General features: G+C 66.7%; 105 protein-coding genes, 1 pseudogene and 1 riboswitch (2 of these 107 cut by a window edge). Of the genes and pseudogenes, 72 read left to right on the plus strand and 34 right to left on the minus strand.

Annotated elements, in window-relative coordinates; translation table 11 throughout:
- The 4 genes in view from ACFRJ8_RS08680 to ACFRJ8_RS08695 are tightly spaced (at most 5 nt apart) and all read right to left on the minus strand, a layout consistent with a single transcriptional unit that may run on beyond the window.
- On the minus strand, positions 1–348 hold the start of the coding sequence (locus ACFRJ8_RS08680; RefSeq protein WP_377985706.1) for a flavocytochrome c. 1,239 nt of this gene lie to the left of the window's left edge; the window shows 348 of its 1,587 coding nt (coding positions 1–348); its start codon is at positions 346–348; its stop codon lies off the left edge, out of view.
- On the minus strand, positions 239–1,072 hold the full coding sequence (locus ACFRJ8_RS08685; RefSeq protein WP_377985707.1) for an SDR family NAD(P)-dependent oxidoreductase: 834 nt from the start codon (positions 1,070–1,072) through the stop codon (positions 239–241). The genes ACFRJ8_RS08680 and ACFRJ8_RS08685 overlap by 110 nt, the downstream gene beginning before the upstream one ends.
- Positions 1,062–1,448 (minus strand): NIPSNAP family protein, encoded by a 387-nt coding sequence (locus tag ACFRJ8_RS08690; protein WP_377985708.1) that lies wholly within the window; start codon positions 1,446–1,448, stop codon positions 1,062–1,064. The genes ACFRJ8_RS08685 and ACFRJ8_RS08690 overlap by 11 nt, the downstream gene beginning before the upstream one ends.
- Positions 1,449–1,453: 5 nt before the next feature.
- On the minus strand, positions 1,454–2,875 hold the full coding sequence (locus ACFRJ8_RS08695) for an MFS transporter (protein WP_377985709.1): 1,422 nt from the start codon (positions 2,873–2,875) through the stop codon (positions 1,454–1,456).
- Positions 2,876–3,063: 188 nt separating this feature from the next.
- On the opposite strand from ACFRJ8_RS08695, the gene ACFRJ8_RS08700 reads away from it, so the two are divergent.
- Positions 3,064–3,840, plus strand: a complete 777-nt coding sequence (locus ACFRJ8_RS08700; protein ID WP_377985710.1) for an IclR family transcriptional regulator — start codon at positions 3,064–3,066, stop codon at positions 3,838–3,840.
- A gap of 219 nt (positions 3,841–4,059) precedes the next feature.
- On the opposite strand, the gene ACFRJ8_RS08705 is transcribed toward ACFRJ8_RS08700, so the two are convergent.
- The gene (locus tag ACFRJ8_RS08705) at positions 4,060–4,839 is read right to left on the minus strand and encodes an SDR family NAD(P)-dependent oxidoreductase (protein WP_377985929.1); all 780 of its coding nucleotides are present in this window, start codon (positions 4,837–4,839) and stop codon (positions 4,060–4,062) included.
- Positions 4,840–4,922: 83 nt separating this feature from the next.
- Between ACFRJ8_RS08705 and ACFRJ8_RS08710 the strand changes: the two genes are divergently transcribed.
- From ACFRJ8_RS08710 to ACFRJ8_RS08730, 5 genes and pseudogenes are all read left to right on the plus strand, one after another.
- Positions 4,923–5,528 (plus strand): TetR family transcriptional regulator, encoded by a 606-nt coding sequence (locus ACFRJ8_RS08710; RefSeq protein ID WP_377985711.1) that lies wholly within the window; start codon positions 4,923–4,925, stop codon positions 5,526–5,528.
- Positions 5,529–5,892: 364 nt separating this feature from the next.
- Positions 5,893–7,677 carry an SIR2 family protein gene (locus tag ACFRJ8_RS08715; protein WP_377985712.1) on the plus strand — a complete coding sequence of 595 codons (1,785 nt, stop codon included), beginning with the start codon at positions 5,893–5,895 and terminating at the stop codon, positions 7,675–7,677.
- A 52-nt stretch (positions 7,678–7,729) separates the two neighbouring features.
- Positions 7,730–8,213, plus strand: a pseudogene (locus ACFRJ8_RS08720) (recombinase family protein); the annotation flags it as partial.
- A 119-nt stretch (positions 8,214–8,332) separates the two neighbouring features.
- The gene (locus tag ACFRJ8_RS08725) at positions 8,333–8,659 is read left to right on the plus strand and encodes a hypothetical protein (RefSeq protein WP_377985713.1); all 327 of its coding nucleotides are present in this window, start codon (positions 8,333–8,335) and stop codon (positions 8,657–8,659) included.
- Positions 8,660–9,654: 995 nt separating this feature from the next.
- Positions 9,655–10,647 carry a DUF3644 domain-containing protein gene (locus ACFRJ8_RS08730; protein WP_377985930.1) on the plus strand — a complete coding sequence of 331 codons (993 nt, stop codon included), beginning with the start codon at positions 9,655–9,657 and terminating at the stop codon, positions 10,645–10,647.
- On the opposite strand, the gene ACFRJ8_RS08735 is transcribed toward ACFRJ8_RS08730, so the two are convergent.
- The 4 genes from ACFRJ8_RS08735 to ACFRJ8_RS08750 all read right to left on the minus strand — a co-directional run bounded on the left by ACFRJ8_RS08735 (position 10,568) and on the right by ACFRJ8_RS08750 (position 16,443).
- Positions 10,568–10,957: a hypothetical protein gene (locus ACFRJ8_RS08735; RefSeq protein ID WP_377985714.1), complete on the minus strand. Its 390-nt coding sequence runs from the start codon at positions 10,955–10,957 to the stop codon at positions 10,568–10,570. The genes ACFRJ8_RS08730 and ACFRJ8_RS08735 overlap by 80 nt on opposite strands.
- 99 nt (positions 10,958–11,056) lie before the next feature.
- Positions 11,057–12,157, minus strand: a complete 1,101-nt coding sequence (locus tag ACFRJ8_RS08740) for a TIR domain-containing protein (RefSeq protein WP_377985715.1) — start codon at positions 12,155–12,157, stop codon at positions 11,057–11,059.
- 528 nt (positions 12,158–12,685) lie between these two features.
- A complete protein-coding gene (locus ACFRJ8_RS08745; protein ID WP_377985716.1) occupies positions 12,686–14,707 on the minus strand; it encodes an ABC transporter ATP-binding protein in 2,022 nt (673 codons plus the stop codon).
- Positions 14,704–16,443, minus strand: a complete 1,740-nt coding sequence (locus ACFRJ8_RS08750; protein WP_377985717.1) for an ABC transporter ATP-binding protein — start codon at positions 16,441–16,443, stop codon at positions 14,704–14,706. Before ACFRJ8_RS08750 ends, ACFRJ8_RS08745 begins: the two co-directional genes overlap by 4 nt.
- A gap of 416 nt (positions 16,444–16,859) precedes the next feature.
- Between ACFRJ8_RS08750 and ACFRJ8_RS08755 the strand changes: the two genes are divergently transcribed.
- Positions 16,860–17,276, plus strand: coding sequence for a hypothetical protein (locus ACFRJ8_RS08755; protein ID WP_377985718.1), 417 nt, complete (start codon positions 16,860–16,862; stop codon positions 17,274–17,276).
- Between the two features lie 189 nt (positions 17,277–17,465).
- Complete coding sequence (locus ACFRJ8_RS08760; protein WP_377985719.1) at positions 17,466–17,846, plus strand: VOC family protein; 381 nt, start codon at positions 17,466–17,468, stop codon at positions 17,844–17,846.
- A 68-nt stretch (positions 17,847–17,914) separates the two neighbouring features.
- Here ACFRJ8_RS08760 and ACFRJ8_RS08765 read toward each other — a convergent pair whose 3' ends face one another.
- Complete coding sequence (locus ACFRJ8_RS08765) at positions 17,915–18,835, minus strand: 2-hydroxyacid dehydrogenase (protein WP_377985720.1); 921 nt, start codon at positions 18,833–18,835, stop codon at positions 17,915–17,917.
- A 134-nt stretch (positions 18,836–18,969) separates the two neighbouring features.
- Between ACFRJ8_RS08765 and ACFRJ8_RS08770 the strand changes: the two genes are divergently transcribed.
- The 20 genes from ACFRJ8_RS08770 (at position 18,970) to nboR (ending at position 43,391) form a co-directional block, all read left to right on the plus strand.
- Entirely contained in the window at positions 18,970–19,890 is a 921-nt protein-coding gene (locus ACFRJ8_RS08770) for a serine hydrolase (RefSeq protein ID WP_377985721.1), read from the plus strand.
- 485 nt (positions 19,891–20,375) lie between these two features.
- Positions 20,376–21,041 carry a response regulator transcription factor gene (locus ACFRJ8_RS08775; RefSeq protein WP_377985722.1) on the plus strand — a complete coding sequence of 222 codons (666 nt, stop codon included), beginning with the start codon at positions 20,376–20,378 and terminating at the stop codon, positions 21,039–21,041.
- A gap of 46 nt (positions 21,042–21,087) precedes the next feature.
- Positions 21,088–22,629, plus strand: coding sequence for an ATP-binding protein (locus ACFRJ8_RS08780; RefSeq protein WP_377985723.1), 1,542 nt, complete (start codon positions 21,088–21,090; stop codon positions 22,627–22,629).
- 302 nt (positions 22,630–22,931) lie between these two features.
- Entirely contained in the window at positions 22,932–24,242 is a 1,311-nt protein-coding gene (locus ACFRJ8_RS08785) for a glycosyltransferase family protein (RefSeq protein WP_377985931.1), read from the plus strand.
- A complete protein-coding gene (locus tag ACFRJ8_RS08790) occupies positions 24,229–25,449 on the plus strand; it encodes a glycosyltransferase (protein ID WP_377985724.1) in 1,221 nt (406 codons plus the stop codon). Before ACFRJ8_RS08785 ends, ACFRJ8_RS08790 begins: the two co-directional genes overlap by 14 nt.
- Positions 25,446–26,621, plus strand: a complete 1,176-nt coding sequence (locus ACFRJ8_RS08795; protein WP_377985725.1) for a glycosyltransferase family 4 protein — start codon at positions 25,446–25,448, stop codon at positions 26,619–26,621. The genes ACFRJ8_RS08790 and ACFRJ8_RS08795 overlap by 4 nt, the downstream gene beginning before the upstream one ends.
- Positions 26,618–28,504, plus strand: a complete 1,887-nt coding sequence (locus ACFRJ8_RS08800; protein WP_377985726.1) for an ABC transporter ATP-binding protein — start codon at positions 26,618–26,620, stop codon at positions 28,502–28,504. Before ACFRJ8_RS08795 ends, ACFRJ8_RS08800 begins: the two co-directional genes overlap by 4 nt.
- Before the next feature lie 85 nt (positions 28,505–28,589).
- The gene (locus ACFRJ8_RS08805) at positions 28,590–29,867 is read left to right on the plus strand and encodes a phosphotransferase family protein (RefSeq protein ID WP_377985727.1); all 1,278 of its coding nucleotides are present in this window, start codon (positions 28,590–28,592) and stop codon (positions 29,865–29,867) included.
- Positions 29,864–31,033: a phosphotransferase gene (locus tag ACFRJ8_RS08810; RefSeq protein WP_377985728.1), complete on the plus strand. Its 1,170-nt coding sequence runs from the start codon at positions 29,864–29,866 to the stop codon at positions 31,031–31,033. Before ACFRJ8_RS08805 ends, ACFRJ8_RS08810 begins: the two co-directional genes overlap by 4 nt.
- A gap of 1 nt (position 31,034) precedes the next feature.
- On the plus strand, positions 31,035–32,162 hold the full coding sequence (locus tag ACFRJ8_RS08815) for a phosphotransferase (protein ID WP_377985729.1): 1,128 nt from the start codon (positions 31,035–31,037) through the stop codon (positions 32,160–32,162).
- A 91-nt stretch (positions 32,163–32,253) separates the two neighbouring features.
- On the plus strand, positions 32,254–33,090 hold the full coding sequence (locus ACFRJ8_RS08820; RefSeq protein ID WP_377985730.1) for an alpha/beta fold hydrolase: 837 nt from the start codon (positions 32,254–32,256) through the stop codon (positions 33,088–33,090).
- A gap of 154 nt (positions 33,091–33,244) precedes the next feature.
- On the plus strand, positions 33,245–33,742 hold the full coding sequence (uraD, locus tag ACFRJ8_RS08825) for a 2-oxo-4-hydroxy-4-carboxy-5-ureidoimidazoline decarboxylase (RefSeq protein WP_377985731.1): 498 nt from the start codon (positions 33,245–33,247) through the stop codon (positions 33,740–33,742).
- Positions 33,739–34,092, plus strand: coding sequence for a hydroxyisourate hydrolase (gene uraH, locus ACFRJ8_RS08830; RefSeq protein WP_377985732.1), 354 nt, complete (start codon positions 33,739–33,741; stop codon positions 34,090–34,092). The genes uraD and uraH overlap by 4 nt, the downstream gene beginning before the upstream one ends.
- 506 nt (positions 34,093–34,598) lie before the next feature.
- Complete coding sequence (locus ACFRJ8_RS08835; RefSeq protein WP_377985733.1) at positions 34,599–35,969, plus strand: MFS transporter; 1,371 nt, start codon at positions 34,599–34,601, stop codon at positions 35,967–35,969.
- 63 nt (positions 35,970–36,032) lie between these two features.
- Positions 36,033–36,716 carry a GntR family transcriptional regulator gene (locus tag ACFRJ8_RS08840; protein WP_377985734.1) on the plus strand — a complete coding sequence of 228 codons (684 nt, stop codon included), beginning with the start codon at positions 36,033–36,035 and terminating at the stop codon, positions 36,714–36,716.
- Entirely contained in the window at positions 36,713–37,507 is a 795-nt protein-coding gene (locus ACFRJ8_RS08845) for an aspartate/glutamate racemase family protein (RefSeq protein ID WP_377985735.1), read from the plus strand. Before ACFRJ8_RS08840 ends, ACFRJ8_RS08845 begins: the two co-directional genes overlap by 4 nt.
- 24 nt (positions 37,508–37,531) lie before the next feature.
- A complete protein-coding gene (locus ACFRJ8_RS08850) occupies positions 37,532–38,971 on the plus strand; it encodes an amidohydrolase family protein (RefSeq protein WP_377985736.1) in 1,440 nt (479 codons plus the stop codon).
- An 8-nt stretch (positions 38,972–38,979) separates the two neighbouring features.
- Positions 38,980–39,711, plus strand: a complete 732-nt coding sequence (locus ACFRJ8_RS08855; RefSeq protein ID WP_377985737.1) for an aspartate/glutamate racemase family protein — start codon at positions 38,980–38,982, stop codon at positions 39,709–39,711.
- A 209-nt stretch (positions 39,712–39,920) separates the two neighbouring features.
- Positions 39,921–42,674, plus strand: coding sequence for a pyruvate dehydrogenase (acetyl-transferring), homodimeric type (gene aceE, locus ACFRJ8_RS08860; RefSeq protein ID WP_377985738.1), 2,754 nt, complete (start codon positions 39,921–39,923; stop codon positions 42,672–42,674).
- A gap of 81 nt (positions 42,675–42,755) precedes the next feature.
- Positions 42,756–43,391, plus strand: coding sequence for a nicotine blue oxidoreductase (nboR, locus tag ACFRJ8_RS08865; RefSeq protein WP_377985739.1), 636 nt, complete (start codon positions 42,756–42,758; stop codon positions 43,389–43,391).
- A 9-nt stretch (positions 43,392–43,400) separates the two neighbouring features.
- Here the strand turns inward: nboR and ACFRJ8_RS08870 are convergent, their stop codons facing one another.
- The 9 genes from ACFRJ8_RS08870 to ACFRJ8_RS08910 all read right to left on the minus strand — a co-directional run bounded on the left by ACFRJ8_RS08870 (position 43,401) and on the right by ACFRJ8_RS08910 (position 53,759).
- On the minus strand, positions 43,401–44,045 hold the full coding sequence (locus ACFRJ8_RS08870) for a uracil-DNA glycosylase (protein ID WP_377985740.1): 645 nt from the start codon (positions 44,043–44,045) through the stop codon (positions 43,401–43,403).
- 38 nt (positions 44,046–44,083) lie between these two features.
- Positions 44,084–45,067 carry an aldo/keto reductase gene (locus ACFRJ8_RS08875; protein WP_377985741.1) on the minus strand — a complete coding sequence of 328 codons (984 nt, stop codon included), beginning with the start codon at positions 45,065–45,067 and terminating at the stop codon, positions 44,084–44,086.
- 70 nt (positions 45,068–45,137) lie between these two features.
- Complete coding sequence (locus ACFRJ8_RS08880) at positions 45,138–45,881, minus strand: aspartate/glutamate racemase family protein (RefSeq protein ID WP_377985742.1); 744 nt, start codon at positions 45,879–45,881, stop codon at positions 45,138–45,140.
- 28 nt (positions 45,882–45,909) lie between these two features.
- Complete coding sequence (locus ACFRJ8_RS08885) at positions 45,910–47,478, minus strand: NCS1 family nucleobase:cation symporter-1 (protein ID WP_377985743.1); 1,569 nt, start codon at positions 47,476–47,478, stop codon at positions 45,910–45,912.
- Between the two features lie 221 nt (positions 47,479–47,699).
- Complete coding sequence (locus ACFRJ8_RS08890) at positions 47,700–50,537, minus strand: molybdopterin-dependent oxidoreductase (RefSeq protein WP_377985744.1); 2,838 nt, start codon at positions 50,535–50,537, stop codon at positions 47,700–47,702.
- 2 nt (positions 50,538–50,539) lie between these two features.
- The gene (locus tag ACFRJ8_RS08895) at positions 50,540–51,490 is read right to left on the minus strand and encodes an FAD binding domain-containing protein (protein WP_377985745.1); all 951 of its coding nucleotides are present in this window, start codon (positions 51,488–51,490) and stop codon (positions 50,540–50,542) included.
- Positions 51,481–52,764: an XdhC family protein gene (locus ACFRJ8_RS08900; RefSeq protein ID WP_377985746.1), complete on the minus strand. Its 1,284-nt coding sequence runs from the start codon at positions 52,762–52,764 to the stop codon at positions 51,481–51,483. The genes ACFRJ8_RS08895 and ACFRJ8_RS08900 overlap by 10 nt, the downstream gene beginning before the upstream one ends.
- Before the next feature lie 17 nt (positions 52,765–52,781).
- A complete protein-coding gene (locus tag ACFRJ8_RS08905) occupies positions 52,782–53,276 on the minus strand; it encodes a nucleoside deaminase (RefSeq protein ID WP_377985747.1) in 495 nt (164 codons plus the stop codon).
- Between the two features lie 315 nt (positions 53,277–53,591).
- The gene (locus ACFRJ8_RS08910; protein ID WP_377985748.1) at positions 53,592–53,759 is read right to left on the minus strand and encodes a hypothetical protein; all 168 of its coding nucleotides are present in this window, start codon (positions 53,757–53,759) and stop codon (positions 53,592–53,594) included.
- 427 nt (positions 53,760–54,186) lie between these two features.
- Here ACFRJ8_RS08910 and pucL point away from each other — a divergent pair, with 427 nt between their 5' ends.
- A complete protein-coding gene (gene pucL, locus ACFRJ8_RS08915) occupies positions 54,187–55,095 on the plus strand; it encodes a factor-independent urate hydroxylase (protein ID WP_377985749.1) in 909 nt (302 codons plus the stop codon).
- 107 nt (positions 55,096–55,202) lie between these two features.
- The gene (locus ACFRJ8_RS08920) at positions 55,203–56,711 is read left to right on the plus strand and encodes a nucleobase:cation symporter-2 family protein (protein WP_377985750.1); all 1,509 of its coding nucleotides are present in this window, start codon (positions 55,203–55,205) and stop codon (positions 56,709–56,711) included.
- A 96-nt stretch (positions 56,712–56,807) separates the two neighbouring features.
- Here ACFRJ8_RS08920 and ACFRJ8_RS08925 read toward each other — a convergent pair whose 3' ends face one another.
- Positions 56,808–57,563 (minus strand): IclR family transcriptional regulator, encoded by a 756-nt coding sequence (locus tag ACFRJ8_RS08925; protein ID WP_377985932.1) that lies wholly within the window; start codon positions 57,561–57,563, stop codon positions 56,808–56,810.
- 206 nt (positions 57,564–57,769) lie between these two features.
- Here ACFRJ8_RS08925 and ACFRJ8_RS08930 point away from each other — a divergent pair, with 206 nt between their 5' ends.
- From ACFRJ8_RS08930 to ACFRJ8_RS08985, 12 genes are all read left to right on the plus strand, one after another.
- Positions 57,770–59,182 carry an NAD-dependent malic enzyme gene (locus tag ACFRJ8_RS08930; protein ID WP_377985751.1) on the plus strand — a complete coding sequence of 471 codons (1,413 nt, stop codon included), beginning with the start codon at positions 57,770–57,772 and terminating at the stop codon, positions 59,180–59,182.
- A 35-nt stretch (positions 59,183–59,217) separates the two neighbouring features.
- Entirely contained in the window at positions 59,218–60,816 is a 1,599-nt protein-coding gene (aceB, locus tag ACFRJ8_RS08935) for a malate synthase A (protein WP_377985752.1), read from the plus strand.
- A gap of 3 nt (positions 60,817–60,819) precedes the next feature.
- On the plus strand, positions 60,820–62,130 hold the full coding sequence (locus tag ACFRJ8_RS08940; protein WP_377985753.1) for a DUF6986 family protein: 1,311 nt from the start codon (positions 60,820–60,822) through the stop codon (positions 62,128–62,130).
- 36 nt (positions 62,131–62,166) lie between these two features.
- A complete protein-coding gene (locus tag ACFRJ8_RS08945; RefSeq protein WP_377985754.1) occupies positions 62,167–62,982 on the plus strand; it encodes a bifunctional allantoicase/(S)-ureidoglycine aminohydrolase in 816 nt (271 codons plus the stop codon).
- 141 nt (positions 62,983–63,123) lie between these two features.
- The gene (locus ACFRJ8_RS08950) at positions 63,124–63,288 is read left to right on the plus strand and encodes a glycine zipper domain-containing protein (protein ID WP_377985755.1); all 165 of its coding nucleotides are present in this window, start codon (positions 63,124–63,126) and stop codon (positions 63,286–63,288) included.
- A gap of 312 nt (positions 63,289–63,600) precedes the next feature.
- The gene (locus ACFRJ8_RS08955; protein ID WP_377985756.1) at positions 63,601–64,401 is read left to right on the plus strand and encodes a hydroxypyruvate isomerase family protein; all 801 of its coding nucleotides are present in this window, start codon (positions 63,601–63,603) and stop codon (positions 64,399–64,401) included.
- A 130-nt stretch (positions 64,402–64,531) separates the two neighbouring features.
- Complete coding sequence (locus tag ACFRJ8_RS08960; protein ID WP_377985757.1) at positions 64,532–65,410, plus strand: 2-hydroxy-3-oxopropionate reductase; 879 nt, start codon at positions 64,532–64,534, stop codon at positions 65,408–65,410.
- Between the two features lie 127 nt (positions 65,411–65,537).
- Positions 65,538–67,328: a glyoxylate carboligase gene (gcl, locus tag ACFRJ8_RS08965; protein ID WP_377985758.1), complete on the plus strand. Its 1,791-nt coding sequence runs from the start codon at positions 65,538–65,540 to the stop codon at positions 67,326–67,328.
- Position 67,329: 1 nt separating this feature from the next.
- The gene (locus tag ACFRJ8_RS08970; protein ID WP_377985759.1) at positions 67,330–68,526 is read left to right on the plus strand and encodes a glycerate kinase; all 1,197 of its coding nucleotides are present in this window, start codon (positions 67,330–67,332) and stop codon (positions 68,524–68,526) included.
- Positions 68,519–69,862: an allantoinase AllB gene (allB, locus tag ACFRJ8_RS08975; RefSeq protein WP_377985760.1), complete on the plus strand. Its 1,344-nt coding sequence runs from the start codon at positions 68,519–68,521 to the stop codon at positions 69,860–69,862. Before ACFRJ8_RS08970 ends, allB begins: the two co-directional genes overlap by 8 nt.
- Complete coding sequence (locus tag ACFRJ8_RS08980; RefSeq protein ID WP_377985761.1) at positions 69,859–70,539, plus strand: winged helix-turn-helix domain-containing protein; 681 nt, start codon at positions 69,859–69,861, stop codon at positions 70,537–70,539. Before allB ends, ACFRJ8_RS08980 begins: the two co-directional genes overlap by 4 nt.
- Before the next feature lie 46 nt (positions 70,540–70,585).
- Positions 70,586–71,101, plus strand: a complete 516-nt coding sequence (locus ACFRJ8_RS08985) for a peroxiredoxin (protein ID WP_377985762.1) — start codon at positions 70,586–70,588, stop codon at positions 71,099–71,101.
- Between the two features lie 22 nt (positions 71,102–71,123).
- Here ACFRJ8_RS08985 and ACFRJ8_RS08990 read toward each other — a convergent pair whose 3' ends face one another.
- A complete protein-coding gene (locus ACFRJ8_RS08990; protein ID WP_377985763.1) occupies positions 71,124–72,014 on the minus strand; it encodes a serine hydrolase in 891 nt (296 codons plus the stop codon).
- A gap of 277 nt (positions 72,015–72,291) precedes the next feature.
- On the opposite strand from ACFRJ8_RS08990, the gene bcp reads away from it, so the two are divergent.
- The gene (bcp, locus tag ACFRJ8_RS08995; protein WP_377985764.1) at positions 72,292–72,771 is read left to right on the plus strand and encodes a thioredoxin-dependent thiol peroxidase; all 480 of its coding nucleotides are present in this window, start codon (positions 72,292–72,294) and stop codon (positions 72,769–72,771) included.
- Positions 72,772–72,877: 106 nt separating this feature from the next.
- Positions 72,878–73,312 carry a DUF6855 family protein gene (locus tag ACFRJ8_RS09000; RefSeq protein WP_377985765.1) on the plus strand — a complete coding sequence of 145 codons (435 nt, stop codon included), beginning with the start codon at positions 72,878–72,880 and terminating at the stop codon, positions 73,310–73,312.
- On the opposite strand, the gene ACFRJ8_RS09005 is transcribed toward ACFRJ8_RS09000, so the two are convergent.
- On the minus strand, positions 73,313–74,161 hold the full coding sequence (locus tag ACFRJ8_RS09005) for a class I SAM-dependent methyltransferase (protein ID WP_377985766.1): 849 nt from the start codon (positions 74,159–74,161) through the stop codon (positions 73,313–73,315). It abuts the gene before it with no gap.
- A gap of 89 nt (positions 74,162–74,250) precedes the next feature.
- Here ACFRJ8_RS09005 and ACFRJ8_RS09010 point away from each other — a divergent pair, with 89 nt between their 5' ends.
- The 3 genes from ACFRJ8_RS09010 to purM all read left to right on the plus strand — a co-directional run bounded on the left by ACFRJ8_RS09010 (position 74,251) and on the right by purM (position 77,554).
- Positions 74,251–74,628 carry a hypothetical protein gene (locus ACFRJ8_RS09010; RefSeq protein ID WP_377985767.1) on the plus strand — a complete coding sequence of 126 codons (378 nt, stop codon included), beginning with the start codon at positions 74,251–74,253 and terminating at the stop codon, positions 74,626–74,628.
- 89 nt (positions 74,629–74,717) lie between these two features.
- The gene (gene purF / locus ACFRJ8_RS09015) at positions 74,718–76,388 is read left to right on the plus strand and encodes an amidophosphoribosyltransferase (protein ID WP_377985768.1); all 1,671 of its coding nucleotides are present in this window, start codon (positions 74,718–74,720) and stop codon (positions 76,386–76,388) included.
- Positions 76,385–77,554, plus strand: coding sequence for a phosphoribosylformylglycinamidine cyclo-ligase (purM, locus tag ACFRJ8_RS09020; RefSeq protein ID WP_377985769.1), 1,170 nt, complete (start codon positions 76,385–76,387; stop codon positions 77,552–77,554). Before purF ends, purM begins: the two co-directional genes overlap by 4 nt.
- A gap of 86 nt (positions 77,555–77,640) precedes the next feature.
- Here the strand turns inward: purM and ACFRJ8_RS09025 are convergent, their stop codons facing one another.
- Together ACFRJ8_RS09025 and ACFRJ8_RS09030 are read right to left on the minus strand one after the other, a co-directional pair.
- A complete protein-coding gene (locus ACFRJ8_RS09025; RefSeq protein WP_377985770.1) occupies positions 77,641–78,423 on the minus strand; it encodes a VOC family protein in 783 nt (260 codons plus the stop codon).
- A gap of 338 nt (positions 78,424–78,761) precedes the next feature.
- On the minus strand, positions 78,762–78,995 hold the full coding sequence (locus ACFRJ8_RS09030) for a DUF3073 domain-containing protein (protein WP_018774150.1): 234 nt from the start codon (positions 78,993–78,995) through the stop codon (positions 78,762–78,764).
- Positions 78,996–79,461: 466 nt separating this feature from the next.
- On the opposite strand from ACFRJ8_RS09030, the gene ACFRJ8_RS09035 reads away from it, so the two are divergent.
- Complete coding sequence (locus ACFRJ8_RS09035; RefSeq protein ID WP_377985771.1) at positions 79,462–80,064, plus strand: septum formation family protein; 603 nt, start codon at positions 79,462–79,464, stop codon at positions 80,062–80,064.
- Between the two features lie 143 nt (positions 80,065–80,207).
- Here the strand turns inward: ACFRJ8_RS09035 and clpB are convergent, their stop codons facing one another.
- Positions 80,208–82,865, minus strand: coding sequence for an ATP-dependent chaperone ClpB (gene clpB / locus ACFRJ8_RS09040; protein WP_377985772.1), 2,658 nt, complete (start codon positions 82,863–82,865; stop codon positions 80,208–80,210).
- A gap of 491 nt (positions 82,866–83,356) precedes the next feature.
- On the opposite strand from clpB, the gene ACFRJ8_RS09045 reads away from it, so the two are divergent.
- The 8 genes from ACFRJ8_RS09045 to ACFRJ8_RS09080 all read left to right on the plus strand — a co-directional run bounded on the left by ACFRJ8_RS09045 (position 83,357) and on the right by ACFRJ8_RS09080 (position 92,331).
- The gene (locus ACFRJ8_RS09045) at positions 83,357–84,415 is read left to right on the plus strand and encodes a LacI family DNA-binding transcriptional regulator (RefSeq protein ID WP_377985773.1); all 1,059 of its coding nucleotides are present in this window, start codon (positions 83,357–83,359) and stop codon (positions 84,413–84,415) included.
- Between the two features lie 162 nt (positions 84,416–84,577).
- Entirely contained in the window at positions 84,578–85,897 is a 1,320-nt protein-coding gene (locus ACFRJ8_RS09050) for an MFS transporter (protein WP_377985774.1), read from the plus strand.
- Between the two features lie 84 nt (positions 85,898–85,981).
- The gene (locus ACFRJ8_RS09055; protein ID WP_377985775.1) at positions 85,982–86,746 is read left to right on the plus strand and encodes an SDR family oxidoreductase; all 765 of its coding nucleotides are present in this window, start codon (positions 85,982–85,984) and stop codon (positions 86,744–86,746) included.
- 80 nt (positions 86,747–86,826) lie between these two features.
- Positions 86,827–87,759 carry a 3-keto-5-aminohexanoate cleavage protein gene (locus ACFRJ8_RS09060; RefSeq protein WP_377985776.1) on the plus strand — a complete coding sequence of 311 codons (933 nt, stop codon included), beginning with the start codon at positions 86,827–86,829 and terminating at the stop codon, positions 87,757–87,759.
- A 4-nt stretch (positions 87,760–87,763) separates the two neighbouring features.
- Positions 87,764–88,792, plus strand: a complete 1,029-nt coding sequence (locus ACFRJ8_RS09065; protein ID WP_377985777.1) for a glycerate kinase — start codon at positions 87,764–87,766, stop codon at positions 88,790–88,792.
- A 518-nt stretch (positions 88,793–89,310) separates the two neighbouring features.
- On the plus strand, positions 89,311–89,817 hold the full coding sequence (locus tag ACFRJ8_RS09070) for a carboxymuconolactone decarboxylase family protein (protein ID WP_377985778.1): 507 nt from the start codon (positions 89,311–89,313) through the stop codon (positions 89,815–89,817).
- Between the two features lie 174 nt (positions 89,818–89,991).
- Positions 89,992–91,329: an FAD-binding oxidoreductase gene (locus tag ACFRJ8_RS09075; RefSeq protein WP_377985779.1), complete on the plus strand. Its 1,338-nt coding sequence runs from the start codon at positions 89,992–89,994 to the stop codon at positions 91,327–91,329.
- A gap of 132 nt (positions 91,330–91,461) precedes the next feature.
- Positions 91,462–92,331, plus strand: a complete 870-nt coding sequence (locus ACFRJ8_RS09080; protein ID WP_377985780.1) for a DUF4031 domain-containing protein — start codon at positions 91,462–91,464, stop codon at positions 92,329–92,331.
- Between the two features lie 47 nt (positions 92,332–92,378).
- Here ACFRJ8_RS09080 and ACFRJ8_RS09085 read toward each other — a convergent pair whose 3' ends face one another.
- The 3 genes from ACFRJ8_RS09085 to ACFRJ8_RS09095 all read right to left on the minus strand — a co-directional run bounded on the left by ACFRJ8_RS09085 (position 92,379) and on the right by ACFRJ8_RS09095 (position 94,039).
- On the minus strand, positions 92,379–92,852 hold the full coding sequence (locus ACFRJ8_RS09085; RefSeq protein WP_377985781.1) for an SRPBCC domain-containing protein: 474 nt from the start codon (positions 92,850–92,852) through the stop codon (positions 92,379–92,381).
- A 68-nt stretch (positions 92,853–92,920) separates the two neighbouring features.
- Positions 92,921–93,334 carry a YccF domain-containing protein gene (locus tag ACFRJ8_RS09090; protein ID WP_377985782.1) on the minus strand — a complete coding sequence of 138 codons (414 nt, stop codon included), beginning with the start codon at positions 93,332–93,334 and terminating at the stop codon, positions 92,921–92,923.
- 153 nt (positions 93,335–93,487) lie between these two features.
- Complete coding sequence (locus tag ACFRJ8_RS09095) at positions 93,488–94,039, minus strand: YceI family protein (RefSeq protein ID WP_377985783.1); 552 nt, start codon at positions 94,037–94,039, stop codon at positions 93,488–93,490.
- A 383-nt stretch (positions 94,040–94,422) separates the two neighbouring features.
- On the opposite strand from ACFRJ8_RS09095, the gene ACFRJ8_RS09100 reads away from it, so the two are divergent.
- Complete coding sequence (locus tag ACFRJ8_RS09100) at positions 94,423–95,466, plus strand: metallophosphoesterase (RefSeq protein ID WP_377985784.1); 1,044 nt, start codon at positions 94,423–94,425, stop codon at positions 95,464–95,466.
- Positions 95,467–95,529: 63 nt separating this feature from the next.
- Here ACFRJ8_RS09100 and ACFRJ8_RS09105 read toward each other — a convergent pair whose 3' ends face one another.
- Complete coding sequence (locus tag ACFRJ8_RS09105) at positions 95,530–96,540, minus strand: glycoside hydrolase family 16 protein (RefSeq protein ID WP_377985785.1); 1,011 nt, start codon at positions 96,538–96,540, stop codon at positions 95,530–95,532.
- Between the two features lie 301 nt (positions 96,541–96,841).
- Here ACFRJ8_RS09105 and ACFRJ8_RS09110 point away from each other — a divergent pair, with 301 nt between their 5' ends.
- The 8 genes from ACFRJ8_RS09110 (at position 96,842) to ACFRJ8_RS09145 (ending at position 105,230) form a co-directional block, all read left to right on the plus strand.
- Positions 96,842–97,693, plus strand: coding sequence for a glycosyltransferase family 2 protein (locus ACFRJ8_RS09110; protein WP_377985786.1), 852 nt, complete (start codon positions 96,842–96,844; stop codon positions 97,691–97,693).
- A 1-nt stretch (position 97,694) separates the two neighbouring features.
- Positions 97,695–98,693, plus strand: coding sequence for a glycosyltransferase family 2 protein (locus tag ACFRJ8_RS09115; RefSeq protein WP_377985787.1), 999 nt, complete (start codon positions 97,695–97,697; stop codon positions 98,691–98,693).
- Between the two features lie 105 nt (positions 98,694–98,798).
- Positions 98,799–99,899 (plus strand): hypothetical protein, encoded by a 1,101-nt coding sequence (locus ACFRJ8_RS09120; protein ID WP_377985788.1) that lies wholly within the window; start codon positions 98,799–98,801, stop codon positions 99,897–99,899.
- A gap of 11 nt (positions 99,900–99,910) precedes the next feature.
- On the plus strand, positions 99,911–101,998 hold the full coding sequence (locus ACFRJ8_RS09125; RefSeq protein WP_377985789.1) for a glycosyltransferase: 2,088 nt from the start codon (positions 99,911–99,913) through the stop codon (positions 101,996–101,998).
- 12 nt (positions 101,999–102,010) lie between these two features.
- On the plus strand, positions 102,011–103,888 hold the full coding sequence (locus ACFRJ8_RS09130; RefSeq protein ID WP_377985790.1) for a hypothetical protein: 1,878 nt from the start codon (positions 102,011–102,013) through the stop codon (positions 103,886–103,888).
- Positions 103,878–104,255, plus strand: a complete 378-nt coding sequence (locus ACFRJ8_RS09135; RefSeq protein WP_377985791.1) for a hypothetical protein — start codon at positions 103,878–103,880, stop codon at positions 104,253–104,255. The genes ACFRJ8_RS09130 and ACFRJ8_RS09135 overlap by 11 nt, the downstream gene beginning before the upstream one ends.
- On the plus strand, positions 104,252–104,431 hold the full coding sequence (locus tag ACFRJ8_RS09140) for a hypothetical protein (protein WP_377985792.1): 180 nt from the start codon (positions 104,252–104,254) through the stop codon (positions 104,429–104,431). The genes ACFRJ8_RS09135 and ACFRJ8_RS09140 overlap by 4 nt, the downstream gene beginning before the upstream one ends.
- Positions 104,432–104,714: 283 nt before the next feature.
- Positions 104,715–105,230: a hypothetical protein gene (locus tag ACFRJ8_RS09145; RefSeq protein WP_377985793.1), complete on the plus strand. Its 516-nt coding sequence runs from the start codon at positions 104,715–104,717 to the stop codon at positions 105,228–105,230.
- Between the two features lie 31 nt (positions 105,231–105,261).
- Here ACFRJ8_RS09145 and ACFRJ8_RS09150 read toward each other — a convergent pair whose 3' ends face one another.
- On the minus strand, positions 105,262–105,864 hold the full coding sequence (locus ACFRJ8_RS09150) for a phosphoribosylanthranilate isomerase (protein WP_377985794.1): 603 nt from the start codon (positions 105,862–105,864) through the stop codon (positions 105,262–105,264).
- A 198-nt stretch (positions 105,865–106,062) separates the two neighbouring features.
- Here ACFRJ8_RS09150 and ACFRJ8_RS09155 point away from each other — a divergent pair, with 198 nt between their 5' ends.
- The gene (locus tag ACFRJ8_RS09155; RefSeq protein ID WP_377985795.1) at positions 106,063–106,740 is read left to right on the plus strand and encodes a HutD family protein; all 678 of its coding nucleotides are present in this window, start codon (positions 106,063–106,065) and stop codon (positions 106,738–106,740) included.
- Here ACFRJ8_RS09155 and ACFRJ8_RS09160 read toward each other — a convergent pair.
- From ACFRJ8_RS09160 to ACFRJ8_RS09175, 4 genes are all read right to left on the minus strand, one after another.
- Positions 106,737–107,564 (minus strand): ABC transporter permease, encoded by an 828-nt coding sequence (locus ACFRJ8_RS09160; protein WP_377985796.1) that lies wholly within the window; start codon positions 107,562–107,564, stop codon positions 106,737–106,739. The genes ACFRJ8_RS09155 and ACFRJ8_RS09160 overlap by 4 nt on opposite strands.
- Positions 107,565–107,577: 13 nt before the next feature.
- Entirely contained in the window at positions 107,578–108,507 is a 930-nt protein-coding gene (locus ACFRJ8_RS09165) for an ABC transporter permease (protein ID WP_377985797.1), read from the minus strand.
- A gap of 67 nt (positions 108,508–108,574) precedes the next feature.
- Positions 108,575–109,762, minus strand: coding sequence for an ABC transporter substrate-binding protein (locus ACFRJ8_RS09170; protein ID WP_377985798.1), 1,188 nt, complete (start codon positions 109,760–109,762; stop codon positions 108,575–108,577).
- 55 nt (positions 109,763–109,817) lie between these two features.
- A complete protein-coding gene (locus ACFRJ8_RS09175) occupies positions 109,818–110,891 on the minus strand; it encodes an ABC transporter ATP-binding protein (protein WP_377985799.1) in 1,074 nt (357 codons plus the stop codon).
- A 251-nt stretch (positions 110,892–111,142) separates the two neighbouring features.
- On the opposite strand from ACFRJ8_RS09175, the gene ACFRJ8_RS09180 reads away from it, so the two are divergent.
- The 6 genes from ACFRJ8_RS09180 to ACFRJ8_RS09205 form a co-directional block, all read left to right on the plus strand.
- On the plus strand, positions 111,143–111,883 hold the full coding sequence (locus tag ACFRJ8_RS09180) for a FadR/GntR family transcriptional regulator (RefSeq protein ID WP_377985800.1): 741 nt from the start codon (positions 111,143–111,145) through the stop codon (positions 111,881–111,883).
- A 98-nt stretch (positions 111,884–111,981) separates the two neighbouring features.
- A complete protein-coding gene (locus ACFRJ8_RS09185) occupies positions 111,982–112,767 on the plus strand; it encodes a cache domain-containing protein (protein ID WP_377985801.1) in 786 nt (261 codons plus the stop codon).
- Between the two features lie 43 nt (positions 112,768–112,810).
- Positions 112,811–112,878: riboswitch (guanidine-III (ykkC-III) riboswitch) on the plus strand.
- A 9-nt stretch (positions 112,879–112,887) separates the two neighbouring features.
- Entirely contained in the window at positions 112,888–113,211 is a 324-nt protein-coding gene (locus ACFRJ8_RS09190; protein WP_377985802.1) for a DMT family transporter, read from the plus strand.
- 2 nt (positions 113,212–113,213) lie between these two features.
- Positions 113,214–113,618 (plus strand): DMT family transporter, encoded by a 405-nt coding sequence (locus ACFRJ8_RS09195; RefSeq protein WP_377985803.1) that lies wholly within the window; start codon positions 113,214–113,216, stop codon positions 113,616–113,618.
- Between the two features lie 133 nt (positions 113,619–113,751).
- Entirely contained in the window at positions 113,752–114,774 is a 1,023-nt protein-coding gene (locus ACFRJ8_RS09200) for an aldo/keto reductase (RefSeq protein WP_377985804.1), read from the plus strand.
- A gap of 21 nt (positions 114,775–114,795) precedes the next feature.
- Positions 114,796–115,343, plus strand: partial view of an MBL fold metallo-hydrolase gene (locus ACFRJ8_RS09205; RefSeq protein WP_377985805.1) — the 5' portion only. The gene runs 103 nt beyond the window's last position; 548 of the gene's 651 nt are visible here — the first part of the coding sequence; its start codon is at positions 114,796–114,798; its stop codon lies off the right edge, out of view.

Below are 115,343 nucleotides of genomic sequence, written 5' to 3' on the forward strand. Positions count from 1 at the left end.
GAATCCGCCGCTCATGGCTGAGGAGCCGCCAAGCTTGGCGGTCTTTTCCAGGAGCGCCACCTTGAGGCCGGCTTGAGCCGCGCTGGTGGCTGCAGACTGGCCCGCGATGCCGGATCCGAGAACCACCACGTCGTAGTCGTATTGAGGCATGGTCATGGTGCTGTACCTTTCAGGGGTTTTGTCATTTGGTTCTGTCGCGTCGGTTCTGTCACGTCCCGTGGGCGCGCGGCCGGGCGTTTCAGCAGGTGAGGAAGCCGCCGTTGACGTCCAGGCTGATGCCGGTGATGTAGGTGGACTGATTACCGGTGAGGAAGGCCACCGCGTCGGCGATCTCCTCCGGCGTCGCAAAGCGCTTCATGGGGACCTGGCCGAGGAGTCTGGCGTCCTGGGGCACGTCGCCCATCATCGGTGTTTGGACGAATCCCGGTGCCACGCCGTTGACCCGGATCTTGAAGTCGGCCAGTTCGTGGGCAAGGCTGGCCGTCAGGTTCTGCAGCGCCGCCTTCGATGCCCCGTAGACCACGGAGCTGGGCAGGAACGGGCCGAAGTCCGCGTCCGGGCCTCCGCCGGTCCCGGTCTTGGCCGTGATGGAAAGCAGGTTCACGATGCTGGCGGAACCGTCCGTGGGCATGTGCCGGTAGACCTCGCGGACCAGGAAGAACGGCGCCGCGACGTTGACCGCCATTACGGTGTTCCACTCCTCGTCGCTGAGTTCAAAGAAGCGGATCTTGCCGCCGCTGCGCTTGGGTGAAATGCCGACCGCGTTGACCACCACCCCTACCGGGCCGGCCTCGGCCGCGAAGGCGGCCAGTTCCTTGTTGGTGTCTCCGTCGGCCAGGTTGCCGGCAAAGCCGCGGTGTTCGGCCCAGCCCACTTCAGGGAGCGCCGCGGCGGTCTGGTCCGCCGCGTCCTGGTCGAGGTCAGCGACGACGACGGCGTAGCCTTCCGCGGCGAGGCGGCGGCTGATCGCTTGGCCGATGCCGCCGGCGCCGCCGGTCACGATCGCCGTCTGCAGCAGTACGGGCTGCTTGAGCGTTTCCGCGTCGAATGTGGCAGTGGGGTTACTGGTCATGGCCGGGCTCCTGGTTCCGGCTGAAGGCCGTGTGTGGGTCGGTGACGGCTACGGGCAGAGTGCGGATCGGCGAGAAGGACGTGGGGTACATGATCCGGTTCTCCATCGTCATGATCATGGGCCGGATGATGGCCAGGCATTCCTGCCATTTCCCGCTCTTGGCGAGCTCGGCGCGGCGGGTCCGGCGGTCCTCCAGGTCCTCGTAGGCCCAGAAGTGGTTGAGCTCGTTCTGCCGGCCGAATTCGGTGACGAAGTAGCCCAGGAAGCCTCCCAGGATCGGTTTCTGCGCGGGCAGGCCGATGCTTTCGTAGGCTTCGAGGTACTCGTTGAGCCGTGCGCCGGTGTGCAAGACGTAGGTCCGCTGTTCAACAATCACGCCGATCACGGTGCCTCTCCGGCGGCGGAGCCGACCAGCCCGGTGGCGGCGGGCGCCGTCGTCGTCGCTTCCTCAGCGGGAACGTAGCGACCGAAGCGGTGCTGGCCACCCTCAAGGGTCTTCCCGTCGTTCATCAGCACCAGGTTGATCAGCGCGGCGACGATGATCACGATCCAGGCAACGGTGATGGAGACGGTGCTGCCGCCGCTGATGCTCATCAACCAGGAGGCCAGGAACGGTGCAGGAGCGGCGAAGATCAGGTTGGAACCGGTGAGCGCGAGCGCGGAGCCCGTGTACCGCATGTGGGTGGGGAAGGCCTCGGCGAAGAGCGCACCCTGGCCGGCGTTTCCGAACTGCGCGGTCACCAGGGAGAACGCCACCATGCCCAGCGTCAGCGGGAAGCTGCCCAGGTTCACCACCGGGAAGAACAGGACGGCGGCGAGCAGGGTGCCTGCCGATCCGATCGTCAGGATCCGACGGCGGCCGTAGACGTCCGCGAGCCGGCCACCCCACCAGATCGCGATCACGGAGAGGAAGTTGGAGATCATGATGATGGTGAACGTCTGGCTCTGCGAGAAGCCGTGGGTGGTGAGGTAGCTGATGCCGAACACGGAGACGATGTAGAAGGTCACGACGATCGGGGCGAAGGCCAGGATGAGCCGCAGGATGGTGACGCCGTGGGTCTTGATCACGGTGGCAGGGTTGGTGGGTTCCTGGGCGATCTCCTGCATGCCTTCCTTGAACACCGGCGTCTCTTCAACCTTGAGCCGGATGTAGATGCCCACGGCCACCAGCAGGATGCTCAGCAGGAACGGCACGCGCCAGCCCCAGGAGAGGAACGCTTCCGGGCTCAGCACACCGGAAAGGACGGCCAGCATCAGGTTGGCGGCCACCTGGCTGATGGGCGAACCCATTGCCATGAGCCCACCGTAGAAGGCGCGGCGGTCCGCGGGTGCGTGCTCCATGGTCATCAGCTGGGCTCCCGTGGCCTCGCCGCCGAGGGCGATGCCCTGGACGAAGCGCATGAGAACCAGCAGGGCCGGGGCGGCGATGCCGATCGCCGACTGCGGGGGAAGCAGTCCGATGACCATGGACGCGACGCCCATCGTGATGAAGGTAGTGAGCAGGATCTTGCGGCGTCCCAGGCGGTCTCCCAGATGGCCGAACACGATTCCGCCGAGCGGGCGGGCGATGAAACCGACGCCGAAGGTTGCGAAGGACGCAAGCAGCGCGATGGCGGGATTCATGTCGTTGAAGAACAGCTTGGGGAAGACAGTTGCGGCCATGGCGCCGTAGACGGCGAAGTCGAACCATTCGAGGGCGGACCCGAAGGTACCGCTGAGGACGGCACGCTTGGCCTGTCGGGAGGCGGGCATTGCGGGCTTGAGCGAGCGTTTTAGGGCTCGTGACGGCTGGGACAGACTCATCAAGACTCCTTCGTCGGGTGAGCAGTGCGGCGCCTGTGGCGCCTTTAGTGAGGGGGCATTCAGTTGGGGAGTTACAGCTGGGGTGCGAACGACGCGCGGCCCGGCTTTTGCGGGTTTCGCTGCGTAGGTTGTGATGTGAGGCTAGCCAGCTCTATGCGTCGGGCGCAATGGTTGCTATCGTAAATTGCGTGATACGCAAAGATGAAGGGCCGCGGGTTGAATCCGTCCACCGGGCACTGGTGCTGCTCAAGCACATGGCGGAGCAGGGTTCAATTAGCGTGACCGAGGCTTCCAGCATGCTTGAGGTCAATCCGTCGACGGCCCAGCGCCTGCTGATGACGCTGGTGGGAGACGGCTTTGCCGAGCAGGCCGCCCAGCGGCGGTATGTCCCGGGCCCCGAGTGTCGGCGGGCGGCCACTGGCAACGCCCCGCCGCCGCTGCGCGTGCACGTGCGCCCGTACCTGGAGCGGCTCTTCGCCCGGGTGGGCGAGACGAGCCACCTTGCAACGCTGATCGGCACGGACATCCACCACCTGGACGGCATCGAGGCAACCACCCACGCTCTGCGCTTTGGCCTCCGCACGGGCGTGGTTTTGCCAGCCCACGTGACCTCTGCAGGCAAGGCAATGCTGGCGGACCTGCCCCGGGAGGACATCGAAAGGCGCTACCGCGTCCTCGACGACTCGGCGGCTGCGGTCAACGCCGGCATCGATTTCCCCAAGCTGTACCGGGACGTGGACCAGACGCGCCGGCAGCAGATCGGGATGAACTTCGAAGAGAGCGAGGAGGGCGTGGCGGCCATGGCCGTATCCCTGGGCCTAGTAGATGGCCAACACGCGGCTTTGAGCATCGCCATGCCAATCGGCCGTTTCGCCCGCCAGGACGCCAAACGTCTGTCCGCCCAACTGCTGGAAACGGCCGCTGAATTCAAGAAGCAGGAGCTGGAGGGCGTGAGCCTGGGTTAGACGGGGCTTCTGGCCTGCATCCAGGGCATCCTGCACGTCAACGAAGTCCAGCATGCCTTCCGCCGTCCGGCCGAGACTGCCCGACTCCCCTGAACATGTCGATCGGCACATACCGGACGGCCAACGCCCGGATGCCGGACCATACCCGCAGAGTACGCAGAGCAAGCGGACGACGGCGGGACTTCCCGCCGTCGTCCGCTTGCGCTTAGTGCCGCTCCCCTACAGCGCCGACCAGCCGCCGTCGGAGGCGAGGATGGCGCCGTTGACGTTGGTGCCGTCGTCGCTGAGCAGGAAGGTGATGGAGGCGGCGAGCTGCGCGGCCGTAGCGGGCGTGGGGACGGTGGCCTGCATCAGCGGGCCGAGGCGTTCGGCCGCGAGCTGGGATCCCCAGGTGGCCACGATGTTGGTGATGGTGGGGCCGGGGGCCACGGCGTTGAAGCGCAGGCCCTTGGGCCCGTACATCACGGCCGAGTTCTTGGTCAGGCCGACGACGGCGTGCTTGGACGCGGTGTAGGCGGCGCCGGCGGCGGACCCGCGGAGGCCCGCCTCGGAGGCGACGTTGACCACGGAGCCGGTACCGGCGCCCAGCATCAGCGGCACCACGGCGCGGGTGAGGCGCATGAGGGCGGTGACGTTGATCCGGAAGACGCGGTCCCAGAGGTCATCGTCCACCTCGTGGATCGGGGCGAAGTTGTCCATGATGCCGGCGACGTTCGCCAGGGCGTCGATCCGTCCGCCGGCGGCGGCGACGACGGCGGCCACGGTTTCCTCGGTGGAGATGTCGCCGGCCACGGGGACCAGGTCCAGTCCGGCGTTCTCGGCCACCAGGTCGTCCAGGCGTTCCTTGCTGATGTCGGCGGCGATGACGCGGCCGCCTTCCCTGGCGATGCGCAAGGCGGTGGCCTGGCCGATGCCGGAGGCTGCGCCGGTGACGATGACGGTCTTGCCGGCGAATCGGCCGGTGGTGGCGGCTTCCTGCCATGTAGCTTCGTAGCCCATGATGTCCTTCCAGACGTTGCTGACGGTGATGCGGTCCACCTTATGACACTCTGTGTCATTATGGAAGGGTGAATACTGGTGGGATGCCTTCGGATGCTTTGAAGACCGCTGTTCCGCGCTCCACCGGGCGCCCGGCGACGATTGATCCCGACGCCGTGGCCGCCATCGCGCTGCGGCTGTTCGCCGAGCGCGGCTACGAGCAGACCTCCATGGAGGACATCGCACGCGCGGCCGGGATCGGGCGCAAGAGCCTGTACCGCTACTTCGCCAGCAAGGCCGAACTCGTCTGGGGCGGCATGGAGCCCGTGATCGAGGCCTCCGGCCGGGTACTGGAGTCAGCCCGCGCTGCCGGCGGTTCCGACGGCGATATCCTGGCGGGGCTGCGCGAGGCGGCCGTCGCCGGGGTTGCTGTCCTGCCGGACCTCGCGGTCACACGCGGCCGGCTGCGGCTCATTGCCGAATACCCCGAGCTGGCCAGCCGGAGCTACGCGGCGCTGGCGCCGCAGCGCGAGCGGGCCCGGGCGTACCTGGTCTGGGCTGGAGTCCGCGAGGACCTTGCAGGATATCTGTGTGCCGCGTTAATCGGCGCGACGTTCGAGGCCTGGATGCAGTGGGCCGCCGGGGCGGATCCGGATCCGGTGCCGTATTTGGTGGCAGCCGTTGGAGTGTTGCGGGTGCCGGAGGGTTAGAGACGGCGCGTGTGGCAACGCGTCGACAAGGGTAGGTATCCCTGACGTCCAGCAAGGGCCGATATCGGACGTTACGTCAAGTAGTACCCTGCATATCTCATCAGATGAATCAATCCTCCCCACTCCCCAGCAAGGACGCACCCCAAGGCTCCCGGCCCACAGGCAGCGTGCCCAAGCGATTCAATACCCAGCGGAACATGATGGTTGCTCCGCAGCCTGCGCCAGCATCTTGGTTGTCCACTCGACTCTAAAACGCCTCCAGGCAAGCCTGCGCGGCATCGGCATCTGATCACAGCCGTTACCTTCTACAAACAAGGCACTCGTCGGGGAAGTCTGCCCGGAAGCATTGACCTATTGTGGCGGTATGACTGCGCGCACTATCGATCCCCGAATTGGCCTTGCATTGTCCCTGCAAGCCCAGCCAGGCGTTTATGCCCTCCTTATCGGTTCTGGAACATCCACGGGTGCAGGAATCCCCACAGGCTGGGGCGTCATCAAGGATCTTGTGCGGCAGGCAGCAGCCGCCGCGGGAACTCCACTGAGCGCTGACGCCGGCGATGGGGAAATAGGTGAATGGTGGCTCAAGCATGGAGACGGGAATGAGCTCGGCTACTCGGGGCTCCTCGAATCGCTGGGGCGAACGCCAGCCGCACGCAGTGCGCTCCTGCACGGCTATTTTGAACCCACGGATGAAGACCGGGCTGACAATCGCAAGGTGCCAGGCCGGGCGCACCACGCAATCGCTGGCCTTGTCCGCCGAGGTGCCATCCGTGTCATCTTGACAACCAATTTCGATAGCCTCATTGAGCAGGCCCTCGATCAAGCATCTGTTCCTTACCAGGTGCTGTCCACCGAAAGCGCGATCAAGGCACGAAAACCGCTCCACCATGCCGATTGCACCGTTATTAAGCTCCACGGCGATTACAGGTCGCTCGACCAAAAGAACACGCTAGCCGAGCTAACCGATTACGGGCCCGCCACCCACGAAATCCTTCACGAGGTCATGGAGAACTTTGGTCTGATCATCAACGGATGGTCAGCCGACTGGGACAAAGCCCTGGTGGAAGCGCTACACGGCCGGCATAGCCGCCGCTACCCCCTGTACTGGTCCACCTTGTATGGACTGGGGCCTGCGGCCGGCGCCCTGATCGAGCAACATGCGGCCGCCGTGATCAGCAACGTCACGGCGGATGACTTCTTCCCAAACCTACAACAACGCCTCGACTCTTTGGACGCCCTCGCTGCGCCACAGCTGTCAGAAGACATGGCCATCGCCCGGCTAAAAAGACTCCTGCCCCATAAGGAGTCCTACATCGAAATCCGAGAGCTCCTCGCGGCCGAAATTAGCCCCGTTGCCACGTACATCCGGGAGCGCGGAGGTATGGCTCCTCCCGGGGACTTTGCAACCGTCTTCGACAATGAATGCCTAACTCTCCGTAGTAGCTCTCAGACGCTTGTGCGTCTCATTGCTACCGGCGTAGCGCTTGATCGGGAGCGCATCCATGCCGATCTTTGGGTGTGGGCAGTTCAACAGCTGTTGAAGGCGCGTGTGCCGGTTTCTTCGTATACAGATGCCTGGTACAACCTCGCGCACTACCCAGCGCTCCTTACCCTCCGGGCCATAGCCATGATTGCTGTCACCGAAGACAGGGAGGACGTGTTTATCCGCGCGGCAACTGAGCCGAAGTGGAAAGACGCGTACTCCCAGCGCGATCCCGAACCCGCCTTCATAGCACTGCAAGACGAGATCGTTGTTGACTACAGCCTCGCAAGAGCAGCACCACGTTGGAACGGAACTTCTTGGATTTACCCTCAAAGCGAGCTGATCTCGGACGACATGCAAGAGCTGATCGGCCACCTGATTGGATCTGGCGACGACTACAAGAAGGCCTTTGGCCAGGCCGAATACCGCATGGCCATGGCCCACGCGTTCCTTACAATCGAACGCAGTACCCCCTCAGCCGGCAAGTATCTCCGTGCAGCCCGTTCAAGAGTTTCAGGAGATAAGAACGTCTGGCAAAGAGACTTCGAGCTGCACGGTGATCACCAAGCGTGGGGCTGGTCTCCCTCCTCGGTCGGAGAATCAGATCCATTCGCCACGAAGTTAGATGAACTGGGCACGGTCTTGGCAAGGCTGGAGCGCTGGTAGGGCCGCTGACCCCCAACGTGACGGGTCGGGCCTGCATGTCTTGACTTTCTTCCGGGACGGGGCCCGGCCGCAACTGGCCGAACTGCTGCGGTTCGGCTGCGAGGGGGACACCGTGGTTGTGCACAGCATGGACCGTTTCGCCCGGAACCTCGATGACTTACGTGCACTGGTCCAGGGCCTGACCAGTAAAGGCGTGCGGGTGGAGTTCGTCAAAGAGAGCCTGGTCTTCACCGGGGAGGACTCCCCCGTGGCCAACTATATGCTTTCCGTCATGGGCCTTCGAAGAATTCGAACGCTCCCTCATCAGGGAACGCCGGCGGGAAGGCATTGCCCTGGCCCGGCAGCGCGGCGCCTATAAAGGGCGGAAAAAGACTCTCACACCTGAACGGGCGGCAGCGCTGGTTCAGCGCGCCGGCAACGGTGTCCCGAAAGCGGTTCTTGCCTGTTACTACGGGATCAGCCGCGAGACGGTGTACCAGTATCTGCGCCACGCCAAGCTGGGTGAAGTACGCCCCTGGCGACACCGGAAGAACTAGCTTGACGGAATCTGCACTATCGGCGTTCTACGACCAGTTAGTAGAAGCAGATGAGAGGACCCATTTTGTCGTGTTTCCGGCGTTTCCCACATGAGAGCAGCGCCCTGTAAGAATGAGGCATGGAAAAACCGCTCCTGATGCTCGACAGCAACGTGTGGCGATACATAGTCGACGCCGACGCGGTGGAAACCGTTCGTCGCGCTGCCAAGTCCAAAGTGCAGCTTGTTGCCTGCCCAGCAATCGTGTTTGAAGCTTTACGAATCGATAACACTGCACTTCGCCGCAAGCTGGCGAAAGCGATGACCGAGGGCGCTTGGAAAAGGCTTATGCCTGAGGCCTTTATGGAAACGGAAGAACTTCATCAGGCTATCGCTAAGCTCAGACCTGAATGGCTCCAGCCGCACCCAGACATGCGCTTATGGCGGTTGCTAAAATCAGATTGGTAACACAATTGGTGGCGGCGCGTCCGCCATGATCCGGCGGGAGAGGCGGCTCGAATCCACGCGCTTGAAGACGGTGATCTGCAGGCAGGTTTCGCTGAAGCGCAAGCTAGTCGGAAAGAGGCCATGAACAACCGGGAGACCTTCGACGGATTTGGCCTCGATTACCAGGTCACGCTCCCGAAGCCCGTCGTTGGGACGGTCGTCCCTTCGACATGTGGCGAGGGGACGGCATGCTCATTTGGCGGCAAGAACTACTTCTTACACGGCGTTCTTCCACAGCCTATTACGAGTGGATTGAATCAAGATTGAAATTGGATCTAATCGCTTCTCAACAAGCCGAGTGGGTTTCATTCTGGACGCGAGAGGTGGATGTAACCGATGTACCCCGGCAATGGATTCGTTGCACACTTAACTACGCGCAGCGAATGCGACGGACGACGCGCGGAACACCTGTCGACAACCAGATTGGCGCCTACTTGACTGACTGCGATGTCTTTGGGACATCAGACAAAGCACTCGTTGAGTGTATCGACAGGATCCGGGTTGCCTCGCCCGTCCGATTAGCCTCGGCGCAGCTCCTACCCGCTGGCCCGAAGGCAATCCCTGCCCTGCTCGAGGTTATCAACGACCGCGTCGCTGGCTAGGTGGTAGAAAAGCAAAATCAGCAGTTGCTCGCCTGTTTCGTCGTTAGAAGGGACATTCGACGTCCTCATTTCCAAGCCGCGAGAATCAAAAAATAGCTAAAGCGGAAGACCCCACGTGCACGACCTTTATGGAAACCCTTCGGACGAGCGCCTTCACGCGGCGATTCCTGTGTTATCGCCAACCAATATTAGGCACAGTTCCACGAACTGGTCTCCCGAAAAATTCGTCTCGGCCGGGATTTAGATGGATTTAGGCTATGATAAATATTTCCGTAACTTTTCAACGGCCAGCGCATAGGTGCTCGCCAATGCCGAGTAACTACAGGAGGATTCTTGGCTACGCCGTACGTATCAATGAGGCGTTTGGTCGATAACTCTCTATCGGCGATTCTGGCAGCAGTTGAGGTTTACAACAAGCCCCGGATGACATACAGAGATGAGGTCACGGTGATGCTTGTGGTGAATGCTTGGGAGCTTGCACTGAAAGCCACCTTGAGGCAGGGCGGTAAGGCGATCTTTTACCCCAAGAAGCGCGGCGAACCGTATAGGTCAATCACGCTCGACGACTGCCTAGGACGGGTATCCGGACAGAATCTTTGGCCCGCTGGTATCGACGGCCCAGCCGTGGTGGCGAACGTAAAAGCCCTGACCGAATATCGAGATCGGGCCATTCACCTCTACAACGCCCAAGGATTGGGTGCGGTTATTTACCCATTCCTCCAGCAAAACGTGCTCAACTATCGTGACTTCATGCTGGCAAGATTCAAGAAAGATCTTGCCGATTCCATGACGTGGCAGCTCCTTCCGCTGGGGGCCACAGCTCCGGCCGACGTGGTGCGGTTCATGCGCACGGACAAGAACGCAACGATGGTTAGCGAAGTGCAGAATTTTATAGATACGCTCCGCAGCTACATGGATCAGGCCGAGGAGGCGGGTAGCGATCTGGCACGGGTCGCCACGGTCTATGACATAAACATGCAATCGGTAAAGAAGATGACCAGCGCTGACCTCGTGGTCGCGATTTCCCCCACTGCAGACGGTCAGGTCGTGGTGAAAAAGACCGACCCCAATCAAACCCACCCGTACACCATGAAAGAGCTGCTTAAGAAGGTGAACAAACGCCGTCCAGGTCGCGATCTAACCAGCTACGACTACCAGGTGATCTGTTGGAAAGAAAACCTTAAAAACAATGCGCAGTACGCCTGGAAGCACAGCAACGTAACAAGCCACGTGTGGTCCGGTGACGCCGTAAGTTACCTCGCGTCGCTTACGGATGACCACTACGACCAGCTACGCGCCGAGTATCAGCGGCACTCAAAGAACAGGCAGTCTGCTGCAAATTATTGAGGAAGCTCCTAGATAGTGAATGGTTCCTCGCGTCAACGGCGATGGGAGGGGCGACGGGCTCGCAGAGCGCCCTGACCTTCTCCAGCGCCTCGTAGAGGTCCTCGCGTTCCTGCTTGATGCGGTCCTCGAGCAGGCCTTCGACGTCCTCCTTCGCATAGCCGTCGAGGGCTTCCGAGGTGTAGTCGGTGATGGCCTTGTCCAGCGACTTGAACAAGTCGCGGTAGTCGATGACATAGCCATCGGTCTTGTCGTCGCGCCCCCGCTGGAGAGTCCACCACATCGTCAGGTTGGCGTACACCCCAACGGGCACTGAAGGTTGGGTAATTACCAGTCGTTGGCACTACTCCGCCGACGAGTCCTCAGCGAGACCCTGGCCCGGACGAGCTAAGTGACGCAAACAGTGATGCACCTACTTCTTTAGTTCGAATCCCGCCGCGTTAAGTTCTCCCCGGAGTTCCTTGCGCCACGTGGTCGTGTCATAAGTGATGTAGTTGACGCCGTTGATGTCAGAAGGCAGTTCCACGCCGTGGTGGATGACGGCGACCTTCGTGCGGCCCAGTCTGGCGTAGAAGTAGCCCAGTTCCAGGATGACGTTTTGGCGAGCTCGCGCCTGGAGCTCAGCCGAACCATTGCATTTCGCCCGGCCCTCATCGTCCGGTGTAAGCACAACGATGGCGTAGTCGGACTCTGCAGCGCGCCTCTCAAATTTCTCGATAATCGTGTCACCGCGACCAGCACTATCAGCGAGGATTTCAGGCATGATCCCCGTCAGGTCATTCACTTCGATTCTTACGTCATTGACTGTGGACGTGTCATGCCCGTGAACAATGAAGATGGTTTTGGGAGAAGTCGAATTCGGCACAGTAATATTTTCTCCGATCGGTATCGTCTTTGGAGCTAAGCTCGGTCGCGCAGGCTGCGGAGTCGGATGGGACGGCCGAGGAGTCGGCGCGTCCGATGAGTTCGAACCGCTGGTCGTATCCAGAGCAGCCCGTTCTCTCATGGCGTTGACTGAACGCTTCTGAAGAAGCTTTTCCTGAGCGCTCTCAATTCGCTCCATGACAAAGTCGTTGGCCTCGCCATTGCTGGAGCTAAAAAAGGATGTGCTTGAGTTGTCGAGTGCCGACTCCAGGAGGTTGCCTATGCCGCGAGCGTCGGCCTCAATTTTATCCAGGTGTTCCAACGCCCTCAGGTTGTCTACCGACCGGGATACCAGCCTCTCAAGAGAAGCCAATATTGGAGTGCGCAGCCAGAAGTTCGAGGCCGCAGCTGCGGGAAGGGCAGCGGCATCGCGCATGTAGTCCTTCATCAAAGGGGCGGCAAGGATCTGGATCCAAGATCGCAAATCGAGCCGATAGCCTTCCATGGCACGCCGGTCTTCCTCAGCGAGAGGGGCTAGCAGCTCGTCCAGATCTTCGTTTGCCGCCCTCACGACGCGCAAGCATCGCAAGTAAGTATCGAATAGCCGTTCGCCTGAGCTGTTCATCTTTGGAGTCTGGACGTCAGTCATGGGGCTTCTCCCGGGAATGTTTGCCACGCTAGCGGATTGCTAGGTGTTCAGGGCAGACGCCGCGTTTCTCAGAAACGCGGCGTCTGCCCTGAGCAATACCTTCTGAGGAACATCCGGCTTGCAGTTCGAGCATAGGACACAGAAGACCATCGACATGTCAGTCTTTGATCTCACCGGCGGGCCGTCAGTCCAAAGACCAGGGTGGACAGATACGCGTCCTGTAGACCCAGCTTCCCTGGAGGGTGCGGTTGAACCGTTTGGCCTTCCCCACACCGACATGTGGTGGGCCGTGCAGACGACTTTGAAAAACGATAGCAAAACCGCCATTCAAGCTGCGACTTAACCGCCATGCCGTAACAGTCACAGCCCTGATTCACCTTTTCTTGACACGACCCCAAGAAGCTCTTAGATCTCAACCTGACAATACAGATACTCACCAGCACCGGTGGGGATCTGACTCGGTCTGCTGATCATTCCCCAAAAGGTGGAGTCAGTGCGTATGTCAGTCGGACCGGCCTCGCGGACTGCCTAGACCTCCGCCACCGGGGCCGCAAACTGCGCGGCGTACAGCGCCGCGTACGCCCCGCCCGCCGCCAACAGGGAAGTGTGCGTCCCCTGCTCCACGATCTGCCCGGATTCCATCACCAGGATGAGGTCGGCGTCGCGGATGGTGGACAGCCGGTGGGCAATCACAAACGAAGTCCGGTCGGACCGCAAAGCGCTCATCGCTTTCTGCACCAGCACCTCGGTGCGGGTGTCCACCGAGCTCGTCGCCTCGTCCAGAATCAGCACGGACGGCCGGGCCAGGAACGCCCGAGCGATGGTGAGCAGCTGCTTCTCGCCGGCGGAGACATTGGAGCCCTCGTCCTCGAGCACGGTGTCGTAGCCGTCCGGCAGGGACCGAACAAACCGGTCCACGTAGGTCGCCCGGGCCGCCTCCAGAATGTCCGCTTCGGAAGCAGAAGGCCGGCCATAGGCGATGTTGTCCCGGATGCTCCCGCCGAACAGCCAGGTGTCCTGCAGCACCATGCCCATCCGCGAGCGCAGCTCGTTGCGGGTCATCGCGGTGACGTCCACGCCGTCGAGCGTGATCCGCCCGGCGTCGAGCTCGTAGAAGCGCATCATCAGGTTCACCAGGGTGGTCTTGCCCGCGCCGGTGTGCCCCACAATGGCGACCGTCTGGCCCGGCTCGGCCACAAGATTGAGCGAAGTGATGAGCGGCTTGTCCGGGGAGTAGGAGAAGGAGACTTCCTCGAACACCAGCCGCCCCCGCCCGCCGTCGGGAGAAACAGAAGGAGACGGATCCGGGCCCTGTTCCTCGGTGTCCAGGAGCTCAAAGACCCGCTCGGCTGAGGCCACGCCGGACTGCAGCAGGTTCGCCATGGAGCCCAGCTGGGCCAGCGGCTGGGTGAACTGCCGGGAATACTGGATGAACGCCTGCACGTCGCCCAGCTGCATCGCCCCGGAGGCCACTTGCAGACCGCCCACCACGGCGATCCCCACGTAGACCAGGTTCCCGATGAACGTCATGGCCGGCATGATCAGCCCGGAAATGAACTGCGCGCCGAAGCTCGCCTGGTACAGCTCCACGTTCTTCTGCCGGAACCGCTCCTCCACCTCGCGCTGCCGGCCGAACACCTTCACCAGCGCGTGCCCGGTGTACGTCTCCTCGATCTGCCCGTTGAGTTCGCCGGTGTGCTTCCACTGCGCGACGAACAGCTTCTGCGAGCGCTTGGCGATCATCGCCGTCGTCACCAGGGTCAGCGGAATGGTCACCAGCGCAATCAGCGCCAGCGTGGGCGAGAGCAGGAGCATCATCACCAGCACCCCCACCACGGTCAGCAGCGAGGTCACGGCCTGGCTGATGGACTGCTGCAGGCTCTGGGAGACGTTGTCGACGTCGTTGGTCACCCGGCTGAGCACCTCGCCGCGCTGCACGGAATCGAAGTAGCGCAGCGGCAGCGCGTTGATCTTCGCCTCGATCCGTTCACGCAGCCGGAAGACCGTGCGCTGCACGACGCCATTGAGGATGTACGCCTGCAGCCAGCCGAACGCCGAGGCCAGCACGTACAGGGCAACCGCCCACAGCAGCACGGTGGCCAGCGCGGTGAAGTCGATCCCGGTGCCGGGCGTGAGCGTCATGGCGCTGAGCATGTCCGCCTGCTGGGTCTGTCCCGCGGCGCGCATCTGGGCGATCACCTGGGCCTGGGTCTCCCCGGGCGGCAGCTGCTTGGACACGACGCCGGCGAAGATCAGGTTGGTGCCCTCGCCGAGGAGCCGGGGACCGATCACCGAGAACGTCACGCTCACGACGGCGAGCAGCAAGACCAGCACCAGCCACAGCCGCTCGGGACGCAGCTCCCCCAGCAGCCGCCGGGCGGACGGCCCGAAGTTCATCGCCTTCTCCGCCGGAATGTTCATCCCGGCAAACGGTCCCCCGCGGCCGGGTCCGCCCGCCGGGCGGGGAATCCGCAGCGGCGCCTGTGCGGCGGCAGGCGCGCCGGAAGCGGCGGTGGGGGCCGGCGTCGGCGCCTTGTCGGTGCGGCTCATGCTGCCTCCTCCGCCGCGAGCTGGGAGTTCACAATCTCCTGGTACGTCTCGGATGTTTCCAGCAGCTCGGCGTGCGTGCCGTGGGCGACGATCCTGCCGCGGTCCAGCACCAGGATCTGGTCCGCGTCCACAATGCTGGAGACCCGCTGGGCGATGATCACCATAGTGGCGCCGGCGGTGTGCTGCTTGAGCGCCTGCCGCAGCCGGGCGTCCGTGGCGGTGTCCAGTGAGGAGAAGGAGTCGTCAAAGATGTAGAGCTCGGGCCGTTTCACGAGTGCCCGGGCGATCGCGAGCCGCTGCCGCTGGCCGCCGGAGACGTTGGTGCCGCCCTGCGAGATCGGCGCATCCAGCCCGCCTTCGAGCTCCTCCACGAAGTCCTGCGCCTGCGCAATGGCCAGCGCCCGCCAGATCTCTTCCTCGGTGGCGTCCGGTTTACCGTAGAGCAGGTTGCTGCGCACCGTGCCGGAAAACAGGAAGGGCTTCTGCGGAACCAGGCCGATGTGCCCCCACAGCAGGTCCGGGTGGAGCTCGCGCACGTCCACGCCGTCGATCCGCACCGAGCCGGACGTCGCGTCGAACAGCCGCGGCATCAGGTTCACCAGGGTGGTCTTGCCGGAGCCGGTGGCCCCGATGATCGCCGTCGTCTGCCCCGCCCGGGCGGTGAAGCTCACGTCCGAGAGCACCGGCTGCTCGGCGCCCGGGTAGGCGAATCCGACGTCGCGCATCTGAAGCTCACCCCGGCCGGTGCGGCCGGCAAAGCTGACCGGGTGCAGCGGTGGCCGGACGCTGGACTCGGTGCCGAGCACCTGGCTGATCCGGTCCGCCGAGACGGCCGCGCGGGGGATCATGATCGCCATGAACGTGGCCATCATGACGGACATCAGGATCTGCATGAGATAGCTCAGGAACGCAATCATGGTGCCCACCTGCATGGACCCGTCCTCAATCCGGAACGCGCCGAACCAGATCACGGCCGCGCTGGAGACGTTGAGCACCAGCATCACGGTGGGGAACGCGAGCGCCATGAGTCGGCCGGCGCGCAGCGCGGTGTCCGTGACGTCCTCGTTGGCGCGGGCAAAGCGGGCAGTCTCCACGTCCTCCCGGACGAAGGCCCGCACCACGCGGATGCCGGTGAGCTGTTCGCGCAGTACCCGGTTGACGGTGTCGATCCGGGCCTGCATGAGCCGGAACAGCGGCACCATCCGGAAAATGATCGAGCCCACCCCGATCAGGAGCACCGGCACGCTGACCGCGATCAGCCAGGACAGCTGCACGTCCTGCCGGATGGCCATGATCACCCCGCCGATGCAGAGCATGGGCGCCGTGACCATGAGCGTGGCGGACATCAGGACCAGCTGCTGGACCTGCTGGACATCGTTGGTGGAGCGGGTGATCAGACTGGGCGGGCCGAACCGGGTGACTTCCTGCTCGGAAAACTCGGCCACCCTGGTGAAGATGGACCCGCGGACGTCCCGGCCCAGCGCCATCGCGGCCTTCGCGCCGAAGTAGACGGCGGCGATTGTGCAGGCGACCTGCAGCAGGGTGACGCCGAGCATCAGGCCGCCGACGTGCAGAATGTAGTCGGTGTTTCCGGTCGCGACGCCCTGATCGATGATGTCCGCGTTCAGCGTGGGCAGGTACAGCGAGGCGATGGACGCCGCCAGCTGGAAGACGACGACGGCGAGCAGCAGCCGGCGCTGCGGCCGCAGGTACTCGACGAGCAGTTTCCAGAGCATCCGGTCTCCACTTCACGCGTCACGGACTGTTTCACACAGAACGATGTGGGGGTCAGTCTACGTCCGGCCGCCGGGAGCTAGCTGGGTTTCTCTCAGGGCGAATCGGGGGTGGGTCGCACGCATTCATCCCTGGTGCTCCAGGAGCTCAGGAAAGAATTTCCTTCCCGGGATGACCCTTCCGTGTCAGACTGAGCGGGATTTAGCGCTTCCACATCGAAAATCTTGGGGGACCCTTGTCAGAGCGCGCCAATTTCGAAGCAACCAGACCAGAAGGAGAGCCGGAAACCACGCGTCCGGCTCCGCAGTATGGGCAACTGGCACCCGCGGCCGGCATTCCGGTCGAAAACAATGCAGGTGGCTCCCCGCCGGCATCGCCCACCGGACGGGAGGATAGCGTCCGCGGTGCGGTTTTTTCCTTGGCCATCATCCCGATCGCTGTCATCGCGTGGTTGATCCTGTGGGACCTCGGCTGGATAGCGTCGATCGTTGCCTACATGGCCGCAGCCGGCGCGGCACGCCTCTACGTCCTCGGGACCGGTGGAACCATTAGCACCAAAGGCGCTTGGGTGGTGGTGGGCGTGACCGTCGTGACCTTGCTGCTGTCCTTCTGGGGAAGCCTGCTTATTGACGCGGCAAGGTATCTGGGCGGCGCCCCACCCCTCACTATGCTGGCGGACCCTCAGACCTGGGAGCTTTTGCTTTACAACCTGGGCACCAACCGCGAACTGGTGGACTCCTACGCAGGGGATTTTCTGCTCGCCCTGCTTCTCAGTGCCCTGGGCTGCTTCTTTACGCTCCGCCGACTGGTGGTGCAGAGCCGTCAACGCCCCTGAACGGCCAACGCTACTGAACTGTCAACGCTCCTGAACGCCGGCGGCCTGCGGTGTGGCCGTCTGGCTTAAGTCCTCGTCACGGCGAATCCGTGTCAGGTCCGCGGCCGGCCTGCGGCAGATATTCCGCAGCAGGCATATCTGTTGCCGGACTGGCTTGCCGGGCCGGTGGCCCCGGTGTAGTTTGGCCGGATGCTGAGCATTGGCTCGATCGTGATCCGGGTGGACAACCTGGAACGACAGATGGGTTTCTGGCAGGCCGCCCTGGGCTACGAGCCGAGGTACGCGCCCGACGGCGACTTTGTGATCCTGCAGCCGCCGGGCGGTAAAGGCACGTGCATCTCCCTGGACCGCGTCCCCGCGGCCGTCCAGATCCCCCCGCGCCTGCATCTGGACCTGTACACGGACCAGCAGGACGCCGACGTGCAGCGGCTCCTGGCCCTGGGCGCCACCCGGGTGGAATGGAGCAAGCGGCCGGCGGACGCCGACTACGTGATCCTTGCCGACCCGGAAGGCAACAGGTTCTGCGTGGTGGACACTGCCGGGACGGGCAATTCGCCCACACCCGAGTAGCGCCCGGGCTCTCGCCGCCCTACCCCCTGGCAGCCCGTGCCTCTCGTGGCTGTCCGGCCGTTCAATCTTTAGCCGCCCAGCACCACGTTGGCCGGGTCATCGCCGGCCAGCATGAGATCGATCTGGCGCTGCAGCAGCCGGCCCATCCGGGGGCGCATCGCCGTGCTCGCCCCGCCCACGTGCGGGCTGATGATGACACCCGGCGTCCGCCACAGCGGGTGGTCCTGCGGCAGGGGCTCGGGATCGGTGACGTCCAACGCCGCGCGGATCCGTCCGGAGGCGGTGTGCCGGACCAGAGCGTCGGTGTCCGCCACCGGCCCGCGGGCCACGTTCACCATCAGGGCGCCGTCCGGCATGGCCGCGAGGAACGCGTCATCAATCAGGTGCCGGGTGGCGTCGCTGAGCGGGACCCCCACCACCACGATGTCGTGCACGGGCAGCAGCGCCGGGAGCTCCGCAATGCCGTGGATCCGGCCGCGCTCAGCCGTGCGTTCCCGGCTGGCCACCCTGGTCACGCTGGTCTCGAACGGCAGGAGCCTGTCCTCGATGGCCTGGCCCACCCCGCCGTAGCCAACAATCAGGACGCGGCGGTCGGCCAGGCTGGCGGTGGGCCTGGCGTCCCACCGGCCTTCCTGCTGGTTCTGGATCAGGCGGGGCAACTCGCGCTGGCTGGCCAGGATCAGGGCGAGTGCCAGTTCCGCGGTGGAGGTCTCGTGCACGCCGGACGCGTTGGCGAAGACCCGTCCGGCCGGCAGGAACTCCGCCACGCCGTCGTATCCGATCGACTGGCTCTGCACCAGGGCCGTCTCCACGGATTCCAGGCTCTCCAGCACCTGGGGGCCACCCATGTAGGGCGGCACCACGATATCGATCCGGGGCTGGGGCGGCGCACCGGTGAGGTCCCACTCCAGGATGGTGACGTCCGGGTGCGGCTGAAGGTATTCGCGCAACGCGGCGTCCGGCAGGCTGACAGAAATTTTCCGGCTCATGGGTGCCAGCGTAGTGGACCCGGCTGCGGGGTTTTGCCCGACTTTGGCCGCTCCCCGCGCGCTGCGTGGACTTCGCCCCCGGCCGCGCCTAACGTCGGAGGCAGCACCCAGTCGAGTCCGGAAGGCCCACGCACATGACGAAACCGGGCCCCCGGCCGGCCGCTCCCGCCCACCACAGGAACACGGTCCTGGTCTGGGCCGTCGCCGCGCTGGTGCTGGCCGCCGTCGTGGTTCTCGGCGCTGTCCGCACCGTCGCGCCAACGGACCGTGCTTTCCTTACCAAAGACTTCCTGACCAGTGACTTCCTGACGGCCTCCCAGCAGGCGCCGAGCCCGTCCGCGGGCGCCCCGGCGCCCCCGCCAGCCGCCGTCGACCTCGCCGCCGGGATCCAGCGGATCATCGGCGAACACCCCGACCACAGGATCGGCGTCGCCGTAATGGACACCCGCGACGGTCAGCTGCAGAGCTACGGCGACGTGGCACCGTACACGGCGGCGAGCACCGCGAAGGTCCTGACCGCCGCCGCGTACTACCACCTCGTGGAAACCGGCGATAAGTCCCTCGACACTCCCCTGGGCGCGTTCAACGCCGCGTTCCAGCTCAAGGCCATGATCAACGCCAGCAACAACGACGCGTGGCTGCTGCTGATGCAGGATATCGGCTACCCCAACCTCACCGCCTACGCCGCCACGCTCGGCATCACCTACGACCCCGAGAAAAACCTCATCGCGCCGCCGGACATGGCGCGGCTCCTGACGCAGCTCGCCACGGGCAAGCTGCTCAACGCCGACCACACCGCGGAGCTGCTGGGCTACATGCAGCACACCAATGACGAGAACCTCATCCCGGCGGCGCTCGCCCCCGGCATCACGGTGCACCACAAGTACGGCGTGGTGCTGGGCTACGTCCACGACGCCGCGCTGCTCAGCGCCGGGGACCGCTCCTACGCGGTGGTCATCTACACGTGGGGCCCCAACGACGCCGACAGCGCCGCCCGTCTGGACCTCATCCACGACCTGACCCACCAGGTCACGGGCGCCCTGTTCGGGCAGTAATTCGGGCAGTGACACGGCAGTACTAGCTGCACCTTCGCGGGAGCTGTTAACAGTCTGAAAATCAACCGATCAAAAGTGGCGCCCGCTCCGTTACGGGGGCAGGATGAAAGAAGCGGGAATAGTCTCAGCCGCAACTGCCCGATGGAATCCCACGATGCTGGGCCGCCCTCTGGAGGAGCACCAGATGTCCATTCCTTCTGAACTGCGTACCTGCCGTCCCTCCGAAGCCGGGACCCCCGGTCCCCCACGGCCCGCCGCGCCGCCCTGACCGGAACGCGCCGCCCAAACCGCGGGCCCCGCACCATTGGGGCCCGGAACCGCCCGCACTCCGGGCAGATCGAGGCTGCTGGGGCCTCGGGTCTCCTCCCGACTCGTGAGTAGGAGACGCCGCAGTATTGGGGCAAGCCAGGATCCCGTGAATAAGGCCCGCGCCGACGCGCGGCCCAGAGGGAACTCCCGGATCCGGGCTTTTCCAGGGGGCCACCTTGATCCGCATCCTCATTGCAGAAGACGAAGAACGCATCTCCCGGTTCATCGAAAAGGGCCTGCGCGCGGCAGGCTACGCGCCCACCGTGGTGGCCGACGGCGTCACGGCTGTGGACTACGCCTCCAGCGGCGAATTCGATCTCCTGCTCCTCGACATCGGGCTCCCCCGCCTGGACGGTTACGCCGTCCTGGCGGCGCTGCGCCGCAGCCAGGTGGGCATCCCGGTCATCTTCCTCACGGCCCGCGGGTCGTCCACCGACACCGTCGCAGCGCTGGAGGGCGGCGCCGACGACTACATCGTCAAGCCGTTCCACTTCGAGGAACTTGTGGCCCGCATCCGGGCCCGGATCCGCAAGGGGGACACCGGCGATGTGCTGGCCGGAAGCGTCATGCGCTACGGGCCCCTGGAACTGAACCTGCTCACCCGCACGGTTAGCGTGGACGGCCGGGTGGTGGAGCTCTCCGCCCGCGAATTCGCCTTGGTGGAAATGTTCCTGCTCCACCCTGGCCAGGTTCTGAGCCGGCAGCAGCTGCTCAGCCACGTTTGGGGCTACGACTTCGACGGCACGTCCAACGTGGTGGACGTGTACGTGCGCCAGTTGCGGATGAAACTCGGCGCGGACCGCATCCTCACCACCAGGGGCGCCGGATACCGCCTCAGCTAGGCAGAGCCTCTCCGGGGCCAGCTGATCGTCGCAGGAAGGGAACAGAGTGGCCACCTTGGATGAACGTCCCAGCGGGGACGCCCAGGCCGGGCCGACGGCTGCCTCTCCTGAGTCGGAAACCCAGGACCCGTCCGGCTGGGGCGCCAAGATCCACTCGGTGCGTTTCCGGGTGGTGGCGGCCATGCTGGGTATGATGCTCGCCGGGCTCATCACCGCGGGGTTGGTGACGTTCGTGGTCCAGTTCCAGGAGTCCGATGCCCGGCTCGACCAGGCGCTTCAGGACAGGGCCAACGCCGTGGTCAAGCTCGTCCAGACCAAGAAGGAAACGTCCAAGGACTACGCCAACAGGACGTACATCAGCGCCCTTCACGAGGCCGCGGAAGATATCGAGCCGCGCAGCAATGAGGTCATGGCGGGGATCGTCGACGGGCGCGTGGCGTGGACCGTTGAGGGCAACGGGGACAACGCCCTCCTGAAGAACACCATGTTCGCCGACGCCGCCGGGCTCAGGAATCCGGCCGGCGTGTCCTTCGGCGAGCTGGACTCCGACGGCCGACCGCTCAGGACTGTGGTGCTGCCCATGAGGGGCGTCACCGGGACGTTCCTCCTGGTCGGTCGGGACGCGGGCGACCAGCGCGAGCACAATGCCAGCACGGTCCAGACGTATTCGTTGGTGGCCCTCGGCATGCTCTCAGCGGCCGCGGTGATCGGCGGCATGGTCGCCGGGCGGCTGCTCGATCCGCTCCGCCGTATGCGCGAGACTTCCAGGGCGGTGGGCCCGGAGGACCTCACGCAGCGGGTGGAGGTGCGCAAGGGTGAGAACGACGTCACCCTGCTCGCCAAGACGTTCAACACCATGCTGGAAAGGCTGGATGATGGCGCCCAGCAGCAGCAGCAGTTCCTGGACGACGCCGGCCATGAGCTGCGGACGCCGCTGACCATTCTCCGCGGGCACCTCGAACTCTTGACGGTGGATGATCCGGATGACGTCACAGCCACCCGGGACGTGCTGTTGGACGAGGTGGACCGGATGCAGCGCCTGGTGGACGACCTCCTGCTGCTCGCCAACTCCGGTGATCCCGGCTTCATCCGGCGCGAACCCGTCCGGATCCCAGAGCTCCTGGACCAGGTCATGGAGAAAGTGCACGTCTTGGCCGACCGCAACTGGCAGATCGATGAGAGGGCCGACTACGTGGTAGACGCGGACCCGCAGCGCCTCACCCAGGCCCTGGTCCAGCTCGCTGCAAACGCCGTCAAGTACACCGGCCCATCCTCCACGATCGCGCTCGGATCCCGGATTGAGCACCCGGCGGCGGACGACGGCACCTCGCTGCCCCCGCAGGACACTCTCCTGCTGTGGGTGCGCGATGACGGGATCGGCATCGCCGCCGAGGACCAGCAGCGGATTTTCGAACGGTTCGGCCGGGCGCACACGGGCCGCGGCGGGGAAGGCTCGGGGCTGGGCCTGGCAATCGTTGCGGCTATCGCCCAGGCGCACGGGGGCATGGCCACCGTGGAATCCGAATACGGCCACGGAGCCACGTTCCTGATCCGGATCCCCTTGCAGTCCGCCAGCGTCCGGGTCTGATCCGGCCAATTCTGAACGGGCCAATTCTGAACTGGCCGCCGGCCGAACCGGCCGCGTCTGAACGCCCACGTCTGAACCGGCCGCCGGCTGACTCACGCCCGCACGTAATCGGGCGCCTGCCTAAGGGCGGGGCCGCCGCTGCGGGGCCGTGGATGAGAAATCCTTAATCTTCTCCTCATCCCACCCTCACTCTTGGGGCGCAGGCTGATGTTTATCATCGGACAGCGCCGGCACCGGGCACAGTTGCGATCACAGCCAAGCCCGGGGCACCAGGGGGCGGGGGAGGATTTGCTGTGGAGCCAATGCGGATAGTGCTGTACTCGCATGATTCAGTGGGCCTGGGACATGTGCGTCGGAATCTGGCACTGGCCCACGCGCTGAACAATCAGCTTCCCGGCTTGATCGGCCGCCCCGTGACCGGAATCCTCATCACCGGCACAGCCCTGGCCCCGGCCTTCCGGTTGCCCGAAGGCTGGGACTGGGTGCTGCTTCCCGGCGTGGCGAAGGGGTCAGCGGGCTACCTGCCCCGGAACCTGGCGTTGCCCATGCATGAGCTCGTCCCGTTGCGGGCCAGGCTGCTGCAGGCAACGCTGGCCGGCTTCTCCCCCCACCTGGTGGTGGTGGACCGGCACGCCACGGGCGTCCACGGCGAACTCGAAATAGCCTTGCGGCGTGCACGCAGCGCCGGGCCCGTGCGCGTGGTCCTCGGCCTCCGCGAGGTCCTTGACTCACCCGCCGCGGCCCTCAGCGAATGGGCCAAGGTGGGCGGACCCCGCGTGGTCAAGGCCCTGTTCGATGCCATCTGGGTCTACGGCGATCCCGCCGTCCACGATCCCGTGGCCTCCGGCGAAATACCGTTCGCCCTCCGAAAGCTCATCCGGTACACGGGCTACCTCGCCGAGGGGCGCCCTGCGGTTTCCGGCACTAGCTGCATGCCCGGCCGGTACTGCATGACGACGGTGGGCGGGGGTTCGGACGGCTTTGCCCTGGCCCGTGTCGCCGTGGCCGCGCAGGTTCCGGACGGGCTGGGACACCTGGTGGTCGCCGGACCGCAGATGCCCGCCGAGCAACTCAACGACCTCCAGCAGCAAGCCCGCCCGGGCGTCAAAGTGGTGCCCACAGTGGAAGACATCATGTTCCACATCCGGCACGCCGGCGCCGTCGTCGCCATGGGCGGCTACAACACGGTGTGCGAGATCATGAGCACCCCTGTCCCCGCGCTGATCGTGCCCCGCACGCAGTCGCGCGCCGAGCAACGGATCCGGGCCGCGTCCCTGGCCGCGGCCGGGTACTTGGAGCAACACGACATCGCCACGCTGACGCCCGAGATCCTGGCCGACTGGCTGGCCGCCCGGCTCGGCACCACTGTGGACCGCCGTCGAGCGGTGCTGGACGGCCTGATCCGGGTTCCGCAGCTGGCCGCCGAGCTGCTGCGGCCGCTGGCCGATTCCGATCAGGTCAGTGCCGATCAGGCCGATTCCGCTCTGGTCACTTCCGACCTGGCCAGTTCCGACCTGGCCAATTCGGATCAGATCCGTGCAGATCAGTTCCGGCCGGACGAAAGCGTTGCCGCAGCAGGCACGAAGGGCGGTGACAGCCGTGTCGCCGTTTGAACCTGGGACGGCGTACGTCCTGAAGATGTACCCGCGTTTCTCCGAAACGTTCATCGTCTCCGAGATCCTGGCCCGCGAGGCGGCCGGGGACCGGATCGAGATCTTCTCGCTCCGGCCCACCGACGACCCCCGGTTCCACCCTGAGCTCGCCCGGGTCCAGGCATCGGTGACGTACATTGACCGCCCCCTCAAAGCATCGGTCCTGTGGGAGAGCCTCCGGATGGCCGACGCGGTGGGGCTCACGGCCGCCGTCGGCCGGAATTTGGCCGAACTCACCGGCGCTACGGCGGACGACGCGATCCAGGCCATCAGCCTGGCCACCGCCATGCAGGACCGGAACATCCAGCACATGCACGTCCACTTCGCCTCGGGCGCCACCACCGTGGCACGGCTGGCGTCCCTCATCACCGGTATCCCGTTCTCGTTCACCGCCCACGCGGTGGACATCTTCCACGAATCGGTCCAGGACCAGGATCTGCGGCTCAAGCTGGAGCAGGCGCACCATGCCGTGACCATCAGCCAGTACAACATGCGCTACCTGCGGCGCCGCTTCCCGGGCTCGACGTCCCGGCTCCATCTGGTGCGCAACGGCCTGGAGCTGGAGCGCTTTCCTTACCGGGAGCCCCGCCCGCTCGAAACCACCCTGCGGATCGCCGCCGTCGGGCGCCTCGTGGAGAAGAAGGGCTTCCAGCATCTGCTGCCCGCGGCCGCCGAGCTGCTGGACCAGGGGGTCAAGATGGACCTCCGGATCGCCGGAACCGGGATCATGGCCGAGGAGTTGGATGCCAGCATCGATGAGCTCCGGCTCCGCGAGCACGTCCGCCTCCTTGGCCCCCAGACCCAGGACCAGGTCCACGAGCTGCTCGACTCCGCCGACATCTTCGTGGCGCCCTGCGTGATCGGCGCCGACGGCAACGCGGACGGCATGCCCACGGTCCTGCTCGAGGCCATGGCCACGGGCGTCCCCTGCGTCAGCACGTCCGTCACCGGGATCCCCGAAGTGGTCCGGAACGGCTCCACCGGGGTGCTCGTCCGGCCGGGCAACCCGCACGTCCTGGCCCGCGGCATCCGCACGCTCGGCTCCCCCGCCACGGACAGGGTTGCGGTGTCCCGCAATGCCCGCACCCTGATCGAGGAGGACTACGACGTCCACCGCCAGGCCGGGCTCCTCAGGTCCCTCTCCCGTTCGGAAAGGAGAGTTGCATGACACGCGTGGCTTACCTCTGCGCCGACCCCGGCGTGCCCGTTTTCGGCACCAAGGGTTCCTCGGTGCACGTCCAGGAAATCGTCCGTGCGTGGCGCGGGACCGGCGCCGCCGTCACGGTTTACTGCACCCAGCTCGGCACCGAGCGGCCCGTGGATCTTGCCGATCTCGACGTCGTCGAAGTCAAGCCGGAATCCGTCCCCGGCCCCGCACGGGAACGGGCGGTCCAGGACGCGGCGCTGGGCCTGGCGGACGAGGTCCTGCGCAACGGCTGCGGGCTGTTCTACGAACGCTATTCGCTGTTCAGCCCGGCACTGTCCGTGGTGGCCCGCATCCTGGACGTGCCGTCGGTGCTTGAGGTCAACGCCCCGCTCATCGAGGAGCAGCAGCGGTACCGTCAGTTGCTGGACGTGAAGAAGGCTGAGACGGTCTTCCGCCGCAACGCCGCAACGGCCGACGTCGTCGCTTGCGTCTCGGATCCCGTGGTGCGCTGGGTGCGGGGGCGGGTGCCGACCGCCAGGACGGTGCTGGCACCGAACGGCGTGAACGTCGAGCGGATCCCTGGCCGCCGCCCCGGCCGCCGGAATCCGGACCACCTCACGGTCGGGTTTGTCGGAACCTTGAAGCCCTGGCACGGTGTCCCCGCCCTGCTGCACGGTGTGGCCCTGGCCAACCAGCAGACCGCTGACCCGGGCCTGCGCTGGCACGTCCACGTAGTGGGCAACGGTCCCGGCCGGCCGGACCTCGAACGCCTGGCCGAGTCCCTCGGCGTGCCAACGGTGTTCACCGGGGCCGTTGCGCCGGCTGCCGTGCCCGACCTCCTGGCAGAATTCGACGCCGCCGCCGCCCCTTATCCCCCGGACGAACCCGGCCAGGACGACTACTTCTCGCCGCTGAAGGTCTTTGAGTACATGGCGGCGGCGCTGCCCGTGGTCGCGAGCGCCGTTGGCCAGATCCCGTCCATCATCCAGGACGGCCGCACCGGAATCCTCGTCCCGCCCGGGGACACCGCCGCACTCGCGGACGCCCTCATCCGGCTCGGCGAAGACCCGAATCTGCGGGACAGGCTGGGGCGCGAGGCCCGCAGCGACGCCGTGCAAAGGTTCAGCTGGAGCGGTGTGCTCTCCCGGATCACCGGGGCACTGCCGCCCACACGCAGACTGGCAAGGCAATGACCACAACTTCCAGGCATTTGCACCCCCGCAGCTGGCGGACCCTGTGGCGAAGGACCCGCACCGACGAAGCGGCTGAGCCCTCACCGCTGCGGCGGACCTTGCGGTGCATCCGCCCGCACTTGCACGGGCACAGGCTGCTCATCACCTGGGGATTCATTGCCATGGCCACGGAAATCCTCTTCCGGCTTCTTGAGCCGTGGCCGGTGAAGATCGTCCTCGACTCCGTGTCGCACTCACTCGGCGCCAATCTGCGCAGGTCCCCGCTCAGCGTGGAGGCCAGCGCGGAAGTACTGCTCCTCTGTGCTGGCGCGGTGATTGTCATCAGCCTCGTCCGGGCCGTGGCCGGCTACGTGTCCGCGATTTCGTTTGCCCTCGTGGGCACCCGCGTTTCCTCCGAACTGCGCGCCCGCACCTTCCGCCACCTCCAGGGCCTGTCGATGCGCCACCACAGCCGCGCCTCCACCGGCGACACTGTCCAGCGGCTCGTCGGGGACGTGTCCCGGCTGCAGGACGTGGCCATCACGGCGGGGCTCCCTCTCATCGGCAATTTCGTGTCGCTGATCGCAATGATGATCATCATGCTCTGGCTCGATCCTTTGATCGCGCTGGTGACGTTCCTGTCCATCGGTATCTTCGTCTTGTTCTCCCGCAAGAGTTCGGGATCGATTACCACTGCGGCCCGTAAGTCACGCAAGGGCGAGAGCGCCCTGGCCACCACCGCCGCACAAACGTTGGGAGCAATGCGCGAAGTCCAGGCGTATGGACTCGAAGACACCATCAGCTCGGGCTTCCGCAAGAGCAACCAGGCAGCCCTTGGCTCCGGGGTGGTCACGCTGCGGCTGTCTGCCAGCCTGCAACGAAAAACAGACGTCCTGATGGGAGTCGCGACGGCGGTGATCCTTGCTGCCGGCGGCTGGAGGGTAATGCAACATGCGATGACTCCCGGAGATCTGATCGTTTTCCTGTTTTACCTGAAAACCGGGCTGAGGCCGCTCAAGGATGTGGCCAGGTACACCAGCCGTATCGCCCGCGCGACGGCCTCCGGGGAACGGGTGGCGGACCTGCTTGAGGCCCAGAGTGACGTGCCCGAAGCACCGAACGCCGTCGCCCTCAAAAACCCCCATCCGGACATCGTGTTCGACCACGTCTGGGCCGGCCACTTCGACGGAACCGCGGTGCTCAAGGGGGTCACGCTGACCATACCGGCAGGCCAGCACTGCGCCGTGGTGGGGCCCTCCGGTGCCGGGAAGTCCACGCTGGCGTCCATGATCCTTCGGATGGTGGACCCTTGGGAGGGGAGCGTCAGCCTCGGAGATCAGGACCTGCGGACCCTGACGATCGCTTCCGTGCGTGCCCATGTCTCAATCCTGCTCCAGGACTCCGTGCTGTTCGGAACAACTGTCCGGGAGAACATCAAATTCGGCCGCCTCGATGCCACCGACGAGGAGATCGAAGCCGTGGCGGTCCTTGCCCAGGCCGATAGGTTCATCCGTGCACTGCCCGAAGGCTACGACACCGTCCTCGGCGAGGCGGCCAACGACCTGTCCGGAGGCCAGCGTCAACGGCTGGCCGTCGCCCGCGCCATGCTCCGCGAGGCCCCCATCGTGATCCTGGACGAGGCGACAGCCGGGCTTGATCCGGCATCCCGGGATTCGGTCCTCGGCGCCCTGGATACACTCACCGAGGGCCGGACCTCCATCACGATTACCCATGACGTCAACTCGGCCCAATCGTGCGACCGGGTGATCTGGCTCGAGGACGGCGAAATCCTCGAAGACGGGCCGCCGCAGTCATTGCTGGCCAATCCGGGCTCCCACTTTGCCGGCTGGGTCCACCGGCAGCAGAGCGGAGAAGCGGGCGAACTGTTCAAGGTGTCCTCATGAGTCACGGTGTCTTCATGAGTCAAGGTGTCTTCACGAGTCACGGTGTCTTTACGAGTCAAGATGTCTTCATGAGCAGGGTGCCGTCATGAGCACCGCCCTCCAGGCGCAGCGGCGCGAGGCCGACCGTGCCCTGGCGGCCCGGGACACTCGGATCCCGGGCCTGGCCTGGGTCCTCGACGACGAGCTGCTCTCCGAGCTCCTGGGCGAAAGCGTCCGGATCACCAGGACCCGCTACAAACCACACACCTCGGCCCTCGTCGCCTTCAGCCGGGCCGGTGACGGGGCCGGCAGCTTCGGGTGGGCATCGACCACAGCACCGGAGCACGTCGGAAAACTGCAGCGGCGTGCGGAGAGTTCGCGCAAGCGCGACGGCGGCATCCGGCTTCTCCAGCCCGATGATCTCCAGTCTGACGTCGTCGTGGCGGTCGGCCCCATCGACGAAGACTGGCCGCTGCGCCCCAACCTGCGGTGGCTCCAAGACCACGGACTCGGACGGCTGGGAGCACTCGCCGCGGCAGGGCGCTTCCTGGAACCCCCGGTCAGCGTGCTGCGGTACAACCCGGAGCGCAGGCTCGTTATCAGGGTCCCCTCGGCGACGCTGCCCGTCGTCGTCAAGACCGCCGCCCACGCTGACCGAGCTGCCGCAGGCCGCCATCTGCGGCAGCGGCTGGCGAGTCACGGCGTCCCGGTCCTGCCCGAACTCGCCGACCCGGAATGCGCCGCGCATGGCATCAGCGCCTCCCCGGACTGGGGCCACGGCGACCTGAGCGGCGGCGACAACGATCCGGCTGCCTACCGGGCCGGCCAAGCCCTGGCTGCGCTCCACGGAATGGACCCGGAAACATCCACGGAGCCGACGGCGCCCGCGGAGGACCTGGAGCGCCAGCTCGCCGCCACGCGGTCCATGATCACCTGCCTGCTGCCGGGGCTTGAGGCTCCGGCGACCCGGCTCACCGACCGGCTGCTGGCAAGTCTCGGCGCCGCCGGACCCCACGGGCCGCAGCACGTGCTGGTCCATGGCGACTTCTCGGCGGACCAGGTCTTGGTTGACGGCCCGGCCATCCGGATCATCGATTTCGACCGCATCCGGACCTCCGAGCCGGCGAGGGACCTTGGGTCCTTTGCCGCGGTGGAGGACATCGCAGACCCCGCCGGTGCCGGGCCCAATGCCGGTGGCCGCAAAACCGCCCAGCTGATCGACGGTTACCGCGGGGCCGGCGCGCACGTATCGCAGGCCAGGGTGGAGGATTGGGCTGCCTTCCGGTTGTTCCTGAACAGCGTGGACCCGTTCCGGAACCGGGCCAGCGACTGGCCGGCCGACACGGACTGGCATCTCCGCCGAGCCCTGGAGTTGGTCGCATGAACTGGCACCCGCCGGTCCCGGCGTCCGCCGTCGACTCTTCCGGGCAAATCTGGCAGATCCGGCGGGCCTGGCCTGACAAAACGGTCGGCGACTACAACCTCGAAGTCACCGCGCCGGAGTTCACTGCGCGGGGCCAGGCCGGCGTCCGGGGAGGCGTGTTGCGTGCCGGAGTGTTCGAGCTGTTGCCTGAGGACGATCCGGCGCTTCCGTCACTGCGGGCGGAGGCCCGGCACGGGGAACTCGTGTCCTACCGGCCGCACATGCGCGCCGTCATCCGGACCGATTCCGGCTACATCAAGGTCTTCCGGCCGGGCGGTGCAATTGTGCCCGCCGAACGCTGCGCACAAATCGAAAGCCTCCTGGACCCCGGGGCCTTCACCGCACCCAGGGTACTGCGGAACTCCCCGGACGTTATTGTCTTCAGCGCCGTTCCCGGCCGGACCCTGGGGGATTTGGGCGGCGGCCGCGCGGGTCTCAGCCAAGAACGGTTTGACCGGGTGTGGGACAGATGGCGGCACGCATGGACCGCCCAGGTGGGTAGCTCCGCCGGGCACGCAGACCTGGCCACACTGCCCCGCCGTTCCCCGGAGGTGGAGGCCGCCGATCTGCGGCGTTGGGTGACGCGGTGGCTGCGGCACCACAACGACGTCCCGGAAGCCGCAGCGCAAAGCGCCACCCTGAGTGCCCGGGCAGACGAAGTGATCCACAACCTGCTCGGGACGGCGCCGGATCCCCTGGTCTGGGCGCACGGCGACCTCCATGACAAACAAATCCTCGCCGGAGGCGGCCGCTCCCCCCTTGGCCTGCTGGATTTCGACGACACCGCCCAGGCCGAGGCCGCCCTGGATCTGGCCAACCTGGACGTTCATCTGGAACTGAATGCACGCCAGCACCGCACGTCGCTGAAGCGATACATGGCGACCCACGCCCGAATCCTGGCCGCTGCGGACGAGTTGAACGTCAGCCCGGGCCGGTTCCGTGCCTATTCAGACGGCGCCTGGCTGAGGCTGGCCTGTTCCCCGTTGCCGAAGCGCTCGGCCTTGGCCTTGGCTGTGCTCGAGGAACGGGCCGCCCGCATGCCGCCCGAGTCCGACGACGTGTCCGGCTACGAGTCCGGCCTCGTGTCCAGCCCCGCAAGTGCGGCTATGGAGACCGGGGGCCGCTGACATGGGCTGGCACCCGCCCGTCCCGGCCGCCGTCCTGGATGCGGACAACACCGCATGGCAGGTCATTCGGGCCTGGCCCGACGACTCCGCGGAGAACTACGTCCTGGAGCTGGGGACTCCCCACCGGCCAGGAGTCCGGGCAGCCCATCTCCGGGCGGGGCAGTTGGAGCTCCTGCGGGACGGCCGCGACCGGCGGCTTCCCGCCCTGAAGCACGCGTCGCCGCTGGGTGAGGTGGTGGTGCACCGGGCCCACAAGCGTGCCGTGGTCAGGGCCGGGGAGCATTACCTCAAGATCTTCCGGGCCCGCCAGGCCGACGAAGCAGTGGGCAGGCACGCCCGGATGAACGAGCTCCTCGCCGCAGGGGATTTCCTCACTCCCGAAATTGTGTCCAGCACCCCGGGCTGCCTCACGATCATGGCGCTGCCCGGCCGTTCCCTGTTCGAGCTGGGAATCGACCCCGCGGTCAGCGATGCGATGTTTGAAAAAGCGTGGCAAAAATGGTCCCGGACCTGGGTCCGGCAGCACTCTCTCGCACGGACTCCGGCGCACCGCCCGAGCCTCGAGGCGCTCCCGCCCCGGACGGCCGCCGTCGAACTGGAGAGTTTGCAACGCACCGTGAGCCTGTGGCTGGTGCACGCCCAGGACATTCCGGCGGCGCAGCCCGAGCGCACCGCCGTACGCGCGGCCGCCGGGCAGACCGCCCAGAAGCTGCTCCGGACCGCTCCGGATCCGCTGGTGTGGTCCCACGGTGACCTCCACGACAAGCAGATCTTCACCGCGGGCCCGGGCGCTCCGCTGGGGCTGCTGGACTTCGACGAAGCCGGCCGGGCCGAGGCCGCCGCCGACCTCGCAAACCTTGCCGTGCACCTTCAGCTGCGCCTGCGCCAGCACCGCCTGAGCGCCGAAAGGTACCAAACCGCCCGCCGCCACGTCATCGCCACGGCCGAGGAACTGCTGGTCACCCCTGCGCGCTTCGACGCCTATGCCAGTGCCACCCGGCTGCGGCTCGGCTGCCTCTATTCCTTCCGGCCGCAGTGGGCGGCCCTGGCGGAAGAGTTCCTCCTTCCGGATGGTGAACAGGCCCTTGCCGCGACGATCCCGGAAGCTAAAGTGGAGCCCACGTGCTGACTGCACTGCACATCGAACCACCCAATATCGAACGCCCAACATCGAACCACACCACCAAACCGAACCGCACTCACCCGGGAGGACCGCTGGCATGGCTTACATCAAGGTTGGAACCGAAAACAGCACAGACGTCGAGCTCTACTACGAGGACCACGGATCCGGCCAGGCCGTGGTCCTCATCCACGGTTACCCGCTGGACGGCTCGTCCTGGGAAAAGCAGACCACGGCGCTGCTGGGCGCTGGCTACCGCGTCATCACCTACGACCGCCGCGGCTTCGGCAAGTCCAGCAAGCCCACCGACGGCTACGACTACGACACGTTCGCGGCGGACCTGAACACGCTCCTGAACGACCTCGACCTGAACGACGCCGTGCTGGTGGGCTTCTCGATGGGCACCGGCGAAGTGGGCCGGTACCTCGGCACCTACGGTTCTGCCCGGGTGGCCAAGGCCGTGTTCCTGAGCTCCCTTGAGCCCTACCTCCTGCAGGCCGAGGACAACCCCGGCGGCGTCCCGCAGTCGGTGTTCGACGGGTTGCTGGAAGCTGTGACGGCGGACCGGTACGCCTTCTTCACGGAATTCTTCAAGAACTTCTACAACAGCGAGACCTACCTCGGCACCCCCCGGCTCAGCCAGGAAGTGATGAACGCCGGCTGGAACCTCGCCACCAGTGGCGGGCCCACGGCGTCGGTGGCAGCGCAGCCAACCTGGCTCACGGACTTCCGCGCCGACATCCCCAAGATCGATGTCCCGTCCCTGATCGTGCACGGCACGGCGGACAACATCCTGCCGATCGACGTCGCCGGCCGCCAGTTCGCCAAGGCGCTGCCCAGTGCCGAGTACGTGGAGATCGACGGCGCCCCGCACGGCCTGCTGTGGACGCACGCGGCGGAGGTCAACGAGGTGCTGCTGCGGTTCCTGGGGAGCTAGCCGGGGCTCATCAGGACCCAGTCTTCCCGGTTGACACCCGCCACCCGGTACGGTTCAATTTTTTGCATATGCTGAAATAACAGTTCCACGATACGAATATTTGTTCGTATAGCCTACGCCGTGGATGCCAGCATTGACACAAAGGATCTGGCACATGCTGTTGGAAGACTTTAACGCTGCCGGACGCGCGGAGGCTGCGGAATCCCTGCGTCCCTGCCTGGACATTGCGCGGTGGATACAGGAGATCGTCGATTCCCGGCCCTTCGGCAGCACCCGTAGCCTCCTCGAAGCCGCCGGCCGCGCTGCGGAACCCTTCACCGATGCGGAGGTGGAGGCCGCCTTGGCCCACCATCCCCGCATCGGTGAACGGGCCGCAGGAAACAGCGCCGAGGCCCGGCTCTCCCAGGCGGAGCAAGCGACTCTCGGTGCCCCGGATCCGGCCGTCGCGGCAGCCATCGCCGAGGGAAACCGGAGCTATGAAGAGAAATTCGGCCGGGTCTTCCTGATCCGCGCGGCCGGCCGCAGCCGGGACGAGATCCTGGCCGCCCTCAACACCAGGCTCGCCCACACTCCCGACGAGGAACAAGTGGTCATCGGCCAGCAGCTGCGCGAAATCGCGGTACTCCGACTCGAAGGACTGATCGGCGCATGAGCAATTCCCACAACACCTCCCACGTCACCACGCACGTCCTGGACACCGGCTCCGGCAAGCCCGCCGCGGGCGTTGCCGTCACCCTGGACATGCTCGACGGCGATCGCTGGGTCAGGATCGCGGCCGGCGCCACGGATGACGACGGGCGCGTCACGTCGCTTGGCCCCGACAGCCTGGGCTCCGGCACATACCGGCTGGGCTTCGACACCGGAGCCTATTACGCCGCCGGAGGGACCGAGACCTTCTTCCCCGAGGTCACCCTGACCTTCGCCGTATCCCAGTCGCAGTCCCACTATCACGTCCCGCTGCTGCTCAGCCCCTTCGCCTACTCCACCTACCGGGGCAGCTGAGCCCTAAACCCTAAGCCCTAAGCAGCCAAGACCGGAGGACCCCCCGTTGCGGCATCAGATCGGGTTGCCCTGAAGCCCTCAGAGCAGCCCGATCTGATAGCGCATGCGGCCTGTGACGGCGCAGCCATGTCACCGCACAGCCATGTCGCCGCGCAGCTACGTCCCGGGCAGTTCTGTTCCTGCGGCCCGCCCGGGAACCCGGCCAGTCACAATCGACATTTTTCCTGCGAGCCGGGCCAACCGGCCCACACCCCTTGACAGTGGCCCCCGTCACTTCTAATCTCAATTTTGGGATCCCAAAACGGGATCCCAAAACAAATAAGCTTGCCGGTCCCCGGGCTACCCGCACTTGACCCCGGAACTGATATCAGCGCTGATATCAGCCGCGCTACCCACCGCTGGACAGCCCGCGTACAGGACGCCCCACACTCCCGCATCCTTGCCCGCGAAACGAACATCCCCCTCAGCACTTGCCGGCATTTTTTCCTCTCTATCAAGGAGAAGTTGTGTCTCTTCCAAACACCGAAACCGCAAACACCGAAACCGCAAATACAGAAGTCGCGGTACAGCCCTCTGACCCCACTAGCTCCAAGGACGGCGTGCAACGGCGCACTCATGTCCGCTGGAAACTTTTCCTCCTCCTGCTGGTCCTCGTCTCCGTGAACTACATCGACCGGGGATCCATCTCTGTCGCCCTGCCCATCATCCAGAAGGAATTCAACATGGCCCCGGAGCTCGTGGGCCTCCTGCTCTCGGCCTTCTTCTGGACCTACGCCCTCATGCAGATCCCGGTCGGCTGGCTGATCGACAAGTTCGGCCCCCGCAAGGTGATGACCGCGTCCTGCGTCGGCTGGGGCGCGGCGACGGCAGCATCCGGCCTGGCCGGAGGTTTCCTCAGCATGTTCATCGCCCGCCTGGGCATCGGCGTCACCGAGGCAGGCGTCATGCCGGCGGGCGGAAAGCTGAACGCCATCTGGATGCACAAATCGGAACGCGGCCGCGGCGCCACCATCCTTGACGCCGGAGCCCCCTTGGGCGCCGGGCTCGGCGGCATCCTCATCGCAGGCCTGATCGCATCCACGGGCAGCTGGCGGAGCGCCTTCATCATCGCTGGCGCCGCCACCGTCCTCATGGGCCTCGCCGTCTGGTGGTACGTCCGCGACAACCCCCGCCAGCACCGCGGAGTCAACGCCGCCGAGGCCGAGTACATCGAGGCCTCCCACGCCGCCGAGGACGCCGAAGCCGAGCTCGACGGCAGCAAGGGCAAGCGCGCCCTGCTCCCCTACCTGAAGTTCCGTTCCTTCTGGGCTATGTGCTTCGGCTGGCTGGGCTTCAACGGAGTCTTCTACGGCCTGCTCACCTGGGGCCCGCTCTACCTTTCCCAGGCCAAGGGTTTTGACCTGAAGACCATCGGCTGGTCCACGTTCGTCATCTTCGGCGCCGGATTCGTCGGCGAAATCCTTGGCGGCACCATCGCCGACAAGTGGCGGGCCGCCGGCGCCTCCGCCAACCGGGTCATGCGCACCCTCCTGGGCACCTCCAGCGTCGTGGTGATCGGCGGCCTCGTCGGCGTCACGGTCGTGGCAGATCCGACGACGGCGGTAGTCCTGCTATCCGTCGTCATGTTCTTCCTTCGCTGGGTGGGCCTCTTCTGGAGCATCCCCTCGATCCTGGGCGGCCGAACCAATGCAGGTGTCCTGGGTGGCGCGATGAACTTCAGCGGCAACATCTCCGGATTCGTGACCCCGATTGCTGTGGGCCTGATCGTGGGTGCCACCGGCTCGTACACCTGGGCGCTGCTGTACTTCGTGGGATCCGCGATCATCATGGGCGTATCCGTGCTGACCCTGAACTACAACAAGCGGCTCCCTGTCTAAGCTAGCCACGAACCTGTTCCCGGAGCCGGGAACGCAGTGCCACAAGAACCCGAATGGAGCACCATGCTTACCGCAGAAGAAACCCAGGACAAGGAACGCCCCCTCCGGGAGGCTGTCCGGGACACCCTCCGCACCAGGATTTTTGAAGGGCACTACGTTCCCGGCACCAGGCTGGTGGAACGCGACTTGGCGGCCGAATTCAATGTCTCCCGCCTCCCGGTCCGCGAGGCCCTGCGCATGCTTCGCCAGGAAGGCCTGGTCAGCGACCGCGGCGCGCGCGGTGCCGAGGTCAGCTCGCTCAGCCCCAAAGACGTGGAGGATCTCTTCGACGTCCGCCAGTCGCTCGAAGTGCTGGCCTGCCGGCTGGCCGCAACCCGCGCCACGGAGGAGGACCTCAGCGCATTGAAAGGCCTGCTGGACGAGGCAGCCCGCTGCCTGGCCAAGGGTGCCATCATGGAAGCCCACCGCGCCAACAGCGAATTCCACGATGCCATCACAAGGATCGCGGACAACGGCTTCCTCAAGTCCGCGCTCGAACCGCTCCAAGGCCGCATGCACTGGCTCTTCCGCCATGTCAGCGACCTGCCGGAGCTCATCGAGGAACACCGCGCGCTCTATGCCGCGATCGCCAGCGGCGACCCTGACCGGGCAGCCGCCCAATCGGCGGCGCACATCGACAAATACCGGGAACAGTTTCCGGAGAATTTCCGCCGGACGGAACCCACCCTTCATCGGAAGAACTTATGAAACTCCTTGTCATCAACCCCAATATCAGCGACGACGTCACCGCCCTGATCGAAGCGGAGGCCCTCCGCTCCGCCTCCCCCGGGACCGAACTCGTGGTCCGGACCGCCGGGTACGGCGTGGAATACATCGAAACCCGCTTTGAATCCCTCATCGCCGCCGGTGCCGTCGCCGAAATCATCGCCGAGCACACACGCGACGGCGCAAGCATCGACGGCGTTGTCGTGGCCGCGTTCGGAGACCCCGGCATGCCCGCGCTGAAGGAACTGACAGATGTCCCGGTCATCGGGATTACCGAGGCGGCCCTATGTGCCGCTGCCCTGCAGGGTCACCGGTTCTCCATCATCGCCATCTCCGACCGGATCCGGCCCTGGTACCAGGACTGCGCGGAACGGTTCGGGCTCGGCGGCAGGTTGGCATCGATCCGCTCGATCAACGAGGCCCTCAACGGCATCGGTTCCGTGCAGGAGGACTTCAAGGAAACCCTGCTGGCACTCAGCCGCCAGGCCGTCATCCAAGACGGCGCCGACGTCGTCATCCTCGCCGGAGCACCGCTCGCCGGACTGGCCCGCGAACTTGCCGGCCAGATCCCCGTTCCCGTGGTGGACGGCATCTCCGCCGGCATCCGGATGGCGGAAGCCGTCGTCGGACTCGACTCCGGCCCGCACCGGGCCGGCGCGTTCGCGCCTCCCCCAGCCAAGACCCGCAAGGGGCTCTCGGAAAACCTTGATGCCGCCCTGACGACGGCTCAGCGCACCGCGCAGCTGCCGGCCCCGTCCGCAGCGGCCAACTAGCCACTTCTACCTAGGAGGACAACGATGTCCCACACCCCAGACCTTGTCATTGCCAACGGCACCGTGGTCAACAGTTTCGGCCGCCAGGATGCGCACGTCGTGGTGCACGGCGGGACGATTGTCCAGCTCGTGGACGCCGCCGAGCCCGTCCCCGCCGCCGCCAGGACCATCGACGCCACCGGCCGGCTGGTGATTCCCGGCGGCGTGGACGGCCACTGTCACGTCGCCCAGGTGACCGGGCGGTTCCGGACCCTGGATGACTACCGGACCACATCCACGGCTGCCCTCTGGGGCGGCACCACCACGATCATCGACTTCGGCATCCCCCGCGATGCCCGGGAAACCCCGCTGGACGCCGTGCTGTCCAAGAAAGCGCTGGCCCGCGAATCCCGCTGCGATGTCGCCCTGCACGGCTCGGTGGTCCAGTGGGACGAAACAGTGCCATGGCAGCTCGAACAGCTCGCCGCCGAGGGAGTCCGTTCGGTCAAGATGTACACCACCAACCGGGGCACCACCATGGCCGACGGGGACACCATCCTGAAGGTCATGCGCGAGATGGTCCGGCTCGACGGCCTCACCTACATCCACGCCGAACACGACCCCATCATCACCGACTGCACCCAGCAGCACGCTGACGACGGCCGGATCGGCATCGAACACCTGCATCGCACGCGGCCCGAACTGGCCGAAGAGATCTCGGTCAAGGAAACCCTGGCCATGGCTGAATACACCGGCGCCCCCGTCTACTTTGTGCACCAGTCGACGCCGGGAGCCGTGGACCTGGTCACCGAGGCCCGCCGCAGCGGCCAGGACGCTTACTCCGAGACCTGCCCCCACTACCTCACCCTCGACGACACCGTCTACGGCTCGTCTTTCCCTGAGTGGTACGCCTGCTGCCCGCCGATGCGCAGCCCCGCGACCGTAGCCGCGCTCCGGGACCGGCTGGCCGCCGGAGCCATCCACACCGTGGCCTCCGACCACTCCTGCTACGACCTCACGCAAAAGCGCGAGCGGTCCGATGACATCCGCGCCATGCCGCACGGGCTCCCGGGAGTCGAAACCCGGATGCCTGTCACCTTCACCGCCATGATGGAAGCCGCCGGCGGGGCAGCCCGCGTGGAGGATTTCGTGGAAGTGTTCGCCGCCGGTCCTGCCCGGATCAACGCCCTGCCGGGCAAGGGAACCATCGCAGCGGGGCACGACGCCGACATCGTCGTCTTCGATCCGGCGCAGGAACGTACCGTTGACGGCGCCGCCCTGCACATGGGCACCGATTTTTCCCCGTTCGACGGCAGGACGCTCACCGGCTGGCCCGCCGTCGTGGTGTCCGCCGGACGCGTGGTACTGGACGCCAATGGTTTCCACGATCCAGGCCCCGTGGGCCGGTTCGTGGCCCGCAACGGTTTCCGCGACCACCAGGCGGCCGCGGCCGCGGCCCCCATCACCGCCCCCGCTGCCCTTTAGGAGCACCCATGCCTTCCGCAACCCGCCCCACCCGCATCGGCATGATCGTGCCGTCCTCCAACACCTGCCTCGAGCCGCAAAGCTACCGGATCCTCGGCGACCGCGACGACGTGACAATCCACTTCGCCAGGATCCAGGTCACCCGGATCGCCCTGGACGATTCCTCCGACAAGCAGTTCGACGCCCCGGTGATGCGGGCCGCCGCCGAGATCCTGGCAACCGCCGACGTCGACGTCATCGCGTGGAACGGCACCTCGGGCTCGTGGCTGGGCGCCAGTCACGACCGCGAAATCGTCCGTGAAATACAGGACGCCACCGGCATCCCCGCCACCACGTCCACACTGGCCTACATGGAGGCCTTCCGGTCCTTCGGCACCGAGCGGATCGGACTGTTCACCCCGTACACGGAGGACGTCAATCGAGCCATCATGACGTCTTACGAACGGGACGGGATCAAAACACTCGACCACCGCTTCCTCGGCCTGAGCGACAACGAATCCTTCGCCCGGGTCTCCGACGCCGAAATGCGGCCCGGATCGCTGGAACTCGCGGCAAGGAACCCGGACGCGCTCGTGTACCTCTGCACCAACCTCTACGGCGCCAACATCGCGGAGGAAATCGAGGCGGCCATGGGCGTCCCCGTGCTGGACTCAGTGGCTGTGACCCTGTGGCACTGCCTCAAGATGGCCGGCGCCCCGCTACTCTCCCCGCGTTGGGGCAGGCTGCTCGCCTCAGCCTGATAAAGCGACGCGGGGCCAGCTGCAGCCGATTCTGGACGGCCTAACGGACCGTGCCTGACCCCGCGCTGCTGTGGTGCCCTTTCGCCCGATTGTGACTGCAGGGCTGCCTTGACGCGCTGATTGCCGTCTAGCTAATCTCGTAATGCAATAAAGTTTTCTCACACAATGAAAACTTAAGCCAACCATTCAACGATGAAAAGAGGCTGGACGTGGCTGCAGGAGAAGATACCTCCCATATCCTCAGCGGGTTGACAAACCAGCTGCCTGATCGTGATCCGGAAGAGACCGCCGAGTGGCTGGAGTCCCTGGATACCCTGATTCAGGAACAGGGCACGGAACGTGCCCAGTACATCATGCGCAGCCTGCTCCAGCGGGCCGGGGCGCAGAGCGTGGGTGTTCCGATGGTCACCACCACGGACTACGTCAACACCATCCCGGTGGACCAGGAAGCGGAGTTCCCGGGCGATGAGGAGATTGAACGCAAGTACCGGGCCTGGCTGCGCTGGAATGCCGCGGTCATGGTGCACCGGGCGCAGCGCGCCGATATCGGCGTGGGCGGGCACATCTCCACCTACGCCGGTGCCGCGACGCTGTATGAGGTCGGGTTCAACCACTTCTTCCGCGGCAAGGACCACCCCGGCGGCGGGGACCAGGTCTTCTTCCAGGGCCATGCCTCCCCCGGCATGTACGCCCGGGCCTTCATGGAGGGCCGGCTGAGCGAGGAGGACATGGACGGCTTCCGGCAGGAGAAGTCCAAGGAGGGCCACGCCCTGTCCTCCTACCCGCACCCGCGCCTGATGCCGGAGTTCTGGGAATTCCCCACGGTCTCGATGGGCATCGGCCCGATGAACGCGATCTACCAGGCCCAGTCCAACCGGTACCTGCACAACCGCGGCATCAAGGACACCTCGGACCAGCAGGTCTGGGCGTTCCTGGGCGACGGCGAAATGGACGAGCCCGAGTCCCGCGGCCTGCTCCAGCTCGCGGCGAACGACAAGCTCGACAACCTGAACTTCGTGGTCAACTGCAACCTCCAGCGCCTCGACGGACCGGTCCGCGGCAACGGCAAGATCATGCAGGAACTCGAGGCGTTCTTCCGCGGCGCCGGCTGGAACGTCATCAAGGTGGTCTGGGGCCGGGAGTGGGATGACCTGCTGGCCAAGGACGAGGACGGCTCGCTCGTCAAGATCATGAACGAGACCGTCGACGGCGACTACCAGACCTACAAGGCCGAGTCCGGCGCGTTCGTCCGCGAGCACTTCTTCGGCAAGACCCCGCAGACCAAGGAAATGGTCCAGGACCTCACCGACGACCAGATCTGGAACCTCAAGCGCGGCGGGCACGACTACAACAAGGTCTACGCCGCGTACAAGGCCGCGACCGAGTTCAAGGGCAAGCCCACCGTCATCCTGGCCCACACGGTCAAGGGCTACGGCCTGGGCACCCACTTCGAAGGCCGCAACGCGACCCACCAGATGAAGAAACTCACCCTGGCCGACCTCAAGGCCTTCCGCGACCACCTGCGCATCCCGATCACCGACGACCAGCTCGAAGCGGACCTCTACCGGCCGCCGTACTACCACCCCGGCATGGACTCCCCGGAGATCCAGTACCTGATGGGCCGCCGCAAGGAACTGGGCGGATTCGTCCCCGAGCGCCGGCCGGATCATGTGCCCGTGGAATTGCCCGACCCCGCAACATATGAGGTCGCCAAGCGCGGCTCCGGCAAGCAGCAGGCCGCCACCACCATGGCGTTCGTCCGGCTGCTCAAGGACCTGCTCCGGGACAAAAAGTTCGGCCACCGCATTGTCCCGATCGTGCCGGATGAATCCCGCACCTTCGGGATGGACGCGTTCTTCCCCACGGCGAAGATCTACAACCCGGACGGCCAGGGCTACCTGTCCGTGGACCGGGAGCTGGTCTTGGCCTACAAGGAATCGGCCCACGGCCAGCTGATCCACCCGGGCATCAATGAGGCCGGGGCGGTGGCGGCGTTCACGGCCGCCGGCACGTCCTACGCCACGCACGGCGAGCCGCTGGTGCCGGTCTACGTCTTCTACTCGATGTTCGGGTTCCAGCGCACGGGCGATTCCTTCTGGGCAGCCGCGGACCAGATGACCCGCGGGTTCATCATCGGGGCCACGGCCGGACGCACCACGCTGACCGGTGAAGGCCTGCAGCACGCCGATGGCCACTCCCCGATCCTCGCCGCCACCAACCCGGCCGTCGTCACCTACGACCCGGCTTTCGGGTACGAAATGGGCCACATCATCCGGGACGGCCTGGAGCGGATGTACGGTGACGCCCCCGAGGGGAGCAACGCCGACCGGAACCTGATGTACTACATCACTGTCTACAACGAACCGATCTCCCAGCCGGCCGAACCCGAGAACCTCGATGTCAACGGGGTGCTGAAAGGCATCTACCGGGTGTCGGCGTCGGACGTTGAAGGGCCCAAGAGCCAGATCCTGGCCTCCGGCGTGTCCGTCCCGTGGGCCCTCGAGGCCCAGCGGCTCCTAGCCGAGGACTGGGGCGTCTCCGCCGACGTCTGGTCCGTGACCTCCTGGACCGAACTGCGCCGCGACGCCATGGCCGCCGAGGAAGACACCTTCCTCAACCCCGGCCAGCCCGCCCGCGTCCCGTTCGTGACCCAGCAGCTCGCCGGCGCCACCGGTCCGATCGTCGGGGTCACCGACTACATGAAGTCCGTACCGGACCAGATCCGCCAGTTCCTCCCGAACGAGTTCGCCTCGCTCGGCGCCGACGGCTTCGGCTTCTCCGACACCCGCGCCGCGGCACGCCGCTTCTTCAAGAACGACATCCACTCGGTGGTGGTCCGTTCCCTGCAGATGCTCGCCCGCCGCGGCGAAGTCGACGCCGGAGTGCCCGCCTACGCGATGGACCGCTACAAGCTCCTGGACGTCAACGCCGGGACCACCGGCGGAGCGGGCGGCGACTCCTGAGGCTCATCGATAGGGCAGTTGACGGCAGTGTTCCCCCGGAACACTGCCGTCAACTGCCCTATGGGTGCATAGGCTGGGGCCATGGCTGACTCATCGGAAAGGCTCACGACGTCGACACCGACGACGGCGGTGCTGCTCGCCGCCGGCGCCGGGACACGGCTGGGCCTCGGGCCCAAGGCGCTGCTCCCCTTTCGCGGCCGCACGCTGGTTGAAGTGCTCGCTGACGTCCTCATCGACGGCGGCTGCCGGGACGTGGTGGTGGTCCTGGGCGCCGACTCGGCCAGGGTCCGCGCCGCCACCGATCTCCGCCCGTACACCGTCGTCGAAAACCCGGATTGGGCCACCGGAATGGGCGGCTCGTTCCGGGCCGGTGTTGCCGCGGCGGCCCCGGTGGACCATGTGCTGATCGCGCTGGTGGACCAGCCCGGGCTGAGCCCGGAGGCCGTCGCCCGGCTGGTGGCAGCCCACCGGCCGGGCCGGGTGACGGCGGCCGCCTACCGCGATGCGGAGGGCAAGCTGCAGCGGGGACATCCGCTGCTCCTCGACGCTGGACTTCGCGCCGAAGCCGCGGAGACAGCAACAGGCGACGCCGGAGCACGCGCCTTCCTGCAGGCCCATCCGGACCTGGTTGACCTGGTTGACTGCAGCGACCTCTCCGGCGGCGAGGACCTCGACTCTCCCGACCAGCTGCACCTTCTGGACCCGGGTCCCGATTAGGTGCTGGTTTTAGCGCGAGTGGGCTAACAGCTCCTGCATCCCGAGCTTGAACCCGGCCCTGCCGCCGTGGGCGGGATGTCTGATTTTCGGCACGTCCAGGCCACTGCGCTGCAGGCTGCGGTGCGCCACATTGCCCACGGCGACTACGGTTTCGATGGGAAACGCCTCAACCAGCGCCTGCCAGAACGGAGTTCCAAGGGCAACCTCGGAGGCCCTTGGCGTGCGGTTGGACAGCGGCCGTCCGGGCACATGGGTGTGCCACGGGCAGGCACTCCAGAGAAGGGGAAGGTATTCCAGCTCGGCCAGCACCTCCCACATCACCGTGGCCGTCGGCTCTGCCGCGATTCCCGCGGCATCGGCCGGCAGCACGTAGCCCTTTCCCGGACCGAACAGTCCGAACGCGTTGGCGGGGCCCTCGAACATGGTGCGGTTGGTGAAGGGAACGCCGGTGATCCTCATGCCCCTGTAGCCAGGGGCTTCCCCGACCAGCAGCACGTTCGGGCGCCGGTCCAGCATCTCCCGCAGATAGAGCTCCAGGTTCCGCCGGCGCTGCGCATTCTCGGGGAGGGCGTGATCGAAGAAGTTGTTGCACCCCGGCCCTGTTTCCACCGACGCGAGGCGGTCAACGAAGGCCTTGATGGAAGAAGCAGTCACTCGCCGGCCCTGTTCACTACGGCAGCCACGCTCCAGTCCTACCAGCGGGGGTGGATCGATTCGCGGAAGTAGCGGTCATAGATTTCGCGGACGCCGACGTCGAACGTTGCGTCAATGCCGCTGGTATCTGCCGCGGCGGCGTTGGCGCGCGCCTGGTCCACATTCCGGGCGCCCGGGATAACCGTGCTGACGCCGTCCTGCGCCGCGATCCAGGCGATGGCCGCGTGTGCGGTGCTGACGCCGTCGGGCACCAGTTCTTCGAACTCGGCCACGGCTTTGAGGCCTTGCCCGAAGTCCACGCCGGAGAAGGTCTCCCCGACGTCGAACGCTGAGCCGGTGCGGTTGTAGTTCCGGTGGTCGTCTGCCGCGAAGGACGTCTCCGCAGTGTATTTGCCGGAGAGCAGCCCGGAGGCGAGCGGGACGCGGGCGATGATGCCCACCCCGGCGGCCTCAGCGGCGGGCAGCACCTCGTCCAGCGGCTTGAGCCGGAAGGCGTTGAGGATGATCTGCACGGTGGCGGTGCCTTCGTGGCGCATGGCCTCGAGGGCTTCCTCGGTCCGCTCCACGCTGACGCCGTAGTTGCGGACGGCGCCCTCGGCCACGAGGGTGTCCAGCGCGTCGTAGACCTCGGCGTTGCTGTACACGGCCGTGGGCGGGCAGTGCAGCTGGACCAGATCCAGTTGGTCGACGCCCAGGTTGCGCCGCGACCGGTCCGTCCATGCGCGGAAGTTGGTGAGGTTGTAGTTCTCCGGGCGCTGCTCCTCCCGGCGGCCCATCTTGGTGGCCACCGTGATCTCCAGGCCGGGGTTGTCAGCCAGGAACGCCCCGATGGCCTGCTCGCTGCGGCCGTCTCCATACACGTCCGCGGTGTCGAAGAACGTGACACCCGCTTCCACGGAGGCCGCCAGGATGGCCTGCGCCTGCGCGGGGTCCACGTTGCCCCAGTCGGCGCCCAGTTGCCAGGTCCCCAAGCCAACGATGGAGACGTTTCGTCCGGTCTTGCCCAAGATTCGCTGTTCCATCGTCCGACTATAGGCCGTTACCGGTCTCCACGTGAGGGATCCGACGCCGTCGGGAGCTGTAAGGTTCGGATCACGGCGTGGCCGGCACGGGGGCTACCTCCAGCGGCCAGCCGATGACGGTCTTGGGACGCGGGGTGGCATAGGTCCGGACTTTGGATGTGCTCAGCCGCAGCCGGACCAGCGATTCGGCGATGGTGACGGCGGCCGCCACACCGTCCACCACGGGGACGCCGGCACGCTTGCGGATCTCTTCGTCCAGGCCGGCCATGCCCCCGCAGCCCAGCACAATGACTTCCGCCTTGTCCTCGCGGACAGCCAGCAGCGCCTGTTCGATGATGGCTTCCACCGCGCGCCGCGGATCCTCCTCCAGTTCCAGGACGGCCATTCCGCTGGCCCGGACAGAGGCGCACCGGGCGTCCAGGCCGGCCAGCTTGAGCCGGTCCTCGATCAGCGGAACGGCGCGGTCCAGGGTGGTGATCACGGAGTACTTGTGGCCAAGGAACATTGCGGTGCTCGCCGCCGCCTCGGTGATGTCCACCACCGGCACGTCGAGGAGCTCCTGGAGCCCCTCACGGCCGTGCTCGCCGTAGCCGGCCTGAATGACGGCGTCGAACGGCTCCGGGTAGGACAGAACCCTGTCCATGACGGCGATCGCGGCGAGGTAGCTCTCGAAGTTGCCCTCGCAGGAGTCCGCGCCGAAGCGGGGAGTCAGTCCCACGATCTCTGTCTCGGCAAGCGCAGCCTGGCGTGCCTGCGCGGCGATGGAATCTGTCATGGACTGGGTGGTGTTGACGTTGGCGACAAGGATGCGCATGGTGCTTTCCGCTTTCAGGCAGGTTTGGTCAGTGGGTGCTGGCGACGGCGATTGCCTCGCCGTCGACGTCGTCGAGCCGCTGCGAGCGGTCCGATATGACGTAGTAGAGCCCCGCGGCGATTCCGGCTGCGACGAACCACGCGAACGGGGCGGCGGCCTCGAGGGCTGGAACAAAGGCGACCAGGAGCGCTACGCAGGCGGCCGGCACCATGGCGATGATCGCCCGGGGGTTGAAGCCCTTCTTGTAGTAGTAGGCTCCCGCCGGGTTCTCGGTGTAGAGCTCAAGGACATTGACCTTGCCGCGGCGCAGCAGCCAGTAGTCGGCCATCACGACGCCGAAGAGAGACCCGAGCAGCGCCCCGAGTCCGCCCAGGAAGTACACGATCACGAGCGGGTTGTTATAGAGGTTCCACGGCAGGATGATCAGACCGATCGTGCCGCTGACCCAGGCCGCCTTGCGGAAGTTCAGGTGCTTCGGGAAGAGGTTGGTCAGGGCGTAGACGGGGGCCACAAAGTTGGCCATCAGGTTCACTGCGATGGTCAGAATCAGCAGCGCGAGGCAGGCCAGGACCAGGAACAGTGTGTTCGGGATGGTCTGGACGATGTCCGACGGGCTCTCGATGACGGTGCCGTTGATCTTGAACTGGCCACCGGCCATCACCACCACGATCGCACCGAAGAGGAGCATGTTGATGGGGATACCCCAGAAGTTGCCCCGCACGACGGCCTTCTTAGAGATGGCGGACCGGGTGAAGTCGCAGAAGTTCAGGACGAACGTTCCGTAGATGGACACCCACAGGGCGCCTCCGGCAAAGATGGTGCGCCACATGTCGGCGCCTTCGAGGGGGCTGTCCGAGGACCAAGCGATGGAACCGCCGGCTTCAGCGAAGATCCAGATGGCGATGGCCGCCATGGTCACCAGAATGATGGGCCCGGCGAAGGCCTCATATTTACGGATCATTTCCATGCCGAAACTGACGATGACCAGCTGGACGATCCAGAGGAACAGGAACGCGGCCCAGCCCAGTGTGGAAAGGCCGAGGACGGAGTTGGCGTCCAGCTCCCGCAGCGCGGGGACCATGGCCACGAGCATGACGCGGAGCACCACCGAGGCCAGGTAGGTCTGGATACCGAACCATGCCACGGCCACAGCCCCGCGCAGGAGGCTGGCGATCTGGGCTCCCCTGATACCGAAGCTGATCCGGCTCATGACGGGGAACGGGACACCGGTCTTGACGCCCATGAAGCCCGAGAAGCTGAGCAGTGCGAACAGCAGGACGGCCCCGATTCCCAGGGCGAGAAGGATCTGCCAGCCGCCCAGCCCGAGGGCGAAGAGTCCGATGGCGAAGGCATAGTTCCCAAGGCTGTGGACGTCGTTGGCCCAGAGGGTGAAAATGCTGTAGCTGGTCCAGCGGCGGCCTTCCCTCTTGGTCGGGGCCAGGTCGATGTTGTACAGGGAGGGGCTGATCGTCCGGCCGGAGGCTGCGCTGGCTGCATCGCAAAGCGCGTCGACACCCATGGAGGGGTGGGCAGCTTTGCTCAAGTCAACTGCGGTCTCGGGAGCCGGGTCGACGCCGGTCAACGGGGTCGTCTGCATCGTGATCTCGCTTCTTGAAGATGTCTTCCATCCATTCCGCAGCGGGATTGCGCCGGCAACTGCCGGCAGGAGCGTCATTGCTCGCTTTCCATAATGCGGAAGATGGGTATCGAGTAGTGAAATAACGGTATGACCTGGATCACGCAGCGGTCAAGGGTTCCCGGAAGTTGGGCAGTCACAAACCGTTTTTACGAGACCCGTGTTGCTCTAGTGCGTTGGCCCTAGGAGAAGGGGACGAGGCCTGCGTCCTTCAGTCCGCGATAGATCTTGTCCCGGGAGATCGGCAGCTGGGAGTACCTGACGCCGGTGGCGTTCCGGATGGCGTTCGCGAGCGCCGGCGCCACCGGATTGAACGGGCTCTCGCTCATGGACTTCGCGCCCAGCGGACCCAACTTGTCGGACGTGTCGGCGAAGTACACCTCGCTGCGGGGCACGTCCGCGAAGGAGGGGACGTGATACTGCCGCAGGACGTCGGTGATCACGCGGCCGGCGTCGTCCACTGCGACTTCCTCATACAGCGCAGAGCCGAGGGCCTGGGCGATCCCGCCTTCGATCTGGCCGCGGCACTGGCGCGGATTGACCACCACGCCGGCATCGGCCGCCTGCACGCTTTGCAGTATCCGCAACTCCCCGGTCCCGGTATTCACGGCCACCCGGAAGCCCTGGACATTGAACGCCACGGACCGCGGCGTCCCGCCCCAATGCCCCTCGGCGGCGAGCTCGACTCCGGCCTGCAATGCAGCGTCATAGATTTCCGTCAGCGGCACCCGGATTCCCTCGCAGATCACGGCATCGTCTTCCAGCACGCAGCCGGAGGACTGCAGCCCGCGGATGCCGGCGGCGAAGCCGCGGATGCGGACGGCGAGGTCCTCGGCGGCTGCCAATGTCGCTTTGCCCGCCACCACGGTGCCGGCAGATCCGAACGCACCGGAATCGTGGTCCACGAGGTCTGTGTCGGACTGCCGCACTGTGACGCGGGCGGCGGCGGTGGACAGTGCGGTGGCGGCAAGCTGCGCGTGGACCGTAGTGGTGCCGTTGCCGAATTCTGCCGTCCCGACGTCGGCGGCGTACGTCCTGTCCGGCAGGAGCCGGAGCCTGGAGTGGGCAAAGTGGCCGCGTGGCGGGACGGTGTCGATCATGGACAGGGCCGTCCCCTGCCCCACCACCCAGTCCGGGCCCAGGTTGTCGAGGCCGGCCGCGTGGTAGCGTTCCAGGCCGCGGGCCAGGGCATCCTCCACCAGCTTGGTGCACTGGTCCAGGCCGTAGCTGCCGTAGCGGACGTCCTCCTGGGGCTCGTCGCGGGTGGACAGCATGTCATCGCCTTCCCGGACCATGTTCCGGCGGCGGAACTCCAGGGGGTCCATGCCGATCCCCGTGGCGAGCTCGTCGATGCCGGATTCGATCGCGAAAATCATCTGACTCAGTCCGTAGCCGCGGAACGCGCCCGAGGGCACGGTGTTGGTATACACGGCGCGGGCGTCCACTTTCTTGTTGGCGCACTTGTACACCCCCAGCGACTCGCCGCAGCCGTGGAACATGACCCCGGGCGCGTGGTTGCCGTAGGCGCCGGTGTTGGTGAGCACCTCCAGCTGGAGTGCGGTGAGCCGGCCGTCGCGGCTGGCGCCGGCCTTGAGGTGGATGGTGAACGGGTGCCTGGTGGTGGCGGCGGTGAACTGTTCGGTCCGGGTGAATTCAAGCTGCACGGGACGGTTGAGCTTCAGGGCGGCCAGCGCGACGATGTCCTCGGTGAGCACCTCCTGTTTGCCGCCAAAACCGCCGCCCACCCGTCCCGCCACCACCCGGATCTGTTCTTCCGGCAGGCTGAAGACCCGGGCCAGGGTCCGCCTGACCAGGAACGGGACCTGGCTGGAGGTCCGGATCAGCAGCCGCCCGTCGCTGCCGAAGGAGGCGATGGACCCATGGGTTTCGAGCGCCATGTGCTGCACCCGTTGGGTCCGGTAGGTGTGCTCGTGGATGAAGTCGGCCGCGGCGAAACCGGCCGACACATCGCCGAGCTCGGAATGCAGTTCCGCCACGACGTTCCGTTCCGGCCCGCTGATGCGGGCCGTGGCCGCGTCCTTGTCCCCGTGGATGGCGGGGGCCCCGGGGAGTATGGCGCGCTCCGGGGTGAAGACAGCCTCCAGCAGTTCGTAGTCCACCTTGAGGGCCCGCACGCCGGCCTCCGCTGCCGCCACGGTCCCGGCGACGACGGCGGCGACCCGCTGGCCGACGAAGCGTGCAACGTCGTCGAACACCCGGGTGTCGTCCGGGTCGTCGGTGTAGAGCTCGTGCTGCGCGGTGGAAAACAGCTGCGCCGGGGAGTCCTGGTGGGTGAGGACCGCCTCGACTCCGGGAATGGCCAGCGCTGCCGCCGCGTCGATGGAGCGGATGCGGGCGTGGGCATGCGGGGAGCGCAGCAGTTTCACATGCAGCAGCCCGGGCAGTTCATCGGCCGGGACATCCAGGGTGTAGCGGGCCTGTCCCGTGACGACGGCGAGGCTGGCGGGTGCGGGAACGTCGTCGCCCAACTGTCCGGGGCGCGGCTCCGGCTGGCCCTGCCCGGCGATCCCGGATCCCGGGCCGGCGGGCTTGGGGTGTCCTTCCTTCCCGCAGACCGCGTCCTCGATGGCGCGGTATCCCGTGCACCGGCACAGGTTGCCCTTGAGGTTGCGCGGCAGGTCTGCCTTCTGCTCGTCGTCGAAGGCGGCCGCCGTCATCACCAGGCCGGCCGTGCAAAATCCGCACTGGAAGCCCTGCCGGTCCAGGAACTGCTGCTGCATCTGGTGGAGTGCGGCGCCGTCGGGGGCGTCAGCTCCAGCGGAGGCACTCGTGGCGGCCAGGCCTTCGATCGTGGTGACGGCGCGGCCCTCCGCGCGGACGGCGGGATAGATGCAGCTGTGCACCGGCATCCCGTCCACATGCACCGTACACGCGCCGCAGTCTCCGGCGTCGCAGCCCTTCTTTACGCCCAGGTTCCCCTGCTCGCGGAGGAACGTCCGGAGGCACTGGCCGGGGCGGGGTTCGGCCATTACCGGGACGCCGTTGATCTCGATGGGCACGTTCAGGCCCCTTCCGTCCGGGGCCCAGCATTCACGGACCTGGCCCGCGGCGGCCAGAAGTCACCGGAGACGCGAAGCGGGCCGTGGCCTGCCGGGGCGGTGAGTTCGGCCCGGATCTCGTGGGCCAGCCGGTACGTCATGTCCTTGCGCCAGGCGGGCAGTCCGTGGACGTCGTCGTGGTACAGCTCGTCCGGGATGGCCGCATCCAGGGCCTCGAAGAGGGTGTCAGTGAGGGCCTCGGCGAGCGCCGCCACGGAGGGCTTGAGGCGCAGCTGCACGGGGCGTTTGGTGGCTGCGGTGACGGTCAGGACCAGGGCACCGCCGGCGTCGAGCCTTCCGATCAGCAGCACCGCGGACCGGCCAAGGTTGCTCAGCGACAGCCGGCGGAAGGCCACCCGGGAGGACAGGGCCGACGCCGGCAGGCTCACGCTGCGCAGGAGCTCGCCAGGGGCCAGGGCATTGGTCCCGTCTCCCGTGACGAAGTCCAGCACGGGGAGCGTGCGGGAGGCGGCGCCGGGACCCAAGATGGTGGCGGTGCCGTCGAGCGCCGCGCAGAGCGAGATGATGGGCCCGGCCGGCAGGGCGGTGCACAGGTTGCCGCCCACCGTGGACATGTTCCAGACCTTGAAGGAGGCCACAAAGGACTCGCAGCACGGGCGGACGAGCTCCACGCCGGGCCAGTCCGCAGCCAGTCCCCGGCCGGCGTCCGAGTTAGGGAAGGCAGACAGTTGCGCGACGGTGCAGGTTGCCGCCAGCTCGATGCCCGCCACCGAGACGGCAATCGGAGTCCAGTCCGTGGCTCCGAGGTCCAGGAGACGCCGGAGCGGTTCCTGTCCGGAGACGGGGCTTCCGGCGGAGAACAGCACGGTGCCCCCTGCGAGCCAGGCGTCCCCCTCGCGCCAGTCGGCCGGATCCGCGGTGCGGACCACGGCCTCGATGGTGTTCATGTCCACTGGGCCTCCTGAGGTTCGGGCATGCCTGAGCTGCTGTCGGGAAGGCTGCTGTGGTGAAGATTGCTGGCGTGATGACCGCTGCTCTGATGAGTCGCGGCGTAGTGGTGGATGGGGCCGCTGGCATCTTTAAGCGACGCGCTGCCCTGAGCCAGGCCGGCGGCCTTGCTCCGGTTGGCCACAAGCTCCGCCGCGATGGACACCGCAACCTCTTCCGGCGTGACGGCGCCGAGGTCCAGGCCGATGGGTGAGTGCAGCCGGGCCAGGTCCTGCTCGGCCACACCGGCCTGCCGCAGGGCATCGACCCGCCCGATGTGGCTGCGCCTGGACCCCATGGCGCCAACATAGGCCACGTTTAGGCTGAGCGCGGCCTGTAGGAGCGGGACATCGAATTTGGGATCGTGCGTGAGCACGCAAATGGCCGTTCGGGCGTCGGTGCCGCCGGCCCGCGCCTGGTCCGCCAGGTATCGGTGCGGCCAGGCCGTGGCCACCTCGTCCGCGGCGCTGAACCGATCCTGCTGCGCGAACGCCGGGCGCGCATCGCACAACGTGACGTGGAAGCCCAGGAGTTTCGCGGCCGGCAGCAGTGCCGCGCCAAAGTCATTGGCGCCGAAGATCAGCAGGCGCGCCGAGGGCAGCCGGCTCTCCACCAGCAGGCTCACGGGCTCCGGCTGGCAGTCCCCCGCGGGCGCGAGCCGGACCAGCCCGGTGCGGCCTCCCCTCAGCAGCGGTTCCAGCTGGGTTGCCGCTGCCAGCAGCATGCGCCCGGCACCGGCGGAACCGACAGCGCCCAGCAGCGCGGCCAGTTCGGTGGACTGCTGTACCTGGAAGGCCGCCGGGTCGGGAACCACGACGGCGCCGCCTCCGCCGGCGTCCATCCTGCGGATCAGCGCCGCCCCGCTGGCCGGATGCCGCCCGGTCAGTCCGTGCAGGCTCTCCAGTCGGAGCCGGCCGGGCCCCGGCCCCAGGGGTTCGATGTGGATTTCCAGCCCGCCGCCGCACGTGAGTCCGGCGGCAAACGCGTCCTCGGCGCTGTAGCCGAAGAACTCGCGGCGCGTCCCGCCGTCGTGCATTGCCTCCATGGCCGACTCCACGACGGCCCCTTCAACGCAGCCGCCGGACAGGCTGCCCAATACCTCGCCGGCCTCTGAGACCAGCATGGACGTGCCCACGGGCCTCGGCACCGATCCGGACGTGCCCACCACGGTGGCCACCGCGCAGCGCTGGCCGGACGCGGCCGGCCGCCAGGTGCCCAGGAGCGGGAGCAGATCCAACATGGCCGCAGTCCCCGGCGCTAGTACTCGGTCCTGGACTCGAGGGAGTTCCAGGCGTTGAAGGGATCCATTGCCCCGGGGGCATCCGGGCCTGTCAGTTCCAGCCTGCCCACCGGCATGAGCGCGTCGCGCTGATCGTTCTCGAAGTATTCGTAGAAGACGGCATCATCGAACCCCGCGGACGCGGCATCGTGCCGGTCCGCGGCGAAAACCACGCGTGACACCCGCGCCCACAGCGCGGACGCCAGGCACATGGGGCACGGCTCGCAACTGCAGTAGAGAGTGGCTCCGCTGAGATCGAAGGTGCCAAGTTCGCTGCAGGCCCGTCGGATGGCCGTGACCTCGGCATGTGCCGTGGGATCGTTGGTGGCGGTGACGCGGTTGACGCCGTCGAACACTTGCCCGTCCGCGGTGACCACCACCGCGCCGAACGGGCCGCCGCTGTTCAGGACGTTGGCCATGGCCAACTCGATGGACCTCGCCAGGAACTTCTGGGCCGTATCGGTTGTCATCACGCTGCCACTCCCTACCTGCGGAAGCCTTTACACCGCCACGGGAACGCAAGGGCCGGATGCGACGGTGACCAGTCTTCAGCATGTGCCTTGAAGGTTGCGCCTGGTAGATAGCGACCCGGAACCGGGCCGCCCGCCGTTGGCAAGATGAGAGTAACACCGGGACGTCCGCCCGGCGCCCCTATTTGGCAGAAGCCCAGTTTCGTTATGTGAATTCTCTATTTCCGGGTCTTCACACCCGCTGCGCCTCCCGCAGTGGCGGCCACCGCCTCAAGGCGCACACCGCCCAAAGAAAGGGCCTACCGCCCGAAGAAGGGCCTACCGCCCGAAGAGCGGCAGCGCGCGGAGCCACCGGGAAAAGCCGCGGTCTCTGCGCTCACACTCGGCCGGAATGTAGAAGTCCGGGTCCGTGCCGCCGAACGGCAGGTACAGCTCCTGGCCTGGCGCCGGAAATTCAACGGCGGTGTCCTTCTCCTTCGAGTCCATGGACTCCCCCTCACTGGTTGTGTGGCCACTTCATCGCGGCGGGACGATCACTCAGGCAAAGTTCCACAATTTGGAAATTATTTATTGTTATGTGGAAAGAATAGTTGGCGCGGGAACCGGCGGTCAAGGGCGCGGCCGGGGCGCGGCCGGGCGCGGGCCTCTGGCAGGGGGCCGGCCAGGAGCCGCCGCGGTCACAATCCGATTTTTCAAAAAGTGATGTACACCACGCCTGGGCCGGGCTACGCTTAATCCCAATTCGTGGCGCAGGTCACGTAACCTGGGAGCAGCAGGCAGGGTCGTAATGAGCTGGCATCAACTGATGTCGGCTCTTTTTTGTGGGCCGACGGATTAAGAAACGCGCGGGAAACAAGCGCTTAATTTCTATGTGGGACTTTGGTGCCACATACCTGAAGTTGGGAATCAGACCATGAGCAACAAGATCGTCCTCGGCCACAACCAGTACGGAAAAGCCGAAGTCCGGGTCGTCAAGATCACCAGGGACACCGAACGCCATGAGATCGAAGACCTGAACGTCACCTCGCAGCTGCGCGGGGACTTCGCAGCAGCCCACCTCGAAGGCGACAACAGCCATGTGGTGGCCACGGACACCCAAAAGAACACGATCTACGCCTTCGCCCGGGACGGCATCGGCTCCCCTGAAGCCTTCCTGCTGCGGCTGGGCAAGCACTTCACCTCGAACTTCGGCTGGGTCACCGGCGGCCGCTGGGCGGCCGAGTCCTACAAATGGGACCGGATCCAGGCCCACGGAGCCGGGCACGACCACTCCTTCGTCCGCAGCGGCCAGGAAATCCGCACCGCGGTCCTTGTCCGCGACGGCGCCACCGAGCACCTCATCGCCGGGCTCAAGGACCTCACCGTGCTCAAGTCGACCCAGTCCGGATTCAGCGGCTTCCCGCGGGACAAGTACACCACGCTCCCGGAGACCGCCGACCGCATCCTCGCCACGGACGTCTCGGCCCGCTGGCGCTTCCGGACCGGCACCGACTTCAGCACGTTCGACTTCAACAAGAGCTACGACGACGTCAAGAGCCTGCTCCTGGAGGGCTTCAGCGAAAAGTACTCCCACGCCCTGCAGCAGACCCTCTTCGAGATGGGCGCCAAGGTCCTGGAAGCGCACACCGAGATCGACGAGATCAAGTTCTCCATGCCCAACAAGCACCATTTCCTCGTCGACCTCTCGCCCTTTGGACTGGACAACCCCAACGAGGTCTTCTTTGCCGCCGACCGCCCCTACGGCCTGATTGAGGCCACGGTCCAACGTGAGGACGCCAGCCCCGCGGAGATCGCCTGGCAGGGGATCGCCGGCTTCTGCTAGGACTCCCGAGCCCGCCGGCCCGGACCGCCGGGCCGGCACACCAGTACCCGTTAGCCAGACATTGTTAGCCGGACGACGACGTCCGCCATGAACCAAGAAGGTCTGCCATGAACGCACGCAAGAAATTGACCGCCCGGCTGCCACGCACCGGCGGCCCCGGCGGTACTCCCCGCCCCGAAGACGAAAGACTCTCCGTCGGAAGCAGCTTCGCCTACGGCTTCCAGCACGTCCTGACCATGTACGGCGGCATCATCGCCGTCCCCCTGATCGTCGGCCAGGCCGCCGGCCTGGCTCCGGCCGACGTCGGGGTCCTGATCGCCGCCGCCCTCTTCATGGGTGGCCTGGCAACACTGCTCCAGACCCTGGGCGTGCCGTTCTTCGGCTCCCAGCTTCCCCTGGTCCAGGGCGTTTCCTTCGCCAGCGTGGCGACCATGGTCGCCATCGTCACCGGCGGAGGCGGCCTCCCGGCCGTCTTCGGCGCCGTGATCGCCTCTGCAGCCGTCGGGCTGCTGATCGCCCCGGTGTTCTCCAAGATTGTCCGGTTCTTCCCCCCGGTAGTCACCGGTACCGTCATCACCACCATCGGCCTCACGCTGATGCCCGTGGCGGCCAACTGGGCCATGGGCGGGAACAAGAAGGCCGCGGACTACGGGAGCGTGGCCAACATCGGGCTGGCGGCCATTACCCTGGCCCTCGTGCTCCTGCTCAGCAAAGTCGGCAGCGCCACCATTTCCCGCCTGTCCATCCTGCTGGCCATGGTGGTCGGAACCGGGATCGCCGTGGTGACCGGCATGGCGGACTTCTCGAAGGTCGGGGACGGCCCGATCGTCGCCTTCCCCGCACCGTTCCACCTCGGCGCCCCCACTTTCGAGGCCGCTGCCATCATCTCCATGCTGATCGTGGTCCTGGTGATCCTGACCGAAACCATGGCCGACATCCTGGCCGTCGGCGAGATCGTGGGCACCCGGGTCGACTCGAAGCGGATCGCCGCAGGCCTGCGGGCCGACATGGTGTCCAGCCTCGTGGCGCCGGTCTTCGGCTCCTTCACGCAGAGCGCCTTCGCCCAGAACGTCGGACTGGTTGCCGTCACCAAGATCAAGAGCCGCTACGTGGTGGCGGCCGGCGGTGTCATCCTGGTGCTGCTCGGCCTGCTGCCAGTGCTCGGCCGCGTGGTCGCGGCGGTTCCCACTGCCGTGCTGGGCGGCGCAGGGATTGTGCTCTTCGGCACCGTGGCCGCGAGTGGCATCCGCACCCTGGCCAAGGTGGAGTACCGGAACAACATGAACCTGATCATCGTCGCCGCCTCCATCGGCTTCGGGATGATCCCGATCGCCGCCCCCACGTTCTATGACAAGTTCCCCAGCTGGTTCGGAACGATCTTCCACTCCGGCATCAGCTCCGCAGCTGTCATGGCCATCTCGCTAAACCTGCTCTTCAACCACCTGAAGAAGGGCAACTCGGAGAACCAGTCGGTCTTCGTGGCCGGGACGGGCCGGGTCATCCGCGAGGAAGACCTTCAGTGCCTGGCCGAGGGCGACCGTTACGAAAACGGCAAACTGATCGACTGCGACGGCAAGGAAGTCCCGGTGGAGTCCGCCGCTACCTCCGAACACTAAACACGACAGCCACCACCGCCTCAGCGTTGCGGCCCCTCCCCCGGACGGAGAAGGGGCCGCAACCTGGCCTCGCAGACTGCAGGATGACGGCGGGCCTCAGCTCTTGTTGAGGTCCTGGGAAATCGCCAGGGCTGCCTCGCGCAGCAACGGCACCGCCCGGTCCGCGAAGGACTCGTCCACGCGGGAAACGGGTCCGGAGACGGAAATCGCCGCGGGGGTCGGCGCGTTGGGGATGGCAATGGCGAAGCAGCGGACGCCGATCTCCTGCTCTTCCTCATCGATGGAATAGCCGCGGCTGCGGATCAGCTTCAAGTCGGCGAACAGAGACTCGACGTCGCCGATGCTCTTGGGCGTGGGCGTGGGCATCCCCTTCCGGGTGACGATGCCACGCACCGCCTCATCGTCCAGCTGGGCCAGGATCGCCTTGCCCATGCCGGTGGCATGCATATAACCGCGGCGGCCCACTTCGGTGATCATCCGCATGGAGTGCAGGGACGGGACCTGGGCCACGTACATCACCATGTCGGAGTCCAGCACGGCCATGTTGGCGGTTTCGCCGAGCCGTTCCACGAGGGACTGGAGCTGCGGCCGGGCGAGCGCACCCAGCTGCTTGTTTGCCGCTTCGCCAAGGCGGATCAGGCGCGGGCCCAGGGCATAGCGGCGGTTCGGCAGCTGCCGGATATAGCCCAGGGAGACGAGCGTGCGCAGCAGCCGGTGGATGGTGGGAAGCGGCAGATCGGTGGAGGCCGACAGTTCACTGAGTGTGACGTCGCCGCCGGCATCTGTAATCAGTTCCAGAAGTTCGAAAACGCGTTCAACGGACTGCACGCCTCCGGGGGCTTTTTCCGCCATAACTTTGCTCTCCTGAGGGTTGCTCACGACAAATTTTATCCACATCGTGAAAAAAGTGCTTAGTAGACCCAAGATACCGTACCGCCGGGCCGTCGTCGACGAAGCCTCAAGGGCTTGTATTTCCACAAAGTAGATAATAATATCCATCATACGAAATAAATGAGCACAGTGAGAGCCCGTCTGCGGGCCGACTAGGAGGAAATTCAATGGCGAATCCCAGCCCCGGAAATTCGATCACCCTGCGCGTGGAGGCGCCGTCCAGCTTCACCGCCACCAGCGAACTGGCCGCCGCCGTCGGTGCCGCCGGCGCCGCGATCACAGCCCTGGACGTCACCGAGTCCCACCACGAGACCCTGGTAGTCGACGTCACCTGCAACACCACGGACGACCGCCACGCCGCCCGCGTCAAGGACGCGCTGAACGCGCTCGACGGCGTCACCGTTCGGAACGTCTCGGACCGCACCTTCCTGATGCACCTTGGCGGCAAGCTGGAGGTTGTCCCGAAGGTCGCCCTGCGAAACCGCGATGATCTCTCCCGTGCCTACACCCCCGGTGTGGCCCGAGTCTGCCTGGCGATCGCGGAAAACCCCGAGGCCGCCCGCAACCTGACCATCAAACGCAACACCATCGCCGTCGTGACCGACGGCTCCGCCGTCCTGGGCCTGGGCAACATCGGTCCGGCGGCCGCGCTGCCGGTCATGGAAGGCAAGGCCGCGCTCTTCAAACAGTTCGCCAACGTCGACGCCTGGCCGGTCTGCCTGGACACCCAGGACACGGAGGAAATCATCCGGATCGTCAAGGCTCTCGCCCCGGTCTACGGCGGCGTCAATCTTGAGGACATCGCCGCGCCTCGCTGCTTCGAGATCGAAACCCGGCTCCGCGAGGAACTCGACATCCCGGTCTTCCATGACGACCAGCACGGAACTGCAATCGTCACCCTGGCCGCCCTGACCAACGCCCTGCGCGTAGTGGACAAGGAACTCGCCGAGGTCCGGATTGTCGTTTCGGGCGTCGGCGCGGCCGGCTCCGCCATCATTCAACTGCTCAAGGCGCAGGGGGCCCGAAACATCATCGCCGCCGGCCGCTCGGGAGCGATCCACTTCGGCGAACAGTACGACGACGAGCACCGCACCTGGATTGCCGAGAACACCAATGAACGGGGCTTCTCCGGCACCCTGCACGAAGCGCTCAAGGGAGCCGACGTCTTCATCGGCGTCAGCGCACCGCACGTGATCGGGGAAGAACACGTGGCATCCATGGCCAAGGACGCTATTGTGTTCGCCATGGCCAACCCCACGCCGGAAATCGACCCGGTGGTTGCATCACGGCATGCCGCCGTGGTGGCGACCGGCCGCAGCGATTTCCCCAACCAGATCAACAACGTCCTGGCCTTCCCGGGGTTCTTCCGCGGGCTGCTGGACGCGGGGGCGGCGGACATCACCCCGGAGATGCTCGTGGCCGCCGCCGAGGCGATCGCCAACCGGGTGGCGGACGATGAGCTCAATGCCAGCTACATCATCCCCAGCGTGTTCGACCCCCACGTTGCCGCCGACGTCGCCGCCGCAGTTGCCGCGGCGGCCCATGCGGCAGCCCCGGCCGCCGCGCTGACCCACGCCTGATTCGCCGCCTGATTCACCAACCAGGAAGGACCACAATGGCCCTCACCATCTCAGCCCACCGCCCCGTTGACCGTGCGGAGGAGATCCTCACTCCCGAGGCGCTGGCCTTCATCGAGCAACTGCACCAGCGTTTCGCCGGCACCCGCGGGGAGCTCCTCAAGGCCCGCGCGGTCAAACGCGACGAGGTGGCCGGCACCGGCCGGCTCGATTTCCTGCCGGAAACCCGCGACATCCGTGAGGGCGACTGGGCGGTGGCCCCCGCCCCCGCTGCCCTGCAGGACCGCCGGGTGGAAATGACGGGCCCCGCCGCCCCGGCCAAGATGGCCATCAACGCCCTGAACTCCGGGGCCAGGGTCTGGCTCGCCGACCTCGAGGACGCCAGCACCCCCACCTGGTCCAACGTGATCGAATCGATCCTGAACCTCCGCGACGCCGCTGCCGGCAACCTGGCCTACACCTCCCCGGAAGGGAAGGAATACACCCTCCGCACCGACGCCCCGCTTGCGGTTGTTGTCGCCCGCCCGCGCGGCTGGCACATGAGCGAGCGCCATCTGCTGATCGACGGCGAACACACCGTGGGCGCCCTGGTGGACTTTGGCCTGCACTTCTTCCACACCGCCAGGCAGCTGCTGGAGAACGGCCATGGCCCGTACTATTACCTGCCCAAGATGGAGAGCCACCTCGAGGCCCGCCTCTGGAACGAGATTTTCGTCTTTGCCCAGGACTACCTCGGCATTCCACAAGGCACCATCCGCGCCACGGTCCTGATCGAGACCATCCCCGCAGCTTTCGAAATGGACGAGATCCTTTACGAACTCCGCGACCACGCGTCAGGCCTGAACGCGGGCCGCTGGGACTACCTGTTCAGCATCATCAAGTATTTCCGCGACGCCGGCTCGCGCTTTGTGCTGCCGGACCGCGCCACCGTGGCCATGACCGCGCCGTTCATGCGCGCGTACACCGAACTGCTGGTCAAGACCTGCCACCACCGCGGCGCCTTCGCCATGGGCGGCATGGCGGCCGTCATTCCCAACCGCCGCGAACCTGATGTGACCGCCCAGGCGTTCGAGAAAGTGCGCGCAGACAAGACCCGCGAGGCTAACGACGGCTTTGACGGTTCCTGGGTGGCCCACCCGGACTTGGTGCCGGTCTGCCGGGACGTCTTCGACGCCGTGCTGGGCGAGCGGCCCAACCAGCTGGACAGGCAGCGCCCTGAAGTCTCGGTCACCGCGGACCAGCTCCTGGACATCGCCTCCGCCCATGGCACGGTCACCGAGGCAGGCATGCGCCTGAACCTCTACGTCGCCGTCGCCTACACAGCGGTGTGGATTTCGGGCAACGGCGCGGTCGCCATCCACAACCTGATGGAGGACGCCGCGACGGCGGAGATCTCCCGCTCGCAGGTCTGGCAGCAGATCCGCAACCAGGTGGTCCTCGCGGACACCGGCAGGACCGTCACGCGCGAGCTGGTCTCCGGGATCCTGACCGAGGAAACCGAAAGGCTCCGCGGCGAGGTGGGCGAGGACGCCTTCGCGAAGCACTACCTGCCCGCCAGCAAGCTCATTGGCGACATCTGCCTGTCCGAGGACTACACGGACTTCCTCACCACGCCGGCCTACGAGCTGGTGGGCTGAGCCATGGCCGCATATCCCTCCGGGTCGCCCACTGGACCTCCCCCCGGGGCGCTCTCCCGCGCCGACCTGAACCGGATCGATGCCCAGCTGGCGGCGACGGATGAACTGCTGGAGCGCAACTATCCGGGCGATGACGGCACCCGCCAGCCGGTACACACCGTCTACGTCCCGGCCGACCGCTTCACCCCGGGCTTCGCCGCCGACTGGGGTGCCCAGGCCCTGGCTGCAGCCGACGCCCACGGCGGGCTGGAGCGGCTCGGCACCCTGCTCGGCCAGGACCCGGCACTGGCCGGCGCCGTCGCACCCCGCGTCGCCGCGAAGCTGGGCAGCGAGCCGATCGAGGACCTACGGCTGGACTTCGAGGACGGCTACGGGGACCGGGGTGACGACGCCGAGGATGCCGACGCTGTCGCCGCCGCGGCCGCCGTTGCCGCCGCTGTGGCGGACGGCAGTGCGCCGCCGTTCATCGGGATCCGGTTCAAGTGCTTCGAGGCACCCACCCGTGCCCGGGGCCTGCGGACCCTGGATCTCTTCGTCTCGCAGCTGGCCGCCGCCGGCGAACTGCCGGACGGGCTCATCCTCACCCTGCCCAAGGTCACCACCGTGGCCCAGGTGCAGGCTATGGACTTCGCCGTTTCCCGGCTGGAGGAATTCCACTCGCTGCCCGCCGGGCGCCTACGGTTTGAAGTCCAGGTGGAAACGCCGCAGCTGATCCTGGGCCCGGACGGCACCTCCCCGGTGGCGCAGCTGCCGCACGCCGTCCCCGGGCGGATCAGCGCCCTGCACTACGGCACCTACGACTACTCGGCGTCCCTGCAGATTTCCGCGGAATACCAGTCCATGGAACATCCGGTGGCTGATTACGCCAAAGAGGTGATGCAGCTTGCCGTGGCCGGCACCGGCATCCGGCTCTCCGACGGCTCCACCAACATCATCCCGGTGGGCGAGAACGTGGAGCAGGCCTGGCGGCTCCACGGCCGGCTGGTCCGCCGATCCCTGGAACGCGGCTACTACCAGGGCTGGGACCTCCACCCCGCCCAGCTGCCCAGCCGGTTCGCCGCGACCTACGCCTTCTACCGGCAGGGGCTTCCCGCCGCCGCCGCCCGGCTCCGCAACTACGTGGAGCGCACCGACGGCGGCGTCATGGATGAACCCGCCACCGCACGCGCCTTGGCAGCCTTCGTGCTGCGTGGCATCCAGTGCGGTGCTGCCGGCGCAGACGAAGTCCGGGAGCTGACCGGCATTGGCTTGCCCCAGCTGACCGTCCTGGCACACCCCCGGCTGGCACAGCCTGCCGCCTCCCACAACCACTGACCCTATTCACTGACCGTTTCACAAAGGAGCGCACCTATGAGCAACTACTTTTCACCCGAAGGCGGCCTGCCGCCCCAGACTCAGCTCCTCACCGACCGCGCCGTGGTCAAAGAGGCCTACACGGTCATCCCGAAGGGGGTGCTGCGCGACATTGTCACGAGCAACCTTCCCGGCTGGACCAAAACGCGCGCGTGGATCATCGCCCGGCCCATCGCCGGCTTCGCCACCACGTTCTCGCAACTGATCGTGGAAGTGGGGCCTGGCGGCGGCAGCGACAAGCCCGAGGCGGAGGCCGGCGTCGAGGGCGTCATCTTCCTCACCAAGGGCGAACTGACTTTGACGCTCGACGGCGAAATCCACCACCTTGAGACCGGCGGCTACGCCTACCTCGCCGCCGGCTCGGACTGGAAGGTCTCCAACGATGGTCCCTCGGAGGTTGCCAGTTTCCAGTGGATACGCAAGGCCTATGAGCCGCTGGAAGGCTTCACGGCGAAGTCATTCGTGACCCGTGACCAGGACGTCGAGCCGCGGCCCATGCCGGACACCAACGGTGCCTGGGCGACCACCCGCTTCGTGGACCCCGACGACCTCGCCCACGACATGCACGTCAACATCGTCACGTTCCAGCCCGGCGGGTCCATCCCGTTCGCCGAAACCCATGTGATGGAACACGGGCTCTTCGTCCTGGAGGGCAAGGCCGTCTACCGCCTCAACGACGACTGGGTGGAAGTCGAGGCCGGCGACTTCATGTGGCTGCGCGCCTTCTGCCCGCAAGCCTGCTACGCCGGCGGGCCAGGGCCGTTCCGCTACCTGCTCTACAAGGATGTCAACCGCCAGATCCGCCTCACGTAAGACCGATCCACACCATGGAGTCCGCCCCGCAGGCCGGGGCGGACCCATTCGTGGTTCCGGGCCGTACGCCGCTCCGGAGCCGTCCTCGGTGCCGGAACCGTGACCCCTTGTGGCCCCCGCGATGCTTGCTAGCCTGAGAGTGTGAAGTACGAATCCCTGTCGATCGGAATGCTCCTTGGCGCGGCCCTCGGCTTCGCCATCGGAGCCGCCACCGTCGACCAGCCGTTCACGGGCCTGTTGATCGGCGTTGGGCTCGGCGCCCTCGTCGGCCTGGCGGCCCGAAAGGACCCCCACAAGGGTAGCTAAGTCCCCTGGCCTGTTTCCCGCACGCCCCGGACTGCCGCCCCCTGAAACGCCGGACCCGAAACACGGGATTCCCACGCGCCTCCCCTGCAGCCCACACCCCGCGTTCACCCGCCACGCTTCCACACACCCCTTGACTCCGCTGCCACACCTTCCCTACACTTTCATAAAGCAGAATCTTAATTCCACAAAGCGGAAATCAACATAGTGGAAATCCTCACAGTGGAAATCAGCACATTGGAATTCATTCAGGAAAGATAACCGGGCAACGACGCCCGGGATCCAGCTCCCGCCCAGACCGGAAAGAAACCCACAATGACGTACTCCGTGAACTGCTCCATCCTCCTGACGGAGCTCCCCCTGCTGGAACGCCCCGCCGCCGCCAAGGCCGCCGGTTTTGACGCCGTCGAATTCTGGTGGCCCTTCGAGACCTCCGTCCCCACCGACGCCCAGATCACCCGGTTTGAAAACGCCATCACCGACGCCGGCGTGCAGCTCACCGGCCTGAACTTCAACGCCGGCGACATGCCCGGCGGCGACCGCGGCCTGGTCTCCTGGCCGGCACGCTCGGCCGAATTCCTGGACAACGTCGACGTCGTCGCCGGGATCGGTGAGCGCCTCGGCTGCAAGGCCTTCAACGCCCTCTACGGCAACCGCATTGACGGCGAATCCGCCCAGCAGCAGGACGCCATCGGCGCCGAAAACCTCGCGACTGCCGCTGCCGGCGTCGCCCGCATCGGCGGCACCGTCCTCCTGGAACCCGTCAGCGGCGCACCCCGCTACCCGCTCCTCAAGGCCCAGGACGCCCTCGACGTCATCGCCCGGGTCAAGAAGGAATCCGGCGCTGAGAACATCAAGCTCCTCGCCGACTTCTACCACCTCGCCGTGAACGGTGACGACGTCGCCGTCGTCATCGAAAAGCACGCCAAAGACTTCGGCCACATCCAGATCGCCGACAACCCCGGCCGCGGGGCTCCCGGAACCGGGCAGCTTCCCCTCGGCGAATGGATCGCCCGCAGCCGCACTCTCGGCTACGAGGGCTACATCGGCCTCGAATACAAGGAACCGGCGGAGACCGCGTTCAGCTGGGCCATCCGCCAGCACGTCTCCCAGTAGTCCCCACCCACCCGCACCCTAGCCTCGCAAGCTCGGCCAGGGAACCCGGCGGGCGTGGGCCCACCCACCCGCACCGACACAGCACACCCGCGCTAAAACCGCATCAAAAGACTTTAGAAAGAGAACCACAATGAGCAACATCGCAGTCATCGGACTCGGCATCATGGGCCTGCCCATGGCCATCAACCTCGTCAAGGCCGGCCACACGGTCACGGGCTTCAACCGCAGCCAGGACAAGATCGACAAGCTCGTCTCCGAAGGCGGCAAGGGCGCCGGCAGTGTCGCGGAGGCCGTCAGGGACGCCGACGTCGTCATCACCATGGTCCCGGACTCCCCCGACGTCGAAGCCGTGGTCAGTGGCCCCGACGGCGTCTTCGCCAACTCCCGCAAAGGCACCCTGTGGGTTGATGCCAGCAGCATCCGCCCCGATGTCGCCAAGCGCCTCGCCGACGACGCCCGGGCCGCAGGGATCCGTCCCCTCGACGCCCCGGTCTCCGGCGGCGAACAAGGCGCCATCGACGCCGCGCTCTCCATCATGGTGGGCGGCGACGCAGCCGACTTCGAGGCCGCCCAGGATGTCCTGAACGCCGTCGGCAAGACCATCGTCCACGTCGGCCCCTCCGGCTCCGGCCAGACCGTCAAGGCGGCCAACCAGCTGATCGTGGCCGTCAACATCGAAGTCCTCGGCGAGGCGATCGCCTTCCTCGAGGCTTACGGCGTGGACACGGACGCCGCCCTCAAAGTCCTCGGCGGCGGACTGGCCGGATCCAAGGTCCTGGAGCAGAAGGGCCAGAAAATGCTGGACCGCAACTTCGATCCCGGCTTCCGCCTCGCCCTGCACCACAAGGACCTCGGCATCGTCACCTCCGCCGCCCGCGAAGCCAACGTCGCCGTCCCCCTCGGCGCCGTCGTCGCGCAGCTTGTCGCCGCCACCGTCAACCAGGGCGACGGCGGCCTGGACCACTCCGGCCTCTTCAAGCAGGTCCTCCAGCTCTCCGGCCGAAAGTAACCCAGGCCTCCAGCAGGGCACCTCCGGCAGCAGACCGGGCAACACCCATAACCGGGCAACCGCCGTCGTACATCAACGACGGCGGCTCCCTCACCACACCCAAAAACAGACTTTCAAGGAGCACACCATGACGAAGATGCGCACCGTAGACGCAGCCGTCGCCATCCTGGAAAAGGAGGGCGCCACCGAGGCGTTCGGCCTGCCAGGCGCGGCGATCAACCCGTTCTACTCGGCAATGAGGGCCCACGGCGGCATCCGCCACACCCTGGCCCGCCACGTTGAAGGCGCCAGCCACATGGCTGACGGCTACAGCCGGGCGAAGAACGGCAACATCGGCATCTGCATCGGCACCTCCGGCCCCGCCGGCACGGACATGATCACCGGCCTGTACGCCGCGTGGGCCGATTCCATCCCGATGCTCTGCATCACCGGGCAGGCCCCCGTTGCCAAGCTGCACAAAGAGGACTTCCAGGCCGTGGACATCGAGTCCATCGCCAAGCCCGTCACCAAGCTGGCCATGACCATCCTGGAACCCGGCCAGGTCCCCGGCGCCTTCCAGAAGGCCTTCCAGCTGATGCGCTCCGGCCGCCCGGGCCCGGTCCTGTTGGACCTGCCGATCGACGTGCAAATGGCCGAGATCGAATTCGACATCGACACCTACGAGCCGCTGACCGTGGAGAAGCCCAAGGCCAGCCGGAAGCAGCTGGAAAAGGCCCTGGACATGCTCACCGCCGGCGAGCGCCCGCTGATCGTGGCCGGCGGCGGCATCATCAACGCCGGCGCCTCCGAACAGCTGGTGGAACTGGCCGAATTGCTGAACATCCCCGTGATCCCCACCCTGATGGGCTGGGGCGCAATCCCGGATGACCACGCCCTGATGGCCGGCATGGTGGGCCTGCAGACCAGCCACCGCTATGGCAACGAGAACTTCCTGCGCAGCGACGCGGTGATCGGCATCGGCAACCGCTGGGCCAACCGCCACACCGGCGGTCTGGACACCTACACCGCCGGCCGCACATTCGTGCACATCGACATCGAGCCCACCCAGATCGGCCGCGTGTTCTCCCCGGACTTCGGCATCGCCTCCGACGCCGGTGCCGCCCTGGACGGCCTGCTGGAACTGGCCCGCGAACGCACCGCCGCCGGCTCGCTGCCGGACTACGCCGACTGGGTTGCCGAATGTTCCGGGCGCAAGGCTACGCTGCACCGCAAGACCCACTTCGACAACGTGCCGATCAAGCCCCAGCGCGTGTACGAGGAAATGAACAAGGCATTCGGCAAGGACACCACCTACGTGTCCACCATTGGACTCTCGCAGATCGCCGGCGCCCAGATGCTGCACGTGTTCGGCCCGCGCAAGTGGATCAACGCCGGGCAGGCTGGTCCGCTGGGCTGGACCGCCCCCGCCGCACTGGGCGTGGTTCGCGGCAAGCCGGACGAGACCGTGGTTGCCCTGTCCGGCGACTACGACTTCCAGTTCATGATCGAGGAACTGGCCGTGGGCGCGCAGTTCAACCTGCCGTACATCCACGTGGTGGTCAACAACTCCTACCTCGGTCTGATCCGCCAGTCCCAGCGCGGGTTCAACATGGAACAGAACGTGTCCCTGGCGTTCGAGAACATCAACTCCACTGATCTCTCGGCGACCGCGAGTGGCTACGGCGTGGATCACGTCAAGGTGGCCGAAGGCCTGGGCTGCAAGGCCATCCGGGTGGAAACGCCGGAGGACCTGCCTGCCGCGTTCGACAAGGCCAAGGCGCTCATGGGCGAGTTCAAGGTTCCCGTGGTGCTGGAAGTGATCCTGGAAAAGATCACCAACATCTCCATGGGCACCGAGATCAACGCCGTCAACGAGTTCGAGGCCCTGGCCGAGACCGCCGAGGACGCCCCCACCGCCATCCTGGCCCTGCAGGCCTGAGATGCGCGTCGTCATAGCGCCGGACAAGTTCAAGGGCTCGCTATCGGCCCCGGATGTTGCCCGGCACCTGGAAGCGGGGCTGCAGCGTGCCTGTGGCGGCAACCTGGAGGTCCTTCGGATTCCCGTGGCCGACGGCGGCGAGGGCACCCTGGATGCCGCCGTCGGCTCCGGCTTCACCCGCCGCAGCGCCGTCGTCAGCGGCCCCACCGGTGCGCCGATACGGGCGGAATTCGCCGTCCGCGGACGCGAGGCCGTCGTTGAGATGGCCGCCGCGTCCGGGCTCGCCGTCCTGCGGGACGGCATCAAGGACGCCAGGGGCGCCACCAGCTTGGGCACCGGGGAACTGATCCGGGCAGCGCTCGACGCCGGATGCCGGCAGATCATTGTGGGCGTCGGCGGCAGCGCCAACACCGACGGCGGCGCCGGGGTCCTGCAGGGACTCGGCGCCAAGTTCCTCGACGCCGACGGCAACGAACTGCCGCCCGGCGGCGCAGCCCTGGCCAGGCTGGACTGGATCGACTTCTCCGGCTTCGATGCCCGCTTGGACAAGGCACGCTTCGTGCTCGCCAGCGACGTCGACAACCCGCTGCTCGGAGCCCAAGGCGCCGCGGCGATCTTCGGCCCGCAGAAGGGCGCCACGCCGGAGGACGTCGCGGTCCTCGACGCCGCCCTGGCCCACTTTGTGGACGTTCTTTCGGCCGAAATCGGGCCGCGCGCACGCAAGGCCGCCGATGCTCCGGGCGCCGGGGCGGCCGGGGGCGTGGGCTACGCTGCGATCGCGGTACTGGCCGCGACCCGCCGGCCGGGCATCGACGTCGTCCTTGAATTCACCGGGCTGGCGGAGCGGCTGGCCGGCGCTGACCTGGTGATCACCGGCGAAGGCAGCCTCGACGAACAGAGCCTGCTGGGCAAGACTCCTGTGGGCGTTGCCCGGGCGGCCCGCCGTGCGGGGGTCCCGGCGGTCGCGGTGTGCGGTCGGTCCGTCCTGACTCCGGAGCAGATCAGCAGTTCCGGATTCCTCGCGGTCCATGCTTTGACGGAGCTGGAAAGCAATGTAGACACATGTATAGCCGAGGCTGCTCCGCTGCTGGAGCGCCTCGGACGGCAACTCGGCGAGCAATTGACCAACGTGGCGTACTCCGCGCAGGGCGCCCGCGCTCTGGACAGTACTCCGGGAAAGGAGACCCTCAGTGTCTGAAGAAACCTACGACCTCGTCTTCCGCGGACGGCGGGTGCTGACCACAGCCGGCATCGCCGCGCGGGAAGTCGGCGTCCGCAACGGCGTGATTGTCGCGATCGAACCGCTGGGCAACGGCCTTTCCGGCCGTGAAGTCATCGAGCTCGCCGACGACGAAACCCTCCTGCCGGGCCTCGTGGACACCCACGTGCACGTCAACGAGCCCGGCCGCACCGAGTGGGAGGGCTTCGCGTCCGCCACCCGGGCGGCCGCCGCCGGCGGCGTCACCACCATCATTGACATGCCGCTGAACAGCATCCCGCCCACCACCACGGTGGAGGGCCTAAAACTCAAGCGCGAGGTGGCCGAGGACCAGGCGTTCGTGGACGTCGGGTTCTGGGGCGGAGCCGTCCCCGGTAACAAACGCGAACTTCGGCCGCTGCACGACGAGGGCGTCTTCGGTTTCAAGTGCTTCCTGCTGCACTCCGGTGTGGACGAGTTCCCGCACCTGGAAGCGGATGAAATGGAGGAGGACATGGCCGAGCTCAAGTCCTTCGACTCGCTCATGATCGTCCACGCCGAGGACTCCCACGCGATCGACCACGCACCCCACCCGGGCGGCGACCACTACTCCACGTTCCTGGCGTCCCGCCCCCGCGGTGCCGAGAACAAGGCCATCGCCGAGGTCATCGAACGGGCCCGCTGGACCGGCGTCCGGGCCCACATCCTGCACCTGTCCTCCTCCGACGCGCTCCCCATGATCGCCAGCGCCAAGCGCGACGGCGTTCGCCTCACCGTCGAGACATGCCCGCACTACCTGACGCTCACGGCCGAGGAAATCCCGGACGGCGCCACAGCCTACAAGTGCTGCCCGCCGATCCGCGAAGCCTCCAACCGCGAACTGCTGTGGGCCGGCCTGCAGGACGGCACCATCGACTGCATCGTCTCGGACCACTCCCCGTCCACCCTGGACCTGAAGGACCTGGAAAACGGTGACTTCGCCGTGGCCTGGGGCGGCGTCTCCTCGCTTCAGCTGGGCTTGTCGCTGATCTGGACCGAGGCCCGGCACCGCGGCATCCCGCTGGAACAGGTTGTCTCGTGGATGGCGGCCAAGCCGGCCCAGCTCGCCCGCCTGGGCAACAAGGGCCAGCTGGCGCTGGGGTACGACGCCGACCTCGCTATCTTTGCCCCGGACGAGGCGTACGTCGTTGATGTCTCCAAGCTCAAGCACAAGAACCCCATCACGCCTTATGACGGCAAGGCGCTTTCCGGCGTCGTCCGGCAGACCTACCTCCGCGGCACCCTGATCGACGGCCGGACTCCGACCGGCAAGCTGATCCGCCGCGGCGGCGTGTGAGCCAGGCGGCCGTGGCCGGCGCCGCCCCCGCCGTTCACGGACGGGTCCAGCACAACGGACAGGCACGGCAGGCCGGCCTCACCGCGAGGGGACTCGCGGTGTGGGTCACCGTACCGGACGACGCCGACGTTGACCCGGCCTGCCTGGCCCGGGCGGCCGAACTCGTGCTCGGCCGCGCCCTCAGATGTGCTCCGGAGGCGGAAGTCCACTTTAGGCCCGCCGCCGGAGCCGCAACGTCCGCCGTCGTCTTCTCCCCCGGTGATGATGGCACCGGCGACGACGGCACCGCGGATGACGGCGGGGCGGGCGCGGCACCGGACCTGGTTCCGGGCCAGGCGCCCGCCCCCGGCACCATCAGCCGGCTCGCCGTCGACCTCGCGGCCGGAGACGCCAGGCTCGACGGCGAGCGCGTGCCCCTGACGGACGTGGAGTTCACCCTCCTGAGATGTCTCGTACAGAACTGCTCCCGCACGGTCAGCCGGCAGGAACTCCAGCAGTGCCTCGACGCGTTTGACACCCCGGGTGCGGCCACCCGGTCCATCGACGTGTACGTCGGCCGGGTGCGCCGCAAACTCAAGGGTTGCCGGCACGCCGTCGTCACCGTCCGCAGCGGCGGCTACCGTTTCGTCCCGGGTCCACTGGTAGTGGTGCGGGGACCGGCGGAATACAGCATCTGAGGTCCGGCTGCCACAACCAACCCCCGCATTCGATCGAAGGAACTGCATGCAATCCGCAAGCGCCACCAATCTGCACAGCACCACCAATCTGCCCGTTACCAGAAAACTGCGTCGCGGAACCCCGGCACCCGGGTTTGCGCTGCCCGACGCCGCGGGCCGCCGGATTTCCCTGGCCGATTACCGCGGCAAGAACGCCATTGTCTACTTCTACCCCCGCGCGGCAACCCCCGGCTGCACTACCGAGGCCTGCGACTTCCGCGACAGCCTTACTGCCCTCCAGGGCACGGGCTTCGAGGTCCTGGGCATCTCGCCCGATTCCCCCGAGGCCCTGGCGGCCTTCGCCGACGAGCATGCGCTGACCTTCCCGCTGCTCGCCGACGAGGACCACGCCGTGGCCCTCGCGTACGGGGCCTGGGGCGAGAAGCTGGTGGACGGCGAGGTCCGCGAAGGAACGGTGCGGTCCACCGTGGTGGTTGGCCCCGACGGAAATGTGGTCCTGGCGCAGTATCAGGTCAGCCCGCAGGGCCACGTCCGGGCATTGCGGGAGGCGCTCGGCATCTAGGTGCCGAGGGGTAGACGCCTCGCTAGAAGAGGACGCCCGCCACCGCCTGCGTCAGCTGATGAATCACTTCGGTGCGTTCCGGGACGTCGGTCAGGTCCTGGCCCTTGGTGTAGATGACCAGGGCGTAGGCGGCGTCGCCTTGCGTGAGGATGGCGGCGTCGTGCAGTTCACCGCCCAGGAGCCCGTACTTGTGGAAGACCGTGATCCCTGCCGGCACTGCGGCGGGAATGAGCGTTTCGTAGTTGGTGTCCTGCATATAGGACAGCAGTTGGGCGGTGTTCCCGGCATTCAGGAGCGTCCCGGAGTAGAGGCGGGAGACGATCGTCGCCATTTCCGCCGGGGTCAGCGTGTTGGTTTTCGGGTCATAGCTCACGCCCAGCGACGCTGCGTAGGCCGTCAGTTCGTCGTGGCCCACGGCATTCATGATCAGCGACCACGAGTCGTTGTCGCTCTGCTGGATCATCTCCCGGAGCTGGAATCCGGCGGTGTAGCTGCCCAAGGGGTCATCGAGGGTGGCCGTGCCGGTCTCGACCTGGTGGTAGTAGGCTGCCGCGGCCAGGACTTTGGCGGTGCTCGCGGCCACGAACTTCTCCCGGACCCCGTACTCGTTAACGTCCGCTGAGCCGGCGTCCTGGGAGAGGTCGACCACCGCCACGCCGATCTGGAACTGGCTGTTGGCATCGAGAATGGCCTGGATGCGGCCGCCCAGTGCCGCGTCGACCGTTCGGGCAGCCGGGGCGGAGGTGGTGGCCGAGGCGGCGGGGCTGGATGAGGGGGAGGCACTGGCGTCCGCAGTGGTCGCCGCAGACGTCTTCGTGAGATTCGCCGCCGTCGAGGTTCGTGCCTCGGCGGCCGAGAAGAAGCCGGCAACCAGCAGGAACGCCACCACCGCGGCACAGGCCGCCAAGATCATGGCACGCGGCCGGAGGGTCGCTCGACGGGGACCGCGGCCGGGAGGGCGTCGGGATCCGAATCGTCGCTGCTGTGGAGGTAGCTGTTCCATAATGGCTTCAGACTAATCATCGCAGCTATGCCGGAGCTATGAAAAACCTGTCAGGGCCTCGAGCCCCCGCTAGGCCACCCCGGGCGGGTCCTTGATAGTCTCAGGCGGCGACTAAAGCCCCGGAATACAGCTTTGGGCCACGATGTTGTGCATCACAGACCCGTTGTCCACTCCCCGAAGGATCATCATGAGCGCAAACATGACCGTCAAGCTGCAGCCCGGCACACCGGCCCCGGATTTCACGCTGCCGGACGCCGAAGGCAAGCCGGTTGCCCTCGCCGATTACCGCGGCAAAAACGTCATTGTGTACTTCTACCCGCAGGCCGCGACCCCGGGCTGCACCACCGAGGCCTGCGATTTCCGCGACAACCTCGCGTCCCTGCAGGGCTCGGGCTACGAAGTCCTGGGCATCTCCCCCGACGGCCCTGAGGCCCTGGCCCACTTCACCGGCGACTTCGCCCTGACCTTCCCGCTCCTGGCCGACGAGGACCACGCCGTCGCCCTGGCCTACGGCGCCTGGGGCGAGAAGCTGGTCCAAGGAGAGGTCACGGAGGGCATCGTCCGCTCCACCGTGGTCCTGGACCCCGAGGGCAACGTGAAGCTGGCGCAGTACCAGGTGAAGGCCCAGGGCCACGTGGCGTCGCTGAAGGAAGCGCTGGGCGTCTGACGGGTCACTGCTCGCTCCCAGCAGCGGGCCTCGCCCCGCGCCGGATGGCTCGGTAGGCTCGGTCCATCGGCGCCGGGCATCCGGCCGGACAGAAGGCGGGTACAGCGTGGCAAACGGCACCAAGCAGGATCCCTGGCAGCTCAAGACGGCACCGGGCACTTCGGAGTATTCGATGTACCGCGATGAGGAGTCCGATCCCCCGGCGCTGGTGTGCCAGGTAGGTTCCACCACCCTCAAGTACCACCTCCGGGCACTGGATGATCTGCACCTCTGGCTGATGGAGAAGGTGGACTGGGTGCCGCTGGGCGCCGCCGACGAAAACAAGCCCGCAGCGGAGGGGTCAGTGGAAGCCTGGGGACGCGACCCGGAAAACCCCGTGGGCGGGTGGTACGGGTTGCGCAAAGGCTACCGGGGACGGTTCGGGATGTACCTGCCGCCCCTGCTCGAGGCCCTGGGCCTCGTGGAACTCACCCACGACAAACGCAACAACAGCGTGCGTGCCATCATCGCGGACGCGTCCGGCCCGGCGTCGCCCGCTTAACTACATCTTGGTCCCCGCCACCACCGTCGCGGTGGACCGGAGCCGGATCGCGCCGTCGTGCTCGTAGCGGCCCAGCAGCGCGAACACGTCCTGGCGGATCAGGTCCCGCGATGCCTCGTCCGCCTTCGCCAGCCCCATCGCCACGGTGGTCGCGATGTCGGTCATGAACTCCCAGTAGCTATCCGGGGATTCGCGCACCAGGTCGGTGCTGACCTGGCGCTCCGTCACCTCTGCCAGCCCGGCGTCCTTGAACATCCGGGTCATGAACCCGGTGGGCGCGCAGCGGAACAGTCCGGGCGTGCCAGCGGGCGGGATGGGCAGTTCCCGGTGCCGGGCGATCGTGCCCAGGATCAGGCTGGCCCAGGGGTTGGACGCCGCACGTCCCCAGACGACGGCGCCCACGCGGGCACCGGGCTTGGCGGTGCGAGCCATCTCTGCCATGGCCACGGACATCACCGGAAAGTACATCAGGCCGAAGCGGCAGTACACGGCGTCGAACGTGCTGTCCCCGAAGGGCATGGCGGCAGCGTCGCACACCTCAAAGTCCAGGTTCGTCAGGCGCCGGGCCGATGCCTTTTCCTGGGCCACGCGGAGCATCCCCGCCGAGATGTCGGCCAGGACCACCCTGCCGCCGGGCACTCGCTCGGCCACCGTGAGTCCGGGTTCCCCCGCGCCCGCCGCGACATCCAGCACCCGGGAGTCGGGGCGCAGCGGCAAATCCTCGAGCAATGCGTCCCCGAACGGCCCCTGCCAGCCGAGCAGTTCAGCGTCCCACTTGTTCCAGCCCGCCGAGAACTCATCCCAGATCATGCGCTGCTGGTCGCGAATGCGGGCGGCTGAGGCTAACATGGCGGATCCTTAGCTCGTCTGTATGTAGCCCTAGTCTGCTCCGGGATCCGGGCCCCGGCAATGAGTCCAAGGGCAGTAGGCTTAATGGCATGTCTTCCCACGAAACCCCCGGCACAGCAGGCAACGACCCCCAGCGGGAGTCTGCCCCGGGCAGCGTTCCGGGCAATGTTCCGGAGAACGTTCCGGAGCGCCGCGAGGTCACCGTCCGCCGGGCACCGAAATATGTTCCCTTCCTGATCCTGGGCGGGCTGGTGGGCGTGGCCGCCGCGGCCATCATCGCCTACGCCCTTCCCGGCGACGAGGGCTATGACGCCAGCTCGGTGTTCGGCTTCTTCATGATCCTGTGCGCGGCGGGCGGCGTCATCCTGGGCGCCTTGGCCGCCCTGGTCCTGGACCGGATGAGCGTCCGCCGCGCCGAGCGCGCCGTCGTCGAGTCCGCACCGGACACCGACGACGACCGCGCCTGAACCGCGTCTCAACAGTTCCCCCAACAGGGCGGCAGGTCATAAAACGGCCGCGGGAAAAGTCTTAGCGCACATCGTGAGATAATCGACCAGTGGCACGCGGCGATGGAAAACTTTCTCATGATCTTCTCCCAGGCGAAAAAGGCCCTCAGGACGCATGCGGCGTCTTCGGGGTCTGGGCACCCGGTGAAGAAGTAGCAAAACTCACCTACTACGGGCTGTATGCACTGCAGCACCGCGGCCAGGAGTCGGCTGGTATTGCAACCAGCGACGGCAAGCGGATTAACGTCTACAAGGACATGGGCCTCGTTTCCCAGGTCTTCGACGAGACGACCCTGAATACCCTGACCGGGCACCTGGCCGTCGGCCACTGCCGCTATTCCACTACGGGTGCGAGCCACTGGGCCAACGCCCAGCCCACTCTGGGCGCGACCACCACGGGCACCGTGGCCCTCGCCCACAACGGCAACCTGACCAACACGGCGGAACTCAAGGCAATGATCGAGGACCGCAACGGCGGAAACCTCAGCGGTGAGATGAAGCAGGGCAACACCTCGGACACGGCCCTGGTCACCGCACTCCTGGAGGGCGAAGAGGGCAAGTCCCTTGAGCAGACCGCCATGGAGCTGCTGCCGAAGATCAAGGGCGGCTTCTGCTTCGTCTTCATGGATGAGGGCACCCTCTACGCGGCCCGCGACACCTACGGCATCCGCCCGCTCTGCCTGGGCCGGCTGGAACGCGGCTGGGTGGTGGCCTCCGAGCAGTCCGCCCTCGCCACCGTCGGCGCCAGCTTCATCCGCGAAATCGAACCCGGCGAATTCATCGCGATCGACGAGGACGGCGTCCGCTCGCAGCGCTTCGCCGAGGCGACGCCGGCCGGCTGCGTCTTCGAATACGTTTACCTCGCCCGCCCGGACGCCTCCATTGCGGGCCGTTCGGTGTACGAATCCCGCGTGGAAATGGGCCGCCAGCTGGCCCGCGAAAACACCCAGGAAGCGGACATCGTCATCCCGGTGCCGGAATCGGGCACCCCCGCGGCGGTGGGCTACGCCGAGGAATCCGGCATCCCCTTCGCGCACGGCTTCGTCAAGAACTCCTATGTGGGCCGCACGTTCATCCAGCCCTCGCAGACGCTGCGCCAGCTCGGCATCCGGCTCAAGCTCAACGCCCTCGAATCCGTGATCCGCGGCAAGCGTGTTGTGGTGGTGGATGACTCGATCGTCCGCGGCAACACCCAGCGTGCCATCGTGCGGATGCTCCGGGAAGCCGGCGCCGCAAGCGTCCACATCAAGATTTCCTCCCCGCCGGTCAAATGGCCCTGTTTCTACGGCATCGACTTCGCCTCCCGGGCGGAACTGATCGCCAACGGCGCCACCATCGATGAAATCACCCAGGCCATCGGCGCCGACTCGCTCGCCTACATCTCCGAAGACGGCATGATCGACGCCACCCGGCAGCCGCGCGAGCGTCTTTGCACCGCCTGCTTCACCGGCAAGTACCCGATCGAGCTGCCGGGCGCGGACAAGCTCGGCAAGAACCTGCTCGAGCGCACGGACCTGGGCGGCCTCCCGTCAACCCCCGCTCCGGCCTCCGCCGGCGCGGAGGCCGCGGCCGCGGCTGCCGATGCCAGCATCTCCGCCACCGCGGATCCGGCCGAGAAGGCCGGCGCCACCGGTTGTGATCCGGGGCCGGACTCCGAATTCGAAGAACTGCTCACCGATGCCGACCGCGTCACCACAGCCGACAAGAAAGAGCCAGTATGACTTCCGCCTCCCCGGCCGCTGACATGAACGCCGCCCAGAACACCGGCATCACCTACGCCTCCGCCGGCGTCGACGTCGAAGCGGGAGACCGCGCCGTCGAACTCATGAAGGGCGCCGTCAAGGCAACCCACAATGCCTCGGTGATCGGCGGCGTCGGCGGGTTTGCTGGCCTCTATGACGTCTCCCGGCTGCTCACCTACAAGCGCCCGCTGCTGGCCACCTCCACCGATGGCGTCGGCACCAAGGTGGCAATCGCCCAGGCCATGGACATCCACGACACCATTGGCTTCGACCTCGTCGGCATGGTGGTGGACGACATCGTCGTCGTGGGCGCCGAACCGCTCTACATGACGGACTACATCGCCTGCGGCAAGGTGGTCCCGGAGCGCATCGCCGACATCGTCCGCGGCATCGCGGCCGCCTGCTCGGTCGCCGGCACCGCCCTGGTGGGCGGCGAAACCGCCGAGCACCCGGGCCTGCTCGGTGAGCACGAGTACGACGTCGCCGGTGCCGCCACCGGTGTGGTCGAGGCCGACGCGCTGCTGGGCCCGGACCGTGTCCGCGCCGGCGACGTGGTGATCGGCATGGCCTCCTCCGGCCTGCACTCCAACGGCTACTCCCTGGTCCGCCGCGTCATCAACCACGCCGGCTGGGCCCTGGACCGCCAGGTCTCCGAACTCGGCCGCACCCTGGGCGAGGAGCTCCTCGAGCCCACCCGCGTCTACGCCGCGGACTGCCTGGATCTGGCCCGCACCTTCCCGGTCAACGGCTCCGCAGCCGGCCAGGCCGTGCACGGCTTCAGCCACGTGACCGGCGGGGGCCTCGCGGCGAACCTCGCCCGGGTCCTCCCGCAGGGCCTGCTGGCCACCGTGGACCGCTCCACCTGGGAACTCCCGGCCATCTTCAAGCTGGTCGCGGAGCTCGGCAATGTCCCGCTGGCCGATCTGGAGCGCACCCTGAACCTGGGCGTGGGCATGGTGGCCATCGTTTCGCCGGAAGCGGCCGACGCCGCCGTGAACCGGCTCAACGACCGCGGCCTGCCGTCCTGGATCATGGGCACGGTCAATGAGAACTCGGATTCGGTCATCAAGACGGGCCCGGACTACGTCCAGGGCGCCAAGGGCGTCGACGGCGGCGCCGTCCGGCTGGTCAACGCCTACGCTTAAGGGTTCCTAACCCCTATCGAGTGCTCCACAACTGCCGTTTTGCGACCTGAAAACGGCAGTTGTGGAGCACTCGATGTGGTTAAGCCCTAAACCTCCAGCAGGCTGAAGACGCCGCCCTGCGGGTCCTTAAGCGTGGCGATGGTGCCGGCTTCCTCTACCTCGTCCGGTTCGATCAGCACGACGCCGCCCGCGGCCACCGCGGCCTGCACCGCCTCCGCGACGTCGGAGACGCCGAAATAGACCTGCCACCCCGGCTCAAGGGTGCCCTGCGCATCGCCGGGCACCCGGGCGATGCCGGCCACCTCGGCGCCGCCCACCATGAGCGTGGTGTACGTGCCGCCGTCGTCCTGGGGGTATTCGGTCACTTCGTGCCCGAAGAGCTGCTGGAAGAAGCCGACGGCGGCTTGCGGCTCGGGCGTCAGCAGCTCGGCCCAGGCCAAAGTGCCCGGTTCCTGGCTCAGGCCGGCTCCGAAGTGGCTGCCCGCCTGCCAGGCCCCTGTGGTTCCACCGCCGGGCGGGGCGAAGAAGACCATGACGCCGGTGTCTCCGATCGTCTCGGGGCCGAATTCAAGGTTTCCGGGGGAATGGGCCAGTTCGTCGGCCAGGTCTCCGGCGTCCTCGACCGCGAAATATACGTTCCACCGGCCCGGATCGCCCGAGGCTTCCTGCTGGGGGTTCTGCGGCGCGAGCACGGTGACCAGGGCATCGCCGAGGAAGGCTTTCGCGTAGCTGCGCCCGTCCGGGGTTGGCAGGTCCTCGTACCGCCAGCCGAAAACCTCGGCGTAGAAAGCCTTGGCTGCCTCTACATCGCTGGTCTGGAGGTCCGTCCAGCAGAGCTCACCCTCAGCGAATCCTGTGCGCATGGTCATGGCAGTCCTTCCGGGCATTTGGGTCGCATCCGGGAAAATCCGGCATCAACAACCTAGCCCGGGGCCCCGCCGGTGACAACTGCGCTGGCGAAACCATGGCGCACAGGCGCACAAGGGGAAACGACGGGCCGTTCGATGCGACGGGTTCGCTGCCGAGTCCCACCGTGACGGGCACCGAAGGGACTGACACCAAAGGGGGCGGGCACAAGAAAGGACGGGAACAAGAAAGGCCGCCGGCCACGCCTGAAAGCAGGAGTGGCCGACGGCCTGAAAATCTTTGGCTGGCACCGCAGTGCCGGAAGGATCCCCCCGGAGAAACTGCCGGAAGGAAGCGTCGACTAACCTATACGACGGGAATCAACCTCGTCGTCGTCGTCTTCCACATCGTCCGCGTACTTATCCACATACGCTGAATAATCCGGCTCGACCGGGTCATCCGCGAAGTGGCTCGTGGCACGACTTCCCGGGCCCGTGAGCTCGCGCTGAAGGGCCGAATAGTCAGTGTTCGGGGAGTAGTACTTGATGTCCCGAGCCTGCTTGGTAGCTTTTGCCTTTTGACGGCCGCGCCCCATGGCGTGACCCCCTTTTGTACTTGGACCGGAGGTGGTCACCTTTGGCGATCGGTGAGGCCCCGGAATGTTTGGTCAATTTGTCGTACACCTAGATTACATGCTTTCGGCGTCAACTGCTCGCCGGCCTGCCCCCTGTGGACAGCGTGGCGCCTCCCGCCACGGTGCCCGCGGCCACCGGCACATGCGCCATGCCGCGCATCTTCGATAGAGTTTCGTGATGTGCGCCCAGAAAAGGGCCGCGACGCCGGGCTTCCAACCCCGGCGAAGACGCACGGAAGTGGTGAATTTCTCAGTGACTGAAGAGAATCCAAGGCACGACGCCGGGTCCATCCCGCCGCCGCCTTCGAGGCCGCCGACGTCCGCCCTGCCTGTTCTTACAGCCGACCCCGCGCGGTCCACGAATCGTTCGGCGACGCCCGCAGCGGCGAAGCCCGCGGGCCGCACTTTCGCCGGCAGCATGCGCGCGTTGTCGAAGCGAGCGCGCCCGCTGGCCCGCCGGGCCCGCCCCTTGGCCCGCCGGCTCCGCCCGGCGGTCCGCCGGATCCGCCGGCAAGGGCCAAAGCGACTCGGTGCGGCCGCGGCCATTCTCATCGCACTTGGGCTTCTGGTCTGGTGGGCTGTGGCAGCATTTGCCGGCAGCGGCCAGCCCCCTGCCGAAGGCAGCAGCCCCACCCCCGCAGCAGCATCGGCGTCGGCCCCCGCCAGCCGCGGAGCCCTGCCCCTGGAAGGCGTCAGCCCCCTGGACTTCCAGCTGCGGGACTGCTTCAAGGACTTCGATCCGGATGCGCAACAGTCCACCGTTGTAGACTGCGCCACCGGCCACTCGGCCCAGCTGGTCGCCGTGGAGAAGTACGGGGAAAATGAGTCCTACCCCGGCCGGGACGCGCTCAAGCAGAGAGCGCGCGATGCCTGCAAGGCAGCTCCGCTGACGGATAAGGCCGGCAAATACGACCTGAGCTACAAGTTGGCCTACCCGAGCTCGCGCAGCTGGGAGAGGGCCGACCGCCGAGTCGACTGCTACGCCGTGACGGACGCCGGCAACGTCATCAAGGAATCCCTGCTGCCCTAGCGCTACCCGCCTAAGGCACCGCTGCCGCGCATGGCAGTAGCGCACGGATCTGGCGCGCCGGCACAGCGCATGACGTTAAGCCCCACCGGCAGCCGGGACCAGCCCGGCTGCCGGTGGGGCTTAGCGCTTCTTACCGACGGGGCCTACTCCTTGCGCCGGACCGAGAGCCCGGTGCCGGTGGCCGCGCCGCCGTCGGGCACGTGGCTGTCCTCCAGCCCGCCCATGGTGAGTTCCATCAAATCCGGCGCGGTGTCCACCAGGACGGTGTCGCCGTCGGTGATTTCGCCGGCCAGGATGGCCTTGGCCAGCCGGTCGCCAATCTCGCGCTGCACCAGGCGGCGCAGCGGCCGGGCGCCGTAGGCGGGATCGAAGCCGGATACGGCCAGCCAGGCGCGGGCGCCGTCGGTCACCTCGAGGTTCAGCCGGCGGCCCTTGAGCCGCTCGCCCAGCTCCCTGACCTGCAGTTCCACGATCTCGGACAGTTCCTCCACGGTCAGGGGATCGAACAGCACCACTTCATCGAGCCGGTTCAGGAACTCCGGCTTGAACGAGGCGTTCACCATGGCCATGACCGCGTTCTTCTTGGCCGCGGCGTCGAGGTTGGGGTCCACGAGGAACTGGCTGCCCAGGTTCGAGGTGAGCACCAGGATCACGTTGCGGAAGTCCACGGTGCGGCCCTGACCGTCGGTGAGCCGGCCGTCGTCGAGCACCTGCAGGAGGATGTCGAAGACTTCCGGGTGGGCCTTCTCCACCTCATCCAGCAGCAGCACCGAGTACGGGCGCCGCCGCACGGCCTCGGTGAGCTGACCGCCCTCCTCGTAGCCGACGTACCCGGGAGGCGCCCCGACGAGCCGGGCCACGGAGTGCTTCTCGGAATATTCGGACATGTCGATCCGCACCATGGCGCGCTCGTCGTCGAAGAGGAAGTCCGCGAGGGACTTGGCGAGCTCGGTCTTGCCCACACCGGTGGGGCCGAGGAACAGGAACGAGCCGGTGGGCCGGTTGGGGTCGCTGATCCCGGCGCGGGCGCGGCGTACGGCGTCGGAGACCGCGGCGACGGCCTTCTTCTGGCCGATCAGCCGCTCGCCCAGGACGTGCTCCATGTTCAGCAGTTTCTGGCTCTCGCCCTGCAGCATGCGCCCTGCGGGAATCCCGGTCCAGGCCGAAATCACCTCGGCGATGTCGTCGGCCGTGACCTCGTCGGCCACCATCTGCCTCGACTTGTCGGGCACGGCGGCCTCCGCCTCGGCGGCCGCGTTCAGTTCCCGCTCCAGGGCGGGAATCTCGCCGTAGAGGATCCGCGACGCCGTCTCCAGGTCCCCTTCGCGCTGGGCTTTGTCGGCCGCGGAGCGGAGCTCGTCGAGCTTGGCCCGCAGGTCGCCCACCCGGTTCAGGCCGGCTTTCTCGGCCTCCCACCGGGCGTTCAGGGCCGCGAGCTCCTCCTTCTTGTCCGCCATGTCCGCGCGCAGGGCCGCAAGGCGTTCCATCGAGGCGGGATCGGTCTCGCCGGCCAGGGCCAGTTCCTCCATGGTCAGGCGGTCCACCTGGCGGCGGAGCTGGTCGATCTCCTCCGGAGCGGAATCGATTTCCATGCGCAGCCGGGACGCGGCCTCGTCCACGAGGTCGATTGCCTTGTCCGGCAGCTGCCGGCCGGAGATGTACCGGTTGGAGAGGGTCGCGGCCGCCACGAGGGCGGAGTCGGAGATGGACACCTTGTGGTGGGCCTCGTAGCGTTCCTTCAGGCCGCGGAGAATGCCGATGGTGTCCTCCACGCTGGGTTCGCCGACATAGACCTGCTGGAAACGGCGCTCCAGGGCGGGGTCCTTCTCGATGTTCTCGCGGTACTCGTCCAGCGTGGTCGCGCCGATCAGCCGCAGCTCGCCGCGGGCCAGCATGGGCTTGAGCATGTTGCCAGCGTCCATGGAGCTGTCCCCGGTGGCGCCGGCACCCACCACCGTGTGGAGCTCGTCGATGAACGTGACGATCTGTCCCTCGGAGTTCTTGATCTCCTCCAGCACGGCCTTGAGTCGCTCCTCGAACTCGCCGCGGTACTTGGCCCCCGCCACCATCGAGGCGAGGTCCAAAGCGATCAGGGTCTTGCCGCGCAGGCTTTCGGGCACGTCGCCGGCCACGATCCGCTGGGCGAGGCCCTCGACGACGGCGGTCTTGCCGACGCCGGGCTCACCGATAATGACGGGGTTGTTCTTGGTGCGCCGGCTCAGGACCTGGATGATGCGCCGGATCTCCGCATCGCGGCCAATCACCGGGTCCAGCTTGCCGGAGCGGGCGACCGCCGTAAGGTCCGTGCCGTACTTCTCCAGCGCCTGGAACGCGTTTTCCGGGTCGGCGTTGTCCACTTTGCGGTCGCCCCGAACGCCCGGCAGGGCGGCCAGCAGCGCCTCATGGGAGGCGCCGGCCTCGCGCAGGAGCTTCCCGACGCCGTCGCTCCCGGCGGCAAGGCCCAGCAGCAGGTGTTCGGTGGAAACAAAACTGTCCCCGAGTCGCTCGGCCTCGTTCTGGGCATTCTTGATCGCCTGCAGCCCGGCCCGCGACAACTGCGCCTGCTGCACGCTGCTCCCGGACGACGACGGCAGGGCCTTGATGGCGGTGCTCGCCTGGACGCTGACCGCGTCCGGGTCTGCGCCCGTGGCCCGGAGCAGTGCGACGGCGACACCCTCCCGCTGGTCCATGAGCGCCTTGAGCAGGTGAGCGGGCTCCAGCTGCGGGTTTCCCGCGGTCGAGGCGTTCATGGCGGCGGCGGCAAGAGCCTCCTGGCTCTTGGTGGTGAATTTCGCGTCCAAAGAGGGCTCCTTTCGGAATGGTCCTGATATCGAAGTTGAGTCTACATCGCTCAACTTTGCAATGAGGGACGCTGGCTCCATGTTTGCCGACAGCGAAACGCCTGTCTAGGGGCGGACTGCCCGCGGGGCCGGGGCGCGCGGCGGGCGCCCCGGCCCTGGAGCGGCCCGGCCCGGGGACATGCCCTTCCCCAGGACCGAAGACTGGACATAGTCCACATATGTCCAGCGCCCGGGCCTTGGACTGGACATGCCCCCCCGGCTGGGGCGCGAATACTGAGCATGCCCCTCGGTCTCGATGCGAAGAGTGAGCATGTCCCCTCGGCTGGGCGCGAACAATGAGCATGTCCCGCGGCTCGGCGCGAATAATGAGCATGTCCCGCGGCTCAGCCCATGCGGCCCGCGTGATTCACTTAACGTTGCTTAACGATCGGCGGGCTCCTTACTGTAACTGGGGTCACAGCAACTCGAACCGACGCGAAGGAGGGCCGGACATGCACGAACACGCCACAAGCGCCACCATGGACGGCCCCGTGGCGCCGGTTTCGGCCGCCGCAGTGGCCCGGGCGGCAGGGGTTTCCTCGGCCGCGGTCTCCTATGTTCTTAACGGCAAGGGCGGCGTCTCGCCGGAGACCCGGCGCCACATCATCCACGTGGCGAACGAGCTCGGCTTCAGGCCCCGTAAGCCCTCGCAGTCGACCGACCCGCAGCGGACGCGGGTCATCGGGCTGATCCTGCCGAACATCATCAATCCAATGTTTCCGCGTTGGGCGCAGGGTGTCATCACGGCCGCGGCGGAGTCCGGCTATGAAGTATTCGTTGCCACGACCCAGGACGATCCGGAGGTGCTCGCCCAGGTGACCTCGACGCTCGCGCACCGCAACGTGGATGGCATCATCCTTGCCGCCTCACTCCGAGACGACGCCACCGCGCTCCGCACCCTGAGGGCGGCCCGGATCCCCTACGTATGCCTGTCCCGGCGGGCAGACTTCCTCGATTCGGACTTCGTCGGGATCGACGACGACGCCGCCGCTACCATGCTGATGCAGCACATGCTCGGCCACGGCTTCACCGAAATCGCCACCGTAATCGGCCCCCGCTTCTCCACGGCGTCTCTGGCCCGCGAGCAGGCGTTTGTCCGGACGGCCGCCGCGGCGGGCATCACGATCAGCGGCGACCGAAAGATCAGCACCAGAGTCAACAACGAGGGCGGCCGTCTGGCCGCGGAGCGGCTGTTCTCCGCCGAAACGCCGCCGCAGGCTGTGGTGTGCGGCAGCGACGAACTTGCCATCGGCGTCATGGAATACGCCTTGTCGCGCGGCCTGCGGATCCCGGACGACGTCGCCGTCGCCGGCTGTGACGGCCTGCCCCACAGCCGCTCCGGACTGATTAACCTGACCAGCATTGTCCAACCGCAGCAGGAAATGGCCAACGAGGCGTTCGCGATGCTGCTCAAACGCATAGATTCCCCGTCCGCCACCTACACCTCGAAAGTGTGCCGGCACCGCCTGCATGTCGGGCGGACGTGCGGCTGCACGCCGCCGGACATCTGAGGCCGGGCGCCACACCCCGGCCGGCCCGTCCGCGGCCAGCCCCAGACGTTCACGAAACCTGACGAACCGGGCGCACCGCCGCGGCCGCATACCTTCTGTTTGCCCACTTTCCGCACGCCCGAAAACCACGTATCCCGCCCACCGACCCAAGGACCCCGACCCATGTCAGTTGTATCCGCACCAAAGAAGATGCGCACACCGCAGGAAATCAACGGCCTGATCCTACGCCGCGTCATGCCGCTGCTGATCGGCGCCTACATCATGGCGTTCCTGGACCGCACCAACATCGGCATGGCCAAGGACCGGCTGGAGATCGACCTTGGCATCTCGGCCACCGCGTACGGCGTCGGCGCCGGGCTGTTCTTCCTGACCTACGCCCTGTCCGAAATCCCGTCCAATCTGATCATGCACAAGGTCGGCGCCCGGTTCTGGATCATGCGGATCATGATCACGTGGGGCATCATCTCCGCAGGCATGGCCTTCGTCCAGGGCGAATGGTCGTTCTACATCATGCGGATGCTGCTCGGCGTGGCCGAGGCCGGACTCTTCCCGGGCGTCATGTACTTCCTGACACAGTGGTTCGTCGTCAAGGACCGCGCCAAGGCCAACGGAATGTTCCTGCTCGGCGTCTCCATAGCAAACATTGTCGGGGCCCCGCTGGGCGGTCTGCTGCTGACCCTGGACGGTCTCGGCGGCCTGCACGGCTGGCAATGGATGTTCCTCGTCGAAGGTCTCCCGGCGTGCGTCCTCGCCTACGTCGTCTGGAAGAAACTCCCGGACCGCCCCAGCAAGGCGACGTTCCTCACCGCCGAGGAAGCCGCCGACCTCGAGGCCCGCATCGCCGCCGAGGAAACCGCCGGCGCCGAGGCCTCCGGTAACCACCGGCTCCGCGATGTCCTGAAGGACAAGCAGATCCTCCTCGTCGTCGGCGTCTACTTCACGCACCAGATCGCCGTCTACGCCCTGTCCTATTTCCTGCCTTCCATCATCGGCACCTACGGCAAGCTCAACCCGCTGCAGATCGGCCTGCTGACGGCCATCCCCTGGATCTTCTCCGCGGCCGGCGCCCTGCTGGTCCCCCGCTTCGCCACCGACGGCCGCCGCTCCCGGATGCTGGTCACCGGCACCATGACCGGCATTGTCGCCGGCTTCGCCCTCGGCGCCGTCGGCGGCCCGCTGCTCGGCATGATCGGCTTCTGCCTCGCCGCCTTCAACTTCTTCGCCCTGCAGCCGATTCTCTTCACCTACCCGGCCACCCGCCTCAGCGGCGCCGCCCTCGCCGGCGGCATCGCCTTCGTCAACACCATCGGCCTCTGCGGCGGTTTCCTCGGCCCCTACGTCATGGGCTTCATGCAGGACGCCACCGGCTCCAAGCTCTCCGGCCTGTGGTTCATCGTGGCCATGTGCATAATCGGCGCGCTGCTGTCCCTGCTGCTCAAACGCGGCTCGGAGAAACCCGAGGCTGTCCCGGCCGCCCACTGACCCGTTGCCCCACCGCCCGTTCCGGACAGGCCCCGCCGCGTGTCCGGAACGGGCCCGCAAGCCATCTCACTGCAAGGACTACTCATGGATTTCACCGCCAAGCGCGTTCTGGTCACCGCCGGAGCCAACGGCATCGGCCTGGCCATCGCCAACAAGTTCCGGGAACTCGGCGCCGCCGTCTTCGTCACCGACATTGACCCCGACGCCGTGGATAAGGCCCGCGTCAACGGTCTCCTGGCCGCGGTCAGCGATGTTTCGGACGAGGACCAGATCCGTACGCTGATGAACACCGTCCGGGACGAAATGGGCGGCCTGGACATCCTGGTCAACAATGCCGGCATCGCCGGGCCCACGGGCCCCCTGGAATCCCTCGACGCCGCTGCGTGGAAGGCGACCTTCGACGTCAACATCCATGGCCAGTTCTTCTGCATCAAGCACGCCCTGCCCCTGCTGCGCGAGGGCACCGGCGCCTCCATCGTGAACCTGTCCTCAGCCGCCGGGCGGCTGGGCATGGCCGGCCGCAGCGCCTATTCGGCGTCGAAGTGGGCCGTGGTCGGGCTGACCAAGACCCTCGCGATCGAACTTGGCCCGGACAGGATCCGTGTCAACGCCATCTGCCCCGGCGCCGTCAACGGCCCCCGCATCGACGCCGTCATCGAAGCCAAGGCCCGGATGCTGGACCTGCCGGCGGACGAGGTATCCGCGCTCTACCGCAACCAGTCCTCGCTGGGCCGGCTGATCGAGGCCGAGGACATCGCCAACATGGCCGTTTTCGTGGCCAGCGACATGGCCCGCAACGTCAACGGCCAGGCTCTCGCCGTCGACGGCAACACCGAAAAACTCTACTGACCTGAGCTGAACTGACGACGGATCCCGTCCGCCCCGGGCCGCCGTCCACCCCCACCCCGCCCCACCAAGGAGACATTCCCATGGCTGCTGCCCGCAAGGTCATCATCACCAGCGCTGTCACCGGCGCCATCCACACCCCGTCCATGTCCCCGCACCTTCCGGTCTCCCCGGACGAGATCGCCGACGCCGCCATCGGCGCCGCCGAGGCGGGCGCCGCGATTGTGCACATGCACGCCCGCGACCCGAAGGACGGCCGCCCCTCCCAGGACCCGGAGCACTTCGCCCCGATCCTGGACAAGCTCAAGCGGAACACCGACGCCGTCATCAACATCACCACGGGCGGCTCACCACATATGAGCGTCGAGGAGCGGATGCAGCCGGCGGCGCTGTTCAAGCCCGAGCTCGCCTCGCTCAACATGGGCTCGATGAACTTCGGGCTCTACCCGATGCTGGACCGCTTCACGGAGTTCGGCCACGCCTGGGAGCGCGAAGGACTCGAAAAGAGCCGCGACCTCGTCTTCAAAAACACCTTCCAAGACATCGAGACCATCCTGGGCATCGGCAGCCAGAACGGCACACGCTTCGAGTTCGAGTGCTACGACATCTCGCACTTGAACAACCTCGCGCACTTCCATGGCCGCGGACTGGCCAGGGGCCCGCTGTTCGTCCAATCGGTCTTCGGCCTGCTCGGCGGCATCGGCGCGCACCCCGAGGATCTCATGCACATGCGCCGCACCGCAGACCGACTGCTCGGCGAGGACTACGAATGGTCCATCCTGGGTGCCGGTAAGAACCAGATGCCGCTCGCCACCATCGGCGCAGCCATGGGCTCGCACGTCCGGGTGGGTCTGGAGGATTCCCTGTGGATCGGTCCCGGCCAGCTCGCCGCGTCCAACGCCGAGCAGGTCACCCGGATCCGCACCATCCTGGAAGCCCTCAACTTTGAGATCGCCACCCCCGACGAGGCGCGGCAGATGCTGCAACTCAAGGGCCGGGACAACGTAGGGTTCTGAGCCGATGAGCATCCTGGTGGCCCCGGACAGCTTCAAAGGCACCTTCACGGCGGCCGAGGTCGCCGGGCACATCGCGGCCGGCATCCGCACAGCCGACGCGGCGGCCCGTGAGCTGCCCGTAGCCGACGGCGGCGAGGGCACCTTCGAGGTCCTGGTCCGGGGCCTGGACGCCCGGCCAGTCAGAATCAGCACCGTGGGGCCATGGGGCGACCCCGTCGAAGCGGAGATCGGGCTGGCTGCAGACGGGACCGCCGTCGTCGAACTGGCCTTCGCGAGCGGCCTGAACCTGCCCTCCGGCGGCCGCCGGGACCCATTGACGGCAAGCACGTACGGCACCGGCGTCCTGATTGCGGAGGCCGCCGGGCACGGCGCCCGCCGCATCGTGGTGGCGGCAGGGGGCTCGGCGACCACCGACGGCGGGGTTGGCGCCATCGCCGCGATCGAGGAACGCGGCGGGCTCCGCGGCGCCGAGCTGGTGATCCTCAGCGATGTCACGACCCGATTTTCCGGCGCCGCACGTGTTTTCGGGCCGCAGAAGGGCGCCGGGCCGGCCGCGGTTGAGCTGCTTACACGCAGACTCGAGCTGCTCGCGGCGGAGTTCGCCCGGGACTACGGCCGCGATCCCCGACTGGTGGACCGGACCGGCGCGGCCGGCGGCTTCTCTGGCGGCATGTGGGCCCGTTACGGCGCCAGCCTGGTGTCAGGGGCGGACTATGTGCTGGATTTGCTGGGCTTCGACGCGCTGCTGGCCGCAAGCAGAGCGGTGGTGGTTGGCGAGGGCCGGCTGGATTCACAGACCGGCCAGGGGAAGATCATTGCCGCCATCCTGGCCCGCGCCGGCGCCAAACCGGTGTACGCGGTGGTGGGATCGGTGGATCCGGACCTCGGCGACGACGCGAACAGCTTTGCCGGCATCATCGTGGCTGGAAACCCGGCAGCTATGCGGGCTGCAGGGGCCGAACTGGCCCGAGCGCTGGCCGGAGCGGCATCGGCGGCTGCCCCTGCTGCTACTGCGGCTCGTGCTTGCACGTGAATCCACGGGACATGCCCTATCTTGGCGCGCACCGGTGGGCATACACCCCTGAGCACCCCTGCCCACGATCGAAGTCTGGGCATGTCCCCCGCCGCCACCTATGACCATGGGACATGCCCTACCTTGGCGCGCACCAGTGGGCATACTCTCCATGTGCCCATTCCTGGGCCCGACGACTGGACATGCCCAATGCTGCCAGATGTTGCCCGGGGACATTCTCTCGGTTGGCCCGCACAGCTGGACATGTCCGCCAGAAAGGATCTGGCTAACGTCAGCCCGATGAAGCTCGGCCCGGAAAGTCTGGCTTGGCGGAGGTCAATGGAGCGAGGCCCGGCCCGGCTCCGCTCGGAAGGGGCCGTTCCGAAGGACCTGTTCGGAAGGAGTGGTCCGGCGGCTGGGTCCCCCAAGGAACCGGCCGCCGGACCAAACACTCCCACGCCCAAAGCTTGTCACATGTTTGACAAAATTGTCACACGCCGCTCCGGGCCGCGCCGAAACTCGTCGGTATTGTGGAATCCATGACTGAGACGGCGGCACCGCAGAATCCCCAGCAGCAGAATCCTGAGCAGCGGAATGTATTCCTCGACAAGGCACACCCTGCCGCCTGGCGCGCACTCAACGGGCTGGGTCTAAAGGCCAAGGAAGCCGCCACCGATGCCGGGCTGGACGAGACTCTGATCGAGTTGCTCAATGTCCGCATTTCGCAGATCAACGGCTGCGCCTACTGTCTGGACATGCACGTGGGCGATGCCGTCAAGAACGGCGAGTCGGCCCAGCGACTGGCCGTTCTCCCCGCATGGCGGGACACCACTCTCTTCTCCGAAAAGGAACGCGCAGCCCTGACGCTGGCCGAGGCCATCACCACCATCTCTGACGCCCAAGCCCGCGACCATGAAGGCGCACAGGCCCGCCGGCACCTGACGGCAGACGAATTTTCCGCCGTGAGCTGGCTGGCGATCACGATGAACGCTTTCAACCGGGTTTCCATCGTCAGCCAGCACCCGATCCGCGAGGCCCGCGGCTAGCCCGCGACTGCCGCGGCCAACCCGCGGCTGACCCGCGACACCCACGTCCAACCCGCCGCCCGGTCCGCACCCGCCCGCGGCTAACTGGCCAGGCAACGGGCCGTAGCCACCGCCGGCGCCCTGTCGGTAAGCTCTAAAAGTGGGGTGGAGCCGCGGTCACCGAGGAGCACTGCCATGAAGTGGGTCAGGCCGGGTCACCCGGAATACGACGAAACTCGAAGACTCTTCAACGCGATGATCGACCGCCATCCAGCGGTCATTGCCCCGTGCGCCGACCCCGAAGAGGTGGCCGAGGCGTTGGCGTACGGGAAGACACACGGCTTCGATGTCGCCGTCCGCGCCGGCGGCCATTCCGTGGCCGGCATGTCCATGAACGACGGCGGCCTTGTGATCGACGTTCGCCCGATGAAATCCGCCCGGGTGGACCCGGAGGCCCGCACTGCCACGGTGGGCGCAGGCCTCACCTGCGGCGAGTTTGACCGCGCCACCCAGGAGCACGGCCTCGCCCTCACCGGCGGACGGGTTTCCACGACAGGTCTCGCCGGATTCACGCTCGGGGGCGGTTCCGGCTGGCTCGAGCGGGCCTTCGGCTTCGCCTGCGACGACCTCGTCTCCGTGGATCTGGTCACGGCCGGCGGCGAGCAGGTAACGGCCAGCGCCCAGGAGAATCCCGAGCTGTTCTGGGCCCTGCACGGAGGCGGCGGAAACTTCGGCGTCGCCACGTCTTTCACCTTCCGCCTCCACCAGCTCGGGCCAAAGGTACATGCCGGGGTGCTGATGTGGCCGGGGGACGCGGCGCCGGAACTCAGCCGCGCGTACCGGGACCTGGCCGTCGCGGCCCCCAACGAAGAGTCCGCCACACTCATCTACGGGATTGCACCGGAGGAACCCTTCGTGCCCCCGAACATGGTGGGCAAGATGGCGGTGTATGTCGTCTACGTCTTCGCCGGGGACGCCGAGGAAGGCAAAGAACACGCCAAGGCCTACCGGGAGCTTGGCCCTGTTGTGGACCTGGTGGGAGATACCGACTACGCCGACTTCCAGTGCTCCCTGGACGACCCGCCGGGCAAGTACAACTACTGGAGCGCTGACTATCACGACGAACTTTCCGACGGCGCCTTGGATGTCATCATCGAATCGGCCCGGAACCTCCCGGGACCCAGTTCCCAGCAGCTGATCGCCCATTGGGGCGGGGCCGTGAGCGGGCCTGCCGCCGCGGCCACCCCGCTGCTGAACCGGAGCGCCAGCTGGGTGAGCCACCCGTTCGGCCTGGGCGACACTCCGCAGGGAGGGCTGGACGCGAAGGCCTGGGTCAAGCGCTTCCGCCAGGACATATCCCCCTACGCCACCGGAGGCGTCTGGCTGAACTTCATCGGCGACGAAGGACAAGCCCGGATCCGCGCGGCCTACGGCGACGAAAACTACAACCGGCTGGCAGAAGTGAAACGCGACTTTGATCCCGGGAACGTTTTCCGCGGCAACCAGAACATTCACCCCGCCGTCGCGGTGTGACCACCGCCTGAGCCCGCCCGACGCCGGCGCGACCCGCCGTCGCGGTGTGGCCCCCGCCAGAGCCCGCCTGACGGCCGCTGGGATGTCCGACGGCGGCCCGTGCCGGTGCCCGGACGGGACTAGACTGCCACCATGGCCGTCTACGTCGATCCGCCGCTCTGGCCTGCCCATGGAACCCACTTTTCCCACCTTGTCTCGGACACCTCGCTCGAGGAGCTGCACGCCTTCGCCGCGGCCGCCGGCATCTCCGAGCGGGCGTTCGACGGCGACCACTATGACGTCGCCGAGGCCCGGTATGAGGCCCTGGTGGCGGCCGGCGCCATCCCGGTTGAGGGCAGGGTCCTGGTCCGCAAACTGATCGGCAGCGGGCTGCGGATCCCGGCCCGCCGGCGCGGCAAGGCCCTCCGGGTCCCGCTCCTGAACCGCTGGAACGAGGCATTGCCCGGCCACGATGCCCTCTTCCTGGACCTGATGGACCGCTGGGGCGAGGAGCACCGGAAGTACCACGGCCGCACCCATCTGCTGGCGGTGCTGGAGGCCCTGGACCTGCTGTGTGATCCGGCCGATCCGCCCCGGACAGTGGTGCTGGCCGCCTGGTTCCACGACGCCGTCTACCGCGGCGTGGCGGGACAGGACGAGGAGGAATCGGCGCGGCTCGCCGAAAACCGGCTCGGGCATGCCGGGCTCCCGGCCGCCGAGGTGGACGAAGTGGTCCGCCTGGTGCTGCTCACGGCAGACCACCGTCCGGAGCCCGGTGACGACGGCGGCGCCTTGCTCTGTGACGCCGATCTCTCCGTCCTCGGCGGGGAACCGGAGGCCTACGCCCGCTACCTGGCCGCCGTCCGGGAAGACTTCGCGCATATCGGCGACGCCGACTTCGCCGCCGGCCGTGCCGCCGTCGTCCGCGGGCTGCTGCGGCTTGAGCCGCTCTTCCATACGGACCGCGCGCGCGGTCTGTGGCTGGAGCGGGCCCGCCGGAACCTGCAGGGCGAACTCGCCTGACGGTGACCCGTCAGGCCCACCAGCAGCCCACCGGCGGCCGGTGAGGATCAGGCGGCGACGCTGAGGTGATTCGCCAGCCGATCGAACGACTCACGCCACCCTTCGCCGTGGCGGTCGCGGCTGGCCGCGGAATCAAACGGCCCCTGGGTGAACGTCATCTGCGTGCCGCCGTCGACCTCTTCCAACCGGATGCTCACCTCGGTCTCGAAGCCGCGGGTACCGTCGGGCCTGTCCCAGGCATGGGTGAACACGAACAGGTGCGGCGGCTCGACATCGGTATGCACCCCGCTCCACCAGAATTGCTGCCCGGTGCTGTCCTGGATCATGCAGGCGCGGTACAGGCCGCCGACTTCGAGGTCCGCGTCGACGCTCTCCCGCGGGACATGGAAGCCGCGCGGGCCCCACCACTGCGGAGCCTGGTCCGGGTCCGTCAACGCGGACCACACACCTTGGATAGGGGCCCTGAACTCGCGGACAATGACCAGCATGAGGTCCGTGTCCCCGGACGCCGGTTCGCTCATGATCCTCTCCCTCGGATTTCTCGGACTAACAGGGGAAGCGCCCCTCACCCCCGGATTGCGCTGCAGCCCTAGCGCCGGCTGGGGGTGTACGCGGTCACATAACGCGAATTGCTCGGAACAATCTGTTTGCCGAGCGGCATCAGCGAGACGGGGATGAGCTTGAGGTTGGCGATCGCCAGCGGGATGCCGACAATCGTGATGGCCATGGCGAAGGCCGTGACGACGTGCCCGATCGCGATCCAGATCCCTGCCACAAGCAGCCAGATCACGTTTCCCAGCAGGGCAAAGATGCCGGTTCCGCCCGGCTTGTCCACCACCATGCGGCCGAACGGCCACAGTGCATAGGACGCGATGCGGAACGAAGCCAGCCCCCACGGAATGGTGACGACCAGCAGGCAGCAGACGACGCCGGCCAGGAAATATCCAATGGCCAGCCACAATCCGCCAAAGAGCAGCCAGATGATGTTCAGGAGTGTCTTCATGGATTCATTCTCGCCCGTAGGAGTGACATTCGGATGAGTGGTTCACCCGGAAAAATCCCTGACTTTCGCGCCCCGCCCGTCTCCGGCGCGGGACAACCGACTTCCGGGTGCCGGTAACCCGCTTCCCAGGTGCCGGCCCCGCCTCTTCAGCGTTTAGGTATCGGCCTGTTTGACCATGGCGGCCTCAACGTTGATCTTGACCTTGTCGCTGACCAGCAGCCCGCCTGCTTCGAGGGCGGCATTCCAGGTCAGGCCGAATTCCTTCCGGCTGATGTCCGCCTCAGCACTGAATCCGGCCCGGGTGGCGCCGAAGGGGTCCACCGCCACGCCGGTGTACTCGACTTCGAGATCCACGGGCTTGGTGACGCCGCGGATGGTGAGGTCGCCGGTCAGCACGTAGTCCTCCCCGTCACCGCGGATGCTGGTGGCCCGAAACGTCATGTCGGGGTACTTCTCGACATCGAAGAAATCGGGGCCGCGGACGTGGGCATCGCGATTGGCGTCCCCCGAATCGAAGCTAGCGGTCTTGACCGTGGCGTGCAGGCTGGCGTCCGCCAGCGACTCGCGCACCCGGGCCTCGGCGGAGGCCTCGTTGAACCGGCCACGGACCTTGCTGATGCCCGCATGACGGACGCTGAAGCCGATTTCGCTGTGGGACATGTCCAGTGTCCACACTCCGGGGGTCAAACCTTCGGGCAGAGTCACAACGGTCTCCTTCGAGCGATGGCGGACCTGTTCCGCCGGGGGTGGTCGGGGTGTTCCCCACTCTGCATGCTAACGAGGAAGCCCGTCCCGGGCTAGGTCCGGCCGGCCTTTGACGGGGAGCAGTGAGCGGGGCAGAGAGGCGGGCACGTTGGCATGTGACTTCAGGATTTCCGACGGCGGATTCCGCGATCCGGGCCCGACGCGCTCTCTGGCCATCCCTCGGCGGCCGCGTTACTCTGGCCTGTAAATGCCGGGCATTCACCGAATTTCGCAGAACTATTCGCACAGTCCTGATCAACCAAGTGATGTGAGGAATCGTGGCCGGGTCCCTGGGGAAACGTGGCAAGGCGGGCATCGGTGCTTTCTTGCTGAGCCTGGGTTTATTGCTGTCGGCCTGCCTGCCCGGTCCGCCGGAACCCGCCCCGAGCCCGGGCACACCCTCGTCCGCCCCGCCATCCTCGTCCCCGCCGTCGTCCGCGCCGCCGTCCTCCGCCGCACCCCCGGCCGGCGAGTCCGTGCACTTCACCGCGCAGGGGGACATCGGTGTCGGCTCGGGCGCCGAAAAGGTGCTCGACGTCGTTGCCGGCCTCAATCCGCATCTGAACCTCACCCTCGGCGACTTCGCCTACGAGGCAGGGCTCGAACAGCAGTTCTGCGACATGGTCACCGCCCGCCTCGGCGAGGACTTCCCCTACCAGCTCGTGACCGGCAACCACGAGAGTGACGGCCATGACGGCGACATCGACAAATATGTCCGGTGCCTGCCCAACAAGCTGCCGGGCCTCCAGGGCCAGTACGGCATCCAGTGGCGGGTCGATGTCCCCGAGCAGAATCCCGTTGTCCGCTTCATCCTGGTCTCCCCCGGCATCGACTTCCGGGGCGGGGAGCCGCTGGACTACTCAAGGGGCAGCGAGCGCTGGCGCTGGACCGCGGACGCCATCGACGAAGCCAAATCGCAGAACATCCCCTGGACGGTGGTGGGGATGCACACCCCCTGCCTGAGCGTGGGCAACTATGACTGCCAGGCGGGGCAGGACTTCACGAACATGCTGATCGAAAAGGAGGTGGACCTGGTGCTGTCCGGCCATGACCACGTCTATCAGCGGACGCATCAGCTGGCCACGGGCGGCAGCTGCGCGGAACTCGTTCCTGCCAGCTTCACCTCCGGGTGCCTGGCCGATACCGACGGCGCCATGGCCCAGGGCTCGGGGACCGTGTTCGCCACGGTCGGCGTTGGCGGCGTGGGACTCTACAACGTGAGATCCGATGACCCGGAAATGCGTTATTTCGCCAGCACATCCGGAAAGAACCAGGAACCGGCCTTTGGGACCCTGGACGTCACGGCCACGGTGGATGAACTTGCCGCCCGGTTCGTTCCTGCCGACGGCTACACCTTCTCGGATTCCTTCACGCTCCGGCGCAAGTGATGCGCCACCGGTCTTCGGACCCCGGCAGTCCTTCGAGTAATCCGCTAGGGGCTTCCTAGGGCCTCAAGCCGGCACCCAAATGCTGATCCAGTCGAGCGAGACGTGGCCACGGGTCGCCGGGGCCGGGCACCCGGTCAGGCAGGATTCGGTCTGCAGGATCAGGTGCATGGGCGACGTCGGCGCCTTGGCGCTGACGCCCAGGGACCGCCCGTCGAGGAAGAACTCGACCCGCCCGGGGCTCCATTCCATCGTGGCCACATGCCACGAGGTGACGAACTGGTCGGAATCGAATTTCTCCCAGGCATCGGCGCCGTTCCGGTCAAAGTGGACGGCGCCGTAAATGATCTTGGCCAGGTCCCCTTCGGGGAAGTCCACCTCGCCGTCCCGGGGCCAGACGCCGCTGTCCGGCCAGAGCAGCCAGGCCGTCTTGAATCCGGGCAGCGCGTCAGCCCTGTAGCGGACCGAATACCGGCCATGGAGGAGACTGTTGGCACGCGGCGGGTTGGAGCTGGCGTTGGGGATCCTGGGCGTCGGCGCCGCCCCCATCGAGATCCCGTTCTCCGTGTGCAGGTACCAATCCAGCGAGCCGTTGCGGACACTAAGCACCTTGGACGGGTAGTAGCCGGACTTGCCGCCGCTGCGTTGCCCGGCAGTGTCCGGGGTCCCGTCCTTGTAGCCGGCGCTCCACCGCGCGCTGTAGAGCGGACCGGGGAAGCGGCCCAGCGGGACGTCGCCGGCGGAGAAGTCCTCGACAAAGACCTGCTTCCAGCCGGGCAGGTCACCGGTCTTTGTCACATCCGTGGTCCGGACCGGAGCCGGGGCGCGTACGGCTTGGGGCGCGGACGGATTTACCGATGCCGGGGCGGGCCCAGCTGCGGCACCACCTTCGGGAGCTCCCGTCGGCGTTCCCGACGTGGAGCCGGTGTCCGTAGAGCCAGCGCCCGGGGCGCCCGACGGCCCGGCCGGCGACGCCGAAACGGACGTGAAGAGCGGCCGCCCGCTCCCGGGGGCGCCTTCCCCGCTGCATGCAGCCAGGGCCAGGACTGGGCCCAGGACCATGGCGGGAACTGCCACAAAACGGAAGGTGGGGAGACGCCGGCGGCCTGCCGGCACGCGCCCCCGTACAACGCGTGTCCGCATCCGGCCAGTGTCGCATGGAGGTCAACGGGCATCAACAGTTTTCCCTCATTTTTGATTGAATCTTCAACTTAATCCAAGGTTAATGCAAGGTGGCGTGACCCAAACTTTAACCCTGGGGTACATCAATAAGTTGTCGACAACCGTACAGCGTCAGCTCGGGTCTATTTTCCGGCTGGAGGAGTCGGAAAGCGCTGCAGTTGAGACGAGCAGAAAACGTTATTGAGTGGTGAGGCCAGTGTCCATCCCGAATCTCAAGCCAAACGTGCGCCCCCAAACGACGCCCCCGCCGGCAAATCCCTCCGTCAGCGTGGTGATCCCCACCTTGAACGAGGCAATGAACCTGCCATGGGTGCTCCGGCGCATGCCCTCCTATGTGGATGAGGTGGTAATTGTCGATGGCCGTTCCCTGGACGGCACAGTCGAAGTGGCCCGGGCCTTGCGCCTGGACGTCGTGGTGGTGGCTGAACCCCGCCCCGGCAAAGGAAACGCCGTGCGGGCCGGGTTTGCCGCGGCCTCCGGGGACATCATCGTCATGCTGGACGGTGACGGCAGCATGGACCCCCAGGAGATCGGCTGGCTGGTGACTCCGCTCCAGCATGAGTACGACTTCGTCAAAGGCTCGCGCTATGTGACGGGTGGCGGCTCGGACGATCTCACCTTGCTGCGCAGCGGGGGAAACAGGATGCTCACCTGGCTCGCCAACGCCGTCCTCCACAGTGACTACTCGGATCTTTGCTACGGCTACATCGCCCTGCGCCGCGAATGCGTTGACATTCTGGAGCTGAAGTCGGACGGATTCGAGATCGAAACTGAACTGATTGTCCGGGCCTCACGGGCCGGCCTCCGCATTGCCGAGGTTCCCAGCCATGAACTGTCCCGCATCTCGGGCCAGTCGAACCTGCACACGTTCCGGGACGGCTGGCGGGTCCTCCGCACCCTTGCCCGCGAGCGCGTGAGCTGGGAGGCTCCGACCGCCGGTGCCCGTCCCGAAGCCCTGCGCCGAGTCAAGTACAAGTATCCCAGCGTGGTGTTCCCCCACGTTCCCACCGATCCCAGCAGCGTTCTGGGCGGACGGGCAGGCGAATAGGATGTCCGAGGACCCCAGCATTCCGGAAGTATCCGTGGTCATTTGCTCCTACTCGGAGGACCGGTGGGACAGGCTGATGGGCGCCCTGGATTCGGTCCGCACCCAGACCGTCCCGCCCAAGCAGACGATTGTCGTCGTCGACTACAACGTCGACTTGTACAAGCGCCTGATCTTTACCGTCCCGGACGCCGTAATTGTCGAGAACACCGGACCCAAGGGCCTCTCCGGCGCCCGCAACACCGGGGCGGGCATCGCCAAGGCGGAGGTCGTGGCCTACCTCGATGACGATGCCGAAGCCGAGCCGGATTGGCTCGAACGGCTCGCGGCCCTGTATGACGATCCCGACGTTCTGGCTGTGGGCGGCCGGGTGGAGCCGCTCTGGGAAGCCGGGCGCCCGGGCCACTTCGCCAATGAGCTCGACTGGATTGTCGGCTGCACGTACCGGGGAATGCCCAAAGTCGCCGCCGAAGTCCGCAATGTCATTGGCGCGAACATGTCCTTCCGCGCCGAAGTCCTGGACCGGGTGGGCGGTTTCAACACAGCTTTGGGACGCCAGGGCGCCGTCCCGCTGGGATGCGAAGAGACCGAACTGTGCATCCGTGCAGTGCTGGGAGCGCCCGGATCCCGGGTGGTCTATGAGCCCGCTGCCCTGGTGCACCACCACGTTCCGGCCGAGCGCGGCACCCTGCGCTACATGCTCGCGCGGTCCTGGGGCGAAGGGCTCTCCAAGGCGCAGGTCAGCAGTGTGGTCGGCCACAAACGGGCACTGGGTCCCGAACGCCGGTACGTCCGGCAGGTCCTGCCACGTGCAGTGTATGCCGGAATCCGCGGCTGGCTCGGCGGCGGGGACCGCGCCGGGCTCGGCCGGGCGGCAACCATCGTGGCCGTGCTCGCGGCCACCGCGACCGGCTATGTACGCGGCCGCCGCCTGCCTACCGCGGCCACACCGCTGAAAGCGGCCGGGGAGTCGACGGAAGAGCCATGGAGGGAAGTCCAGTGAACCGCGCAGCTTGGGTGCCTGTACACCGCCCTGTGAAACGCCCAGCGCAGCCCCTGCATCCGGAACCACCTGACCGCAGGAACCCGACCCGAGAAAGCCTGGATCATGAGCCAACCTGAACGCGACGTGAAACAGCCGATCGGCGCCTCTGCCGGAGCCTCCTTCGATGTCCACGGGATCGTGGGCATCGAGGTCGAGGCCGGCACGCCAGGCGAACCGCAGCTAAGGGACATGCTCGCCCCGTTCCTTGGGGACTCCGCAGCGCCACGGCGGATCACCATCGGCGCCAAAATAACACCGATCTCCAGCCAGTCGCACGCGGAGGATGCCTACCGGTTCACCGGGGAGTCCCTCTATATTCCGGCGGACCGCGTCCAGATTATCGCGACGAAGGACGGGTACCGGATCGAAGGCGCCGGCGAGCTCCTGACTTCCGTGATTCCGTTGCTGGACCGGTTGTGCGTCGAGGAGGATGCGGCGATGATCCATGCCGCGGTGGTGGACTTCCGCGGCTCCGGGGTACTCCTGCCAGCCTGGGGAGGAGTAGGAAAGACCAGCACGGTGGCGAAGCTGGTGGCCATGCGCGACGTTCGGTTCATGGCAGACGACTGGGCATTCATGGGCGCCGGCGGAATGCTCATGGGCTACGCCAAGCCGATGTTTATCAAACCCCACCACCGCGCCATCTACCCTGACATGTTCCGCGGCACGCGCAAGCCCCTGGCCCCCGGATGGCTGACGACGCCCGTCGCCCATCTGGCCACGGCGGTCCATCCGGTCATTGTCCGGTACCCGAAAACAGCGGCCTTCACCCGGCGCTGGTCCCCCGAACACCGCATGGTCCAGCCAGAGCATGTCTTCGGCGCGCAGCGGATTTCGTCTGCGGCGCCGGCACAGCTGGCCATCTTCCTAGAGCGCTTCGACGGCGCGGACGCACGGCTGGAGGCACGAAGCGCGGAGTGGATGACGTCACGGATCGTCGGCAACTTCCATTCGGAACTGCCCATGGTGTCGCGGCGGCTCGTCGAGGCCCTCGGCGCCACCAGCCTCGTCCCCTTGGAGGAGCATTTCGGCCAGAAGGCGGCCGTGGTGCGCCGGGCTCTGGAAGATGTTCCCTGCTGGCTGCTCCGGCTGCCCGCCGCCTGGTCAGCGGACCAGGCCTCTGACTTCATTGCGAATCTGGTTCGTTCAAAACTGGATGAGTGAGGCGAGGCCACGTGAGCGATCTGAGGGTGTCGGTTGTCGTTCCAGCGCGGAATGCCGCAGCCTGGCTGGGCGAGTGCCTGGAGTCGATCCGCAGCCAGCACCCGCACGAAATGATCGTGGTGGATGGCTGCTCCACGGATGACACCGCAGCGATCGCCCGGGACTGCGGGGCAACCGTTATCTCCGATGAGGGACGCGGCCTGCCGGCCGCACGAATGCTCGGCGCCCGGAGTGCCACCGGCGAGGTAGTCGCCCTGATCGACGCCGACGTCGTCCTTCCGTCGAGGAGCCTGCCCCGGCTACTGACCGAATTCGAAGCCGGCGGTTACGACGGCCTGCAATTCGGGCTGGCCAGCGAAGCCGACGGACCCGGGTACTGGGGCGCCGCTCTGGCGTGGCACCACAACCACAGCCGGGTGCGGAAATGGTTCGGCGTCAGTGCCACGCTGATGCGTCGCGACGTGCTGCTCGACGTCGGGTTCGACGACGACTTCCGCTCCGGGGAAGATGTGGAGCTCAGGATCCGGCTGGAGCAGGCAGGGTACCGGCTCGGCGTCTCCGACTCGGTAGTGGTCAGGCACAGGTTCGACGACACGTTCGATTACGCCCGCGACCAGTGGCTCCAGGACGGGGCCGGAATGGCCCGCACCGTCCGCAAGCACACGGGCCGTGCCGGCTGGCTGGTGATGCTGCCCCTACTGGCCACCGTCCGGGGCGTGGGCCTGTCCCTGGTCCGCGCACCCCGCTTCCTGCCGTATTGGATGGGCTTCCTGCTTTACAACTACCGCGCCATGGCCGGCGAGCTACTGCGGCCGGCCCACAAGCCCATCTCGGTCGGAGGGAACGCGGCCTGGCTGGCCGCTGCGAGGATCGCCCCTATGGTGACGGGCTTCCTGTTCTGGGCGCTTGCGGCCCTCGTGCTCCCGCCGGAGCAATTGGGGCTCGGCTCCGCGGTGGTGTCGGCCGCCCTCCTGACCGTGCAGCTGGGGATGCTCGGTGTCGGGCCGGCCACGCTGACCCTGCTTCCCGCGGAAAATGACGGCGGCCGGCGGCTCATCGCCGCCAGCCTGCTTGCTGTCGCGACCTTCGCCCTGCTGGGCGCGGGCCTGTTGGTGATCGTCACAAGTTGGCTCGGCACAGGTGTGGGCGAGGCCTGGATCCCGCTGGTCACAGTCCTTTTCCTGTCCACGTCGCTCCTCGCCGCCAGCGCCTACCAGCTTGACTACGTGGGCGTGGCCCAGGAGCGGGCGGACCGAACGCTGGTCAGAAGCCTCGTGCAGAGCCTCGTGCAGCTCGCCTTCCTGGCCGCCGCGTTCGCCGTCGGACTCCGTGACCTGGCGGTGATTGTGGCCGCAGTGGCCGCCGGCGCGCTGGCCAGCGTCCTCGTGGGACTGCGCCAGCTTGCCCGGGCCCAGGTCTCCCCCGATTGGAAGCATGGCCTCCGGCCGCGTCCGGCCCTAAAACTCCTGAAGCCCGGGCTTCCCAACCACGTCCTCATGCTCGCCGACCGCGCGCCCGGCTACCTGCTTCCGCTCATCGTTGCAGCAACTCTGGGGCCCGCCCCGACTGCCGCCTGGTTCGTGGTGTGGATGATGGCCTCGGCGGTGTTCTTCGTGCCGCAGTCCGCCGGTTTTACGCTGCAAACGGCCCTCGCGGGAAAGCGGGCGCGGCCGGGACTCCTCGGCTCCGCCCTGCGGGCCAGCTTCCTGTTGACTCTCGTGGCCGGGTTGATATTGATGCTGGCCGGGCCATTGCTTTTGGGGTTCCTCGGCTCGCAGTACGCATCCGCGTGGGTCCTTCTTCCTGTACTCGTTCCGGCACTGCTCTTGAGTTGTGTGACCCAGGTCTACTACGGGCTGTGCCGGGCCCACGGGCGGCTTTTCGAATCCACGGTAGTCGCCACCTTGGCCGCCATCCTGATCGTGGCCCCCGCAGCGGCCGTGGCCCAGCAATATGGTCTCACCGGCGTCTCCGTCCTCTGGGCCCTTGCCCAGGCGACGGCTTCGCTGATTGCTGCTTGGCGTCTGATCACCCTGACCCGAGCGAACCCCGCCCCAGCCGCAGGCGAGATTCCTTCAGCGCGCCACCAGCCGAGTTGAATCGAGGAAATGATGACACACGAAACGGCAACAAGCCCCGTGCACACCGCGCACCGGCATGAAGCGCATGCGCACGTCGGCGGTGCCAAGCCGCCCACCCACCGCAACCTGGGGCTGACCCCGTCGTGGCACATCGGCGTCTTGGCCGCGACGGCCGCGGCCGCCCTCGCCCTCGGCGTTTGGAGCATGACCCAGGTCGATCCTCTTCGGATCGGCGGGGCCGGACTTATTGGCGTCCTCCCGCCTGCCTATTTCGTGGCGCTCGGGCTCAGCCTGACAGGATTTGTCGCCTCGTTGAGCCTCCGCCGCCTTGTTCCGGCCCTCCTGACCTGGCAGCTTCTGGTGACAGTGGTTCTCCTTGCTGGAGCTGACCCCATCATCCATGGCCTGCCCCGGCTCGAGGCCAGCTTCCGCCATCTGGGCATTGCCGACACCATGGGCCAATCGGGCCAGCTCGACCCGACCCTGGACGCGTACTTCGACTGGCCCGGATTCTTCAGCATGCTGGGAATGCTCTCCGGGGCGACAGGCGCCAAGGACCTTTTCGGCATCGCGACCTGGGCGCCGGTGGGGATCAACTTCCTCTTGCTCGCACCGTTGCTGGCCCTGGCGAGGCGGTTGACGGCGAATCCGCGCCAGGCGTGGGCGGCTGTCTGGATCTTCTACGTGGCCAGCTGGATCGGACAGGACTATCTCTCGCCGCAGGCGCATTCGTTCGTCCTCCTCCTCACCCTGGTTGCCTGCCTGCTCAGCGTCTTTGCCGGCTGGGCTTGGCCCACGGAGCGCACCGGGTTCTCCCGGTGGCTTGCCCGCAGTGTCGGCAAGCTTGACAGCGCGGTGCCCGGATACGGCGCCGTGGAGCCACGCCGGACGGACACGGCGGTGCTTGTGGTGGTCTGCGGGCTGATCCTGCTTGCCATGACGGCTTCCCATCAGCTCAGCCCCTTCGCAGCGATCCCCATCCTGGCCGCGCTGCTTCTGACCGGCCATCTCCGGCTGCGCTTCTTGCCTGTCCTGGCCGTGGTCCTGCCGGTCGGCTGGCTGATCTTTGCGGCTTCAACCTTCTTGTCTGGGCACTTTGGCCAACTGCTCGGCTCTTTCGGTGACATTGGCGCGAACAGCCTCGGCGCGCTGAGCACAAGGGTCTCAGGCAGCGATGCCCACGTGTTGGTGGTCTACACGCGCATCGCCGAGGTCGCGCTGGTCTGGATTCTTGCCGTTGCCGGCGCCATCGTTGGCTACCGGCGGAAGGCACCGTGGTTGGCGGCCGCGGCCGCGGCGCTTGCGCCGCTGGTCCTGATTCCGCTCCAGCCATATGGCGGCGAACTGCTTCTGCGCCTGTATCTCTTTAGCCTTCCGTTTGCTGTGTGCCTGGCGGTGCTGCCAGTGATGTCAGAGAGTACTGCCGGGCTGAGCCTGCGCCGGGCCCTGGCGCTGCTGCTGATGGGCGCGGTACTGGCCACGGCTACGGTGGTTTCCCGCTACGGAAACGACGGCATGGAGAGCTTCAACGACGACGAAATCGCCTTAGTGAACCGCCTCTATTCGACTGCGCCCACCGGCGCTGTCCTCATTGAGGCAGTTCGCAATACCCCGTGGAGATACCAGCACTACGCGGACTATGACTACCGGGCGCTCGTTGCTGCCGAGCCCATTCCCAACGCCGCGCCGCTCAGCTGTGACGCGGCCAACCAGATCGCCCATAAAGCGGGCGCGTACCTCATCGTTACCGAAAGCCAGCGGGAGGCGGCCGAACTCCGCGGTTCGACACCCACCGGCGATCTTCAACGTTTTACCGCCACCTGCGCCACCAGTCCGGGCTGGACGAAGGTTTATGAAAACGCGGGCGGCGTGATTTTTCACATCGAAGGAGTTCCCAATGGCAACTGAACGCAGCTACGTGAGCTATGCGACGGCAGCCGTCGCCCTAGCCGCCATACCGCTCTCGTTTGTCGGCCCTGAGGGCCTGCGCCTGGCGGTGATCGGCCTGCTGATGCTGGCCGGGCCTGGAACAGCGCTGGTGCTGCTCCTCCGCTTCGGCCCCACGCGCTCGGGCACGGCCGCGGGCGCGCTCCCCCTCATCATCGCCATCGCAATTGCCTTCAGCCTCACGATGTCCACCCTCGTGGCGACGGCGATGATCTATGCACGGCTCTGGTCACCGCCGGCGGGCGTATGCGTCCTGTCGATAATGACCCTCGCTTTCCTGGGCCTTGAGCTCAAGAGGCCACAGCGTGCCCTGGTGCGTGCGAAATGATCATCTTCCTGACAGGACTGGCCACAGTGACAGCACTCGTGAGCTGCGATGTCCTCCGCGTGTTGAATCCGGGCAAGGCACTGCCGCGCCCCGTGGTGATCACCACGGCAGCCCTTCTGGCCATAGTCGGCGTCGCGGCGGTTGTGCAGTTAGTGCATCTGGCGCAGTTGGCATGACAGAAGCCGCCCGCCCGGCGCGGCTCAAGCGCACCTCATCAAGTCGAACCAATCACGGAAAGTATCTGCAATGAGAACACTTAGAACACTCAGCATGGTTGGGACGCTCGGATTATTTGTAGCCGGTTCCCTTGTCTTCGGTTCCGCCCAGGTTGCTACGGCCGCAACGTGCAGCCCCGCACCGACAAACTCCTTTTCTGGGTCCGTCGTGCTGGCCACAAGTTTTGAATCGGGCAGCTTTTGCGGCCTCACCCCGAAAGTGTCGGGCACCGGCACTGCCACAATGTCCAGTTCGCGGGCCAAGACCGGGACGCATTCAGCCAAGCTGCATGTGACCACGGATTCCGGTTCGCTCGCAAACCTTTCCTCCCCGGCGTTCAGCTCGGGGACCAAGACCTCGTACGCAGACGGCTGGTTCAATATCACCGTGGCCGGCGTATCCGGCAATGACGTACCGTACTTCCGCTTCTTCTCCGGCTCCACCCGCGTCGCGGACATCTACCGCTACAACAGCAACGGGCAGCTGTGGCTCCGGGTCACCTCACCAAGCGGCACCTTTGTCTACACGAAACTGATCTCAGGGAGCATCTCCCTGAACGCGTGGCACCACGTCAGCATGCGGGTGACCGCCAACGGCAGCGCGTCAACAATCCAGGTATGGTTCGACGGCGTGCAGCGATACAGCAGCACGAGTGTCAAAATGCTGGGGAGCAGCCTGAGCAAAGTTCAGCTCGGGGCCGAGCACAACCGGCAAAAGGGCGACGAATACATCGATGATGTCATCATCAAACGCTCCTAGCTCCCTCCGATAGCCCGCTAGCGGCCCGGCCTCATTCCGGCTCCTTGGCCGCCCTCACGAAGTCCCCAATCTTGGCAAGGTCCTTGATGCCTCGCGAGGACTCGACCCCGGAAGACACATCGACGCCCCACGCCCCGGCCTCGGCCGCTGCCCGGGCCACGTTGGCGGGATCCAGGCCGCCGGCGAGCAACCACTTGCGTCCAGCCAGGGCCTTGGCCCGGACGGAGCCGTAGTCCCAGGCTTCGCCGGAGCCGGGGACAGCGGCGTCGATTAGGAGCAGCTCTTCACCCCAGTTGTCGAAGGCGTCCGCGGCGGCGGCCATGGTGACGGCCCGGATCAGCTTCATCCCGGCGTCGTGCACAGTGCGGACGTCCGCCGGTGAGCGGTTCCCGTGGAGCTGGACCCAGACCAGGCCCGCCGCACGGGCGACGGCGACGGCGTCGGCGGCCGGTTCGTGCCGGAACACCCCCACCGCGGGCAACCCTCTCGGGACGTGGGTGAGAAGCTTCCTGACCTGTTCCGGGGTGACCTCCCGGGGACTACGGGTCAGGACGAAGCCGACGGCGTCGGCGCCGGCATCGGCCGCGACGCGGACCGCGTCCGGGGTGCTAAGGCCGCACACTTTGACAAACATTCGGGCTCCTCTTGCACGTTTCCTGCCTCTGACGTTAGCAAGACAGGACCGCCGCCGCCGACTTTGCGTCGGCATCGGCAGAAGCGCCGGCATCGGCAGAAGCGCCGGCATCGGCAGAAACCCCGGCATCGGCAGAAGCGCCGGCATCGCACCCGGGCAGGCGGCAAGTGGCCCAGGACCGGCCGATAGGCTGGTGCCATGGAGATCATCCGCTATGCCGAGCTCAAAGCCCACCCTTGGCGCAACGGCGGCGGGGTGACCCGCGAAGTGGCCCGCCATCCCCGGACCCCATCCGGGCAGACCGCCCTGCAGACCGCCCTGCAAAAAACAGCGCAGGACTCATGGGACTGGCGCATCAGCATTGCCGAGGTATCCAAGGCCGGCCCCTTCTCTGCCTTCGCAGGGATGGACCGTGTGCTGACGGTGATTGACGGGGAGTTGTTGCTCCTGAGCGTGGACGGCGCCGAGCACCCGCTCGAGAAGTACCGGCCGTTCCGGTTCTCCGGCGACGCCGCCGCGGCGGGGGCGCTGCCCACCGGCGACATCCGGGACCTGAACGTCATCACCCGCAACGGCGCCTTCAAGGGCTACACGTCCATCATTGAGCTGTCCAAGAAGCGCGCCCATCCGGTGTTCGGGGGCCAGTTCGGCATCCTCCTGCACGGCCAGGGGACCGTCAGCCCCGGCACTGCGGGCGATGCCGCGCCCGACGCCGGCAGCCCTGTCGGCACGCCCACAGTCACCTCGGAGCCGGAGCGCGTCGAGCTGAACCGCTATGACGCCGTCGTCGGCGCTGACACCGGGACGCCGGAAATCGTGGGGCGCGGATTCTTGGCGGTCGTCTCCATCGATCCTACGGAACCCGGTACTGATTAGCTCTCGGCCGCCTTCAGACGGGCGCCGCTGACACGCACGGAGTCCCCGGACAGCTTCTGCGCGAGCCAGATCGGAACGATCGAGACCACGATCAGCACGACGGCCACGACGTTGACTACGGGCGCCTGGTTCGGACGGAAGAGGTTCTGCAGGATCCAGATCGGCAGCGTGGTTTCACCGGCCCCGATCGTGAACGTGGTGACGATGATCTCGTCGAAGCTGAGCGCGAAGGCCAGGAGGCCGCCGGCCAGCAGGGCAGAGCGCAGTTGCGGGAACGTCACCAGATTGAAAGTGGTGAAGACACCCGCGCCGAGATCGGAGGAGGCTTCCTCCAGTCCGGGGCTCATTCGGCGGAGCCGCGCTATGACGTTGTTGAATACGGTCACCATGCAGAACGTCGCATGGGCGATCACCACCGTCCACAGGCTCAGCGAAACGCCCATGATGGTGGTGAACATGTTGTTCAGGGCAATGCCTGTGACAACTCCGGGCAGCGCGATCGGCAAGATCACCAGCAGGTTGATGACGTCGCGGCCAAAGAACTCATAGCGCTGCAATGACAGTGCCAGCAGCGTCCCTAGCAGCAGCGAGATGACGGTCGCGACCACCGCCACCCACAGCGAGGACAGGACAGCCTCCCGGACGCCGGGAGAGTCAAAAGCCTTGCCCCACCATTCCAAGGTGAAACCCTTGGGCGGCCAGCCGAACGTCCGGTCCGCGTTGAATGAGTTCACCACCACGAGCATTAGCGGGGTGTAGATGAACAACAGCACCAGCGCGGTAACGACGCCCAGGACCACCTTGGCGCTACGGGAAAGCCTCATGATGCGCCTTTCGCTACAGGTTATTCAGGGCGCCGGTGCGGCGGACGATGAAGAGGTAGAACATGATGATGGCGATAGGAACCAGCGACACCGCGGCGGCAAAGGGCAGGTTGTTCGCGGCTCCGACGTTTGCGTAGACCACGGTGCCCAACATCTGCGTGGTCCCGCCAACGATCTGCGCGGTGATGTAGTCGCCCAGGGATAGGGAGAACGTAAAGATGGTGCCCGCAATGATGGACGGGACCAGCAGCGGAAGCATGACCAGGCGCATGGTGGTCAGCGGTTTCGCGCCCAGGTCCCCGGAGGCTTCCAGCAGGGAGTCGGGCACCCGGTCAAAGCCCGCGTAGATCGGCAGGATCATGTACGGCAGCCAGATGTAGGACAGGGTCAGGATGACGGCGGTCTCGCCGTAGCCCGGGGACGAGAGGCCGATCGGAGCCCCCAGCCACTCCAGCAGCCCGCCCTCGGCCAGGACATTCCGCCAGGCGTAGGCCTTGACGAGGTAGCTGGCCCACAGCGGCATCAGCACGGCCACCACGAGCAATTTCTCCCAGCGGGCGCTGGCCACCTTGGCGATGAAGAACGCGATGGGCAGGGCGAGGATCATGTCGATCACGGTGACCGCCACCGCGATCCACAATGTCCGCAGCGTGATCCGCTGATACACCGGGTCGGTCAGGACCGTGACGATGTTCTCCGTGGTCCAGACCGTGGAGACCTCTCCCGTGAAGGTGTCCACGGTCCAGAACGCGGTGATCAGCAGTGCCGCCAGGGCGGCGATGTACACAAGCACCAGCCAGCCCGCCGGGGCCGTGAGCAGCGCGGCAAGCCTTAGCCGGGGTGATCGGTGAAGCAACGCCGAGAAGGCGTTGGTTTTCGCCCTGGGCACAGCCCCGGCATCACGGGGTGGGCCGGGCGGCAACTGTTGTATCTGTTGTGCCATCTCGCCTTAGTCTCTGCCGGCCGCGGGGCCGGCTTGTTCTTGCGGCTTGGGTTCGGCAGTGCCTGAATCAGCCCTTGATTTCCGTCCAGGCCTTGGTCCATTCCGAATAGTCGGTGCACTTGACGTCCGTGCGGCCATCGAGGCACTCCGCCACCGGGGTGGTCCAGTACCAGATCTTTTCGGCGTAGGCCGTATCACCGGAGTGGTAGGTCTCGCAGTGCTTGGGATCCTTGGTCAGCTCGCAGGATTTGGCGTTGGCCGGGGATTCGCCAAAGTACTCCGCCACCTGGGCGTTCGCCTTGGGGCTGGCGATGTAGTCGAGCCACTTGTAGGCGCAGTTCGGGTTTTTGGTCTTGGATCCGATCATCCAGGTGTCCGACCAGCCGGTGGCACCCTCTTCGGGGAGAAGGGTTGCAACCTTGGCGCCCTCGCCTGTCGCGATGTTGGCCCCCACCTGCCAGGTGGTGCCAACCACGGTGTTCCCGGACGTAAACGCCTGGACCTCCTTGACGACGTCGCTCCAGTACTCGCCGATGTGCGTTCGCTGCTGCTTGAGCAGGTCGACGGCGGCGGCCAGTTGGTCCTTGTCGAGGGCATAGGGGTTCTTGATGCCCAGCTCCGGCTTATGGGCCATGAGGTACATGGCGGCATCCGCGATGTAGATGGGCGAATCGTAGGCTGTCACCTTGCCGGTGTGCTTGGCGGCGTCGTCAAACACCGCGCTCCAGGAGGCGGGCGCCGGGGTGACCTTGTCCGTGGAGTACATCAGCAGGTTGGCGCCCCAGCCGTGGGGCATTCCGTAGTTGACGCCGTTGACGGTGTTCCAGGCCTTGTCCTTCAGGAACGGATAGATGTCCGAATAGTTCTTCAGGAGGCTCATGTTGACCGGTTGCACATCTTTGCCGGCGACCAACCGCAGCGAAGCATCCCCGGAGGCCGAGACGACGTCGTACTGTCCGGTGCGCATCAGCGTTACGGCCTCGTCCGAAGTGCCGAACGGCTTGAAGCTGACCTTGCAGCCGGTCTCTTGTTCGAACGGATGCACCCAGTCGGCCGCAGGGTCGTTGCTGCCGTCCTCGACATAGCCGGGCCATCCGAGGATGGACACCTGGCCTTCACCGGCGCCGATCTCGGTCTTGACCGGCTGCGCCGACGGCGCAGTACCCGATCCGCCGCTGGTTCCGCAGGCTGACAGCGCGAGGGCTGCCGCCGCAACCACCCCGACAACGAGGGCGGCCTTAGTTTTTGGTGCCATGATCCTTACCTTTTCGATGTGGAGAAAATCTCTGGAGCGGGAAGTCCGCCCGGCGTCAGGTGCCGCGGCCCGGAAGCCAAACGACGACGTCGTCGTCCCAGCTGACCGTGACGGGCTGGTTCACCAGTTCCGCATCGCCGCCGGGCAGCTTTTCCGGCACCAGCGCGACGACGGCGGGCCCGCCGTCGAGCTGCACCCGCACCTGGGTGGCGTGCCCGACATAGACGAACGACGTCACCGTCCCGGGCCGGGACGTGGTGCCGGAACGCCGCTCCGGTTCCCCGGTCCAGGCGACACGCAGCCGCTCGGGACGGATGCACAGGGGCTCTGGCCGGCCATAGAGCGCTTGGGCTTGGGCGGCGTCGAAAATGTTGGAGGTGCCGACGAAGTTGGCCACGAAGATGCCGCCGGGGCGCTCGTAGATTTCGTGCGCGGTACCGATCTGTTCGATGCTGCCGTTGTTGAAGACACCGATCCTGTCACTCATGGTCAGGGCCTCCTCCTGGTCGTGGGTGACGAAGATGAAGGTGATGCCCAGCGAGCGCTGCAATTCCTTGAGTTCCACCTGCATCTGCTGCCGGAGCTTGAGGTCCAAGGCACCGAGCGGCTCATCCAGCAGGAGGACCTTCGGCTCGACCACCAGTGCCCGGGCCAGGGCCACCCGCTGCCGCTGGCCGCCGGAGAGCTGGGCGGGTTTGCGGCCGAGGAATTTTCCGAGCTGGACGCGGTCCAGGGCCTCCCTGGCCCGCTCCCGCCGCTTGTTCCCGGCCATGCCGCGCACCCGGAGCCCGTAGGCGACGTTGTCCACGAGGGACATGTGCGGGAACAGTGCGTAGTCCTGAAAGACGGTGTTGACGTCCCGCTGGAAGGGCGCCATTGCCGTGACGTCCTTGCCCTCGAGTTCGATGCTTCCGGACGTCGGCAGTTCGAAGCCGGCGATCAACCGCAGGACCGTGGTCTTGCCGGAGCCGGACGGGCCAAGCATGGAGAAGAACTCTCCGTGGCGGATGTCCAGGTCCACGCCATCTACCGCGACGGTATCCCCGAAGACCTTGGTGAGCTTGCGTAGGCGGATCGCCGGAATCTCCTCGGTTCCGGTCGAGGTGCCGGCGGCCAGTGTTTCGGTCATGGGGTGCGCCTTACTCCGTTGCCGGATCGTCCACGAGAGAGCCACGCAGCGGAATGTGATCCAGTCCACACAGGGCTGCTGGGCCAAATGCTATTACTTCATAGGTTTTATGTATAGACCCTCCGGCAAAGCCCGGATTAGGATGACATCAGCCCGGGCGACGCACGGCGGCGCCGCCTGCGGAAGCTGTATGGATGCCCCGGAAGGTAACGCCGGAACGGCCGGAACGGCCGGAGGGAAGGGAGGCCCGGATGTTGTTGTCGCCGAATGGCGCCTCCCGGAGCCTCGCGGCGGTGTTCACGCCGATCAAATCACGCGGGCTCGTGGATGAAGTGTGCGGCCGGATCGAGCAGGCGGTGGAGACCGGGCTGCTGACCAGCGGCCAGCGGCTACCGAACGAAACGGAGCTGGCCGCGGCCCTCGGAGTGTCCGCAGTAACGGCGCGGGAGGCCCTTTCCCAGCTGCGTGCCTCGGGAATCATCCGGACCGCACGCGGCCGGAGCGGCGGAAGCTTCATCGCCGACAACGTGCTGCCCTCCCGGGAACGGGCACTGGCGCAGCTGCAGGAGTTGAGCCGGCTGCAGATCAGGGACCTCGCGCTGCACTACCAGGCGATCGCCGCGGCCTGCGCGGGGGTGGCGGCCCGGCGCTCCGACGCCGCCGACATCGCCACCCTGCGCTCGTTCATCCCCTCAGCCAACGACGACTCCGCGAGCTGGCGCCTGGCCCTCTCGGAGTTCCTGCTGGAAGTCGCGGCCATTGCCCGCTCCGCCCGGCTGGCCCGGGAGCTCATCCGATTACAGGCGGATCTTGGCACCCTCACGCTGCTGCCCTGCGCCGACGCCGGCTACCGCGGGCGCACCGCCGTGATCCTCGAGGACGTGGCAGCCGCCATCGAAGCCCACGATCCAGGAGCCGCCGAATCCGGGGTCAAGGACCTGATCTCCGCCACCACCGACTGGCTGCTGACCGAGCAGGCCAAACGCTATTGACCGCACCCGAACGTTTAAGCCACGATCTTCATCGACCAATCTTGACCCTCCAACTTTGACCGCAAATGTCCCGGCAGCTTCGAGCTAAGGCAGCAACCGTGTCCGAAACCACCTCCACCGCAGGCCACTCCGCAGGCACTTCTGCAGGCCCGTCCGCTGGTCCCTCCGCAGACTCCTCCACGACACCCGCCGGACCCGGCCCTGCCGAGCGGGCTGCCGCCGACCTCGACGCCACCATCGCAGGCATCGAGCACCGCCTGGCGGCCTGGGCTGCCGACGCCGGCGCGGCCCTTGCCGCCATGTCCGGGAAAGTCACCGGCACGGCCGTGGACAAGCTCATCCGGCCGGTGGTCGAGGAACTGGTGCAATTGCCCGGCGGTTACGCGGCCGGAGCTGGGTTCATCGCCAACGCCGGGCTGCTCGGGCCCGAGCGCAGCTATATCGCCTGGTGGCAGGGCCCGGACCTGGAACACGTCGACGCGCTGGCCAACTTCAGCCCCAACTCCATCAGCCGCTACGTCAAGGCCGAGTGGTTCCGGATCCCCGTGGAAACGGGCCAGGCCCATGTCACCGGGCCCTACGTGGATTTCCTCTGCACCGACGAGTACGTCCTGACCTTCACGCACCCGGTGTTCACCCGCCCGGACGCCCCGGTGGCGGGAATCGTGGGCATCGACGTCACGGTTCAGCGCCTGGAACGCGGGGCCATGCCGGCCCTGCGGCGGATCGGCGGCCGGGCCACCCTGGCCAACGCCGACGGCCGCGCCGTGGTCTCGGCGGCGCCCGATATCGACGCCGGAGACCTGATCTCGCCGGACGAACCGTGCGCGCACTACCCCGTGGGGCGTACCTTCACGGTCTGGAGCAACGCAGCAGGGCTGTGAGCTGAGCCAGGCCGGCTGTGACGCGGCTTTGCTAGAATTGGAGGCCAAGGCCCCCACTTGCGGGCCTCCGGACGACGGTTCAGTACCCGGCACGCGACAAGACTGGCCACAGGAGCTGTCATGTCGTGGTTAATACTCATTCTCTTCGGGGCGCTGGAGGCCGTCTGGGCCGCCGCCCTACACCGGACCGCCCAAGCCACCGGCCGCCGCCGGCTGGTCCCGGCATTCGTTTTCCTCGTTTCGGTCCTCGCCAGCACCGGGGGCCTCGCCGTCGCCATGCAATCCATCCCCACCGGAACGGCCTACGCCGTGTGGGTGGGGGTCGGCGTCGTCCTGACGTCCGGCTACGCGATGATCGCCAAAGTTGAGCGCGCGACGGCAGCGCGGATCCTGCTGCTCGGCGGGATTGCCGCGAGCGTCGTCGGCCTGAAGCTGGTGGCATAACCATGGCCGCGAACCGCACACTGAAAACGACAAGCAAGGCGCCGGCAGCCACGCTGGCCTGGCTCATCTTGCTCGCCTCCGCCGTGCTGGAGGCGGTCTGGGCCACGGCCCTGGGCCTCTCCGACGGCTTCACCCGGCCGCTGCCCACCCTCGTGTTCGCCGTGACGGCAACCCTCAGCATGGTGGGGCTGGGCATGGCCGTGAAACGGATTCCGCTCGGCACGGCCTACGCCGTCTGGGTGGGGATCGGCGCCGCACTGACGGTCGGCTGGGCGATGGCCACCGGCGTCGAACCGGCCAGCCCGCTCAAACTGATCTTCATCGCGGGGATCGTCGGCTGCGCAGCGGGCCTGAAGCTCCTGCCGGCCGGGAAATCCGGGGCGTCCCCGACGCTCCCGCCCAGTTAGTCCGCCCCCGGGCCGCTAATCTGGGCCGACACGCCGTGGCTGGGGCCCGGTAGCGAGAAGCAACCGGGCAGGAGCGTCGGAATACCCGGGCGCGGGCTGAGGTTGGGGCTAGAAACAGCGAATGGAGACCCCCGTGGCTACAACAGTGAACGCAGCAACAGTCCGGCTCGGCGACGGCCTCACGGTCAGCCCCCTGGGGTTTGGCGGCGTGGCCTTGACCCCTGTGTACGGCGAGGTGGACCCGGCCGAGGCCCTGCGGACCCTGCATCACGCGGTGGATGCCGGCGTCAGCTTCATCGACACGGCGGACATCTACGGCGGCGGCAGCAACGAAGAGCTGATTGCCCGGCTGCTCAAGGAACGCCGCGGCGAAGTCCAGCTGGCCACCAAGTTCGGCCTCGTGGGCACCCCCTCGGCTGGCTATACGGACATCCGCGGCGACGCCGCCTACGTGAAACAGGCGGTGGACCGCAGCCTGCAACGGCTGGGTACCGACTCGATCGACCTGTATTACATGCACCGCCGTGACCTCCGCGTTCCGATAGTGGAAACCGTGGAGGCCATGGCGGGGCTGGTGCAGGCCGGCAAGGTGCGGCACCTGGGCCTGTCAGAGGTGACGGCCGAGGAGCTGCGCGAGGCCAGCAGCATCCATCCGATCGCCGCGGTTCAGAGCGAATGGTCCATCTGGAGCCGCGACGTGGAACGCAACGTGGTTCCTGCCGCCGCCGAACTCGGGGTGGGTTTTGTGCCCTATTCGCCGCTGGGCCGGGGATTCCTCACCGGCACCGTGGACGCCTCCACGCTGGGCAGCAACGACTTCCGCCGCAACATCCCGCGCTTCGCCGCGGACGCTGCGGACGCCAACCAGAGTGTGGTGGCCGCCGTGCGGGCGGTCGCCGCTGAACTGAGCGTTGCCGGGCGGGCTGCATCTCCCGCCCAGGTGGCGCTGGCCTGGCTGCTCGCGCAGGGCCGGAGGCTGGGGCTGCCTGTGGTCCCCATCCCCGGCACGCGCAAGGCGGACCGGATCGACGAAAACCTGGGCGCCCTGGCGCTCGACTTCACCGCAGCGCAACTGAAGACCCTCGACGCCGCCGCGGACGCCGTCGTCGGCTCCCGTTCTGCGGACCCCAACTGGGTGTCCCAGGGCCGTGAATAGCGCCTCCGTAGACTGAAGCCCATGGACTCGCTCATTCACTCGTTACGTGACATCACCATCCGCCGGATTTCGGTCAGCGAGATGGACAACAATGTTTACCTGCTCACGGCCAAGGCGTCCGGCGCGCAGCTCCTGATCGATGCGGCCGATGATCTGGCCGCCATCCAGGGGCTGCTCGCGGACGCCGCCGCGGATACTTCCGCGACGCCGAAGCTGGCGCTGATTGCCACCACCCACCAGCACTGGGACCACGTCCGGGCGCTGCCGGGCCTGGTGGAAGCCACGGGTGTGAAAACCGCGGCCGGGACAGAGGATGCCCCGGAGCTTCCGGTGCCGGTGGATGTGCTGCTGGATCACGGGGACGTCGGCAACTTCGACGGCTTCGACGTGACGGCAGTGCATCTGCGCGGCCATACTCCGGGTTCGATCGCCCTCGTGTACCAGGACCCCGCGGGGCCGGCACACATCTTTTCCGGCGATTCGCTGTTCCCAGGAGGGGTAGGCAACACGCAGAAGGATCCGGCGCGGTTTGCCCAGCTGATCACCGATGTCAGCGAGCGGCTGTTCGA

This window comes from Arthrobacter sp. NPDC056886 (assembly GCF_042788715.1).
Classification (GTDB): Bacteria; Actinomycetota; Actinomycetes; order Actinomycetales; family Micrococcaceae; genus Arthrobacter.

Coding starts and splice junctions, on each gene's coding strand:
- ACFRJ8_RS08710 (WP_377985711.1), top strand. CDS start 4,923: ATGCCTTCGGATGCTTTGAAGACCGCTGTTCCGCGCTCCACCGGGCGC.
- ACFRJ8_RS09170 (WP_377985798.1), bottom strand. CDS start 109,762: ATGGCACCAAAAACTAAGGCCGCCCTCGTTGTCGGGGTGGTTGCGGCG.
- ACFRJ8_RS08725 (WP_377985713.1), top strand. CDS start 8,333: ATGGAAAAACCGCTCCTGATGCTCGACAGCAACGTGTGGCGATACATA.
- ACFRJ8_RS08880 (WP_377985742.1), bottom strand. CDS start 45,881: ATGCGCATCCTTGTCGCCAACGTCAACACCACCCAGTCCATGACAGAT.
- ACFRJ8_RS09140 (WP_377985792.1), top strand. CDS start 104,252: ATGATCATCTTCCTGACAGGACTGGCCACAGTGACAGCACTCGTGAGC.
- ACFRJ8_RS08745 (WP_377985716.1), bottom strand. CDS start 14,707: ATGAGCCGCACCGACAAGGCGCCGACGCCGGCCCCCACCGCCGCTTCC.
- ACFRJ8_RS08970 (WP_377985759.1), top strand. CDS start 67,330: ATGCGCGTCGTCATAGCGCCGGACAAGTTCAAGGGCTCGCTATCGGCC.
- ACFRJ8_RS08985 (WP_377985762.1), top strand. CDS start 70,586: ATGCAATCCGCAAGCGCCACCAATCTGCACAGCACCACCAATCTGCCC.
- pucL (WP_377985749.1), top strand. CDS start 54,187: ATGAGCAACAAGATCGTCCTCGGCCACAACCAGTACGGAAAAGCCGAA.
- ACFRJ8_RS09080 (WP_377985780.1), top strand. CDS start 91,462: ATGGCCGTCTACGTCGATCCGCCGCTCTGGCCTGCCCATGGAACCCAC.
- ACFRJ8_RS09050 (WP_377985774.1), top strand. CDS start 84,578: ATGTCAGTTGTATCCGCACCAAAGAAGATGCGCACACCGCAGGAAATC.
- ACFRJ8_RS08875 (WP_377985741.1), bottom strand. CDS start 45,067: ATGGAACAGCGAATCTTGGGCAAGACCGGACGAAACGTCTCCATCGTT.
- ACFRJ8_RS08940 (WP_377985753.1), top strand. CDS start 60,820: ATGGCCGCATATCCCTCCGGGTCGCCCACTGGACCTCCCCCCGGGGCG.
- ACFRJ8_RS08795 (WP_377985725.1), top strand. CDS start 25,446: ATGACACGCGTGGCTTACCTCTGCGCCGACCCCGGCGTGCCCGTTTTC.
- ACFRJ8_RS08900 (WP_377985746.1), bottom strand. CDS start 52,764: ATGTTGGATCTGCTCCCGCTCCTGGGCACCTGGCGGCCGGCCGCGTCC.
- ACFRJ8_RS09090 (WP_377985782.1), bottom strand. CDS start 93,334: ATGAAGACACTCCTGAACATCATCTGGCTGCTCTTTGGCGGATTGTGG.
- ACFRJ8_RS09195 (WP_377985803.1), top strand. CDS start 113,214: ATGGCCGCGAACCGCACACTGAAAACGACAAGCAAGGCGCCGGCAGCC.
- ACFRJ8_RS09145 (WP_377985793.1), top strand. CDS start 104,715: ATGTCCAGTTCGCGGGCCAAGACCGGGACGCATTCAGCCAAGCTGCAT.
- ACFRJ8_RS09025 (WP_377985770.1), bottom strand. CDS start 78,423: ATGACCATGCGCACAGGATTCGCTGAGGGTGAGCTCTGCTGGACGGAC.
- ACFRJ8_RS08805 (WP_377985727.1), top strand. CDS start 28,590: ATGAGCACCGCCCTCCAGGCGCAGCGGCGCGAGGCCGACCGTGCCCTG.
- ACFRJ8_RS08695 (WP_377985709.1), bottom strand. CDS start 2,875: ATGAGTCTGTCCCAGCCGTCACGAGCCCTAAAACGCTCGCTCAAGCCC.
- ACFRJ8_RS08815 (WP_377985729.1), top strand. CDS start 31,035: ATGGGCTGGCACCCGCCCGTCCCGGCCGCCGTCCTGGATGCGGACAAC.
- ACFRJ8_RS09120 (WP_377985788.1), top strand. CDS start 98,799: ATGAGCCAACCTGAACGCGACGTGAAACAGCCGATCGGCGCCTCTGCC.
- ACFRJ8_RS09135 (WP_377985791.1), top strand. CDS start 103,878: ATGGCAACTGAACGCAGCTACGTGAGCTATGCGACGGCAGCCGTCGCC.
- ACFRJ8_RS08770 (WP_377985721.1), top strand. CDS start 18,970: ATGACGAAACCGGGCCCCCGGCCGGCCGCTCCCGCCCACCACAGGAAC.
- ACFRJ8_RS08955 (WP_377985756.1), top strand. CDS start 63,601: ATGACGTACTCCGTGAACTGCTCCATCCTCCTGACGGAGCTCCCCCTG.
- ACFRJ8_RS08715 (WP_377985712.1), top strand. CDS start 5,893: ATGACTGCGCGCACTATCGATCCCCGAATTGGCCTTGCATTGTCCCTG.
- purM (WP_377985769.1), top strand. CDS start 76,385: ATGACTTCCGCCTCCCCGGCCGCTGACATGAACGCCGCCCAGAACACC.
- ACFRJ8_RS09165 (WP_377985797.1), bottom strand. CDS start 108,507: ATGGCACAACAGATACAACAGTTGCCGCCCGGCCCACCCCGTGATGCC.
- uraD (WP_377985731.1), top strand. CDS start 33,245: ATGCTGTTGGAAGACTTTAACGCTGCCGGACGCGCGGAGGCTGCGGAA.
- ACFRJ8_RS09130 (WP_377985790.1), top strand. CDS start 102,011: ATGACACACGAAACGGCAACAAGCCCCGTGCACACCGCGCACCGGCAT.
- uraH (WP_377985732.1), top strand. CDS start 33,739: ATGAGCAATTCCCACAACACCTCCCACGTCACCACGCACGTCCTGGAC.
- bcp (WP_377985764.1), top strand. CDS start 72,292: ATGAGCGCAAACATGACCGTCAAGCTGCAGCCCGGCACACCGGCCCCG.
- ACFRJ8_RS08810 (WP_377985728.1), top strand. CDS start 29,864: ATGAACTGGCACCCGCCGGTCCCGGCGTCCGCCGTCGACTCTTCCGGG.
- ACFRJ8_RS08910 (WP_377985748.1), bottom strand. CDS start 53,759: ATGGACTCGAAGGAGAAGGACACCGCCGTTGAATTTCCGGCGCCAGGC.
- ACFRJ8_RS09010 (WP_377985767.1), top strand. CDS start 74,251: ATGTCTTCCCACGAAACCCCCGGCACAGCAGGCAACGACCCCCAGCGG.
- ACFRJ8_RS09175 (WP_377985799.1), bottom strand. CDS start 110,891: ATGACCGAAACACTGGCCGCCGGCACCTCGACCGGAACCGAGGAGATT.
- ACFRJ8_RS08820 (WP_377985730.1), top strand. CDS start 32,254: ATGGCTTACATCAAGGTTGGAACCGAAAACAGCACAGACGTCGAGCTC.
- gcl (WP_377985758.1), top strand. CDS start 65,538: ATGACGAAGATGCGCACCGTAGACGCAGCCGTCGCCATCCTGGAAAAG.
- ACFRJ8_RS09030 (WP_018774150.1), bottom strand. CDS start 78,995: ATGGGGCGCGGCCGTCAAAAGGCAAAAGCTACCAAGCAGGCTCGGGAC.
- ACFRJ8_RS09155 (WP_377985795.1), top strand. CDS start 106,063: ATGGAGATCATCCGCTATGCCGAGCTCAAAGCCCACCCTTGGCGCAAC.
- ACFRJ8_RS09065 (WP_377985777.1), top strand. CDS start 87,764: ATGAGCATCCTGGTGGCCCCGGACAGCTTCAAAGGCACCTTCACGGCG.
- ACFRJ8_RS09150 (WP_377985794.1), bottom strand. CDS start 105,864: ATGTTTGTCAAAGTGTGCGGCCTTAGCACCCCGGACGCGGTCCGCGTC.
- ACFRJ8_RS08760 (WP_377985719.1), top strand. CDS start 17,466: ATGCTGAGCATTGGCTCGATCGTGATCCGGGTGGACAACCTGGAACGA.
- ACFRJ8_RS08705 (WP_377985929.1), bottom strand. CDS start 4,839: ATGGGCTACGAAGCTACATGGCAGGAAGCCGCCACCACCGGCCGATTC.
- ACFRJ8_RS08885 (WP_377985743.1), bottom strand. CDS start 47,478: ATGCAGACGACCCCGTTGACCGGCGTCGACCCGGCTCCCGAGACCGCA.
- ACFRJ8_RS08850 (WP_377985736.1), top strand. CDS start 37,532: ATGTCCCACACCCCAGACCTTGTCATTGCCAACGGCACCGTGGTCAAC.
- ACFRJ8_RS08925 (WP_377985932.1), bottom strand. CDS start 57,563: ATGGCGGAAAAAGCCCCCGGAGGCGTGCAGTCCGTTGAACGCGTTTTC.
- ACFRJ8_RS08730 (WP_377985930.1), top strand. CDS start 9,655: ATGAGGCGTTTGGTCGATAACTCTCTATCGGCGATTCTGGCAGCAGTT.
- ACFRJ8_RS09005 (WP_377985766.1), bottom strand. CDS start 74,161: ATGTTAGCCTCAGCCGCCCGCATTCGCGACCAGCAGCGCATGATCTGG.
- ACFRJ8_RS08685 (WP_377985707.1), bottom strand. CDS start 1,072: ATGACCAGTAACCCCACTGCCACATTCGACGCGGAAACGCTCAAGCAG.
- ACFRJ8_RS09115 (WP_377985787.1), top strand. CDS start 97,695: ATGTCCGAGGACCCCAGCATTCCGGAAGTATCCGTGGTCATTTGCTCC.
- ACFRJ8_RS08855 (WP_377985737.1), top strand. CDS start 38,980: ATGCCTTCCGCAACCCGCCCCACCCGCATCGGCATGATCGTGCCGTCC.
- aceB (WP_377985752.1), top strand. CDS start 59,218: ATGGCCCTCACCATCTCAGCCCACCGCCCCGTTGACCGTGCGGAGGAG.
- ACFRJ8_RS08840 (WP_377985734.1), top strand. CDS start 36,033: ATGCTTACCGCAGAAGAAACCCAGGACAAGGAACGCCCCCTCCGGGAG.
- ACFRJ8_RS08800 (WP_377985726.1), top strand. CDS start 26,618: ATGACCACAACTTCCAGGCATTTGCACCCCCGCAGCTGGCGGACCCTG.
- ACFRJ8_RS08740 (WP_377985715.1), bottom strand. CDS start 12,157: ATGACTGACGTCCAGACTCCAAAGATGAACAGCTCAGGCGAACGGCTA.
- ACFRJ8_RS09060 (WP_377985776.1), top strand. CDS start 86,827: ATGGCTGCTGCCCGCAAGGTCATCATCACCAGCGCTGTCACCGGCGCC.
- ACFRJ8_RS09085 (WP_377985781.1), bottom strand. CDS start 92,852: ATGAGCGAACCGGCGTCCGGGGACACGGACCTCATGCTGGTCATTGTC.
- ACFRJ8_RS09070 (WP_377985778.1), top strand. CDS start 89,311: ATGACTGAGACGGCGGCACCGCAGAATCCCCAGCAGCAGAATCCTGAG.
- ACFRJ8_RS08960 (WP_377985757.1), top strand. CDS start 64,532: ATGAGCAACATCGCAGTCATCGGACTCGGCATCATGGGCCTGCCCATG.
- ACFRJ8_RS09075 (WP_377985779.1), top strand. CDS start 89,992: ATGAAGTGGGTCAGGCCGGGTCACCCGGAATACGACGAAACTCGAAGA.
- ACFRJ8_RS09045 (WP_377985773.1), top strand. CDS start 83,357: ATGCACGAACACGCCACAAGCGCCACCATGGACGGCCCCGTGGCGCCG.
- ACFRJ8_RS08765 (WP_377985720.1), bottom strand. CDS start 18,835: ATGAGCCGGAAAATTTCTGTCAGCCTGCCGGACGCCGCGTTGCGCGAA.
- ACFRJ8_RS09160 (WP_377985796.1), bottom strand. CDS start 107,564: ATGAGGCTTTCCCGTAGCGCCAAGGTGGTCCTGGGCGTCGTTACCGCG.
- nboR (WP_377985739.1), top strand. CDS start 42,756: ATGGCTGACTCATCGGAAAGGCTCACGACGTCGACACCGACGACGGCG.
- ACFRJ8_RS08920 (WP_377985750.1), top strand. CDS start 55,203: ATGAACGCACGCAAGAAATTGACCGCCCGGCTGCCACGCACCGGCGGC.
- ACFRJ8_RS08845 (WP_377985735.1), top strand. CDS start 36,713: ATGAAACTCCTTGTCATCAACCCCAATATCAGCGACGACGTCACCGCC.
- ACFRJ8_RS08945 (WP_377985754.1), top strand. CDS start 62,167: ATGAGCAACTACTTTTCACCCGAAGGCGGCCTGCCGCCCCAGACTCAG.
- ACFRJ8_RS08750 (WP_377985717.1), bottom strand. CDS start 16,443: ATGCTCTGGAAACTGCTCGTCGAGTACCTGCGGCCGCAGCGCCGGCTG.
- ACFRJ8_RS08785 (WP_377985931.1), top strand. CDS start 22,932: ATGCGGATAGTGCTGTACTCGCATGATTCAGTGGGCCTGGGACATGTG.
- ACFRJ8_RS09055 (WP_377985775.1), top strand. CDS start 85,982: ATGGATTTCACCGCCAAGCGCGTTCTGGTCACCGCCGGAGCCAACGGC.
- ACFRJ8_RS08990 (WP_377985763.1), bottom strand. CDS start 72,014: ATGATCTTGGCGGCCTGTGCCGCGGTGGTGGCGTTCCTGCTGGTTGCC.
- ACFRJ8_RS09190 (WP_377985802.1), top strand. CDS start 112,888: ATGTCGTGGTTAATACTCATTCTCTTCGGGGCGCTGGAGGCCGTCTGG.
- ACFRJ8_RS09180 (WP_377985800.1), top strand. CDS start 111,143: ATGTTGTTGTCGCCGAATGGCGCCTCCCGGAGCCTCGCGGCGGTGTTC.
- ACFRJ8_RS08930 (WP_377985751.1), top strand. CDS start 57,770: ATGGCGAATCCCAGCCCCGGAAATTCGATCACCCTGCGCGTGGAGGCG.